83 protein-coding genes, 1 tRNA gene and 27 pseudogenes (1 of these 111 only partly in view) are annotated in these 115343 nt (G+C 41.8%); 51 read left to right on the forward strand and 60 right to left on the reverse strand.

Going from position 1 to position 115343, the window contains the following annotated elements:
- A pseudogene (locus tag G7Y90_RS18590) lies at window positions 1-984 on the reverse strand (carboxynorspermidine decarboxylase); it reaches 242 nt to the left of the window's first position.
- Window positions 985-1074: 90 nt separating this feature from the next.
- Here G7Y90_RS18590 and G7Y90_RS12930 point away from each other — a divergent pair.
- Window positions 1075-1740: a DUF924 family protein gene (locus G7Y90_RS12930; RefSeq protein WP_250162552.1), complete on the forward strand. Its 666-nt coding sequence runs from the start codon at window positions 1075-1077 to the stop codon at window positions 1738-1740.
- Between the two features lie 708 nt (window positions 1741-2448).
- On the opposite strand, the gene G7Y90_RS12935 is transcribed toward G7Y90_RS12930, so the two are convergent.
- The 5 genes and pseudogenes from G7Y90_RS12935 to lpxB all read right to left on the reverse strand — a co-directional run bounded on the left by G7Y90_RS12935 (window position 2449) and on the right by lpxB (window position 6060).
- A complete protein-coding gene (locus tag G7Y90_RS12935) occupies window positions 2449-2736 on the reverse strand; it encodes a hypothetical protein (RefSeq protein WP_250162553.1) in 288 nt (95 codons plus the stop codon).
- Window positions 2733-2981: a hypothetical protein gene (locus G7Y90_RS12940; RefSeq protein ID WP_250162554.1), complete on the reverse strand. Its 249-nt coding sequence runs from the start codon at window positions 2979-2981 to the stop codon at window positions 2733-2735. Before G7Y90_RS12940 ends, G7Y90_RS12935 begins: the two co-directional genes overlap by 4 nt.
- Window positions 2982-3013: 32 nt before the next feature.
- A complete protein-coding gene (locus G7Y90_RS12945) occupies window positions 3014-3247 on the reverse strand; it encodes a hypothetical protein (RefSeq protein WP_250162555.1) in 234 nt (77 codons plus the stop codon).
- Between the two features lie 578 nt (window positions 3248-3825).
- Window positions 3826-4680 carry a ribonuclease HII gene (gene rnhB / locus G7Y90_RS12950; RefSeq protein WP_250162556.1) on the reverse strand — a complete coding sequence of 285 codons (855 nt, stop codon included), beginning with the start codon at window positions 4678-4680 and terminating at the stop codon, window positions 3826-3828.
- A 73-nt stretch (window positions 4681-4753) separates the two neighbouring features.
- A pseudogene (gene lpxB, locus G7Y90_RS12955) lies at window positions 4754-6060 on the reverse strand (lipid-A-disaccharide synthase).
- 427 nt (window positions 6061-6487) lie between these two features.
- Here lpxB and G7Y90_RS12960 point away from each other — a divergent pair.
- Window positions 6488-7570 (forward strand): 3-deoxy-7-phosphoheptulonate synthase, encoded by a 1083-nt coding sequence (locus tag G7Y90_RS12960; protein WP_250162557.1) that lies wholly within the window; start codon window positions 6488-6490, stop codon window positions 7568-7570.
- A 115-nt stretch (window positions 7571-7685) separates the two neighbouring features.
- Here G7Y90_RS12960 and pepN read toward each other — a convergent pair.
- Window positions 7686-10251: pseudogene (gene pepN / locus G7Y90_RS12965) on the reverse strand (aminopeptidase N).
- 427 nt (window positions 10252-10678) lie between these two features.
- Here pepN and G7Y90_RS12970 point away from each other — a divergent pair.
- From G7Y90_RS12970 to G7Y90_RS12980, 3 genes and pseudogenes are all read left to right on the forward strand, one after another.
- Window positions 10679-11275 carry a DUF6231 family protein gene (locus G7Y90_RS12970; protein ID WP_250162558.1) on the forward strand — a complete coding sequence of 199 codons (597 nt, stop codon included), beginning with the start codon at window positions 10679-10681 and terminating at the stop codon, window positions 11273-11275.
- 156 nt (window positions 11276-11431) lie between these two features.
- A pseudogene (pal, locus tag G7Y90_RS12975) lies at window positions 11432-11949 on the forward strand (peptidoglycan-associated lipoprotein Pal).
- Window positions 11950-12070: 121 nt separating this feature from the next.
- A complete protein-coding gene (locus G7Y90_RS12980; RefSeq protein WP_250162559.1) occupies window positions 12071-12874 on the forward strand; it encodes a 4'-phosphopantetheinyl transferase family protein in 804 nt (267 codons plus the stop codon).
- Between the two features lie 118 nt (window positions 12875-12992).
- On the opposite strand, the gene G7Y90_RS12985 is transcribed toward G7Y90_RS12980, so the two are convergent.
- Window positions 12993-13886: a hypothetical protein gene (locus tag G7Y90_RS12985; protein ID WP_045452795.1), complete on the reverse strand. Its 894-nt coding sequence runs from the start codon at window positions 13884-13886 to the stop codon at window positions 12993-12995.
- A gap of 626 nt (window positions 13887-14512) precedes the next feature.
- On the opposite strand from G7Y90_RS12985, the gene G7Y90_RS12990 reads away from it, so the two are divergent.
- Window positions 14513-15271 carry an IclR family transcriptional regulator gene (locus G7Y90_RS12990; RefSeq protein WP_250162560.1) on the forward strand — a complete coding sequence of 253 codons (759 nt, stop codon included), beginning with the start codon at window positions 14513-14515 and terminating at the stop codon, window positions 15269-15271.
- A gap of 80 nt (window positions 15272-15351) precedes the next feature.
- Here G7Y90_RS12990 and mmsB read toward each other — a convergent pair whose 3' ends face one another.
- The 11 genes and pseudogenes from mmsB to G7Y90_RS13050 form a co-directional block, all read right to left on the reverse strand.
- Window positions 15352-16293 (reverse strand): 3-hydroxyisobutyrate dehydrogenase, encoded by a 942-nt coding sequence (gene mmsB / locus G7Y90_RS12995; protein WP_250162561.1) that lies wholly within the window; start codon window positions 16291-16293, stop codon window positions 15352-15354.
- 123 nt (window positions 16294-16416) lie between these two features.
- Window positions 16417-17660: pseudogene (locus G7Y90_RS13000) on the reverse strand (enoyl-CoA hydratase/isomerase family protein).
- Between the two features lie 60 nt (window positions 17661-17720).
- Window positions 17721-18356, reverse strand: a complete 636-nt coding sequence (locus G7Y90_RS13005; RefSeq protein WP_250163996.1) for an enoyl-CoA hydratase — start codon at window positions 18354-18356, stop codon at window positions 17721-17723.
- Entirely contained in the window at window positions 18299-18502 is a 204-nt protein-coding gene (locus tag G7Y90_RS13010; RefSeq protein ID WP_250162562.1) for a Clp protease/crotonase-like domain-containing protein, read from the reverse strand. Before G7Y90_RS13010 ends, G7Y90_RS13005 begins: the two co-directional genes overlap by 58 nt.
- 42 nt (window positions 18503-18544) lie before the next feature.
- Window positions 18545-19705, reverse strand: coding sequence for an acyl-CoA dehydrogenase family protein (locus G7Y90_RS13015; protein WP_250162563.1), 1161 nt, complete (start codon window positions 19703-19705; stop codon window positions 18545-18547).
- Window positions 19706-19768: 63 nt separating this feature from the next.
- The gene (locus tag G7Y90_RS13020) at window positions 19769-21253 is read right to left on the reverse strand and encodes a CoA-acylating methylmalonate-semialdehyde dehydrogenase (RefSeq protein ID WP_250162564.1); all 1485 of its coding nucleotides are present in this window, start codon (window positions 21251-21253) and stop codon (window positions 19769-19771) included.
- Between the two features lie 348 nt (window positions 21254-21601).
- Window positions 21602-21933: pseudogene (locus tag G7Y90_RS13025) on the reverse strand (AMP-binding enzyme).
- A 113-nt stretch (window positions 21934-22046) separates the two neighbouring features.
- Window positions 22047-22823 carry an AMP-binding protein gene (locus G7Y90_RS13035; RefSeq protein WP_349773431.1) on the reverse strand — a complete coding sequence of 259 codons (777 nt, stop codon included), beginning with the start codon at window positions 22821-22823 and terminating at the stop codon, window positions 22047-22049.
- Complete coding sequence (locus G7Y90_RS13040; protein ID WP_250162567.1) at window positions 22706-23653, reverse strand: AMP-binding protein; 948 nt, start codon at window positions 23651-23653, stop codon at window positions 22706-22708. The genes G7Y90_RS13035 and G7Y90_RS13040 overlap by 118 nt, the downstream gene beginning before the upstream one ends.
- 208 nt (window positions 23654-23861) lie before the next feature.
- Window positions 23862-25536 (reverse strand): annotated as a pseudogene (locus tag G7Y90_RS13045) (fatty acid--CoA ligase).
- Between the two features lie 264 nt (window positions 25537-25800).
- A pseudogene (locus tag G7Y90_RS13050) lies at window positions 25801-26935 on the reverse strand (MFS transporter).
- A gap of 477 nt (window positions 26936-27412) precedes the next feature.
- On the opposite strand from G7Y90_RS13050, the gene G7Y90_RS13055 reads away from it, so the two are divergent.
- Window positions 27413-28402 (forward strand): dienelactone hydrolase family protein, encoded by a 990-nt coding sequence (locus tag G7Y90_RS13055; protein ID WP_250162568.1) that lies wholly within the window; start codon window positions 27413-27415, stop codon window positions 28400-28402.
- 152 nt (window positions 28403-28554) lie between these two features.
- Here G7Y90_RS13055 and G7Y90_RS13060 read toward each other — a convergent pair whose 3' ends face one another.
- Window positions 28555-29058, reverse strand: coding sequence for an ankyrin repeat domain-containing protein (locus G7Y90_RS13060; protein ID WP_250162569.1), 504 nt, complete (start codon window positions 29056-29058; stop codon window positions 28555-28557).
- 29 nt (window positions 29059-29087) lie between these two features.
- Window positions 29088-29327 carry a hypothetical protein gene (locus G7Y90_RS13065; RefSeq protein WP_250162570.1) on the reverse strand — a complete coding sequence of 80 codons (240 nt, stop codon included), beginning with the start codon at window positions 29325-29327 and terminating at the stop codon, window positions 29088-29090.
- 318 nt (window positions 29328-29645) lie between these two features.
- Here G7Y90_RS13065 and G7Y90_RS13070 point away from each other — a divergent pair.
- A pseudogene (locus G7Y90_RS13070) lies at window positions 29646-30387 on the forward strand (hypothetical protein).
- 94 nt (window positions 30388-30481) lie between these two features.
- On the opposite strand, the gene G7Y90_RS13075 reads toward G7Y90_RS13070, so the two are convergent.
- The 4 genes and pseudogenes from G7Y90_RS13075 to G7Y90_RS13090 all read right to left on the reverse strand — a co-directional run bounded on the left by G7Y90_RS13075 (window position 30482) and on the right by G7Y90_RS13090 (window position 35213).
- Entirely contained in the window at window positions 30482-31000 is a 519-nt protein-coding gene (locus tag G7Y90_RS13075; protein ID WP_201539716.1) for an Rrf2 family transcriptional regulator, read from the reverse strand.
- Between the two features lie 205 nt (window positions 31001-31205).
- Complete coding sequence (locus G7Y90_RS13080) at window positions 31206-32447, reverse strand: NnrS family protein (protein WP_250162571.1); 1242 nt, start codon at window positions 32445-32447, stop codon at window positions 31206-31208.
- 198 nt (window positions 32448-32645) lie between these two features.
- The gene (locus G7Y90_RS13085; protein WP_250162572.1) at window positions 32646-34049 is read right to left on the reverse strand and encodes a DASH family cryptochrome; all 1404 of its coding nucleotides are present in this window, start codon (window positions 34047-34049) and stop codon (window positions 32646-32648) included.
- 70 nt (window positions 34050-34119) lie between these two features.
- Window positions 34120-35213 (reverse strand): annotated as a pseudogene (locus tag G7Y90_RS13090) (RNA-guided endonuclease InsQ/TnpB family protein).
- A gap of 262 nt (window positions 35214-35475) precedes the next feature.
- Between G7Y90_RS13090 and G7Y90_RS13095 the strand changes: the two are divergent.
- A complete protein-coding gene (locus tag G7Y90_RS13095; protein ID WP_045446342.1) occupies window positions 35476-35706 on the forward strand; it encodes a hypothetical protein in 231 nt (76 codons plus the stop codon).
- Between the two features lie 94 nt (window positions 35707-35800).
- Here the strand turns inward: G7Y90_RS13095 and G7Y90_RS13100 are convergent, their stop codons facing one another.
- A complete protein-coding gene (locus G7Y90_RS13100) occupies window positions 35801-37291 on the reverse strand; it encodes an aldehyde dehydrogenase family protein (RefSeq protein ID WP_250162573.1) in 1491 nt (496 codons plus the stop codon).
- A 401-nt stretch (window positions 37292-37692) separates the two neighbouring features.
- Between G7Y90_RS13100 and G7Y90_RS13105 the strand changes: the two genes are divergently transcribed.
- The 7 genes and pseudogenes from G7Y90_RS13105 to G7Y90_RS13135 all read left to right on the forward strand — a co-directional run bounded on the left by G7Y90_RS13105 (window position 37693) and on the right by G7Y90_RS13135 (window position 45987).
- Window positions 37693-38295: a TetR/AcrR family transcriptional regulator gene (locus G7Y90_RS13105; RefSeq protein WP_045446337.1), complete on the forward strand. Its 603-nt coding sequence runs from the start codon at window positions 37693-37695 to the stop codon at window positions 38293-38295.
- Between the two features lie 207 nt (window positions 38296-38502).
- Window positions 38503-39723, forward strand: coding sequence for an iron-containing alcohol dehydrogenase (locus tag G7Y90_RS13110; RefSeq protein WP_250162574.1), 1221 nt, complete (start codon window positions 38503-38505; stop codon window positions 39721-39723).
- Between the two features lie 140 nt (window positions 39724-39863).
- A pseudogene (gene curA, locus G7Y90_RS13115) lies at window positions 39864-40916 on the forward strand (NADPH-dependent curcumin/dihydrocurcumin reductase).
- Between the two features lie 209 nt (window positions 40917-41125).
- A pseudogene (locus tag G7Y90_RS13120) lies at window positions 41126-41845 on the forward strand (type 1 glutamine amidotransferase domain-containing protein).
- The gene (locus G7Y90_RS13125) at window positions 41842-42468 is read left to right on the forward strand and encodes a glutathione S-transferase family protein (protein ID WP_250162575.1); all 627 of its coding nucleotides are present in this window, start codon (window positions 41842-41844) and stop codon (window positions 42466-42468) included. The pseudogene G7Y90_RS13120 and the gene G7Y90_RS13125 overlap by 4 nt, the downstream one beginning before the upstream one ends.
- Before the next feature lie 679 nt (window positions 42469-43147).
- Window positions 43148-44584 (forward strand): MFS transporter, encoded by a 1437-nt coding sequence (locus G7Y90_RS13130; RefSeq protein WP_250162576.1) that lies wholly within the window; start codon window positions 43148-43150, stop codon window positions 44582-44584.
- Window positions 44585-44691: 107 nt separating this feature from the next.
- Window positions 44692-45987, forward strand: coding sequence for an HlyD family secretion protein (locus G7Y90_RS13135; RefSeq protein ID WP_250162577.1), 1296 nt, complete (start codon window positions 44692-44694; stop codon window positions 45985-45987).
- A 673-nt stretch (window positions 45988-46660) separates the two neighbouring features.
- On the opposite strand, the pseudogene pdxH reads toward G7Y90_RS13135, so the two are convergent.
- From pdxH to cysS, 5 genes and pseudogenes are all read right to left on the reverse strand, one after another.
- Window positions 46661-47304, reverse strand: a pseudogene (gene pdxH, locus G7Y90_RS13140) (pyridoxamine 5'-phosphate oxidase).
- A gap of 37 nt (window positions 47305-47341) precedes the next feature.
- Window positions 47342-48712 (reverse strand): phosphoglucosamine mutase, encoded by a 1371-nt coding sequence (gene glmM / locus G7Y90_RS13145; protein ID WP_250162578.1) that lies wholly within the window; start codon window positions 48710-48712, stop codon window positions 47342-47344.
- A 213-nt stretch (window positions 48713-48925) separates the two neighbouring features.
- Window positions 48926-50397, reverse strand: a pseudogene (gene guaB, locus G7Y90_RS13150) (IMP dehydrogenase).
- A 425-nt stretch (window positions 50398-50822) separates the two neighbouring features.
- Window positions 50823-52808, reverse strand: coding sequence for a mechanosensitive ion channel family protein (locus G7Y90_RS13155; protein ID WP_250162579.1), 1986 nt, complete (start codon window positions 52806-52808; stop codon window positions 50823-50825).
- Window positions 52809-53045: 237 nt separating this feature from the next.
- Window positions 53046-54506, reverse strand: coding sequence for a cysteine--tRNA ligase (gene cysS, locus G7Y90_RS13160; RefSeq protein WP_250162580.1), 1461 nt, complete (start codon window positions 54504-54506; stop codon window positions 53046-53048).
- A 218-nt stretch (window positions 54507-54724) separates the two neighbouring features.
- On the opposite strand from cysS, the gene G7Y90_RS13165 reads away from it, so the two are divergent.
- Complete coding sequence (locus G7Y90_RS13165; protein WP_250162581.1) at window positions 54725-55360, forward strand: cob(I)yrinic acid a,c-diamide adenosyltransferase; 636 nt, start codon at window positions 54725-54727, stop codon at window positions 55358-55360.
- Between the two features lie 129 nt (window positions 55361-55489).
- On the opposite strand, the gene G7Y90_RS13170 is transcribed toward G7Y90_RS13165, so the two are convergent.
- The 3 genes from G7Y90_RS13170 to G7Y90_RS13180 are packed head-to-tail and all read right to left on the reverse strand — an operon-like array spanning window position 55490 to window position 56422.
- Window positions 55490-55912, reverse strand: a complete 423-nt coding sequence (locus tag G7Y90_RS13170) for a hypothetical protein (RefSeq protein WP_250162582.1) — start codon at window positions 55910-55912, stop codon at window positions 55490-55492.
- Entirely contained in the window at window positions 55828-56154 is a 327-nt protein-coding gene (locus tag G7Y90_RS13175; protein WP_250162583.1) for a hypothetical protein, read from the reverse strand. The genes G7Y90_RS13170 and G7Y90_RS13175 overlap by 85 nt, the downstream gene beginning before the upstream one ends.
- On the reverse strand, window positions 56132-56422 hold the full coding sequence (locus G7Y90_RS13180) for a DUF874 domain-containing protein (RefSeq protein WP_250162584.1): 291 nt from the start codon (window positions 56420-56422) through the stop codon (window positions 56132-56134). Before G7Y90_RS13180 ends, G7Y90_RS13175 begins: the two co-directional genes overlap by 23 nt.
- Window positions 56423-56860: 438 nt before the next feature.
- Here G7Y90_RS13180 and G7Y90_RS13185 point away from each other — a divergent pair, with 438 nt between their 5' ends.
- The 11 genes and pseudogenes from G7Y90_RS13185 to G7Y90_RS13235 all read left to right on the forward strand — a co-directional run bounded on the left by G7Y90_RS13185 (window position 56861) and on the right by G7Y90_RS13235 (window position 67363).
- Window positions 56861-57589, forward strand: a complete 729-nt coding sequence (locus G7Y90_RS13185; RefSeq protein WP_250162585.1) for a glycerophosphodiester phosphodiesterase — start codon at window positions 56861-56863, stop codon at window positions 57587-57589.
- Between the two features lie 224 nt (window positions 57590-57813).
- On the forward strand, window positions 57814-58095 hold the full coding sequence (locus G7Y90_RS13190; RefSeq protein ID WP_250162586.1) for a hypothetical protein: 282 nt from the start codon (window positions 57814-57816) through the stop codon (window positions 58093-58095).
- Window positions 58038-59215, forward strand: a pseudogene (locus tag G7Y90_RS13195) (acyl-CoA desaturase). Before G7Y90_RS13190 ends, G7Y90_RS13195 begins: the two are co-directional and overlap by 58 nt.
- 323 nt (window positions 59216-59538) lie before the next feature.
- Entirely contained in the window at window positions 59539-61005 is a 1467-nt protein-coding gene (locus tag G7Y90_RS13200) for a protein adenylyltransferase SelO (protein ID WP_250163998.1), read from the forward strand.
- Window positions 61006-61354: 349 nt separating this feature from the next.
- Window positions 61355-63687: pseudogene (locus tag G7Y90_RS13205) on the forward strand (NADP-dependent malic enzyme).
- A gap of 207 nt (window positions 63688-63894) precedes the next feature.
- Window positions 63895-64707 (forward strand): tRNA nucleotidyltransferase/poly(A) polymerase-related protein, encoded by an 813-nt coding sequence (locus tag G7Y90_RS13210; protein WP_284143746.1) that lies wholly within the window; start codon window positions 63895-63897, stop codon window positions 64705-64707.
- A gap of 200 nt (window positions 64708-64907) precedes the next feature.
- Window positions 64908-65081 (forward strand): hypothetical protein, encoded by a 174-nt coding sequence (locus tag G7Y90_RS13215; protein WP_250162587.1) that lies wholly within the window; start codon window positions 64908-64910, stop codon window positions 65079-65081.
- Between the two features lie 257 nt (window positions 65082-65338).
- A tRNA-Ile gene (locus G7Y90_RS13220) sits at window positions 65339-65413 on the forward strand.
- 148 nt (window positions 65414-65561) lie between these two features.
- Entirely contained in the window at window positions 65562-66542 is a 981-nt protein-coding gene (locus G7Y90_RS13225) for a tyrosine-type recombinase/integrase (RefSeq protein ID WP_250162588.1), read from the forward strand.
- 59 nt (window positions 66543-66601) lie between these two features.
- Window positions 66602-66739, forward strand: a complete 138-nt coding sequence (locus G7Y90_RS13230; RefSeq protein WP_250162589.1) for a hypothetical protein — start codon at window positions 66602-66604, stop codon at window positions 66737-66739.
- 162 nt (window positions 66740-66901) lie between these two features.
- Window positions 66902-67363, forward strand: coding sequence for a hypothetical protein (locus G7Y90_RS13235; RefSeq protein ID WP_250162590.1), 462 nt, complete (start codon window positions 66902-66904; stop codon window positions 67361-67363).
- Here the strand turns inward: G7Y90_RS13235 and G7Y90_RS13240 are convergent.
- Window positions 67356-68103 (reverse strand): annotated as a pseudogene (locus G7Y90_RS13240) (IS5 family transposase). The gene G7Y90_RS13235 and the pseudogene G7Y90_RS13240 overlap by 8 nt on opposite strands.
- A gap of 134 nt (window positions 68104-68237) precedes the next feature.
- Here G7Y90_RS13240 and G7Y90_RS13245 point away from each other — a divergent pair.
- From G7Y90_RS13245 to G7Y90_RS13285, 8 genes and pseudogenes are all read left to right on the forward strand, one after another.
- Window positions 68238-68723: a hypothetical protein gene (locus G7Y90_RS13245; protein WP_250162591.1), complete on the forward strand. Its 486-nt coding sequence runs from the start codon at window positions 68238-68240 to the stop codon at window positions 68721-68723.
- Window positions 68724-68923: 200 nt separating this feature from the next.
- Complete coding sequence (locus G7Y90_RS13250) at window positions 68924-69091, forward strand: helix-turn-helix transcriptional regulator (protein WP_250163999.1); 168 nt, start codon at window positions 68924-68926, stop codon at window positions 69089-69091.
- A gap of 2 nt (window positions 69092-69093) precedes the next feature.
- Complete coding sequence (locus G7Y90_RS13255) at window positions 69094-70515, forward strand: DUF3631 domain-containing protein (protein ID WP_250162592.1); 1422 nt, start codon at window positions 69094-69096, stop codon at window positions 70513-70515.
- A 274-nt stretch (window positions 70516-70789) separates the two neighbouring features.
- A pseudogene (locus G7Y90_RS13260) lies at window positions 70790-74138 on the forward strand (helicase-related protein).
- Window positions 74135-74947, forward strand: a complete 813-nt coding sequence (locus G7Y90_RS13265) for a DUF4391 domain-containing protein (RefSeq protein ID WP_250162593.1) — start codon at window positions 74135-74137, stop codon at window positions 74945-74947. The pseudogene G7Y90_RS13260 and the gene G7Y90_RS13265 overlap by 4 nt, the downstream one beginning before the upstream one ends.
- A gap of 124 nt (window positions 74948-75071) precedes the next feature.
- Window positions 75072-77085: pseudogene (locus tag G7Y90_RS19220) on the forward strand (site-specific DNA-methyltransferase).
- A gap of 11 nt (window positions 77086-77096) precedes the next feature.
- Window positions 77097-80360: a restriction endonuclease gene (locus G7Y90_RS13280; RefSeq protein WP_250162594.1), complete on the forward strand. Its 3264-nt coding sequence runs from the start codon at window positions 77097-77099 to the stop codon at window positions 80358-80360.
- A 458-nt stretch (window positions 80361-80818) separates the two neighbouring features.
- Window positions 80819-81606 (forward strand): IS5 family transposase gene (locus G7Y90_RS13285; RefSeq protein ID WP_502937361.1). Its coding sequence is split into 2 segments (ribosomal slippage): window positions 80819-81059 and window positions 81059-81606, totalling 789 coding nucleotides; the frame shifts between segments, so codons are not numbered across the junction.
- A 454-nt stretch (window positions 81607-82060) separates the two neighbouring features.
- Here the strand turns inward: G7Y90_RS13285 and G7Y90_RS13290 are convergent.
- From G7Y90_RS13290 to G7Y90_RS13325, 6 genes and pseudogenes are all read right to left on the reverse strand, one after another.
- Window positions 82061-82297: a hypothetical protein gene (locus tag G7Y90_RS13290; RefSeq protein ID WP_200663584.1), complete on the reverse strand. Its 237-nt coding sequence runs from the start codon at window positions 82295-82297 to the stop codon at window positions 82061-82063.
- A 48-nt stretch (window positions 82298-82345) separates the two neighbouring features.
- Window positions 82346-82570, reverse strand: a pseudogene (locus tag G7Y90_RS13295) (integrase core domain-containing protein); the annotation flags it as partial.
- Between the two features lie 21 nt (window positions 82571-82591).
- Window positions 82592-84303: pseudogene (tnpC, locus tag G7Y90_RS19225) on the reverse strand (IS66 family transposase).
- Window positions 84304-84384: 81 nt separating this feature from the next.
- Window positions 84385-84729, reverse strand: a complete 345-nt coding sequence (tnpB, locus tag G7Y90_RS13315; protein WP_250162598.1) for an IS66 family insertion sequence element accessory protein TnpB — start codon at window positions 84727-84729, stop codon at window positions 84385-84387.
- Complete coding sequence (locus G7Y90_RS13320; protein WP_250162599.1) at window positions 84726-85121, reverse strand: transposase; 396 nt, start codon at window positions 85119-85121, stop codon at window positions 84726-84728. The genes tnpB and G7Y90_RS13320 overlap by 4 nt, the downstream gene beginning before the upstream one ends.
- Before the next feature lie 80 nt (window positions 85122-85201).
- A pseudogene (locus G7Y90_RS13325) lies at window positions 85202-86076 on the reverse strand (IS3 family transposase); the annotation flags it as partial.
- A 496-nt stretch (window positions 86077-86572) separates the two neighbouring features.
- Here G7Y90_RS13325 and G7Y90_RS13330 point away from each other — a divergent pair.
- Window positions 86573-87266 (forward strand): annotated as a pseudogene (locus tag G7Y90_RS13330) (IS5 family transposase).
- A gap of 18 nt (window positions 87267-87284) precedes the next feature.
- Here the strand turns inward: G7Y90_RS13330 and G7Y90_RS13335 are convergent.
- The 6 genes from G7Y90_RS13335 to G7Y90_RS13360 form a co-directional block, all read right to left on the reverse strand.
- Window positions 87285-88709 carry a site-specific integrase gene (locus tag G7Y90_RS13335; RefSeq protein ID WP_250162600.1) on the reverse strand — a complete coding sequence of 475 codons (1425 nt, stop codon included), beginning with the start codon at window positions 88707-88709 and terminating at the stop codon, window positions 87285-87287.
- Window positions 88710-88743: 34 nt separating this feature from the next.
- The gene (locus G7Y90_RS13340) at window positions 88744-89544 is read right to left on the reverse strand and encodes a hypothetical protein (protein ID WP_250162601.1); all 801 of its coding nucleotides are present in this window, start codon (window positions 89542-89544) and stop codon (window positions 88744-88746) included.
- Window positions 89526-90539 (reverse strand): hypothetical protein, encoded by a 1014-nt coding sequence (locus G7Y90_RS13345; RefSeq protein ID WP_250162602.1) that lies wholly within the window; start codon window positions 90537-90539, stop codon window positions 89526-89528. The genes G7Y90_RS13340 and G7Y90_RS13345 overlap by 19 nt, the downstream gene beginning before the upstream one ends.
- A gap of 510 nt (window positions 90540-91049) precedes the next feature.
- The gene (locus G7Y90_RS13350; protein WP_250162603.1) at window positions 91050-91991 is read right to left on the reverse strand and encodes a hypothetical protein; all 942 of its coding nucleotides are present in this window, start codon (window positions 91989-91991) and stop codon (window positions 91050-91052) included.
- Window positions 91992-92043: 52 nt separating this feature from the next.
- Complete coding sequence (locus G7Y90_RS13355; protein ID WP_250162604.1) at window positions 92044-92529, reverse strand: hypothetical protein; 486 nt, start codon at window positions 92527-92529, stop codon at window positions 92044-92046.
- A gap of 305 nt (window positions 92530-92834) precedes the next feature.
- Window positions 92835-93263 (reverse strand): hypothetical protein, encoded by a 429-nt coding sequence (locus tag G7Y90_RS13360; RefSeq protein WP_250162605.1) that lies wholly within the window; start codon window positions 93261-93263, stop codon window positions 92835-92837.
- Between the two features lie 569 nt (window positions 93264-93832).
- Here G7Y90_RS13360 and G7Y90_RS13365 point away from each other — a divergent pair.
- From G7Y90_RS13365 to G7Y90_RS13385, 5 genes are all read left to right on the forward strand, one after another.
- Complete coding sequence (locus G7Y90_RS13365) at window positions 93833-94318, forward strand: hypothetical protein (RefSeq protein WP_250162606.1); 486 nt, start codon at window positions 93833-93835, stop codon at window positions 94316-94318.
- A 198-nt stretch (window positions 94319-94516) separates the two neighbouring features.
- Window positions 94517-94951 carry a hypothetical protein gene (locus tag G7Y90_RS13370; protein WP_250162607.1) on the forward strand — a complete coding sequence of 145 codons (435 nt, stop codon included), beginning with the start codon at window positions 94517-94519 and terminating at the stop codon, window positions 94949-94951.
- Between the two features lie 887 nt (window positions 94952-95838).
- Complete coding sequence (locus G7Y90_RS13375; RefSeq protein ID WP_250162608.1) at window positions 95839-96141, forward strand: leucine-rich repeat domain-containing protein; 303 nt, start codon at window positions 95839-95841, stop codon at window positions 96139-96141.
- Window positions 96142-96179: 38 nt separating this feature from the next.
- Window positions 96180-96560 carry a leucine-rich repeat domain-containing protein gene (locus G7Y90_RS13380; protein WP_250164001.1) on the forward strand — a complete coding sequence of 127 codons (381 nt, stop codon included), beginning with the start codon at window positions 96180-96182 and terminating at the stop codon, window positions 96558-96560.
- Window positions 96561-96592: 32 nt separating this feature from the next.
- Window positions 96593-97108, forward strand: a complete 516-nt coding sequence (locus tag G7Y90_RS13385; RefSeq protein WP_250164002.1) for a leucine-rich repeat domain-containing protein — start codon at window positions 96593-96595, stop codon at window positions 97106-97108.
- A gap of 154 nt (window positions 97109-97262) precedes the next feature.
- Here G7Y90_RS13385 and G7Y90_RS13390 read toward each other — a convergent pair whose 3' ends face one another.
- The 3 genes and pseudogenes from G7Y90_RS13390 to G7Y90_RS13400 form a co-directional block, all read right to left on the reverse strand.
- Window positions 97263-97688, reverse strand: a complete 426-nt coding sequence (locus tag G7Y90_RS13390) for an IS5 family transposase (protein ID WP_200663560.1) — start codon at window positions 97686-97688, stop codon at window positions 97263-97265.
- 160 nt (window positions 97689-97848) lie between these two features.
- Window positions 97849-99014, reverse strand: a protein-coding gene (locus tag G7Y90_RS13395) for an IS3 family transposase (RefSeq protein ID WP_250162609.1) whose coding sequence is annotated in 2 segments (ribosomal slippage) — window positions 97849-98759 and window positions 98759-99014 — 1167 coding nt in all. Because the reading frame shifts where the segments join, the coding sequence is not laid out codon by codon here.
- Window positions 99015-99074: 60 nt separating this feature from the next.
- Window positions 99075-99266 (reverse strand): annotated as a pseudogene (locus tag G7Y90_RS13400) (transposase); the annotation flags it as partial.
- A 174-nt stretch (window positions 99267-99440) separates the two neighbouring features.
- Between G7Y90_RS13400 and G7Y90_RS13405 the strand changes: the two are divergent.
- The gene (locus G7Y90_RS13405) at window positions 99441-99587 is read left to right on the forward strand and encodes a YgjP-like metallopeptidase domain-containing protein (protein ID WP_250162610.1); all 147 of its coding nucleotides are present in this window, start codon (window positions 99441-99443) and stop codon (window positions 99585-99587) included.
- A 63-nt stretch (window positions 99588-99650) separates the two neighbouring features.
- On the opposite strand, the gene G7Y90_RS13410 is transcribed toward G7Y90_RS13405, so the two are convergent.
- The 6 genes from G7Y90_RS13410 to G7Y90_RS13435 form a co-directional block, all read right to left on the reverse strand.
- A complete protein-coding gene (locus tag G7Y90_RS13410) occupies window positions 99651-100253 on the reverse strand; it encodes an FtsZ/tubulin family protein (protein ID WP_250162611.1) in 603 nt (200 codons plus the stop codon).
- Between the two features lie 183 nt (window positions 100254-100436).
- Window positions 100437-100883, reverse strand: a complete 447-nt coding sequence (locus G7Y90_RS13415; RefSeq protein ID WP_201604289.1) for a DUF1810 domain-containing protein — start codon at window positions 100881-100883, stop codon at window positions 100437-100439.
- Between the two features lie 94 nt (window positions 100884-100977).
- Window positions 100978-103224 carry a PD-(D/E)XK nuclease family protein gene (locus G7Y90_RS13420; RefSeq protein WP_250162612.1) on the reverse strand — a complete coding sequence of 749 codons (2247 nt, stop codon included), beginning with the start codon at window positions 103222-103224 and terminating at the stop codon, window positions 100978-100980.
- Window positions 103225-103275: 51 nt separating this feature from the next.
- Window positions 103276-103827 carry a helix-turn-helix transcriptional regulator gene (locus G7Y90_RS13425; RefSeq protein ID WP_349773433.1) on the reverse strand — a complete coding sequence of 184 codons (552 nt, stop codon included), beginning with the start codon at window positions 103825-103827 and terminating at the stop codon, window positions 103276-103278.
- Window positions 103725-104276 carry a hypothetical protein gene (locus tag G7Y90_RS13430; protein ID WP_250162613.1) on the reverse strand — a complete coding sequence of 184 codons (552 nt, stop codon included), beginning with the start codon at window positions 104274-104276 and terminating at the stop codon, window positions 103725-103727. Before G7Y90_RS13430 ends, G7Y90_RS13425 begins: the two co-directional genes overlap by 103 nt.
- Window positions 104277-104424: 148 nt before the next feature.
- Complete coding sequence (locus G7Y90_RS13435) at window positions 104425-105282, reverse strand: PP2C family protein-serine/threonine phosphatase (protein ID WP_250162614.1); 858 nt, start codon at window positions 105280-105282, stop codon at window positions 104425-104427.
- A 482-nt stretch (window positions 105283-105764) separates the two neighbouring features.
- Between G7Y90_RS13435 and G7Y90_RS13440 the strand changes: the two genes are divergently transcribed.
- The 7 genes from G7Y90_RS13440 (at window position 105765) to G7Y90_RS13470 (ending at window position 111118) form a co-directional block, all read left to right on the forward strand.
- The gene (locus tag G7Y90_RS13440; RefSeq protein ID WP_250162615.1) at window positions 105765-106142 is read left to right on the forward strand and encodes a hypothetical protein; all 378 of its coding nucleotides are present in this window, start codon (window positions 105765-105767) and stop codon (window positions 106140-106142) included.
- Between the two features lie 109 nt (window positions 106143-106251).
- Entirely contained in the window at window positions 106252-107067 is an 816-nt protein-coding gene (locus tag G7Y90_RS13445; RefSeq protein WP_250162616.1) for a hypothetical protein, read from the forward strand.
- Between the two features lie 612 nt (window positions 107068-107679).
- Entirely contained in the window at window positions 107680-108015 is a 336-nt protein-coding gene (locus tag G7Y90_RS13450) for a DEAD/DEAH box helicase (RefSeq protein ID WP_250162617.1), read from the forward strand.
- Window positions 108016-108092: 77 nt separating this feature from the next.
- Window positions 108093-108419, forward strand: coding sequence for a DEAD/DEAH box helicase (locus G7Y90_RS13455; RefSeq protein WP_250162618.1), 327 nt, complete (start codon window positions 108093-108095; stop codon window positions 108417-108419).
- Entirely contained in the window at window positions 108365-108736 is a 372-nt protein-coding gene (locus tag G7Y90_RS13460) for a helicase-related protein (protein WP_250162619.1), read from the forward strand. Before G7Y90_RS13455 ends, G7Y90_RS13460 begins: the two co-directional genes overlap by 55 nt.
- Window positions 108737-108803: 67 nt before the next feature.
- On the forward strand, window positions 108804-109769 hold the full coding sequence (locus G7Y90_RS13465; protein ID WP_250162620.1) for a phosphoribosyltransferase family protein: 966 nt from the start codon (window positions 108804-108806) through the stop codon (window positions 109767-109769).
- Window positions 109766-111118, forward strand: coding sequence for a DNA-processing protein DprA (locus tag G7Y90_RS13470; protein WP_250162621.1), 1353 nt, complete (start codon window positions 109766-109768; stop codon window positions 111116-111118). The genes G7Y90_RS13465 and G7Y90_RS13470 overlap by 4 nt, the downstream gene beginning before the upstream one ends.
- 430 nt (window positions 111119-111548) lie before the next feature.
- On the opposite strand, the pseudogene G7Y90_RS13475 reads toward G7Y90_RS13470, so the two are convergent.
- Window positions 111549-111710 (reverse strand): annotated as a pseudogene (locus G7Y90_RS13475) (IS256 family transposase); the annotation flags it as partial.
- Window positions 111711-111776: 66 nt separating this feature from the next.
- Between G7Y90_RS13475 and G7Y90_RS13480 the strand changes: the two are divergent.
- Window positions 111777-112942, forward strand: a pseudogene (locus G7Y90_RS13480) (IS3 family transposase).
- A gap of 415 nt (window positions 112943-113357) precedes the next feature.
- Here the strand turns inward: G7Y90_RS13480 and G7Y90_RS13485 are convergent.
- The 3 genes and pseudogenes from G7Y90_RS13485 to moaA form a co-directional block, all read right to left on the reverse strand.
- Window positions 113358-113492 carry a hypothetical protein gene (locus tag G7Y90_RS13485; RefSeq protein ID WP_349773355.1) on the reverse strand — a complete coding sequence of 45 codons (135 nt, stop codon included), beginning with the start codon at window positions 113490-113492 and terminating at the stop codon, window positions 113358-113360.
- 3 nt (window positions 113493-113495) lie between these two features.
- Window positions 113496-114026: a molybdenum cofactor biosynthesis protein B gene (moaB, locus tag G7Y90_RS13490; protein WP_089555991.1), complete on the reverse strand. Its 531-nt coding sequence runs from the start codon at window positions 114024-114026 to the stop codon at window positions 113496-113498.
- Between the two features lie 66 nt (window positions 114027-114092).
- Window positions 114093-115105: pseudogene (gene moaA / locus G7Y90_RS13495) on the reverse strand (GTP 3',8-cyclase MoaA).
- Window positions 115106-115343: the final 238 nt, after the last annotated feature.

Genomic DNA, 115343 nt, shown 5'->3' on the forward strand with positions numbered 1-115343 from the left:
CAGCTGACTTAGCGCTCTCGCTGATGGGTGCGATATTGGTAGGGTCGATATCAAGAGAGGCATCATTAAATCACTATTAACAGCCGCTATCGGCGCTGACTCACGGTAAATTAACAAATCAAGCATGTGCGCTTCAATGATGATCTACTACAGCGAGATTTTTTTCATTGTGCATAGTATCTAAGACGGTCGTGACCAATGACCCAGCACCATGGATACTTGCCTCACCCGGTTCAAGATAAACTTGCACCCCATATTTTTCACTAAAGCCTTTTAACCTGTCAGCTAGTTTTTCTAGTGGATAATCAGGCGCGATAAAGTGAATACCACCGCCCAAGCTCACCCACTCAAGCTGCGCTAAAACATCACCAAATCTGTCTTCGATATCTGCCAAACTGGCACTAAAGGCTTCAAAGCTGTCATTTTCGCAGTTGTTATGAATCATTACCCCAGTAATGTCATCAAGTACCGCTGCAATTGTTTTTTATCATGTTCACCCAAACGGCTAAAAGGACGCGCAGGATCAGCGATGATAAACGATGAATTACTGGTCTTTGGTTTAAGCGCAGTCCCACTGGTATATTTTTTGCCGCCGCTTGACCTTTAAAAGCATTTAACTGTGAGATAGAGTTAAAGATAATTTTATCAGCATAGCTCAATACTTCATCGATCTCATCAGCACTATAGGCGACGCTGTAAGCATGAGTTTCTTTTTTATTATCACTGTCTTTACCTTTACCAAAGGTCTCATAGCCCAAACGCACTTCATTGAGTGACGATGACGTTGTGCCGTGCAAAAAGGCTGCCCATCAAAACGCCCCAAGTGGCAAAGCATTTGAGCGCCAATAATGCTTTAGCGCCTGATAGCTCGCACAGCCGCGAGATAATCTGCATATTGGCAACGATTGCCGCTTCATCGAGCAAATAATAAGGCGTGGGCGGTAGAGATAACTGGATAGTGTTTAGCGAAGTTTTTGCATTCATAAGAGGTTACCTAATAGCTGCTGTTGGCATCATGACAGACATAAATATTTGCGCTATAGTAGACTAAATTCATCATAATTAGAATATCTTATGTCACTATCAACCGATTATTCCACTGCTACTAGCCAAGCTTATTCATCGCAGCTCGACCCAAAAAACATTCATTTAGAACATCTTGATGCTAATGCGCGTGCTGTACTGGAGTTTTGGTTCGACAAAGACAATGAGCAACATTGGTTTGCGCAAAATGATGACTTTGATACGCAGATAAAGGATAAATTCGGTGACATCTGGCAAGCTGCCAAGCAAGGTGAATGCGTGACATGGCGTATCGCAGAAGCGCCGACGGATAGCAATAGCTCAATCACCGCTTTGGCAGGCAGACTAGCAGAAATTATTGTCTTAGATCAGTTTTCACGTAATTTATGTCGCGGGCAAGCAGACGCTTTTGCACAAGATAGTATGGCTATCGCATTGGCACAAGAGGCTATTGGACAACCACACTTTGATACATTACCGACTGAATGGCGCAAGTTTATCATCATGCCATTTATGCATTCTGAATCATTGATGATCCATAAGCGCTACTTACCATTGTTTGAAAAATTACATGATGACTATACGCTGGATTTCGAAAATCGTCATAAAGATATCATTGAACAATTCGGTCGCTATCCGCATCGCAATGACATTTTAGATCGCGAGTCAACGGATGAAGAAGAAGCCTTCTTGCAACAACCGAACTCGTCGTTTTAGCGCTTATATATTTATATGATTGATTGCAATATGGTTTATTGCAATATGATTTATTCTAATATAGTTACTTCAACTCAAAAGTAGTGTGAATTGCAAGGCAACCAAGTATAGGCATATATAATATTTCAAGCGAGATGAACGCCCGAACTTTTATAGTGCAATGGATTGACTATAATAATCAAGCAAGGGCTGAATCAGATAACTGGTTCAGCCCTTGCTTTGTTTACTTACTCTTTAGGTACTTTCGTTCAGATTGGTGTTTTATTCAGATTAAGAACACGTCTTAGTTCACCTAATTATTAGTTCACTATCCCTGTCGTAAAGGTAAAGCTTTCACGCTCGATAGTTATTATCCACTAAAATATCAAAGCTGACACGGTAGTCACTGTTGCCATGTAAACCGCAGTTTTTGCCTTTTTACTGGCAATCTGGCAGCTTTTTAAATTATCAGTGATTGGTAATATAAAAGCTTCGTTTGCTGGTAATGCATTTGCCGTATTTTTATGGGGATCTTGGCGATAGTCTAGCAGCTCAATCGGTACATTGATATTTCGTGGATATCATGGAATGCACATTGCTGATATCAATCGTTTGAGCAGATAGCATATTGATATAAATAGGTTGTCCGTATAGGATCCACTCGCAAGTCACGCCCTGTATGCTTGACAGGATCTGGCGTCTCATTATATAGCGCGGTTACTGTATCCGTTACGCCTTCACATGGATAAGTGAATACGCCTTTAACCGTATATCTGTCGCTTGGGTCGCTGCTGCATGGTTGACCAATACATAACCTTGGTTATTCGCCGCCTCTTTATTGTATGGCTTATAGATAACCACGCCAGCACCCGTCACGCTTGCACTAGGCATCATTAATGAACGCAAATGGTAAGGCGCTGCCAGCAAGGACTTTGCCATCGAGCCTGCCACAACATCCGAGCGAATAAGATTGCCTGCTGAACTATAGTGGATAGATTGGGCGATATTTTCAGTCACACCATATCGTACATTTGGGTAATTTGCGTTTGATAAGCGATCGGTAAAACTGAGCCCACCAAAAAATGGATTATTGCTACTGGTAACGCCCGAAATATCTGCAATCTATTTTCGTAATGCGCGCTGAATACGGTCGGTGAGCTATTGGCAAAGACGTATTTAATGTAATTTGCATGTTTAATGGCAACATCATCAAGCGCGGTATCAACAGATAAGCCGCTCAGACCACAGCTGGTACGTGCCAAACTGAACTTATTGTTGGCAATTAATGCAGCCTTTACCTCATTAGTAGCAGTAGTGCTATCAGGTTGGTCGCCAACATTATCGCTTGAATTGTCACTTGTATTATCGTTTGGCTCGATAGCAGTGGGTTCGGACTTGGCACATTGTTATTAGAGCTGCTATCAGAGCCACCACCGCCCCCACCACAAGCCGTTAGAAACACTGTCAAAAAAAGCACTGCAGCAAGATTCTTCTGTGGTGTACTGATTAATAGCGTACTGAGCGTCATTTTTTATCCTATAGAATAGTAGCACGTATATAAGTCAATAAATGCCAGCGTTAAGTATGGGTACATAAGCTAAGTAGACTTAAGCTGCTAGGGCGTGTTGAACACTCACAAATGGGCACTGCTGATAGCTAAAATTGTTCCAGCCAAGTCGCAAGTCGCAAGTCGCAAGTAGACGATAATGTTAATACCTTAGCTAGAATTGCAACGCAGTATGGGGCAATTTTAGTATCAGCCCCAATATTATCAGAAGGGGACAGAACTCTTTTTTGCCGCTTCATTGTTAAAATATACGCTTAGAATGACTAAACTTACTATTTTTAACGTCGAATCGCCTGCAAAATAGTCCTTATCAGTGCCATGGTCGAATGTTCAACACGCCCTAATATCACAGTATTTAATTTATTTGTAATGGCATTGTAATACAGTCCATAAACTTTTACTTGGTGTTTGTTGAAGACTGATACGTTCATTATAGACTGTCTTATTTTTAGCCATAACTATGTCCGCTTAGGCTATTTTAAAGAAGCACGCTCACTTAACGTTTATTTTTAAGTGCTTTCTTCTTAGGTGATTTGTTCTTAAATGGCTTTCTCTAATGACTTTCTGACTGGTGCAAAACTGCGTCTATGCGCAGATAATACGCCGTATTTTTCGATTGCCTCTACGTGTGCGCGTGTTGGATAGCCTTTATGTTTGGCGATACCATATTCTGGATGCTCAGCATCAAGCGCATACATGGCTTTGTCACGGCTGACTTTTGCCAATATACTGGCGGCAGCAATGCTGGTATGACGCGCATCGCCTTTTACCCATGCTTGGCAATCGATAGTCGATTTTTCTATACCCAGTTCAGCGAGCATTGCCTCATTTAATTCAGGGCAGCGATTACCATCGAACAAAACTTCGACCTGCCTCATAGAGTTGATAAGATGATGAGCAATGGCTTTTAACAACACTTCGGTACATAAGCGCATACCGAGTATCGTCGCTTGCAAGATATTGACTTGATCGATGACCGCTGCTGGGATCTCGGCGACAACATAACCAATAGCATGCTGCTGAACCAACGGATAAAGACGGTCACGCTTCTTTTCACTCAGCTGCTTGGAGTCGGTCAAGATAGATAATGGCGTGTCCTTTAATGGCTGCATCTCAATCAATCCTGACCAAGTTTTAGGCAATATCGCAGCAGCCACATTGACGCTACCGAGCAACGGCCCACGTCCTGCTTCATCAACGCCCATTTGTAGCGTTGACTGCCGTAAGCCTTGATCCACCCTGATCGGATACTGAGCAAGTAGCTCATCAATATCTACCTGACCCGATAAACGAATAGGCTCAACCAGCTGTAGATATTGACCTTTGATATCAATTTGCTCAATACTTACTTCGATCGGGGTAACGGAGTTGTCGGTTTGGTACTGGTTACTCATAGGGGCGCGGTATCTTTGTTATTAGGTATCATTGTGATTAATAGAAGAAGAAATGATCGCAATCAATAATGGCTTAAATCCGATGTTTCGCTTGGATAAACCATTGCTCAATCACACTATTAGCAGGATCATGATTACTCTGCTGTTGTAATAAGTGCTTGGTGGCGACGAGATCTCTTAATTGCTCAGCATAGGCACGCGGTTGCAGTAGCCGCATGACCGTACGACAGATATTGTCGCCACTCGCCTGCTCTTGAATCAGCTCAGGAACGATTGCAGTATCAGCCAAAATGTTGGGCAGCGCCACATAAGGCACTTTGACCAAGCGTTTGGCAATCTGATAGGTGAGCTTATTTAATTGATAAACTACAACCATCGGTCGTTCTAACAGCATCGCCTCTAGCGTTGCAGTGCCAGATGCTAGCATCACAATATCTGAGGCTGCCATCGCTTGTTGACTAAAGGCTGGCTGGCTATCATCATAGACCACAACGATGGCAGCACGTAGTTGCTCTGAGCGCTGATCAATAACATCTTGGACGATATATTGGTGATTCTGGTCGACGGTCGGAATGATAAAGCACAGCTTGGGGTCGAGCAATATCAACTTTTGAATACCATCCAGCATCAATGGCAAAATAGCCGTGATTTCACCGCGCCGAGAGCCTGGCATTACACAAATCAGCTGGCTGACATCGTCAAATCGTTCAATAAAAAACTGCTGCAAGCCATCGTTGTGCCAAACCAGCTCACTACGGCGCTGATTGATCGGTGTCTCTAATAATGTTTGATCGATCGTACGCAACAGCGGATGACCAACACATATTGCTGGATGATTATGACGCTCATAAACGGACAGCTCAAAGGGGAACAAACACAACACAAGGTCGGTCGCCGCTTTGATATTATGAATACGTGACTCACGCCATGCCCAAATAGAAGGGCTGACATACTGCACGCAGAATACGCCTTGCGGTTTTAATTTTTAGCCACTCTAAGATTAAAATCAGGCGCATCAATGCCAATAAACCAATCAATATCAGCGGCTTTAAATGCGCTCAATAATTCACGGCGCGCTTTAAGCAAGTCAGGCAATTGCGCCATGACTTCTACCAAACCCATCACCGCTAAACGCTCCAATGGAAAAATGCTTTGCAGCCCTTGCGCTTGCATCTTTGTACCACCGACGCCGACCCACACAATATCACCACGTAGATTATTCATCTGCTGCATGAAGTCTGCGCCCAAGCTATCCCCTGACACTTCACCTGCGATGATACCGATGACCAATGGCACAGTCTGTAATTCAGCACTTCGAATTTCAGTCTCTGTTTGGTCTATAAGGTTATGATATTGATCAGGCGTAGCAGAATCTGTCATGACAAGCTCTCGATATTAAAAAATACAATAAATGCATATAAAATAAATGAATGATTATTATAAAATACGACATATAAAATCTGCGCGAAAGCTCTGTGATACCTAAGCATTCGCCATACTCACTATTTTATCGTCATACCTTTTATGTTGTCATCATACGTGACGATGATACAAATAGCTAAATTAGCTGATAAAAGCTAGAAATGACCATTTAACGGGTTAATTCTTTTTTCTACACGGACAGATAAATTGAGTAACAATCTTGCTTATTGAAGCGCTCATATACGATTGGCGCTGAACAAGTATAACTAAGTTTTGGTTTCCTCATTCCAGTTATCAGTCAATTAACTGCGCGACTGCCCTTGTCAACCAACACTTTTGTCCGCATAATGAAACTCCCTATAAATCAGCTAGACGATATATAACCATGACAACATCAGTTACCCATAATGCAGATATTGACGACGTGAATATTGAAAAGTTCATTCCTTTGATCACTCCCGCTGAGCTAAAAACTGAGCTACCTTTATCAGATACAGCCTATAAAACCGTATTAAACGGTCGTAATACCATCCAAAACATCTTGGATGGTAAAGACAAGCGCCTCTTTGTAGTCATCGGCCCCTGCTCTATTCATGATATCAAAGCCGCTCACGAATATGCCGATCGGTTGGCCATATTAGCAAAAGAAATCGAAGATAGCGTATTTGTGGTGATGCGCGTATATTTTGAAAAGCCGCGCACAACCGTTGGCTGGAAAGGCATGATTAATGACCCTGATATGAACGACAGCTTCGATATCGAAAAAGGTCTGCGTACTGCCCGTAAGCTACTGCTCGATTTGAATGAAAAAGGTCTGCCTTGCGCCACCGAAGCATTAGACCCGAATACCCCGCAGTACATGCAGGATTTGATCAGCTGGTCAGCGATTGGCGCACGTACCACTGAGAGCCAAACGCATCGTGAAATGAGTTCAGGCTTATCGTGCCCAGTAGGCTTCAAGAATGGAACAGACGGCGGCATGACAGTCGCTGTTAACGCAATGCAAGCCGTAAAAGAAGGTCATAGCTTCTTGGGTTTGTCAGCAGATGGCAAAGTCTCAATCATCAAGTCTAAAGGCAATCCTTACGCGCATGTGGTACTTCGCGGTGGTAACGGCAAGCCCAACTATGACGAAACTGCGGTTGCACAAGTGGAAAACGAGCTGGCAAAAGGTAAAACCAATAGCAAGATTATGATTGACTCAAGCCATGCCAACTCAGGTAAAGACCCATATCTACAGCCGATGGTTATCCAAAACGTTGCGGAACAAATTCAAAACGGCAATAAATCTATCATTGGTATGATGATTGAGAGTCATCTAAAGGGCGGCAATCAAAAACTGACGGCTGACTTAAGCCAGCTCGAATACGGCAAGTCTATCACTGATGGTTGCTTAGATTGGGATAGTACGGTCACTGCCCTGTATAATCTACGTGATATGGTCAAAGACGTTTTGCCTAACCGCTAGTCGTCATTGGCTTATAGTTAATTACTATAAGCCAAGTATAAAAAAATCCCGTCCGACATAATAATGTTGGACGGGATTTATTTATGCTTTCAATTCGGGTGCAAGGTCGTTTAACCTACTCACTCGCTGCACCTAAAACACTGTTTAGACTTTCAAGTACATGCTTAGAAGAAGCCTGCTTTTGCAACTCAATCAACCGCTCATGCGCCATTTGACGACGTGGCTCCGCCAAGGTATTCCAACGCGCTAGCACTTGCAATAAGCGCGACGCCAAAACAGGATTGGCATCATCCAACTTTTTAATCACACCAATATAAAGCTCTAACCCTTCTGCCGTCCATAAAGCCGTTGGCTGCGAGGTGAAGGCGCTGACCACTGAGCGTACACGATTGGGCGTATTCCAATCAAAATCTGCGTGAGCGATCAAGGATTGGATAGTATCAGCAGTCACAGTATCAGCAGACGCTTGCACACTAAACCATAAATCGATGACCAAATCATTATTTTGGAAGCGATTATAAAAGTCCGCCAAATACTCATCAGCATTTAGCTGTTGATGATTGACCATCGCTTTCAATGCACCGAAACGCTCCGTCATACAGCTTGCATCATCATACTGCTGCTGCGCCCATTCATCTGCGCCATCGACATTTGCGGTCAGCGCCATATCGAGCACCACATTACGCAAGGCACGGGTGCCACGAGCCTCGGCACTATCTTCATAAGACTGCATAGGTAGCTGCTCATAAAGCTCAGCCCATTGATCTTTTAGCGCCTCTGCAAGCTGCTGATACAAGTCGTCGCGCTGCGTTTTTACCAATGCTGGATCGTAATCTTTATGAATAGCAGACGCCAGCTCTTGCGCTGATGGAATATCAAGCAAGCGGGCAGCCAACATCGCATCCTCAGCCGCGAGCACAGGCAATGTCTGCGCTAGTGCTTGCAGATAGATATCAGGACTGCTCTTCTCGCCTTGACCTTGCAGCAAGATACGATTGACCAGCATCTGCGTCACTTGCCAGCGGTTAAAACCATTGGTTTCATGTTTGAGCAAAAATGCCAAATCGCATCTTGATAATCTCATTGAGCTGTACTGGCGCACTAAAGTCACGTAGCAAAGATACAACAGGCTCACGCGCTATATTTTCGCAGGTAAAGGTTTGCGTGGCTTGATCGAGTAGCAGCATACGCTCAGCCACAATGTCACCAGTGTCTTTATCAAATAGCGCAGTCGCGACCGGAATAGGCAAAGGTTTTGGCGCAGCAAAGCCACTGACATGACGGGTTTGCTGACTTAACGTAATCGTCAGTGTCTGCGCTGCATGGTCATAATATTGATGACCAGACACCATTGGTGTGCCCGGCTGACGATACCAGTCGATAAAGCTTTCAATCTTACTATCAGTGATGCTAAGCGCTGACAAAAAGTCCTCAACCGTCACCGCTTGCCCATCATAACGACGGAAATACTCATCCGTGCCTTTACGAAAATTCTCGGCTCCTAACGTATTGGCAATCATGCGCACGATTTCAGCGCCTTTCTCATAAACAGTCGTCGTATAAAAATTATTAATCTCGACAAAACTCTCAGGGCGTACTGGGTGTGCCAGTGGTCCTGCATCCTCCGCAAACTGATGAGCACGCAAGGTCGCCACATCATCGATACGCTGTACGGCACTCGACTGCTGATCCGCTGAGAATGATTGATCGCGGTAAACAGTAAAACCTTCTTTTAAGCACAGCTGGAACCAATCACGGCAAGTGATGCGATTGCCTGTCCAGTTATGAAAATACTCATGGGCAATGATGGCTTTCACACTAAAGCTACGCGAGTCAGTTGTCGTCTCAGGACTGGATAACACACAAGCGGTGTTAAAAATATTTAGACCCTTGTTTTCCATTGCGCCCATATTAAATTGACTCACGGCAACAATCATATAACGGTCTAAATCATACGCACGACCATAATTGACCTCATCCCATTTCATCGAATCTTTCAACGCTTGCATACCGACATCACATTTATCAATGTCAGCAGACTTTGCGTATATTTCCAGCAACACCTCATGACCTTCGCTAGTAGTATAAGAATCCGTCAATACGTCTAAATCAGCGACAACGCAGGCAAATAGATAGCTTGGCTTATTGGTTGGATCATGCCATATCGCGTAATGACGGTCTGGGGCATCTGCCACCTCACCCGCTTCAACCAAGTTACCATTGGCTAATAGTGTTGGATAACGCTTATCCGCCTCAAGACGCGTAGTAAATATCGCCAATACATCGGGGCGGTCTGGATAAAAGGTGATCTTACGAAAACCTTCAGGCTCACACTGAGTGACAAACATCGTCTCATCACCACTGCCCGCCATATAGAACCCTTCAAGTGCGGTATTGGTCTGCGGACAGATGCGTACTTGAATCTCTAAAACAACCTCATCAGGTGCATTAGCAATCGTCAACGTGCCTGCTTGTTGTTGATAGTCCTCAGCCGTCAATGGCTTACCATTCATCGTAATGGCGATCAGCTCCAACTCTTCACCGAACAATACGAGATCTCCTGCTATTTGACGTACCATCTTCAGAGTGCTGTCTACCTGTGCATGATTTTCGAACAGTTTAATATCTAAATCAACCGTTTCCACATCAAAGCTAGGTTTCTGGTAATCTTTTAAATTAATTTACTTGGTGCATGCGGTGGCACATCTGGCATATCAGGATTAATGATTTGAGCATCAGTTTCAGCAATAGACATGGGTATTCCTATTATTATTTGTGGCAAAAAATATATACGGTAAAAAGCGGGATAATTTAGGTTAAGGCAGGTCATCAATTAGCATAATCTTATGGCCATTAACATGATAATGGTATCTTGCTACATTGACCTAAACTGCCAAATTTCAAGAGCAGATCGCAATTTTATTATGTTCATCGTCCCTGATACTTATCAAAATGCGATGGCAATGAGAGAGTCGATATATCAAAAGAATGAGAGAGTCGACATATTAAAAGAGCGGCATAATCAGCATCAATCACCCATTGGATAATCGCGATTAAAATGATTTAATAGGGTCACTGATGACCAACACTCGATAAACGGCCTATTATATGATAAAGCAAATTGCCAGTCGCTCAGACATTACGTTACCATTACTGATAGATTATATTGAGGCTCTTTTGCCCTCACTAACCATACAAGCGAACGCATCCACAACGACTGAATCTACTGATAATGACACTGAGTTGCTGTGGGTCGTCCCAGACCAAAATGCTCGGTTAGCATTAGAGACACTGCTAAAAAATACCCGCTCACCACAAATATCGACATTATTAGAGCTCAATCAACGACAATTGCCTGAACGTTATGAGCTCGCCTGTTTTTGGTTGCCCACACTCTCACCGGAGTTGCTGCAGCAGTATATTCCGCTGTTCATGCGCTATCGAGATCTTTATGCGGCACACCTGCTCATCGCCCTTGATAACACCTTAGATCTAAAAGCTTATGGCTTTACCCCATTTGATATCTTGAATGAACCATCTTTAGAGATGAATAACACTGACCAAACAGAGCAGCCTTCATCTGCAAAGTCATCAGCATCCGCCAGACTTTGGCAGTTCAATTTATATGACTATAAACAGCTGCCAAATTGGTTAAATGCGGATTATTGGGCCAACCCTGAAAATTGGGGCAAGCACCGCTGGTAGTGGATCTCATATCTATCTGTAAATTCTAGCATTATTTACAGTAATACTACTTACATAAAGTAACATTTAGTATATGATAGATAGCAATTGCCTAAGTTTTATCGTAAGCAGTTCAAAAAAAACAATTTTAATTAATTAAAATTTTAGGAGCTCATTATGTCAACCAGTTTTTCTAAGATCGCAGCCCTCGCTGTATTATCAAGCGCTGTGGCACTAACCACAGGTTGTGCGACCAAACGTGCTACTTCTGAAGTCGTGGTTGCCCCATTAGGTATCCCAGGTGGTCAAGTTGGATACACTGGCGCAGTCATCGTAGATAACTCAAGCGCGGTTATTATGGGCGCAGAAAACCTACAGGCGGTTGTTTACTTTGCTTTTGATAGCAGCGAAATTACTTCACAAGCAGCGAGTATTCTTAATCAACATGCCAGCTTGCTCAACTCAAATCCACAGCCAGCGTTGTTATCGCAGGTAATACTGATGATCGCGGTAGCCGTGAATACAACATGGCACTAGGTGAGCGCCGTGCTGCAGCAGCACGTGATTACCTTGCTACTCAAGGCGTCGCAGTAAACAATATCCGCATCATCAGCTATGGTGAAGAGCGCCCTGCTGCCGCTGGTAATACTGAAGAAGCTTACGCACTAAATCGCCGTGCTGAACTGTCTTACTAACACCAGTAAAACCAATCACAGTCGATAAAGCACAAAATACTTTATAATTGAAAGCCCAGCAATAATATATCGCTGGGCTTTTTGCATGTTACTAAGCGAACGAATCCAATAGATGTAATCAATGATGCCAAGCTCTATCTTAAACCTAACTCATGTCCAATATACCCAGCTCGATCCTGCAACGTGGTGCGCCACGGCACAAGTGAGCGAGCGTTCATCCCTCAACCTTAAAAGACTGTGGGATGAATTACTGTGGTCATCCGCTAACAATTTATCGCAAGTAGATTTTCAGAAATTTTACGAGCTTAATTGGCATTACTGCCTGTCACCAGTAAGTTTATCAATGAGTGAAATGGCGCAGCATCAACGTCAACTACAACGTAAAGGCGTTCGATTATTGCTACAACAATTACTGGATCAGCTAAGGTTGCGCGATACTCTGGATGAGTCAAACTTCCCGTATCGGCTTAGCAGCAGTGAATATTACGTATGCTTTAGTCATACAGGCAGCAAGAATCACCATGATATTAGTCAAAATACTGTTCAGACAATCGATACATCATTAAACAGTAAAGTAGCAGTGGTCATTAGCCGTCACCGTCCCATTGGTATTGATATTGAAACCAATCATATAGCATGGCGCGTGGCACAGCGGTTTTATTCTGAGCATGAGATGGCTGCTTTACAAGCACTGTCCCCACTTCAGCGTAAGATTATCGCTAAATTACTGTGGCAAATAAAAGAAAGTTTTATCAAAATTCATCAATACAAACTGGCACAAGGGTTAGGAATAGATTACTCCTACCTGATTGCTGATTTGATTCATGCTATTAGAGAACCGTCATATTTAATGGTCATAGCAGACATTAAGTCCGATTACCGTATCGCGGTATTGTCAGCGCAACAAACCATTGTTATTTTCTAGACCATTTATACCTGTTATTCATTCTAACAACTACCCTTTCACAGACAAAAAAACGACCCTAAAAAGGATCGTTTTTTCTTACTACTCTTCTAATAACAGTACTTAAACTGTGATTAGATTAGAAACGGTAAGTTGCACCAAGCTTAACAATTGGCATCCACTCAAGATAATCTTTATCTTCAAGCTCACGCTCAGCAAGTTTAGCAACTTGACCAGCATTTAAGCCTGAATCTACACCACCTGGAGTAACACCATTATCAATATTCACATTTCTTTCTGGGTCAACTGCATTTACAGTCGCGTTAGTTTTACCCATATAGGCTGCGCCGATTTCGCCGAATACACCCCAGTTGTTACCGATGTTAGGACGGAAACCGATAGTACCATAAGGTGCTAGTTTGTTACGATGTTCCATAGTACCTTGTAAAGAACCTACACCGTTTTCGCCATCAGCAACAAACGTTCTATCGTTAATTTTGTATACGCCGCCATCTGGATTAGCAGTTACGTCGATATCGTTGTCAGGTACGATGATACCAGCACCCATTGTAAACCAGTTACCAGTAGGGCGTAATTGCACACCTAGGTATGGGTTGCTGAAGTCAGAATCAACGTCATAGTTTACGTCGTTTGCGTCAAAGTCACCGCCGAATAGGTCAGCAACATCGCCACCTGCCCAACCAGCTTGTAGTTCAGTTTTCTCATTTAGTGACCAACCGATGTTAGCACCATAACCTAAAGTACCAACTTCAGCGCTAACAGAAGCTGGGTTGATAGCAGTTTGGAAGAAAGTCTTAGTACCACCAACAACAGCACCAGTAGTATTGCGAACGATACCAGCGTCAGCATTGTATGCATAAGCAACAGGCTCAGCTTCATATGCAACAGCAACAGGCTCAGCTTCATACACAACTGCATCATTACCATCAACAACGATAACAGGTTCAGCAGCTAGTGCAGCAGTTGACGCTAAAACGGCAGCAGAAATTGCTGTTAATTTAATAAGTCTCATAAATACTCTCCTAAAGTGTGGAATAAGTCGCCCATAAAAAATGACAATTTAGCTTTTTTTAAATCGATCATTTTGTTGAGCAGATTAAAACAATTTTGGCCGGAAAAGTCACCCCTCTAGGAGCGCTTTTTATTTGCCGTTATGTAAAGATTGCATAGATATTGTAATAATTACTACACCAATCCGCAAAACTTCGACTTTCTGTTACACAATGCTCTTAAAGTAACTCAGCAGCGCAAACATGAATATTGGTTAGCTTAATCTTCATGTAAGGATATTACAAAATATGTCATCATAATGACCTACCTCTTTATTTAACTCAATGACAGTTATATAGCTTATTACTACAGTTTGTTGTATTTTGTGAGATGGTGTAGTAATTATTGCTTTTAGAAAACTTTTCAGAAAAAAGTATTGGTATTAGTTTTCAATATTGTATGACTGTGTGACGTTAGTATTGATACATTTAGTATTGGCATATAAAGTAACTAGATCTTGTCTAGGCTTGATATTATGCTAAATTAGAGGATAGGAAAATGTGTCGCAAGGCTGCGTATTTACTTTTATCTGTTAATGCCTTGTTGTATTTCCTACTGTATTCTTTTTATTCTTATTGAGCCACTCATATGCCTAAAGTATCGTCGATTACCCGTGTGTTAGAGATTATCGAGGCGGTGTCCTATGCCTCAAAACCGCTCTCACCACTTGAGCTATCGCAAGAGCTTGATATTCCAAAGCCGACCATTCATCGATTGATTCAAAATCTGCTCGATGAAGGGTTTGTGACTGTGGATATTGGCGGCGGTATTATACCGGGCAAGCGGGTACGCAACTTGGGTGTTGAGCTTTGGCAGCAGCGATTGTTCTTTAATGAGCGACAAATGATCTTGCAAAAGCTGGTTGATGAGCTAAAAGAGACCTGCGGGATCGGTGTGCCTTATCAGATGAATATGATCTATACTAACCGTGCAAATACGACCTTGCCGATACAGATTTATTTGCCAGTGGGCGCAAAATCACCAATGTGGTGTACAGCGACTGGCAAGCTGTATTTAAGCCAGTTGCCGCGCACAAGCCGCGACAAAATACTGCAAAACCTGTCATTGGATAAGTTTACCAAAAATACGATTACCGATATCGATGCTCTAAACGCTGAGCTTGATCGTATCGCTGAAACAGGTATTGGTATCGACAATGAAGAGTTTATCTCTGAGATGGTGGCCATCGCCGTACCGATACGGGATAGAAAGTCGCGCTACCTTGCTTCGCTATATCTTCATGCACCGACCATAAGAGTGTCTTTAGATGATCTCTTAACCCATGTCCCACGACTGCAAAAAGCAGCGCAAGATATTCAGTCGCTCGTCTATGACCTACCCAACTAGATGATGCAATATAAGCAAAAAAAAGGTCTGCATTAAAATAATAATACAGACCTTTTTTAGTTATGCTTTTTTTTAAAATCTTACTCAATCTGAGCTGTCGTGACGCGCCATAATGCTCGAGAAATCTCTATCGCCGTTCTCGATTGCATGCGCTTCATAAGCTCTGTCGCTTTGGCTCCCATCGGCGTCTCTACATGAGTATCTTCAGCGGTCTGCATAGCAAGGTTAAGATCCTTTTGCATGAGCTTACTCATAAATCCCCCTTGATAGCCATTGCTAGATGGGACATTCTCCATCACTTGCGGATAAGGATTGTATACCTCTAGTGTCCAGTTACGACCTGAGCTTTGCAGCATAATATCTGATAGCACTTTTGGATCGAGACCGTTTTTGACGCCCAGATTAATTGCTTCTGCCGTTCCTGCCATGAGAATGCCTAACAGCATGTTATTACAGATTTTTGCCACTTGTCCTGCGCCATGCTCGCCTGCATGAAAGATATTTTTGCCCATCACAGCCAGTATCGGCTCAGCTTTGGCAAAGGCATCAGTGCTGCCACCGACGATAAAGGTTAACGTACCAGCGATAGCACCGCCTGTACCGCCAGAGACTGGCGCATCTAAGAAGTCTATACCAAGCTTACTTGCTGCCTCCGCCACCAATCTTGCATCAGCCGCTGCAATGGTACTGCTGTCAATCACCAATGTGCCCTGTGGTAACTCTGCAAGTAGACCGTCAGCGCCATTATCTCCTAAATAAACAGAATGGACGTGCTGGCCAGCAGGTAACATGCTGATAACTACTTGGGCATTTTGAGCAGCGTCTTTAGGACTGTCTGCTACACTGGCACCTGCTTGCTGCAAGCGCTCAGTTGCTTCTGCGGATAAATCATAAACCGATAGCCTATAACCTGCTTTTAACAAGTTCTCTGCCATTGGTGCGCCCATATTACCAAGCCCAATAAAAGCAATATTTGGCTTAGTAGTATCGTTATCGGTGGCATTTACATCCTTTGTATTCATCTCATCATTCCTTGATGGTTAGTATTAATCATGCGCGCAGGCGTTGCTACACATATAGCTGTAAACTATTTAATTGAGTGTAATTTTAATTTGATGTCTATATTGAATTGATAAATTCAATTTTTAACGCACAGACTGACTGCCTAAAGCCTCATCACCCAACCAATCGCCTAACGGATGCTCACCTTTAGCATAAGGATTCACAAAGTGCTGCTGTATGTACGCCTGCCCTTCGCTACTTAGGCAGTCTGCTAGTGAACGCGACCATTGTGGATTACGATCTTTATCAATCAGTAGCGCACGTACGCCTTCTTTAAAGTCAGGATTGGCGGCACAATGTACGGCTACATTGGCTTCTAAATACAGAACTTGCTCTAGTGATAAGTCAGTGACTTTATAATAAAGCGCATAAGTTAAAGCAGCGGTAACTGGACAGCCATGGCGATAAGTATCTACTGCTCGCTGCGTCCAGCTATCATTGGCAAACTCTGTATCTATTTTTGCGAGTGCCGCATCACTTTGTAATAAAGCATCGATATCACCCAGTCCGCCGCTGTTCATCAACTGCTGAATAGATTGCCAATGGATTGCCAATTTACTAGCAGGCAACTCGGCAATTGGTTGCGCTGCAAGCACACGGCTAACGATACTATGAGCACTATTGTTATCGCATTTATCGGTACGACTAGCGGCAACCTGCCAATCACTCTGTTTTAAACTTTGTATGACGGCATCATAGTCACTACTGGCGACGGGATACTCTGCAAGATTGGCTAATAGCGCATCATTGCCATTACACATCGCGCCCGTCAACCCTAAGAACAAGCCCGTCTTAGCTGGCATACGCTGCAAAAACCAACTGCCAGAAGCATCCGGGAACAGCCCAATAGTCACTTCTGGCATGGCAAAGCGCGTGCGCTCTGTGACCAAGCGGTGACTACAACCTGCCATCAAGCCCATGCCGCCACCCATAATAATGCCGTCACCCCAGAGTATTAGTGGTTTGGAATAAAAGTGCATCTGCCGATAAAGACGATATTCATGACCAAAAATTCTGTCGCATAAGGATTCGGTAGCGGTGCATCAATAGACATACTGTCATAAAGCTTACGAATATCACCGCCAGCACAAAACGCCTTATCGCCTGCGCCTTTTAATAGCAAAGCCACCACTTGCTCATCACCTTCCCACTGCTCTAGTTGCTGTGCTAACAATTGACACATCTCAACGCTAAGGGCATTAAGAGATTTGGGCGTGTTTAACGTCATTACTCCAATCAGGTGACCACAATCTGTCGGCTCGGTGCTGAATAATACCGATGCGTCTGCTGTGCTTTTTTCTACTGCGCCTTCTATAGCTGTTGTCATAAAGGTGACCTACAAATATTAAAAGAAAAAATAGTATCATTAAGTTTGATTTTATGGCGTTTATTTATTTTTCCAAACGGGCTTACGCTTCTCTAAAAATGCTTGCACACCTTCGCGCTGATCTTTGGTATCAAATAATTTAACAAAGGCTTCACGCTCATGGATAAGGTTTTGTGCAGGCGGTGTGTGTCTTGCTGCTTGAATAAGCGCTTTGGAGTAACTGACGGCAACTGGTGATTGTTTAGCGACTTTTTGCGCTAGTGCTTGTGCTGCTAATAAACCGTCACCTTTTGCAGTGACTTCTTCTACTAAACCAATACGCAAGGCTGTCTCGGCATCGACGCGCTCGCCGCACAATATCATGCGCTTTGCCCAGCCTTCACCTACTAAAGCCGTTAGATTTTGCGTACCACCAGCACACGGCAACAAGCCAACGCCAGTCTCAGGCAATGCCATTTGTGCATGGTCTTCTGCAATACGGATATCACAAGCGAGTGCGCACTCAAGACCACCACCCATCGCATAACCATTGATAACCGCGATACTCACGCCGCGATAGGCTGACAATGCCTCAAATGCTTCACCAAAGGCTATTGCCATGCTGATTGCTTGGCCTTTATCACCATCTGCAAAATTATTTAAATCGGCACCTGCTGAAAAAACTTTTCGCCATCGCCATGAATAATTAGTGCATATACCTCGTCGTTGGCATTGAGGTCAGTGACCAGTTGCTTAAGCGCCTGTAGACTGTCCATCGTCCACGTATGAGCAGGTGGGTTGTTCAATGTTAGCGTTGCAGTATGACCATCAATCGATAGTTTTAAGTTGGCATAATCCGTCATGAAATATCCTTGTTATAAAATCATTTTATTCATATAAATAGGTTAGCGCAGTTGGCTCAATGCATCATCTTGCATAAGCTGACGCGAGACAATCACGCGCATGATCTCATTAGTACCTTCCAAAATCTGATGTACGCGCAAATCTCGCACATGACGCTCAAGCGGATACTCATTGAGATAACCGTAGCCACCATGCAGCTGCAAGGCTTCGTTAGCAACATCAAAACAAAGATCGGTCGATAAACGCTTTGCCATTGCACAATAAGTAGAGGCTTGCGCATCTTTATTGTCGACTTTATTTGCCGCTAAATACAGCATTTGCCGTGCAGTGATGGTTTGAGTCAGCATATCGGCAAGCTTAAACTGTACTGACTGTAAGCTAGCAATCGGGCTACCAAACTGACTGCGCTCTTGCACGTAATTGGTCGCTGTCTCAAGCGCTGCTTGCGCCGTACCGACCGCACAGATACCGATATTAATACGACCACCATCTAAACCCTTCATCGCAATACGAAAGCCTTGACCTTCTTCGCCAATGAGATTCTCTACTGGAACTTTGACATCTTTAAAGCTAATCGTCCGTGTCGGCTGTGCTTTCCAGCCCATTTTATGCTCGTTTTTACCATATTCGATACCTGCACTATCGGCATCAACCACAAACGCTGAAATTCCCTTTGGGCCTGCAGCACCCGTACGCGCCATCACCACCAATACATCAGTTGAACCTGCGCCTGAAATAAAGGTTTTTTCGCCGGTCAGTATATAATGCTCGCCTTGCTTATCGGCTTTGGTACGCAGTGATGCCGCATCAGAACCGGCATTAGGCTCCGTCAAACAATAACTACCCAGCCATTCGCCGCTGACCATATTTGGCAAATATTTTTTGCACAATGCATCACTGCCAAATTCGCCAATCATCCAGCCTGCCATATTATGAATACTCATATAAGCCGCCACAGACGTATCACCCCATGCTAGCTCTTCAAAAACCATCGCAGAATCCAAACGCGGTAGGCCTAAGCCATCATATTCTGGGTTAGTATATAAGCCCAAAAATCCAAGCTCGCCTGATTTTTTAATCACATCAATTGGGAAGTGCGAGGTGCGATCCCATTCAGCGGCATTGGGCTTTAGCTCTTTTTGTGCAAACTGTCTAGCAGTTTGGCGAAAGGCAATTTGGTCATCGGTCAATGAAAAATCCATGGGGTCATCCTTGTGCTGAATAGGGTGTATTAAAGCGTCAATGCAAATATAGGTGATTCAGCGTTAAATTGAAATAGTCGTATTAACACCGCGACTTGCTTCATCATCAAACCAGCGCGCCGTAACCGTCTTGGTTTGGGTATAAAATTGCACCGCCTGCTTACCATAAGGACCCAAATCACCAAGCTTACTAGCGCGTGAGCCTGAAAACGAGAACATTGGTAGTGGCACAGGAATCGGCAAGTTAATCCCGATTTGACCGACTTGGATATCTTGTTGGAATTTATGCGCCGCAGCCCCTGATTGAGTAAAGATAGCCGTACCATTACCATGCGGATTGGCATTGAGTAGCTCAATCGCTTCATCTAAGCTGTTGGCACGCATGATACAAAGGACAGGTCCAAAGATTTCTTCTTTGTAGATTTGCATATCTGCAGTGACGTTATCAAAAATCGTTGGACCAACGAAGTTACCCTTTTCATAACCCTCGACCGTAATACCACGACCATCAAGTATCAAGCTCGCCCCTTCTTCTACCCCTGTACCAATCAAATGCTCAACACGCGCTTTTGCCGCAGGAGAAATCAATGGACCCAAATCTTTATCATGTTTACCGGCTGAGACAATCAAACCCTCTGCTTTAGCTTTGATGTCATCAATCCACTCACCGGCAGCACCGACAAGGACAACCACAGATAACGCCATACAGCGTTGACCAGCAGCACCAAATGCCGCGCCTGCTAGTTGATTCAGAGTTTGCTCTTTATTGGCATCCGGCAAGATAACGCCATGGTTTTTTGCGCCCATCATACACTGTGCGCGTTTACCTGATTGACTGGCACGCTCATAAACGTGTTTGCCGACGTTGGTCGAACCAACGAAAGAAACTGCCTTAATATCTGGATGATCACAAATCGCATCAACGGTAGCTTTGCCGCCATGTACGACGTTTAGCACGCCTTCAGGTACACCCGCTTCAACAGCAAGCTCAACCAAACGCATGGTTACCATCGGATCTTGTTCAGAAGGTTTTAGAATAAAAGTGTTGCCCGTCGCAATCGCCATTGGGAACATCCACAGTGGAATCATCGCTGGGAAGTTAAATGGCGTGATACCCGCACAGACGCCTAATGGCTGCCAAATACTATAAGTATCAACGCCTGATGCAACGTTCTCAACGAAGTCACCAATTTGTAAATTGGCAATACCAGCAGCATGCTCAACCACTTCTAAACCACGGAATACATCACCGCGTGCATCAGCAATAGTCTTGCCCTGCTCTGCGGTCAAGATTTCTGCTAGCTCATCCATGTGGTCGCGAATCAGCGCCTGATACTTTAAAAAGATACGGGCACGTGTGGTAATGGGCGTTTTGCGCCACGTTTGAAACGCTGCTTGAGCAGCAGCGACCGCTTGATTTATTTCATTGTCAGTAGTTTGCGGAACTTTGGCTATGACTTCTTGCGTGGCAGGATCGGTGATACCAATCCATTCACTGGTATTAGAATCAACAAATTGACCATTGATAAGCTGCTTGACGTGGTGCATAAGATATCCTTATCTTGTTTGCGAGACTACCCTTAAGCGGTGTCTTAATATTCAAAAAGAGAGAAAAATGATGAGTTTTATCGATCAAACATAATTTATAAAATGATTTATTTCGTATCGTTATTGACTATACCAATAAACCATTTTTAGGGTCAAGCGCTTTGTCAAAATTTTATCTGAGTTTATGTTCGAAAAAAATTTATATAAGGTATATTTCAGTTGAGCGAACGCGACTAAGTGGTGAAAAATGAGGAGGCACCTTAAATTAAAAACAAAAAAGCCCATGATTGTGCATGAGCTTTTTTCAATATTAACGTCAGATGGCTTTTTTCAATTAATACGCCATCATTAGTAGTCTTTCATGGACTGCTTAATCGCGTCAATCGCTGTTGGATTATCAAGCGTTGACATATCTCCTGTTTCGTTGCCTTCTGCTAAAGCACGAATGGCTCGACGTAAGATTTTGCCAGAGCGCGTTTTTGGTAGTGCTTGCGGGAAATAAATTGCCGCTGGTCTTGCGATACCACCAAGGGATTTGACCACAGCACCGATGACCTGCTGCTCAATACGGAAACGGTTTTCGGTCGTCGCCACTTGCTTATGATCTTTTAACACACAAAAGCAATGGGCAATTCTCCTTTCAATTCATCATGAATACCCACAACCGCACACTCTGCCATCTCTGGATGCGTACTAATCGCTTCTTCAATTTCTTGCGTGCCAATACGGTGACCAGCGACGTTAATCACATCGTCAGTGCGTCCTAAGATATAAAAATAACCCTCCTCATCAGTCACGGCATAGTCTGAGGTTGAGTATTGCTTGCCATCAAACAGACCAAAAAACTGCTAATAAAGCGTTCGTCATTTCGCCATACCGTGGTCAGACAACCGGGCGGCAATGGTGCACGAATCGCGAGCAGTCCTTTTTCACCCGCTTTACATGGCTCTCCAGTTTCCTCATTAATGACTTGTGCATCGTAGCCATACATAGGATAGCCGGGTGAGCCTTGTTTGTGCGGTTTATCATTAAACTTGGGCGTGTTACTTAGAATGGGCCAGCCAGACTCTGTCTGCCAATAATGGTCTAAAATCGGTACGCCTAAATGTTTGGTCAGCCAACTGGCAGTAGACTCATCCAGTGGTTCACCTGCCAAAAAGAAGGATTTTACGCTGGAGACATCATAGCGCGTCATCCATGTCTCATCTTGTTTTTTCAGCATACGAACACCCGTCGGTGCCGTGAATAAGATATTGACCTTGTTTGCTTCAACAATTCGCCACCAAATACCGGGGTTTGGGCGATGCGGTAGACCTTCATACATCACACTCGTCATGCCCGCCAGCAATGGTGCGTAAATGGTGTAAGAATGCCCAACCGCCCAACCGATATCTGATATCGCCCAAAATGTCTCGCCCGCCTTGCCATCGTAGATATAGTCCATCGACGTCGTTAGCGCAACCGCGTGACCACCGGTATCACGTTGCACGCCTTTTGGCGTACCCGTAGTGCCTGAGGTATAAAGTAAATATGATGGCGTATTTGACTCCAGCCAAACTGGCTCGACAATCGCATTGGTTTCACAGCTGATACGGCGCTGAGTTGCATAATCAACATCAATATTTTTGGCTCAAATGGTAAAATACCACGATTGATGACCAATACATGTTCGGGCTTAACCGTTGCTTGCTCGACCCCTTGATTGACAAGATTTTTATAATTAATAACTTTACCACCGCGCAAACCTGCATCCACCGTGATGACCATTTTTGCTTCAGCATCGTCCATACGAATGGCTAAGTTATGCGCCGCAAATCCACCAAATACCACAGAATGTACCGCACCGATACGAGCGCAAGCCAACATGGCATAAGCGGCTTCTAGAATCATCGGCATGTAAATGACAACGCGATCGCCCTTGCCAATACCATGACGCTGTAGCACATCAGCAAAATAATTGACTTCTTTATATAGGTCATTATAGGTCAGGCGACGCTTGGTATAGTCCGTATAAAGCTCAACGTTATTACCCAAGTCTTTAAACGCATCGACGACTGCAGGAAAGGTTTCTATTAACTCTTGGTTAATCTCAGAGGATAACCAGATAAAAGCATCCTGCTCTGCGCGTTCTGCAAGGTGACGATCGACACAGTTATAGCAAAGATTGGTCTCGCCACCGACATACCACTGCGCAAATGGCAGATTGCTGTCATCAAGGATTTGTTCAGGCTCTTTATGCCAATAGATACGCTTTGCTTGCTCTGCCCAAAACTGCTCTTTATTTTCAATAGAAGAGTGATAAATTTCAGCAAAAGTTTGAGTGGTATTAGATGACGCTTGAGAAGTCTGAGCTTGGTCTGACGATTGGTTGGTCACTGAAGTGGCGGTTTGCTCGCTCATAATAGCTGTCCTTAGCATAAATGATGGGTAATACGATGTAATATTGTCATAGTAAAGATTGGCTATCCCTGCCAGCTATCTCTAATAGAACAAAAAACCGATACACTACGTATCGATTTAGTAGGTATCGGTTTAAAATGTAGCAGAGCTAACAATAAAGGTCAACTATTAAGCCAGTTATCTGCTCAATAGTTAAGACACTTTAAACCTACACCTCAGTTTGATCAGCATACATCTCACGCATCACTTTTTTGTCATGCTTACCAACAGAAGTCTTTGGTAGCTCATTGACGAACTTAAACTGACTTGGCACACCATATTTCGGAATAATACCCCGCTCTACGGCTTTCTCAGCAATGGCTTTGATATCATCAACGCTCGTGTCTTGAGCATTAGGTTTTAACACAATCAAGGCCAATGGACGCTCGCCCCATTGCTTATCACGTACCCCAATCACAGATACGTCAGCGACCGCTGGATGTAACGACAAAATCGTCTCAATCTCTAATGACGATATCCACTCGCCGCCTGACTTAATGACGTCTTTTAAGCGATCAGTAATCCTAATATAACCATCAGGACTATATAAGCAATGTCTTGGGTGTGCATATAGCCGTTTTCCCACAGCTCTTTGCCCGCATCGTCATTTTTTAGATAGCTTTGCGTTAGCCAAGGTGCGCGCAATACCAGCTCGCCCGTATTGTCTTGACCGGTACCAACCGACTCATTATTGCTACTCCATATTTGAGCATCCACCATCAGTACGGGCTTACCAGTCATACAACGGCGAGCGATATTTTCATCTTCACTCATTTCAGACTCGTCGAGACTGAATTCTGTCAAGCTAATAAGGGGCGCTGTCTCTGACATACCATAACCAGTATATACTTCGATTCCTTGTGCCATGGCTGTTTTTGCCAAGCCTTCAGTCAATCTTGAACCACCGATGATCATTTTTAAACCATTAAAGCTAGCACCGCGATCTTGCGCTTCTTTGAGCACCATTTGCAAAATCGTTGGGACACAATGAGTAATACTGACTTTTTCATTAATGATCAAGTCCATTAATACATCTGGTGCATAGCGCGTCCCGGATACACTTGCTTCAGACCAGCCATGGTCGCAGTAAATGGAAAGCCCCACGCATGCACGTGGAACATCGGCGTCATCGGCATATAGACATCACCGTAGCTGACGCCTTGCTTGTCGGGCAGCATACCTAATGTCGCCGCTTCGGTAAGAGTATGCAATACTAACTGGCGGTGGCTAAAGAACACGCCTTTTGGATCGCCCGTCGTGCCTGAGGTATAAAACGTTGTGGCAATGGTGTTTTCATCAAAATCTGGGAAGTCAAACTCACTATCGGCAGCTTGTAATAACGCTTCATACTCACCCACTACGCGGTTTTGATTACCACCGAAGACTCCTTCAGATGTCACGCCATCATCATCTAGCCAAATAATGTGCTCAATACTAGAGTTTTCAAACTGATAGCTTTTGACCAATGGCGCAAACTCAGAATTAAGCAGCAGCACTTTCGGCTTAGCATGATTGATGGTATAAAGAATTTTTTCTGGCGATAGGCGGATATTAACGGTTTGCAAAATATACTCTGACATCGGTACCGCAAAATACGACTCCAGATAACGATGGCTGTCCCAATCCATCACCGCCACTATATCACCTGCATCTAGATTTAAACCTGCTAAGACATTGGCCAAGCGATTGATACGATTGAATAAATCTTTATAGGTAAGGCGTTTTTTGTCAGCATAAACGATTTCTTGCTCTAGCGACACCGTTTTGGCACGGTTCAATAGCTGCTTAACTAATAAGGGATAATCGTAAGCAGAAGGGGCGCTGTGGTAAATATTGACATAGATGTGACGTCCTTGTTGGTCATGCGGATAAGTTATTATGCGGGTGAATCATAAATAATTGATGGCACGCAGCCCTAGTTATTTTAGCTTTTATTTATAAAAATTGCGGTTTAACCAGTGGCTATTTAAAAATTGATAGTGGCTAACAGTATTAATAGAATTATTAGGGTGTATTGAACAGGCTATATCGATAGTAAGAAAAAATAGATGCTATGTAAAGCAACCTTACGTAAACATCCTAAGAGGCAATAGCTTGATGAAAATTGCTCAAAAACAGCCATCAAGCCACACGTGATTTGTTTTAATCATGCCAAAACTGGCAACCAGTAATGCCAAAATCTGTACAAATAAGAGCAGCCATACTGTGAGCGACCATGCCCGCGCGCATAAGCCATACCGCATAACCACGCACCCATCGTACCGCCAGCATAATACCCCATGTAATATAAACCAGACGCCAATGAGCGCCCTTTTTTAACATTGACGGCGATATAACTGATGGTAGCAGCTTGGGTGATAAAGACACCTGAGGACATAATAGCAAGACCAATAATAATGCCCCATAACGGCGTCACTAGTGTTAACAGCACCCCAATCATAGAAACGAAAACAGCCACACGTACTGTGCGCGCTGAACCAAAGCGACGTAGCAAGGTCGTCGACAATGGCGTAATAACAACGCCTATCAAAAAACGGCAAAAATATTGGCAAGCGCACCCGTACTCAACTCATATGGCGTCTTAGCAAGATGTAGATTGATAAAGGTAAAACAACCCACGAGTGAGAATAAGACACACGCCCCTAACAGACAAGCCGTCACCACATAACGATTGATTAAATGCTCACCGAGCGTCTGCATCGCGGAACGAAAATTCGGATTGGCCACAAACTGCTGTGACGATGGCAGCATTTTGCCGACCCATAGCGCACCGATAAGGGTCATCGCTGCCATCACATAATAGCCTGCACGCCAGCCGATAAGCTCGTGCAAATGCCCAAGCAAAAATCGCCCCATGAAGCCGCCAAGTACCGAGCCTGAGACATAGAACGACATCAGTTCCGTGACAGCGCGTCCCTCAAACTCTTCACCGATATAAGCAATCGTCACCACGGTAATGCCCGGTACAGATAACCCTTGCATAAACCGCCACATGCCCATCCAACCAATACTCGGACTTTGGGCAATTAAAGCAGTTGGTATCGCTAAAAATAATAACGCGCCAACGATAAAGGATTTACGCCCCACAGCGTCAGACAGCATGCCCAAGAATGGCGACATAATAGCAATCGCCATTACCGTTGCACCGACGATCATGCCAGCTTGCACCTCAGTTGCTGAAAGGTCTACCATTAATACGGGCAAAATGGCCTGAATAGAATACACTTGCAAAAAAGCAAACATCCCAATCAAGCCAATGGTGAGTTTTAAGACCCACGATGTTGCATTATTGATTGGTGTAGATAGAGGTTCTGGCATATTATTTTGGGATTTACTGATGGTATTTTTCACAGGAATACAGGCTATGTTGGACGCGGATGATCTGGCGTGAGTAATAGAAATAGGACGATAATAGCTGAAATAATGACAAAAATAATAATGAAAATAATGGCTGATGCTAGGGATAGGCGTCATGTATGATTTTAGCACACCAAATACCAGACTCTGGTTTCGGTGTGTTATCGGTATTGCTTTATTTATGCTTAGGGTCTGTTGAACACTAAAAACTGCTGATTTATATACTGCGTAGGTGACGATATTTTTGACAGCAAGCAGATTGCTGTCTACTATTTTTTGATCTATTATATATAAATGTGATTCACAAAAACTTATACCCACAAAATATAACCTGCGGCCCAACTCACCTATAGCAGACGCTCTATGATGCCCAAATATCCTTTTTATTCGCAATGGATTGTCGCTATAGCCGCACTGGTTTTTTCTATAAATGCGTCGGCAGTTACGTTAGACGAAGTAGCCGCAACGAAGCTCACAATTAAAGAGCAATCGACCAAAATAGTATCAACCCCGATAGCGTCAGCGGTTGCTATAACATCGCCTGTATCAACACCAGCCGTGCCGTCAAACTGTATCGCCGACAGTATTATTACAGCGGCTAATCTGTCAGATACGCGTGATAAAGGACCTTTTTCGGTGGCTAAGAAAGCTGTTCCTCGTCAGTTAGCCAACGGCTTTGGTGGCGGAACTATTTATTATCCAACCAACGCGGGCGGCTGTGGTCTGTTAGGCGGAATCGCAGTGATACCCGGTTATGTGTCCTACGAATCTTCTATTAAATGGTGGGGGCCGCGTTTGGCATCTTGGGGATTTGTGGTTATTACCATCGATACCAACTCCATTTATGATGACCCAGAGAGCCGTGCGGCACAGTTAAGTGCCGCGCTTTATCATATGCTTCGTGACAATACGGTAGGCGCTCAGATAGATAGTACGCGCTTGGGTGCTATTGGCTGGTCAATGGGCGGCGGCGGCGCACTCCAGCTAGCGACAAAACGTCAGACGGTTCGAGCGATTATTCCGCAAACGCCCTATCATGATAAAGACTATGGCGAAATGAACACGCCTGCTTTATTCATTACTTGCCAGAATGACCGTATTGCCTCAAATAAAAAATACAGCAGTCGTTTTTATGATAAGGCTACAGGCGCAAAAATGAAGATTGAGATAAAGAATGGTAGCCATTTTTGTCCAAGTTATCGTTTTAATGAGATATTACTGAGCAAGCCAGGTATTGCTTGGATGCATCGCTATATTAATGGTGATACCCGATTCGATCAGTTTTTATGTCGTAACGACAACTATGGCAACAATCCTCGTATATCCGCTTACGACTATAAAAACTGCTCATAAACAAAGCATTCATGAGAAAAGCACTTATAAACTAGGTACTGATAAACTAGACACTTATAAACGATCCGCTGGTCAATCTCTGACTTAGGAGCGCTTATCATAGAAAAAGGGCTACCGAAATGGCAGCCTTTTTTATAAAATCATTAACGCTATTATTCACAGCTCGCTTTGCCAGTGCGATGATTCACAGCACCATTGGCGGCTAATAGCTTTTGCATATTAACCAAATCTCGCGAACACGCATATGAATAGGCACCTTGATTATACGAGCCCATTTTTTTGTCTTTGGTCGTTGCTACTAGATTTGGATTAGCACCTTGCGCCAATAAATATTTGACAGTTTCAAGGCGATTATTACTAGCTGCAACCATAATCAAGGTTTCACCATCACTTTCTACCGTCTGATCATTTAAGTCCACAGGCGCTTTTTCATTCAATAACGTATGTACTTTTTTGACAATATTGGTATTTTTCCCCAGTACAGCAGATTTCATGACGTTATACACATCACCGTCATCTTTAGCATAGATATCAGCGCCTTTGCTGACTAAGTAATCGACCACATCTTCATAGCCGATAAAAGCAGCCCAGCCTAACGCCGTTTGGTTAAGGCTACCTGTATCTTTAACTTCTAAGTCTTGACCATTGTTAACCATGTATTTGACCGTGGCTAGATCACCATGTTTTACGGCGTCAAACCAAGTAGCATCTGCACCTGTAGAGGGTTTGTCATAAACACACGCCAAGAAAGTTTGTTTTGATTGGCAAGATCAAAATTCTCAGTAGTGCTGAAACGAAAATCTACTTGTGGGACTGGTGCGGTTTGAGCAGCTTGAATAGTGTCCATTTTAGTGACGCTGTTATCATTGTTTAGGCTTGAGCAACCTGCTAATAACATTGTTGCCATAACCGCTGATGCGCTCATTTTTCCAAAAATCTCATGACTCAACCTTCAAATACAAATTAAATAGTGAGAGATATTATATAGATTCATTAAATAATAATCTATAAATTATAAGCTATGAATGACAATGACCCTCGGTTAATATAGGCTTATATCAGACTTTAACGTTATACACTGAACCTAACAATCAACATCTTTTTTATAACAGACTTTAGGTACATGACTCACCATAATAAGAGGTCATTTATAATAAATTGTCATCTACTGATAAGAAATATTCATTATTAAAATTGCTAAGACATCAAGAAACTCGAATAAAAACACTAAGGAATAATTTCAATGACCGATAAAATTCATGATTTAGGGGCAGGATTTTGGAATATACGCGGATCTTTTCGCATTGGCGGTGTTCTAAACATTGGCACTCAGTGCTCACTTATACAGTTAAACTCAGGAAAGTTTATTTTTGGATAGCTATTCATTGACTGGTGACGTACGCGATGAGGTGATGGCATTAACCAATAATGGTCAAGATGTCGAGGCAGTACTGAACGTCCACCCATTCCATACGGTGCACTGTGCACAAATGGCAAAAGACTTCCCGCAGGCGACCTTTTATGGCAGTAGCCGCCACCATAAAAAGCACCTGAAGTGAAATGGGCAGATGACTTGGTTGAAAGCGATGCGGTGGCCAAGCGTTACCCTGAGCTTAAGTTCTCAATATCACAAGGCATCCACTATATCTCACCCAATGAGATGATTCATGCAGGCTCACTATTAGCCTATCATCCTGCCAGTCAAAGCTTGCACGTCGATGATACCTTTATGAGTCCACCGATGAAGTTATTAGAGGCGATATTACCTGAACTGATACTACACCCAACGACCAAAAAAGCGCTAAAAAATGGGCCCCAGGCAAGCAATATTGCGATTGGGCAAGCAATTTGGCACATGAATGGCGCGATGTGCGTAATTTCTGCGCGCCGCACATTCCTATTTAGTGACATTTAATGACGGTGAGTTTGAAGTGGCGCTATTAAAAGCCATTGATAAAGCCCGTCCAAAATTAGAAAAAGCTTAATTGACCGTATAATCTCACATTCGAAGCATAACAAAGGGAGTGACCAAGATGGTCACTCCCTTTTTTGCAATGACGCCATCAACATCAAAAATCACTAACGAAACAATAAAGACGCTAGCTCATCTTGGTTATTGATAATATCTGCCAAGGTATAGCTCTCAAGGACGTTAATAAATGCCGTCAATGCTTCAAAGAACACACTTTTTAGTTGGCATGCTGGGCTAATGACACAGCCTCTAGCGTTATTTGTCGTTTCATCAATAAGTGTAATAGGCAAACCTGTTGAACCAGTCTGTCGACCATCACTACTCTTATCATTCGCGGGGGTCGCAAAACACTCGACCAAATCGAAATCCGGCTCTATTTGTTTAATTAATATACCCAAATTGATGTCTTTTGGCGCACGAGCCAAACGTATACCACCATTTTTACCACGCACACTTTCTATATAACCAAGCTGACCCAACTGATGAATAATCTTGGTCAAATGACTTTTAGAAATGCCATAACTGTTAGCAATATCACTGATATTTGCAAGTAATGGCGGCTCTGGTCTCACCGCCAAGTAAATCAATGAGCGCAGTGCATAATCGCTATAATTGGTCAATCGCATTTATTTGCGCTCCTATTTTATATAAATCTCTCAAGTATGTATCAGCCTAAACTTTAGCAATGTAACTCTATGAGTTTGAAAATAAGGGTCTCAAAACCTTATAACATTTGCAAAATAATCTACTCAAAAATATCAACAATCAGTCGATAGACTTGGATAAATCCCCTATTCTTTTGGCTATAACATTATAACGGCTCTACAGGCTCTAACCAAACAGACCATCAGGTCTAGAACGTGCCAGCATCGGCAAATAACTGATGCAAAATAGCACGAAGCAAGCAATCCACGCCCCTTGGGCAATCATGATCCATAATAGATAGTGACTCATATCGGCAAGCGGCAACAGCACGCGACTGACAAATGCCAATACCATCAGACCGTACATAATATTCACCGTCTTGGGCGGCTGATGAATGCTACGTCCCGTATGACCAAGCGATACCCGCGTCATCATCGCCACGGTCATCATACCAACGCCTGCAATGGCAAGCCCATGCATCGCAATACTATGAGTATAGCCCAACCATGGTTGCAGCGCATACAGCAGAAAACTCAAACACATGCCCAAAAATGCAACATATAATGACCAAAGCAATGGCTTTTGCCAGATACTGCGATGATACCAGCCTACCAGACGGACGATATTAACCACTGCTACGCCAAGTGCCGTAATAGTCAGCAGATACTTATTAGGATAAAACAAGTCACTGATAAAAAACGCTAAGAAAAACAATAAACTCGCAATATCCTGTACTTTACTATTGCGCAACTTGATGACTTCCGTCGTTCCAACACTCAGACCACGTTCAATAAAGAATGGCACCACGCGGCGACCAATGGTCAGCACCAAACCGATAATCAAATAAAACCCTAGATAAATACCTATTTTAGTCATACTCATATCGGCATTGATAATACCCCAGTAGCAGATTCCATTGCCAACGGTCAATAATGCCAGTTTCGCTAAGATACCCATTTGCTTATACTGCTTGACCTGCAATACCGCTCGACATATCACAAATGCCATCGAAGCGATAAACAATAAGTCAAATACTGCGGCGACATATAACAACGATATACTGCTACCCGCAACCGTCATACCAAGCCCAAAACCTGCCCAGCTCAAACGTGCCAACAGCCAACAGCCAAATATAGCCAGCAGCTTATAACCATGCGGCATCATTACCCCTGTCCACGTCTTCACTGCCGTGAGGAGAAATCCTGCAATGACTGCCAAGGCATAACCATAGACCATCTCATGACCGTGCCAATACAATGGGTTCAGTGCTTGTGCGTCAATATCTGTATGACCAGTAAATACAAAAGACCATAGCAGCATCGTTATCACGGCAAATAGAGCGGCAGCACTAAAAAATATTCGAAAGCTCAAATTCAAAATGGGATGCGGAGAGCTGGGTGGCTTGCTGGGTAAGTTGATCGATTGCATGGCACTCTTCTTAGAAGCATGTGAATAGAGTTTAATATAAAGATTCATTTTAAATGAATGTTATAAGTTATACAATAGTGATAATTTTATAACTCATTATAACGGTTTGCTATTAGCATAAAAAATAACCACTGATAAGACTATTAGCGGTTTAGAAAGTGCTATTTAGCATTTATGGTCTAAAATCCATAAACCGCTTTAACTTATATGACCGCCTTGCCATTTATCAATGAACTCACCATTGGAATCGTATTGCTGGGTTTGCTTGCTAAGATTAAATTGCCGACATCCTCTTGGATCAGCGCCTACGCCCGCTAGATATTGCCAATTCCCCCAATTACTCGCGACATCATAATCGATAAGATGCTGCTCAAAATAGGTTGCACCGTAACGCCAGTCTAAACCCAGCTCATGAATAAAGCAGCTAGCAACGATTTGTCTGCCTCGATTAGACATATACCCTGTTTGCTTTAGCTGATTCATGCAGGCATTGACGATAGGATATGGCGTGCTGCCATTCTGCCATTGCTGCAAACGCTGATCGTCAAAATGAGTAGCTGGTAATTGATGACTAATCCCCTTAAACAAAAACAGATTGCTACCATGTTCAATCGCATACCAATAAAAATACTCGCGCCACAGCAGCTCAAACCATATCCAATACGTTGACTCATTGGCGATAATCTCACGCTCATAATGACGTAAGCGATTCAACAGTATTTTCACAGACAAGCAACCATTTGCCAGCCAAGGCGAGAATTTAGTGGAATGCGTCCAGTCATCCAGTGCATTACGTGTGATTTTATAAGTGCGCGGTGCAGCAGAATCGAAATAGTGAGTTAAATGAAGCATTGCATTTGTTTCACCACCTTTAAAACTAAGCGCTTGCTCATCAGATGGTTGTGTTTTAAAAAAGTATTTACTATGCGCTATCAACGCATCAGGCATTGGCGGTAGCGACTTTGGCGTAGGAGAAACAGCCACCTCGTCGTCAGCATTCAATAAATCATGGCTTACTTCAACCTTTTTGCGAAACTGGGTAAAGCTTTTGGGCAGGTCTTGTGTCGGTAAATCAGCAAATAGCGTATGGGTTGATTGCCTGTGCCATATTATCTGCGGATATTTGCTCTGCAAGGCAGCATAGCCTTTATTTTGATTATGATCTGCCGTGTGGCTGACACAGATATCGGTGACTTGTTGCTGCTCAATGAGCTGGCATAACTGAATAAAGGTGTTTAAGGCAGACTCTACCTTATCTTGTGACAAATGACTCTTTGATGAATAGCTTGGCGACAGATATAGCAATCGATTACCAAGGCGCTGAAGCGATCGATCCAAATCAGCCAAGCTCTCAGACAAGAACTGCTGACGAGCAGCGCCCCTCTCATTAAAGTGGTAAGCTTGACGGCTCTCTTTCATTTCAATGCAATCAGCCAAAAAAGCAGCATAGATGAGCATCAGGTTGCCTTGATTACTTTTAGCCAATGTCGCCGCTTTGACTAACGTTTCATTGTCCTCTATGCGCAAATCGTTATGAAATAAGACCAATACCGCTTTTTTGACTGACTTATTTGATGCGTTGTCTGATTGGTGATTTGACATACTCTCGATTCCCAAGTAGTTAAACGCGCTCACTTGAAGCTGAGTCTAAACTTTGACTTCCTCCCCGCCCTCAAAGGAAGGGGATTCCTACTAAAGACGGCCAAGCCCGACCGCGAGAATGTTTTTTGCTCCATTAACGTCTCTGTTATGGGTCGTTTTACAAGAACGACAAAACCATACTCTTATACCAAGCGCTGATCTACCTTTCGGACTGTCTTGGCGAGAGCCGCAACACGAGCAGGTTTGGGTGGTGTACGCTTCATTCACTTCGATATAGTGGCAACCTGCGTTCGCGCATTTATAATCCAGTTGCCGCTTAATTTCAAACCAACCTGCGTCATAGACGGATTTGGCAAGTTTGCCCTTAGTGAATGATGTTGATTTATTTTACCAACAACAATTAGGCTGTTGGCTTTGACAAGCTTTGATGTGAATTTATGAATAAGGTCTTGACGGGTATTTTTAATCTTGGCGTGAATGGCCTTGACCCGCTTTTTATTCTTAGCTCTTTGAGCAATGGCCAGTTTTTCAGCATATTGATGAGTGACTTTGGTTTGTAGTTTGTCGCCATCACTACTGACTGCTGAATCTTTGCAACCTAAATCGATACCGACTTGACCAGTGCCACACGCTGTTTTTGGAAATTTTTAACCGTCACACAGACGTACCAGTGACCGCGATGGTCCTGTACCAATTCGCAAGTATTGATGGTGTAGAGCGCTAAGTTATAGCTGTCCCATAGGTCAATAGTGAGTTTTTTACCTTTAGCTAAGCTGAATTGCAGGGTGCTTTTTAGACACTTTTTACCACTTTGGCGGGTGCTGATATGCTTAATAGCGGTCTTTTTAAACGGAATCCAACCAAGAGAACTACGTTTGGCTTAGGATTATTGGTGCGCCAGTTGAGTTTGGCTTTTTTAAACTGTTTACGAGCCTTGGCATGGGTTTCGGTCACTGCTTGTAAGGTTTGGCTGTGCAGGTTTAGATATTCACCCGCACCTTTGGTGTAAGTAGCCAAATCATAAGCCGAAAAGAATTGACCAGTACGCTTGAGGTGTTTAAAACTTAGCTCATTGACGTAATTCCAGACAAAGTTAACCGACCCCGCTAAGATATTTAGCTGAGTGGCATGTTTGTCTTTGATGCGTAGTTTGAGCGTTTTCATGGGGTAATTATGATCTCAATGTATTTGGTTATCAAGGTATGTTCAATCTTAGGTGACAACGGTTGACGCCTGATATCCACGCCCTAGAAGGACGTGGTTTTACGGCGCTAGATGATAATATTTTAGAATGTGACACACAGTATAGAGCGTGTTACCCGTTCAACTTAAGTCGCTACCCTCGTTGTTATCTGCGTTATACTAGCCATAAGCATTGACTATCACTGAGCTGACTGCTTAGATGGTTTATAACTAGGAGAATGTCATGACTCAAGAACACGCTTCCCATGAAAAGCGTAAAATCATCGATAAGTTTTTGATGAAACTCACCAAAGAAGAGCCGCAAATGTATTATGCTAGCACCTCTGAGGTCGCTCGTAGCATCCATACTATGATAAAAGAGCACACCAATCGCTTGTCGGTAGAAGATCAAGCGCTCGTTAGACATATGACCGTTGAGGAGATACAAGGCTTGCTAGGCTTTCACCTTAAATAATCACACTTTCAACGTTCCCATAAAAAAAGCCCGCTGATTTGCAGGCTTTTTTATTATTCAAACTTTAATTTAGAGCATTGAAAATATACATCGCTTAAAACGGATACTCGCGTGGCTCATGTTGCATAGATATCCAGTGCGTTCTAGTGAACTCTTCTAGCACCCACTCACCGTTAAAACGACCAATACCTGAGTTTTTCTCGCCACCGAATGGTAAGTTACTTTCATCATTGACTGAAATATCATTAATATGGGTCATGCCCGCTCTGATACCGCGAGCAAAACGCATGCCTTTTGCCATATCTTTTGTAAATACCGCACTCGACAGACCAAACATTGAGTCATTGGCGATCGATAACGCATCATCTTCATCTTTGGCACGGATGATACCGACCAATGGTCCAAATACCTCATTACGTGACAAATCCATCTCGCGCGTCACTTCAGTAAAGATGTGCGGCGGTACCACTTGCCCTTTAATCTCACCACTTAGTATCATTTTTGCGCCTTCTTGCTGCGCGTTGGCGATTTTCTCTTTCAACGATTCGACTTGTTTTTTGTTAATAATCGGACCAACCGCCGTGTCTTGTTTGCTCGGATCGCCGACATTTAACGTTTTAACGTGTGCCAAGAAACGCTCAACAAAGTCATCATAAATCTCGTCTTCAACGATAATACGATTGATAGCAATACAGATTTGACCTTGATGTAAGAACTTCCCAAAGGCGGCTGCTTTGACCGCTTGCTCAATATCAGCGTCTTTTAGTACCACAAATGGACTGTTACCACCCAACTCAAGCGCTACTTGTTTAATGTAGTCGCCGCCATTAGCCAACTCGCCAATGCGCTTGCCGACTGAAGTAGAGCCAGTAAATGAGACAAAGCTTGGGGTTTTGTGTTCAACGATCGCATCTCCTATCTCTTTACCTGAGCCAACCACCACGTTGAGCAAGCCTTTTGGCAAACCTGCTTCTTCGAATACTTTTGCTAGCAGCAAACCACCAGTCACTGGAGTATCACTCGCAGGCTTGAGTACCACAGCGTTACCAAGTGCTAAGGCTGGTGCAATAGAACGTTGGGTCAAATGTAATGGAAAGTTCCACGGACTAATGACAGCGACGACACCGATGGGCTCACGGTAAACAAAGTTTTCTTTGCCAGGGGTGTTAGATGGACGAATCTCGCCATGTACACGACTGGGGAATGTCGCCGCCTCAAGGGTAATGGCGCGGGTAGCAGCAAACTCAACCATGGCTTTAACACGGGTACTGCCCGACTCTTTAATGAGCCAATCGACGATTTCATCTTGGCGCTGATCTAAAATCTCAACCACTTTATATAGTACACCTGCTCGTGTCGCTGGCGTTTGCTGTGCCCACTCTTTTTGTGCCGCACTTGCTGCTTGATAAGCTTCATTAAGCTGTGCTTCTGTCGCCTGCTGAATCTTTACAAGTGTATCGCCATTGTAGGGGTTGGTATTGATATTGACGCTATCATCTTGACCGCTTTGCCATTCCCCTGCAATGTACTGAAGGTGGAAATCATTATAGGCATTGGCTTTTGTATTATCGATATCAGTTGACATAATTTTCTTTATTCTATGGATGTTATGTTGGTTGTCAATAAAACAGTATGACTAGCAAATTGAGGCAGATAAAAATAACTCTTAACACAGTTATTTATATTAAATAGCCTGCGCTCGCGACATTTGATTAAGCACATCAAAACGAAACTTGCTAGACGACTGGTCTAATGCTACCATAGACCTCATACAAATAAGCGTATTTCGTCAGCAAGTATTGTTGAAAAAACGTAACGTGACCATATCAACCTTTACAATAAGTAACAACTATAAGCAAAGATAAAAATCTGCATCGACCCATAGAAAGTATCATGAATAATTGTTAATAGCGCGCTAAGTAGCATTATTCGCCATACCTTATCTCTGAAATACATTCATAAAAAATATAGGAGGACATTACCATTATGTCTGCGGCCTCAACCACAATCCCACCAGATACCAAAACGCATCTGTTAGAAACAGGCTATCAACTGATTTCCAAAAAAGGTTTTACTGCCGTCGGTATCAAACAAATACTAGACACAGCTGGTATTCCTAAAGGCTCTTTTTACCATTATTTTGCCTCAAAAGAAGCGTTCGGTGAAGCTATCATCAGTCATTATTTCACTGATTATAAGATACGCTTAGACACCATTGGTCGTCAAAAAGTTAATGCTCAGCAAAAGATTTATGATTACTTTCAAAGCTGGTATGACACCCAGCAAAATGGCTGTGATCATGAGAAGTGCTTGGTGGTTAAGCTCAGCGCTGAGGTTGCAGATCTGTCTGAACCTATGCGCATCACACTGAATGCTGGTTACCAGCAGACCATCAGCTGGCTTGCCGAACAAATCAAAGCAGGCTGGGCGGATGACTCTGTACCACAACCTGACAATATCGCGGCCGAGAGCATGGCAAAACGTTGGTATTTTGCTTGGCTTGGTGCCAGTTTAATCGCCAAGATTAGCCAAACCAATACACCGCTTGCAGAAGTATGGCAGATGACTACTTCTCAATTGGGACGCTAATCTCGTGCGTTAAACGCTTTTTAGCCATTTATACTTCCCTATATCTAAAGCAAAAAATTGAGTTATAAGAGAGTTTTGTAAAAATTACTAGACGACTGGTCTATTTAATGTACAATGCCCACAGTTGCAAAAACGAATGGCTAATTTGCCACTGAGATTTTTGCACCCCATACGCCCAACACAATATTTAATAATTTTAGGAATACTATGAATAACTTCCAATATTACAATCCAGTACGTATCGTCTTTGGTGAAGGTCAAATCAAACAACTGTCAGAATTGGTACCGACTGATGCCCGTGTGCTTATCACTTATGGTGGCGGTTCGGCACAGCGCACAGGTACGCTAGACGAAGTAAAAGAAGCCTTGGCTGCGAGCGGTACACGTACCGTATTCGAATTTGGTGGTATTGAAGCCAATCCAGAATTCACGACTCTTTTAAAAGCAGCAGATATGGTCAATGAACACAATATTGACTTTTTGCTAGCGGTCGGTGGCGGCTCAGTCATTGATGGTAGCAAATTTGTGGCATTGGTATCGTCACTCACTGAAGAAGACGGCTCGACAGTCTCACGCGAACAAGCATGGAACGCATTAACCAGCTATTGCAGAGACATTGATTCTGCCATCGATTTGGGTGCTGTTTTGACGATTCCAGCCACTGGCTCTGAGATGAACTCAGGCGGCGTCATCAATTATAGTGAACGTCAAGCTAAGCTACCATTTGGCAACGCACTTGCCTTCCCTAAGTTCTCAATATTAGATCCAGTCAAAACATTGACATTACCTGAGCGTCAAGTGATGAATGGTGTGGCTGATGCCTTTGTCCATGTCATGGAACAGTACCTAACGTATCCAGTCAATGCAAAAGTGCAAGATGCCTTTGCTGAGAGCTTGCTGAAAATCCTCATTGATGAAGGTCGTATCGTTAAACAAGATCCAGAAAACTTAGAAACTCGTAAGAATATTATGTGGACAGCGACCATGGCACTCAATGGTCTAATCGGTGCAGGCGTACCGCAAGACTGGACGACACATATGATCGGTCATGAGCTAACCTCGTTACACAGCATCGATCATGCTCGCACCCTAACCATTTTATTACCCTCAGTAATGCGCGAGTTGAAAGACAGCAAAAAAGAGAAATTACTTCAATATGCGCATAATGTCTGGAATATTACGCTTGATGATACCCATCAAGACGAAGACGCTGTCATTGAAGCCGCTATTGTCCGTACCGAAAACTTCTTCCGCGACCTTGGCTTGCCCGTCAGTTTAGAAGATGCAGAACTTGATGCGTCAGCTATTGACCCAATTATCAAGCAGATTGAAGCGCACAACATGGTTCAGTTAGGTGAGCACAGCAACAATGATTTAGAAGTGTCACGTCGTATTCTACAACGTGCTATTAGTAGCAAAGCTGCTTAATAAAAACACCACCGTAATAAGAAACACATATTGTTATGCTATTTATAGTAGTTGCTCAGCACTGAGTAACTACTCCATTCACCAGTAAATATTAAAATCAATAGAATCTTAAAATCAATAAATAGAAAAGGAATCTGATAATGAGCTTTGATAAACAACAAAATCAAAAAACAAACCGTCAAATTAAATTGGCAAGCCGTCCAACAGGTGAGCCAAAAGCTGAAAACTTTGACATGGTAACCAGCGATATCCCATCGCCAAATAACAATGAAATGCTGCTGCGTACCGTTTACTTATCATTAGACCCATACATGCGTGGACGTATGAGCGATGCGAAAAGCTATGCTGATCCGCTAGAAGTGGGTGATGTCATGATGGGTGGGTGGAACGGTTGCCCAAGTCGTTGAATCCAATATCGACAAATTTGCTGTGGGTGACTTGGTGGTCTCAAACTCAGGCTGGCAAGACTATAGCGTCAGTGATGGCGAAGGCGTCTTAAAGCTTGACAAAAACATGTCAAATCCCTCTTATGGTTTAGGCGTACTAGGTATGCCAGGCTTTACCGGTTACATGGGTTTGACCGACATCGGTAAGCCGCAAAAAGGGGAAACTTTGGTCGTCGCTGCTGCAACGGGTCCCGTTGGTGCAACGGTAGGTCAAGTTGGCAACCAGTATGGCTTACGTACCGTTGGTGTGGCTGGTGGCAAAGAAAAATGTGACTTTGCTGTCAATGAGCTAGGCTTTGATGTCTGTATTGACCATAAAGCTGATGACTTTGCCGAGCAATTAGAAGCGGCGTGTCCAGATGGCATCGATATCTATTACGAAAACGTCGGTGGCAAAGTATTTGATGCCGTTATGCCATTATTAAATGCTCATGCACGTATCCCAGTCTGTGGTCTAGTCTCGCAATACAACGCCACCGAGCTGCCTGATGGCAAAGATCGTCTAGGCGTATTAATGGGCAACATTCTAAGCCGTCGTCTCACCATTAAAGGGTTTATTATTTTTGAAGAATATGGTGATCACTTCCCAGAATTCTTAAAAACCATGAGCAAATGGGTCGAGTCAGGCGATGTTAAAACCAAAGAATATATCGCTGAAGGCTTAGACGATGCACCAAATGCCTTTGTTCGCATGCTAAATGGCGATAACTTGGTAAAACAGTGGTTAAAGTTTCTGAGGTTGAATAACCGAACCAATGGTTATCAGTTGGTTGAATCGCAAATAACGACTTAACAACATAACTTGCTAAGACAACCACTGAAAATGACCTCTCAACCATGAATACTGTTCTATGAATACCGCTAGCAGTCATTGCAAATACTCATATTGATTAATTAAGCATGACTGCTAACAATCCATGATTTAAAGACAACATTAATAATAAATAAGGACGATTATGAATATTTTAATGGTACTAACCTCACATGAAGTTGGGCGATACTGGCAAAAAAACGGGCTTTTGGCTAGAAGAATTTGCCGCGCCTTATTACGCTTTTATCGATGCGGGCGTCAATGTGACACTTGCTTCTCCTGCTGGCGGGCAGCACCGCTTGATCCGAGCAGCGATACTGAAGACACGCAAACGAAAGATACCAAGCGCTTTAAAGAAGACAGCGATGCTCAAAAGCATCTTGCCAATACTGAAAAACTCGCTGATATGAACGCTGAAGATTTTGATTCAGTTTTATCCAGGCGGTCATGGTCCACTATGGGACTTGGCAGTTGATAAAAATTCGATCAATTTGATGAGACGTTTGTCAAACAAGACAAACCTGTCGCCTTTGTTTGTCATTCTCCAGCCGCTCTTAAAAATGTCAAAATTGACGGTGAGTATTTAGTCAAAGGCAAAACAGTGACTGGCTTTACCAATTCAGAAGAAGACGCCGTTGGTCTAACAGATGTCGTGCCATTCTTAGTAGAAGATGCACTAAAAGCCAATGGTGGTAACTATGAAAAAGCCGCTGATTGGGAGTCATTTGTGGTCGAAGATGGCTTGCTGATTACGGGACAAAACCCAGCGTCATCAGAGGAAGCTGCCAAGCGCTTAATCACTAAGCTGAAGGTTAATATTTTTAACGTTAATATAATAGACCATGCAAAAAGGCCACTATCATGATTCGCTTACATCTCAACCAGTCTCGCTCATTACGTATTTTATGGCTTTTAGAAGAGCTGGGCGTGCCTTATGAGATCATTAGTCATCAACGCGATCCTAATACTCATTTGGCACCAGACAGTTTAAAGGCGGTACATCCACTCGGTAAATCTCCGGTTATCGAGATGGATGGTCAACTTTATGCCGAGTCGGGTGCAATCACTGAGTTATTGATTGAGCGATTTGCGCCAGAGCGCTTACGTCCTACGACTGATAGCGTAGACTATGGACATTATCTGCAATGGATTAACTTTGCTGAAAGCTCGCTCATGTTGCCGTTATTACTGGAGCTATTTACCAAAAAAGCCGGTATCGTCGATAACGAGTTTTTAGATGGTTATATCAGTCAAGAAAAACACAGACTGTTGAGCTATCTAAACGAGGAAGTTGCAGATAAGCCATTTATCGTTGGTCATAAGCTAAGCGGCGCTGACTTTATGCTGTCTTTTGACTTAATCATGCTGGCTAAGCGTGAAGCATTAGATGATTATCCTCATATCAAGCAGTATGCTTTACAACTTGCCAGTCTTGATAGCTATCAGCGCAGCATGCGTTTAGAGGCGAATTATGATCACTCTATTTAGTACCATGGTCTAACTGTTTATCGACTATTTAATGTATAAAAAACAGCTCTTTATAGAGCTGTTTTTTATGGGCAAAAATGACCTGAGTCGTAGCTATGTGACATATAGTCAAGGAATTTTAGAATCGCTACAAGGCGACCGACCGCAGAGAGTACACTGAGTACATCTATGGCGGGTAAAACCGTAGCAGTTTAAAAGTGCTCTGACTATAGCACTGTGTTTCTTATCGTCTATCATTGACAGACAGATGCATTTATCTTTTTAACTTGATTTTCAATGTGTGAGTTATGCGTGATAAATGCTCAACAAAAATTATGATAAAATATTCAAACAGGGTTTAGAATACTTTTTTGGTTTTATCAGTCTACTAAATGACTTTCTGTTAATGGCTTTTTATTAAATGACTTTAAATGTCTTGAGTTTCATGACTATCCGACGAGCGCGATGCTTGTTTAACAACGGCTATACACCATTTTATCCCTCTACGCAGATTATCCATCCATGAGTACTGAATACCAGTTTAAGCCCCATGAACGACCATTCATGCTTGGCTCGCCTGCCACCCCTGATCACCCTGTGCGCCGTAAAATATTTTATTTACTGATTGGTATTTTTTGGCTTAACTGCCAGCTTTCAGAACGGTCTATTGGTCGCGAATCTCACTCAAATCCAAGGTGAAATGGGCTTAACACCAGTAGAAGGTGGCTGGATATCAGTCGCATACAATATGACCAATGCTTGTGTCACGGTGCTGCTGTACAAAATTCGCCAGCAATTTGGCATGTCGTTATTTAGCAAAATCACTTTGTTCTTTTTATTGGCAGCCACCAGTATGCAGTGGTTGGTCAGTAGCAATCTACTCAGTACGACGATTGGGATTAGCATTGAGCCTTATTATTTAGAACTGCTCGCCCGTGGCTTTAGTGGTGTGGTGGCTAGTGCGATGACGGTATTGTCTATTTTTTATTGTCTACAAGGCATGCCAACTGCTCGGCGTATCAGCGGACTGATATTGGGGTTCGGCTTGGTGCAGTTTGGCATTCCACTGTCACGGATTATCTCGCCTTATTTAGCCGTTGATGGTCAGCTTGAAGGTTTATTTTTATTTCAAGTGGGACTATCGCTGATTTGCTTTGGGCTTATTAACATTCTTGAGCTACCACCGGGCAACACCGAAAAGGTCTTTGAAAAACTTGATTTGGTGAGTTTTGGCTTTTTTGCCAGTGGTCTTGCCGCCCTATCCGTATTTTTAGTACAAGGTAGAATTCAATGGTGGACAATGCCTTGGCTTAGCTATCCATTGATCATTGCCGTCGTGACTATCTCGATTGCTTTATGGATTGAGACGCACCGCAAAAACCCAATGCTACAAGTGCGCTGGATGCGTAGCCGCACCATTATTGCCTTTATGATTACTGGTGCCGTCATGCGTATTTTGCTGTCTGAGCAAAGTGTGGGCGCCGCAGGATTATTAGCAAACCTTGGTTATGGTAATGACCAGCTGATTGTTTTTTATGCCATCATCTTGGTGGCTAGCATACTGGCATTAGTGATTAGCATTTTTACCACCAAAGCGACGGATCTGCGCCGACCCGTGATTTTTGCAGTTGCCTTGATTGCGATTGGTGCATGGATAGATACGGGTGTGTCGCTAAACTCTGCCCCTTATATGTTCTATTTCAGTCAGTTTATAATCGCTTTTGCTGCCGTTTACTTTATGGGGCCAATGGTATTTGAAGGTATGTTTCGCGCCATTGCTAACGGACCTGCCTATATTATTAGCTTTTCGGTTATTTTTGGTATTTCACAAACGGTCGGTGGTTTGGCAGGCGCGGCAGGTATTCAAGCATTTACCACCATTCGTACTCAGATACATTATGCCGATATGGTCAGTTCAATGAATACCACTGATCCTGCTACGATGACCCAAATGCTACAGGGTGTGCAACGTCAAGCAACGGTCGCCGCTTATGACGATTTATTCTTTTTGATGGCCGTGGGCGCCACTATCACTGCGCTATATTTATTGATGATTTATTTTTATTACCTTTATCATAAACGCAATCCACTTGGTAAAGAACTTGCCGCATTGGCAGAAATGATGGGCAAAAAATAACAGGTGACAATAATATCGATTTTTTGCTGTTACCTTTTCTTCTTATGCTAATTACTATATTTTAAAAAGTTATCCACTATGTTTACTAATCTCATTAGGAGCGCATCATGAGCGAAGACAAATTAAATGATCTTGATGACCATAATCAAGACACCGCTCAAGATGCCACCCAAAATACTGCTAAAAACAATCAGACATCATCCAAGGCAGCAGCAATAGAGATGCCTCTAAACCAATCAAAAAATGATGATACTGTGATTATACCGAAAACAGAGGACTCGGTAATAACGTCCGTTGCTGATACTGATGAAACGCCAATGCCGCCAAAAGAGCCTATTCCTGACGCTACGGGTTGGTCGCCTAAAAAGAAATCTTACTTTAACCTAGGCTTATTGATTGCACTAATCATTATTGGCGTCCTTTTGATTCTTTATGCGTGGAAGCTACCGCCCTTTACGCCTACGGTTCAGCAGACTAATAATGCCTTTGTAAAAGGTCAAACAACGATTATCAGCCCGCAAGTTTCTGGCTATGTCACAGAAGTGGCAGTGCAAGATTTTGAAAATGTACAAGCAGGTGATTTATTGGTCAAGATAGACGACCGTGCCTTTTTGCAGCAGCTCGAACAAGCACAAGCCAATATCGAAGTCGCTATGACCGACCGCTCAAGCAATGCGCAAGATACGGGTACCAGTCAGGCACAAATCGAAGCACGTAAAGCGGACTTATATAGTGCCAAAGTCAGCGTTGATAGTGCACGCGAAGATGTAAAGCGCTACCAAGGACTTGATGCGATTGGCGCAGTATCCAAAGCAGAAGTTGCTCATGCCCAAGCTCAGCTCGCTCAAGCACAAGCTGGCGTGCAGCAAGCAGAAGCCAATTTACAAGTCGCCCTTGAGGCTAGCAAAAAAACCAGTGGTAGCCGCTCATCACTCGATGCCAATATTAAAAATGCAGAAGCAGTTGCTAAGCAAGCACAGATTAATTTAGACAATACGATTATTACTGCCCCTGAATCAGGACAACTGAGTCAAGTCAGCGTCAAAGCGGGACAATATGTCAGCGCGGGTACACAGCTCATGTATGTGGTGCCAAAAGGCGTGTGGATTATCGCCAACTTTAAAGAAACCCAAGTGGCAAATATGACTGTCGGTGAGCCTGCAACTATTCATGTGGATGCGCTAGGCGGCGTTAAGTTTCGAGGTCATGTCAGCAATATCTCACCAGCGACTGGCAGTGAATTTAGCGCAGGCGCATCAAACCCTGCGACTGGCAACTATATTAAAATCGCTCAGCGTATTCCGGTACGAATAGATTTGGAGCAAGGACAACCTGAGCTTGCTCAGTTGCGCCCCGGTATGTCGGTGTCGGTCGATGTCGACACCCAAAAAAATAAAAAATAAAGGGATATCTGCAACTCGGCCTTTCTCTTATTTAAATGGTAAGACTAGAGCAAGAAAATCTTGATACTATCAATCAATTGTTATGCTGCTTACACCTACAGTCAATTTATGATGAATTTACTATATGAAAGGAACGATAATGCGGCATAAAATAATAGGGTTAAGCACTTTACTAATTTTATCAGGATGCATAAAAAATTATAAGAACACGGAAGTTCAATTAGTCGAATTTAAACGGACATCATCATATTATGAAATAACTTTTTTATCAGACGCTAATTTTTCAATACGTGAATCAACTAGAAATACAGGGAGTTATATACATTGTATCAACGATAAACGAATCTATAGTGATAAATACATTCCTGACTACTCTTCGAATAATTATTTGAGCGGCAATATTCCTAAAAACACCAAACCTACTGCTGACACACTTTCAGATCAATACATCTATAGCATTAAACTTGATTCTTCAGCATACTTAGAGAACGACAAAACTTTATATTGCCGTATATTTACAGGAAACTTCCCAGGAAAGCTAAAAAAGTCGCAAGTACTCGAGCTTATACCATAAAGCTTTTAATAAAATTAGGCGCTGTTGCTGTTTAGAGCAGCAACAGCACCTAGAGAAACTACTCTCTACTCATATCTAAATAATAAGTAGCAAATATGTTTAAGGCAAAAGGCGCTTGGTAGTCCAGCTTTCACCATTGTCTTTAGTATAGACATACGGTCATGCATACGATTGGCACGACCTTGCCAAAACTCAATCTCATGAATGCTAATCTCGTAACCACCCCAAAACGCTGGTGTTGGCACTTGGCTACCTTCTGGATACTGGTTTTGCAGCTCATCAAACTTGGCTTGCATCACCTCACGATCAGCAACTTCACCACTTTGCGGTTGACTGACCCACGCACCCACTTGACTGTCGTGAGGACGCTTTTGAAAGTAAGCAGCTGACTTATTAGCATCGATTTTAGCAATACTGCCACTAATACGTACTTGACGCTCCAGCTCGTGCCAAAAGAATAGCGCTTCGGCATTCGGGTTTTCGGCAATATCTTGACCTTTAGCACTTTCATAATTGGTGTAAAAAACCACACCATTTTCAGTAATCTCACGCATAAGTACGATGCGTACGCTAGGTTTATTATCAGCACCGCACGTCGCCAGACTCATCGCATAAGGCTCTTGAACCTTTTGTGCTATTGCCTCATTCATCCATTCTTTTAGTAGCTCAAATGGAGAGTCTGGGACGGACTGTTGATCAAGCTCACCTTTTTCGTATGACAATCGCTGATCGGTAAAATCCATGCTCATATTCCTTATTTATATAAACTATATTATGACTTTAACCCAATACTGCTTTGATATGGTCAGCCAAATCATTTGCCAATACATCACATTCTATTTCATCATCCGACTCAACCATCACACGTATCATAGGTTCTGTACCTGATTGGCGAATGAGCAGACGACCGCGACCCTCTAAAGTAGCCTGTGCTTTTGCAAAAGCAGCAACCAGCTCTTCATGCTCAAACGGATCTTGCATTTTACTTAAGCGCACATTGACCAGTTTTTGTGGCAATTTTTCAAAGCCTTCGGTCAAATCACTTAGCGCTTTACCACGTGCTTCCATCACCGCAAGCACTTGCAAGCCGGCGATAATGGCATCACCCGTACGACTCTTATCTAAACATAGAATATGACCCGATGGTTCGCCGCCCAGTATCCAGCCATTCGCTTCAAGCTCATGCATCACATAACGATCGCCTACTTTTGCACGCGTAAATTTAATATCTGCCGCTTTGAGCGCCAGCTCTAAGCCCATGTTACTCATCAGCGTACCAACCACACCTTTCGCCTTAGTCTGACCTTGGGTAGCAAGTACGTATAAAATGCCATCGCCGTCGACCAGATTACCAGCCTCATCAACCATCACAATACGATCACCATCACCGTCTAGTGCGATACCGACATCTGCCTCGTGCTCAATCACTGCTTTCTGTAAGCCTTCAGGGTGAGTAGAGCCGCAGTCGGCATTGATATTGATGCCATCAGGCGTATTGTTAATAGCAATCACATTGGCACCCAACTCACGCATGACTCTCGGTGCCACGCTATAGCCTGCACCATTGGCACAATCTACAACGACAGTCAGATGACTCAAGTCGTACTGATAGGGAAAACTGCCTTTACAGAATTCGATATAGCGACCTTTGGCATCATTAATTCGATTGTTTTTCCCCAATTGTGCTGGATCAAGAATAGGCATGATCACGTTATTGTCCGCCTCAGAGGCACTCATAATCGCTTTTAGCTTGTCATTAATAGAGCTTTGCATCTCATCAGTCAGCTTTTTGCCATCACCTGAAAACAGCTTGATACCGTTATCATAGTAAGGGTTGTGCGACGCTGAAATAACCACCCCAGCATCTGCATTAAAACTACGGGTCAAATGCGCAATCGCTGGTGTGGGTAATGGTCCAAGCATATGCACATCAACACCAGCGGCATTAAACCCCGCTTGCAATGCCCCTTCGATAACATAGCCTGACAGCCGCGTATCCTTACCAATGACCACGCTTGGCTTGCGAGCAGGATTGTCATTATTCTCTATCAGCACACATCCCGTCACATAGCCCAACTTTAAAATAAAGTCTGGTGTGATCGGCGACTCACCGAATTTTCCGCGAATACCATCGGTGCCAAAGTAGCTCATTATGTATGCTCCCAAATCTAAGAGTGAAAACCAGACGAATACGCAAACAATAACGTATAAACAGTCTAAGTAGTTATTATTATAATCCGCTTGTGTATTTTACAAAAAAAACAGCCAACAATAACAAGGCATTGTTGGCTGTTTGTATCTTAAGGTCACTGCAGCCCTGCAAAACAGCTATCGTTGACATAATGCAGGATTATAAAACACCTTTTAATTCACACGATAGTTCGGTGCTTCTTTGGTGATTTGTACATCATGGACATGCGACTCTTTCATACCCGCCGATGTCACCTTAATGAATTGCGGATTGGTACGCATATCTTCGATGGTCGCAGAGCCAGTATAACCCATTGATGAGCGCAAACCACCAACCAACTGATTAACAATACCAGCAACTGGACCTTTATAAGGAACTCGGCCTTCGATACCTTCTGGTACTAATTTTTCTACGCCATCTTTAGCATCTTGGAAGTAACGATCTGATGAGCCATTTGAGCCTGACATCGCACCAAGGCTACCCATACCGCGGTAAGCTTTGTAGTAACGACCTTGGAACAGCTCAACTTCACCCGGCGCTTCTTCAGTACCAGCCATCAATGAGCCTACCATGATGCACGAAGCACCAGCGGCGATGGCTTTTGCCATATCACCTGAATAGCGAATACCGCCATCAGCAATCAGTGGAATACTGTCTTTTAATGCGCTAGCGACGTTATCGATGGCTGAGATTTGCGGCACACCGATACCAGCGATGATACGCGTCGTACAGATAGAACCAGGGCCAATACCGACTTTTACCGCATCAGCGCCTGCATCACGTAGTGCAAGTGCAGCATCACCTGTTGCGATGTTGCCACCGATGACTTGTACGTGTGGATAGTGCTTTTTAATCCAAGACACCTTATCAATCACGCCTTTTGAATGACCATGTGCGGTATCAACCACGATGATATCGACGTCAGCAGCGATTAACGCTTCAACACGCGCTTGGGTATCTGCACCAGTACCAACAGCAGCACCAACACGTAGACGACCTTGCTCATCTTTACAAGCATTTGGATTGTTTTCAGCTTTTGCAAAATCATTAACCGTAATCAAACCACGTAAGCGGAAATGATCGTCGATAACAATGACTTTTTCAATGCGGTGTTCATGTAGCAGACGCTTGATGTTTTCATTGCTTTCACCTTCATGTACTGTGACCAACTGATCTTTTGGCGTCATGATTTTGCTGACTGGCAAAGACAGATTGGTTTCAAAGCGCCAATCTCTGTGAGTCACAATACCCACGACATTATCAGTACCTCTTTCTACCACAGGTACGCCTGAGATATTATATCTTGCGTCAGCTGTAGCAGATCACCAATCGTCATCTCTGGATGCACAGTGATCGGATCTACGACCGTACCTGCTTCAAATTTTTTGACGCGACGTACTTGTGTGGCTTGCTTGGCGATATCCATGCTCTTGTGCAAGATACCCATACCGCCTAACTGTGCCATCGTAATGGCCATTTCAGATTCGGTCACGGTATCCATCGCGGCAGAAATCAGCGGTAGATTCAGCGTGATATTTTTGGTCAAACGGGTAGTCAGATCGGCAGTTTTTGGCAAGACTTCAGAATAAGCTGGCAACAATAAAACGTCATCAAAGGTTAAGGCTTCATCGACAATTCGCAACATACAGACCCCTAGTGGTGGTTATTTTGATGGGTGGGATATTTTTGGCATTAAGACAATCAACCAAAATCACCGATATGACTTTATGAAGCTAAAGTCTTAAAATTAAAGACCTCGTATCACAAAGTTTTAGATAATCAGCAATGAACCAGTCGGTGTTTGTGATTAAACAAACAGAGACACTCGAAAATTGCCATTGATTGATGCTAATAAGTTTGCACAAATATAGCGCGCCCCTACTCTTAATCGCTCATTTATCCCTTAAAAATAACGCCATATTATAACAAATAATCAGACAAATCGCATGCTATATTTGTCAGCTTATTTTGCTAGCGCTTGTCTATCAATATCGACATCTGTAAAGCCCAGCTATTTAAAAGCATAGAAAATACACTCAATCGTTGGTTACTGGTCTTGACCCTTCAATATCAAACGTTCAGCAGGCAGATAAGCTTTTGTTTGCTATATAAATTCAACATCTGCTCACGTATCTCACAGGCCAGTGTCCATGCTTCTATAGGACCTACCGCTGAAACAGCGCCGCGCAGGTGAATAATGTTGGCAGTCACCTCAACGACAAACATTTCAGGCTCAGTTTTGTTGTCCCAAAGCTTATTGTCTTTGACCGCCGATATAAATTGCTGGCGAATGGCATCAATATCTGCACCATAATCGACATATAAAAACACAGGACAGGTCTGATGTACTTCTGTATGTGACCAGTTTTCTACCGTTTCGGTGATCAGTTCACGCATCGGCACGATTAATCGACGTTCATCCCATGTTTTGAGTACCGCATACGTATAACGCAGGTCTTCAACGGTACTAAAATTGCCATCCATTATCACACTGTCGCCAATCCGTACCGGCTGGGTCACGGCCACCTGTACCCCAGCAATAATGTTACCCAGTATCGGCTGCGCGGCAATTCCGATGACCACGCCTGCGATACCAGCCGAGGTCAATAGCGTTTTGCCAAGACCTTCCATGTTGGCAAATTCACTGAGACCAATCCAAATACTGCCCAAAATCATGACAAAAATAAAGACGCGGCGAAATATCGATACATAAGTACGGCGACGGCGCTCTTTATCAAAGTGCTCTTCAGCCAGATTTTCAATTTGTAGGCTTTGATAGCGATTAGCAAAAAAGTTAATAACGCGAATGCCAAGCCATAAGGTGCTAAATACTAGCCCAATCCAGATAAGCGGACGAGTCGATGAAGCTACCGCATCCAAATAAGGAAAGCCGCCTGACACTAAAGTAAAGACGAGCAAAAAACTGATGGTAAAAGTCAACGGCACGGTCAGCTTATTAACCAAATCTGCCACGCCATTAGTACTACCAACATAATTGCTGTATTTTTCATCGTCAATATAACGGCTGATGATTTTTTCCGTGCCTTTACTGAGCAACCATCCTACTCCCATGGTCACTAAGAAAAACAGTGCTAATGCCAAAAACTCCCATAGTGCGATACTGAAAATCTTAAGTTTTAACCATCCAGGTAAATAACGCTCAAATTCCGCTGGATGATATTGCTCATAGAGATTGTCGATATTATCAACGGTCTGTGCAGAAAACACCCAAATAGGCGCAGCTTCACCAACCCGTACTCTTTGCAAATAGATGGGGACACGGCGCTCACGATAGTCGATATAGCCTAGCTGAATCGAACGTCTAGGGATACCCATGATACTACTGGTATTGCCAAGTGGCGGCTCGATTAAACCATCTGGGCGATCTGGCAGATCATCAAAAACGTAAAGCTCTTTTTCCGTTAACAAAAAATCCAACCGTTTTGATAGCTCAAGCGCGTGGTTACGCTGAATTTTCTGATCGATTAAATTCATGTTAAGTGCATAAGCAGCCAAGTCGTATTGTTGCTTCATGACCGCTGACTGAAAAAACTCTAAAGTCGCCAGTGGCGTGGTCAAATTTGGCAGCTCAGACAACGGCGGTAAGCCTACATTGAGCTTGTCTAGCAAATAATAACTTTCATTGTATTCACCCGTCAGTCCAGAATCGCCTTGCAAATTACCCGCTTGCTCTACTGCATTGCGCTCGGTAGGATCAAATATTTCTTCTGCAACGCCAGAGATGCTGAGGCTTTCGTCTTTAATTGTATTGATTTTTTGAGTGGCATATTCAGCCAGATTATCGGGCTTGCTGACTGAATTCGATGACGAGCTAGACTGCTCATCCACAGCTTGTTCGCTATCGCTTTGCCTATCACTAGTGCTTGCGGCATTAGCGGGTGCAAACACAGCACTCATGCTGACTATAAAAAAAACCAATAGTAATGACAAGGTACTGGCGCGCATATTCCAACGCTGGGGGTTAGCATAGTGGTCACTGTCGGTATCAATTGCTATACGATGACCGCCAACAATGCTTTTTTTGAGAATATTCATATTTTAAAAGCCATTAATTCACTTGATGTTTGCATCTCTTGAAGTTTGCCTACAAAGCTTGTGCTTACATATATTACATAGCCAATTTAGCTTCATTTATGGTTTGACTGCAATTTATCTTGTTCTTAGCACCATTTTTAGAATGATGACATACCCTAGTTTAGCCTATAAAAAAAGCCAGCTCAAAGCTGACTTAGTTTATAACTATCTATATGGGTGTTCTGTAACATGATTGCCTTAAGCACGGCGCCATGTTGTGCCAGCACGGCTATCTTCAAGCTCAATACCAGCATCTTTTAGCTGCTCACGTATCTCATCAGCACGCGCAAAGTTTTTATTGGTTTTGGCATCCGCACGCTCAATGATTAAACCATCGATAGTGTCATCGGTTAAACCATCATCCGCCTTGTCACCAATCACTGCTTGCAAAAACTGTTGAACTGGCTGCTGCAAAATATTGAGTACCTGTGCCAATGCTTTGAGCTGCTCTGCTAATTGCCATGCAGTGTCTACCTCTTCAGCTTTAATGGCTTTATTAATGTCGCGCGCCAGCCCAAACAGTACACTAATTGCCGTTGAACTATTAAAATCATCGTTCATGGCTTTGATGAAATCTTGTCCGGCACTGCTACTATAAGCATCCTTTATCAGCGTATCACTGACTACGAGCGTCTGCCCTTTTTGTTGTTCGGCCAATTTTAACGCATTATATAATCTGCTTAGGCTATTATGTGCTTCATCCAATGCGTTGTCAGAAAAATTGACTTGGCTGCGATAATGGCTTGATAATAAGAAAAAGCGCACCGTTTCAGGCAGATATTTTGTCATCACGTCACGAATGGTAAAAAAGTTACCCAACGATTTGGACATTTTTTCGCCATCGACATTAATGAAACCGACATGCATCCAGTTACGCGCGTATTCACAGCCAGTCGCGGCTTCAGACTGCGCTATCTCGTTTTCGTGATGCGGAAATTGCAAGTCATGACCACCGCCATGAATATCAAAGGTGCTACCTAAGCACTTAGTCGACATCGCTGAGCATTCGATATGCCAACCTGGACGCCCTTGACCCCATGGTGACGCCCATTGTGGCTCATTAGGTTTTGCCGCCTTCCATAAGACAAAATCAAACGGATTGCGCTTATCATTTTCGACATCGACACGTGAACCTGCTTGCATCTCATCGAGATTGCGCTTAGACAATTTACCATAATCTGCAAAATTATCGACGGCATAGTAGACATCACCATTGTCGCCTGCGTACGCATAGTCACCTGTGACCAAGGTCTCAATCATTTGCTGCATATCATCGATATGATCAGTCGCGCGCGGCTCAGCGTCTGGCATCTCGCAGCCAAGAGCGGTTGCATCTTCGTGCATGGCTTCAATAAAACGCTGCGTTAACGTACCAATCTCTTCGCCGTTTTCGGTGGCACGAGCGATGATCTTGTCATCAATATCGGTGATATTGCGCACATAATTAACGTCATAGCCTAACTGAGCCAACCAGCGCACTACCATGTCAAAACCAACCATCACCCGCGCATGCCCAATATGACAATAATCATAAACGGTCATACCGCACACATACATGCCTACTTGCCCTGATTTGAGTGGTACAAACTGACGTTTTCCGCCAGTCAGTGAGTCATGAATAGCAAGCTGAGACATCGCATCGGCAAGTGGTGTGGTCATGGTTAAAAAGCCTTTTAATATAAATGAAATAGATAAAATAAAAACAAAAATATAATCAATGTTTGGATATTAAACAGTACTGACTATGGTCGCTATAACTGTAAAAATAGCGGCAACATAAAACCTAACCCATTATCTTAGCGAAAACAGCCATAAAATACTACAATGAGCCCGCAACTAACCTCATTCAATCATAAAAAACTGTTAAGGATTTAGATATGGGCAATCGTTTAAGCAAAATATATACGCGTACTGGAGATGACGGTAGCACTGGCATGGCAGATGGCAGCCGCGTCAGCAAAGCAGACAATCTATTTAGCGTAATGGGTGATATCGACGAGCTTAACTCACACATTGGTCTGGTACGTGCTCAGTTACAGCATAATAAAGGGCAATCTATAGAAAAAGAATTTTCTCAAGCGTTAGTCATCATTCAGCATTTATTGTTTAATATCGGTGGTGAGCTGGCTATGCCAGAATATGAAGGCGTCAATGCCACTCACATTACATGGTTAGAACAGCAAATTGATGCGATGAATACGACCTTGCCGCCGCTAAAAGATTTTATCTTGCCCACAGGTTCAGTATTGGTCAGCCAACTACACGTTGCGCGGACGGTCTGTCGCCGTGCTGAGCGCCAAGCAGTGCTATTACAACAAGAGCGACCACAAGCGATTCGCAGTACGGCCGTGAGCTTTATCAATCGCTTATCGGATTGGTTGTTTGTCGCTGCTCGCTTTTGTACAGATCCCAACAAAGTCTCTGAAGTCTTATGGGACAGTCAGGTATTACAAAAATTCGCTGATAAAAATAATTGCGCAGGACTACTTCAGTGGACTAAAACGCTAAAATAACACCCTAGAATCAAGCCCTAGAATAAAATATAAAAAAGCCCGCAACCTTAACACTGCGGGCTTTTTACTGACTAAGCGATACTATTCAGTAACGAAAACATGGTTCGAGAACAGCTTAAATCTTACTAATTAGTAAGTAGCGCTGTCATCTTCAATAATGACCATATCGATACTTTCATCTTTAGGTACTGATTTCGGTACAGCTGGTGTGGCTGGGGTTTTAACCTCAGGAGTGGCTGATGCGCTGCTATCCGTATTACTACTGCTTGGATTGTTAATAGTCGGCGGCGTGGCAGGCTGAGTAGGACGAATCGGCTCAACTGGCTTGACTACTTGAGGCTGACGAACGGGTGCTGACTGACTGTCATCGTTTTGTGCTGCACGGCGTTCAGTGCTACGTTGGGCGCGCTGCTCATCCATCGCTGATTTAAATACAGAACCTGCCATCACATCGGCGACCACAGTAATCAATGCTGGCTGCCCAGCAATACGTGTGCGTACTTGACCGCCTTGAGTACCAACGACATAGGTAAAGGCATCATCAACCAACATGTTATTGTTGATACGAATATTTTTTGCGCTAAGCGTGATTGTAGGCTCGGCAGATTGTTGGCTGCTTGTACTTGACTGGCTTGATACAAATCTTCGCTTGGCAACGTCATGCTCACACTTGCCTGACAAGTCGTCATACCATTGTCATTGGCTGCTTGTAAAACTGCAGCATTTTGTACATCAATCACAATGCCGTTGGTTTTATTAGTGATAGCGCCGCTAGCGAGACTGATCTGCATCATTTGCGTAGTTGGCAGCCAGCGTTTGTGCTTGTTGATTGAGCGTGTTTTTTAGAGCCGTTTTGAGACGATCTTGTACCATTGGGTCATCACAGCTCACCGCAGTAGCTGCGGTGTTTTCAGTAGACGCAGACTCTTGCTCTGTGAGCTCTGCCGTCTCGGTGGTATCTTCCTTCTCTGAGCGATCACAGCCAGCAAGCGCTAAACCACATACCATGCCAATACCAGCCACTTTATACCACTTGCTCACGTTTTTATTTGCTACGCTCATATTTCTTTTGCTCCCAATTTACTAATACGTACCGCCACTGATGGACAGTGATTGATGTTCAAACCGCAACCCTAGCTGCCCTAGGTTTGAAAACCAGATTATTATACGGTGTTTAAATAAAATGTTCATTAGTGTAGCCCATGGATATACAAATAACGCCCCTCATTATAGGTAAAACCTGTATTTAGTTGCAAAAACATAACAAATACATACTTATGAATTCGCTGTAAATACGCTTTTAGACTACCGCGATCAACTAGGGTCTGTTGAATGTTTGACAAACAGTAAACCTATTCTAAGATTTCGCTCAGCTCATATCTATAAAGTTTTTGGATAAAAGGAACCACATATTAATATTGCTCTATCGAGCAAATTTTATTAGACGCTGTTGTTTTAGCACTATATGATTGCGCGTATCACTAACCAACCATATAAATTATGATAAATTTCGAAAACACGCTTTTATTGGGTCATCGCGGTGCGCGCGGCGAAGCATTAGAAAATACCTTTTCAGGCTTTGAGTACGCTCAACGTCTTAACATTCAGGGTCTAGCAGGGGTTGAGTTTGATGTACAACTGAGTGCGGATGGTCATTTAATCGTGTTTCATGATGACAAGCTGCAACGCATGTGTGGTCAGCAAGCGCGTGTTGATCAGTTAAATCTTACTGAGATTCAACGCCATTCGCAGTTTGGTCATCAGATTATGACATTAGGGCAGGTAGCACCGTTGCTAAAGGGCTTTACTGATATTGAACTGGAGATTAAAACGCATGACCGTACTGATTATGCTAAATTGGTAAAAGCATTGACACGCAACCTCATCGATAGCCCACTTGCCAAACTACCCATTGTGCTGACCAGCTTTGATGTAGAGCTACATGTTCGCTTGCAACGTCATCCATTACTAAAGCATATCTCTCGCGGCTTGCTCATTCGCACACCTGAAGTCTTAATGACTGCGCCGAATACCGCCTTGCAACTTGGCTGTATTCAGCTAGGTATCCACTATCCGCTGATTAGTCGAGCAGTCATTAAACATAGCCACCGTTATGGCTTGCCAGTGAGTGCGTGGACGGTCAATGATATTGACACGATTAAACAGCTGATCGCATGGCAAGCTGACGTCATCATCACTGATTTTCCGAGTTATTTACTGCTGGGTTAATAAGCATCGCCTTCATTTCATTTATTTAAAATCATCTACATATCTACGGTGTTACTTACACTTCTCCTCAATGCCTGATAAGTCATCCATTATTTTCGTTAATACATTCCATAATCAATACAAGTTATTGTTATTTAGCAATATTTTTACAGTGTATAACTGTTCACTTTATTGATTTTTTAAGGTATCATATAGGCTTAAATTAATACCGTTAGGGATATTATATGATTGCAAAAAAAGCACTTGGCTTACCGCTTAAAGGCTTACGTTTCGCTATCAAATCTGGTGATACGCTTATCAAAGCCGCCAGCACTCAAGCCACACGTTTTAAGACACGTTTTGACGAGAGTAAAACTGCAAGCTCGCTTAATGAGCCGCCTTTGCCAAACGCAACTACGCTCATGCTGCGGGAGAGCAAGATGTCGCTACTAAAGAAGACAGCATTGATATGCGCGAGTTTGAGTTTACAAAAGCGCCGATCAACTGGATTCCAGCGACTATTCTAGTAGCCACACCTATTGCTGCTGCGATCATTACACCATGGTATTTGTTTACTCATGATGTTAGCGCGCCAGTTTGGGGCGTATTTGGTGCCTTTATGGTATGGACAGGCATTAGTATTACGGCGGGTTACCATCGCCTGCTATCGCATCGTGCTTATAAAGCGCACCCGATTGTCAAAAACTTTTTATTGCTAGGTTCTACCTTTGCCGTACAAGGTTCAGCGTTTGATTGGGTTTCTGGTCACCGTACGCATCATCGTCATGTCGATGACCGCTTAGAAGACCCGTACTCAGCAAAGCGTGGCTTTTTCTTTAGTCACATGGGCTGGATGCTACGCAATTATCCTAGCGGTAAATTTGACTATAAAATATCCCTGACCTAACCAAAGATAGAACCTTACAGATTCAGCATAAATATTATGGTCTCTGGGTTGCGGCATTGAACATCGGTGTGGTCGCTGCGATCGGTTGGTTATTGGGTGATGTTTGGGGTACTTTAGTCATCGTAGGCTTACTACGTCTGGTACTGACGCACCACTTTACCTTCTTTATTAATTCGCTCTGTCATATGTTTGGCACGCGTCCTTATACGGATACCAATACTGCCCGTGATAACTTCTTCTTAGCTATATTTACGTGGGGTGAGGGTTATCATAACTACCATCACTTTTTCCAATACGATTATCGTAACGGTGTAAAATGGTGGCAGTATGATCCTACTAAATGGTTGATTGCTGGCTTGTCGAAGCTGGGCTTAACCAGTGAGCTACGTACCGTTGATGACACCACTATCAAGCATGCAGAAGTACAAATGCAATTTAAAGCGGCACAGCAGCAGATTGATACGGCAGCAGTGGGCGGTCTTGATCTTCCTCATGCCATGAAAAGCTTCCAAGATCGTATTAAGTTTGAATATGATGCCTTTATGCAGACTGTTGAAGAATGGCAAGCACTCAAAGCCAAAACGATTGAGCTGAAAAAGACAGAATATGCCGATCGCTTGCATGAAGTGGAAGATGAGCTAAAGCATGACTATGCCAAAATTGAACAAAAAATTCTTGAGCATAATAGCAATTTAAAAACTGCGTTTCGCTCTATCGGCATAAGTAAAAAAGCGGCATAATCGCTGATTATTAAACTGTATTTTATTACCTTTGTGATGAACGATAATTGTAAAGCTTCTCCTTCCCTCTATCTGCTACAGATAGAGGGATTTTTTTGCTCATCCTTTATAGATCGTGTCGAACATTGATTTATGAAAATAAAAAGGACAAGTGGAAGCAATATCTTTGTTTAATAGGCTAAATGCATTCAATATTGCTCATGGTTTTTGGGTGCGCTATTACAAGAGATGGACAGAGTGAAACGATGTAATATCAAGGCTATGCTATAGTGCTTTTATCGCCCCTACACTTTACTTATACTTCAAAAGCAGGAACGGCTTGTATGCGCTATCAAAATACCTATATCAATCTAGACACACGCCTTTATCATGAGCAACCGCCGACGCCGCTGGACAATCCACGTGCTGGACACTTCAACATGCAAGTTGCGCAGCAGTTAGGCTGGACAGATGATGAAGATCTGATGACACATTGGGTAGAGATACTCAGTGGTCAATACGTGCCAGCGGATTTTAAGCCATTGGCCATGGTTTATGCGGGTCACCAATTTGGGCAATGGGCAGGTCAATTGGGTGATGGGCGCGGCTTGCTGATGGCACAAGTGCTCGATCACAATAATCAATTGCAAGACTTGCACCTTAAGGGCATTGGTCTGACGCCTTATTCGCGGATGGGTGATGGGCGTGCTGTCCTGCGTAGTACCATTCGCGAGTATTTATGTGGTCATGCCCTTACACAATTAGGTGTTCCTTCCTCTAATGCTTTGGGATTTGTTGTCTCCGATACGAGGGTGCGCCGTGAGCGCATGGAAGCAGGTGCGGCATTGATGCGCGTGGCTGATAGTCATATTCGCTTAGGTCATATCGAGTGGATTGCCAGCTTTGCTCCTGATTTACTCGCTGAGTTCACTGATTATATGATCGACACTTATTATCCAGAGTGCCGTGATAGTGACGCTCCCATACTGACATTTTTAACCACGGTGGTTGAGCGAACCGCACGAATGATTGCTGACTGGCAACTGATTGGCTTTGCTCATGGCGTGATGAATACTGACAACCTCTCTATCACTGGTAGCACCTTAGACTTTGGTCCATTTGGTTTTATGGAGCGTTTTAATCCTGCTTGGATCAACAACCACTCTGATCATACTGGTCGCTACGCTTATCAGAATCAACCTGCTATTGGTCACTGGAATCTCAATGCTTGGCTGCCACATTTTATGCGCTTAGAGGGCGTAACACGTGAGGCGTTAGCAGACTGTCTAGCGCCTTATGAAGCCACATTTATGCAGCACTATCAGCAAGGGCTTTGTCGTAGACTTGGGCTGCCGCATGCAAAAGAGAGTCTAACCTTGGCTTTCGAATGGTTAACCTTGTTAGAAGACAACTTGCTGGACTATACCAATAGCTTTCGTGCGCTACTCAGTTTGGTCGCGCCAGATGAGCACCATTATGAAGAGCAGCTATTGTCAACCATGATGAATGAGCTTAGCGATGATGCCCAACAAGTCTGGCAAGATTGGTCGACTCGTTATATAGCTCAAATACAGCAGCTGCCACTTGAGCAAGTTATCGATGATATGCAGCACAATAATCCTGTTTATGTACTGCGTAATAGTATGGCGCAGCGTGCCATTACGGCAGCAGAACAAGAACAGTTCGAAGAAGTGAGTCGAGTATTCGATTTACTGGCTAACCCTTATCAGGTACAAGCAATCGCTACCCTTCTTGACACGATGCCGCCTACCCCACATGCGCCGAAAATGCCGATTAGTTGCTCGTCTTAATGATATGTTATTAAACTGCTATTCTGTAATATTTTGAAACATTATAAGATTAAGGTTGATATTTAACCCTATTTTTTGGCATTATTAATTGGCTAAATAATGAATATCATTTTACTATATTATTCTCGCCGTTCACGGCAGCTGACTAGGCAGTGAATTGGCAATAGTGCTAGAATAACTGTTTTTGCTAGATTACTTTTTTGGCTCAATGCTTAATCGCTAATCCTGACACTTTGAATTATTAACTGTTTAGCGTCACGTTTGCCCTTAGATGATTATCATTCCATGATTTTTTGAGGGTAAAACGTTATTTTTATCTCCATTTACTTTATTCCAATTTATTCTAACCATGGCAATTATTATGAATGACGATACCACTTTGAATACGGATAACCTTAGTACAGAAAAAGAGCAGTTTGAACAAGCTGCCTTACATTATCATGAGTTCCCACGTCCAGGCAAAATCTCTGTCACCCCTATTAAGCAGTTGGCAAACCAACGTGACTTAGCACTTGCCTATTCACCAGGTGTGGCAGTTCCTTGTCTTGAGATTCAAAGAGATCCGACGTTAGCGGCTAAATATACCGCCCGTAGCAACTTGGTTGGTGTTATCACCAACGGTACAGCGGTACTGGGTCTAGGTAATATCGGGCCATTGGCATCGAAGCCTGTAATGGAAGGTAAAGGGGTTCTATTCAAAAAATTCGCAGGTATCGATGTGTTTGATATTGAAATTGCACAAATGATCCAGACAAATTCATCGAAGCTGTTGCCTCTCTTGAGCCTACTTTCGGTGGCATCAATCTAGAAGACATCAAAGCACCAGAATGTTTCAAAATTGAGCGTGAATTACGTAAGCGCATGAATATTCCAGTATTTCATGATGACCAACATGGTACGTCAATCATTGTTGCAGCAGCGATGCTCAACGCGCTATTGATTACTGGCAAAAAAATCGAAGAGATTAAAATCGTCTGTTCAGGTGCTGGTGCTGCAGCTATTTCTTGTTTAGATATTATTTGCGCACTTGGGGTGAACAAAAATAATATCTTTGTTTCAGATTCACGCGGTATCATCACCACCATTCGTGAAAATCTTGACGAAACCAAACAGCGCTATGCCCGTGAGACGACTGCGACCACTATCGACGAAGTGATGGATGATGTCGATATGTTCCTTGGTCTATCGATGCCTGGCACGTTATCTGAAGATATGGTTCGCCGTATGGCAAAAGACCCTATCGTCTTTGCACTTGCTAACCCAACGCCTGAGATCATGCCAGAATTGGCGCACGCCGTACGTCCAGATGTCATCATGGCAACGGGTCGCTCAGACTATCCAAACCAAGTAAACAACGCTTTATGCTTCCCTTACATCTTCCGCGGCGCATTAGATGTTGGTGCCACGACTGTTAACGAAGAGATGAAAGTCGCTTGTGTAAGAGCTATCGCTGCGATGGCACACGTTGAAGCAACGCCAACCACCAGCGCTAGAAACATTGAAAAAATGCAAAGTTTCGGTCGTGATTACCTGATTCCAGGACCTTTAGAGCCAAACCTAATCATCGAGATCGCGTCTGCGGTCGCTCAAGCTGCGATGGACTCAGGCGTTGCAACCTTACCTATCGCTGATATGCAAGCTTATCGTCAGCGTCTGTCTGAGTTTGTCTATAACTCTGCATTCGTGATGAAACCAATCTTTGCTCGCGCTAAAGCCGATCCAAAACGTATCGTTTACTGTGAAGGTGAAGACAATAATATCTTACTTGCTGTGCAAGTGGTCGTTGATGAAAAGCTAGCACAACCTATTTTAATTGGTCGTCCTTCAGTCATCGAAGCCAATATCGAAAAACTAGGGTTACGTCTAAAAGATGGTGTGAACATCTCTATCGTCAATATCGATGACGATCCTCGTTATAAAGACTACTGGCAGGGTTACTACGAGAAGAACAAACGTCTTGGTGTGAGTATTGAACTTGCTCGTCGTGATGTTCGTCGTAAGACCACGTTGATCGGTTCACTATTGGTCGAAAATGGCGCTGCAGATGGCATGGTATGTGGTACGTTTAGCCATTATCAGTTGCACTTAAAATATGTACAAAGCGTTATTGGCAAAAAAGAAGGTGTGAACGACTTCTATGCTATGAATGCGGTACTCATGCAAGATCGTAATATTTTCATCGCCGATACTTATATCCACGAAGATCCAACGGCTGAACAATTGGCTGAAATGACTGTCTTGGCGGTTGATCAATTACGTCGCTTTGGCATTACACCACGTGTCGCGCTCGTTTCTCATTCTAACTTTGGCGCTTCAAATCGCACCAGTGCTGTGAAAATGCGCAAGGTCTATGAACTGCTGACAGATATGAATGTAGACTTTGAATTCGACGGCGAGATGCAAGGTGACGCCGCGTTGAATGAACATATTCGTTTAAACAACATGCCATCAAGTCCGTTGAAAGGTGCTGCAAATCTGCTCATCTTACCAACACTTGACGCCTCAAATATTGCCTTTAACTTACTCAAGACAGCAACTGGTAGCGCCTCTATTGGTCCTATTTTATTAGGTACTAGCAAACCGGTACATATTCTCACACCATCAGCAACTGCACGTGGTATCGTCAATATGACTGCTCTTTCCGTTACTGAAGCTCAAGATTTGGCGAGCGAAAATCAGTAATATATCCTGCGCTACCTAGTAGTATGTATTATCGAGATGGTCTCTGTTATTCATTTATAGAGACTGTCTGCTATACTAAAACCAGTCAATGCTATTAAATAGCGTTGTCTGGTTTTTTTTGCTTGTTATACATTGGCTAAGACGCAACGTAGCCTTATTCAGTATCAGTCATCACTTGCTCAATAAAAATAAAAGATAGAGGCATTCATGCAAATTTACCTTGTCGGCGGCGCGGTACGCGATCAACTGTTAGCACGTCCTATTAAAGATAAAGATTTTGTCGTCGTTGGTGCAACTGTTGCAGAAATGCTTGATGCAGGGTTTCAGCAAGTGGGTGCAGATTTCCCTGTATTTTTGCATCCTAGTAGCCATGAAGAATACGCACTGGCACGCACTGAACGCAAAGAAGGCTTGGGGTATAAAGGCTTTAGCGTACATGCCAGTCCTGATGTCAGCTTAAAAGAGGATCTACAACGTCGAGACTTGACGATTAATGCCATGGCGGTAGAAGTCACCAGCTTAACTGATGATACGCCTATCAACGGTGACGTCATTGACTATTATGGTGGCATGGCTGATATAGACAGTAAAACCTTGCATCATGTATCAGATGCATTTAGCGAAGACCCCCTACGAGTGCTTCGAACCGCTCGCTTCTATAGCCGTTATTATGACCTAGGTTTTGTCATTGCTGATGAAACTTTGACGTTGATGCGCCAATTAGTTGACTCTGGAGAGCTTGCGCATTTAAGTGCAGAGCGCATTTGGCAAGAATCTAGCCGTGCAACCATGCAGCTATCACCGCAGGTATACTGGCAACAACTGTTTGAGATTGGTGCGCTCACAGAATATTTTGCCCCACTACATGAAGCTTGGACTAATACTCAGATACGTGAAACGGTACAGACTGCGCTATATTTCGCAGGGCAAATGAAATTGAACTTGTCACAACGTTGGGCGCTATTAATGAGTAGCCTTAATTCATTTTTATTTACCTCAGAACATACAAATGAAACGTAAATAAAGCAGCCAATATAAAAGGTATCAATGATATAGGCAACGCCGCTAAGGTACCAAAGGCACACACTCAATTTTCGAATCTCTTCGCTCAGCAAGTCGCAAAGCTAAGCACAATACACCATTTAAGCACGGCTGAAAAAATTGATCTCATACAAACTTGCGGCGCTCATAAAGAGCCTGATAAGTTATCGCAGCTATTAGTGACCAGCCACGTGTTGCAATTGGCAACACAGCACCGTCAGATAATGCTAGCGCTGAATAGCTTTCATGCCATTAGTATGCAGGATATTGACTCAGCGCTAACAGGCCCTGCGATTGGTGCAGCATTACGACAAGCCAGAATTGAACACTTGCAAGTACGAAACCAATGTTAAGAAAATTTAAAAAGATGCAGCAGCGCGATATCATTGACTCAATTCCTATGCAGCGTATAGGTCGACCTGACGAGATTGGCCATAGTGTGTTGTACCTCGTGTAGGCCAATTATATTACTGCTGATGGTGGTCGCAGCCTGACATTGGCTGGTAGTCATATTTAATAGAAAAGTAGAGCATAAAAAAATATCTTGATTACTACCTATCTTTTACTTGAAAAATTAAAAAATTCAGGTATCATTGTCCGTCTAGCGTTAGGGCCCATAGCTCAGTTTTAGAGCAGAGGACTCATAATCCTTTGGTCGTAGGTTCAAGTCCTACTGGGCCCACCACATATTGAATCAGGCTTGTTCGCAGCGATGCGGCAAGCCTTTTTTATGGGGTTTTACAAGATTTGCGAAAGTATAGGTATGTGGCGAACCATATAGAATATTGGTATATTTGTTGGTATAGATTATACCAACGTGGAGATATACCAACATGCCATTAACTCATACGATTATCAACAGACTAACCCCAAGTGAAAAATGCACCCCTAGCCGCCCTGACAAGCACAGTGATGGCGATGGCCTTCAACTGTGGGTAAGACACACTGGAAACAAAGTCTGGGTCAGTGCTTACCGCTGGCAAGGTAAACAGCAGTCACTCACTTTAGGTAAATATCCAGTAATCACATTACAACAAGCACGCCAGCGTAACCTAGAAATAAAGCAACAGATTAACGAAGGTATTAACCCTAAAGATAAGAAAAAAGAAAAGCTTGCTGAACAAGATGGTTCAAGGCTTTTTGATACTATTGCCCAGGCCTGGTATGCAGACCGCAAGACCTTTTTAGCCTCTAGTACGTTTAGCCGTAACTATTCAGCCTACATGCGTGACGTTAAACCAGTTATAGGACATAAGCTAATCGACGACATTACGTCACCTGATATTTTGACAATCGGTAAGCATATTGAAGCACGCGGCGCTAATGAAATGGCGCGACGAATTATGGCAGAAGTTGGACAGATATTTAAGCATGCTATTCGTACTGGTATGGCAACATCAAATCCTGCAGCAGACTTATCAGCAGCCATCAAACCGCATAAAACTAAAAACCACAGTCGCATTACTTCAAAAGAGTTGCCTCAGCTTTTAAGCGACATTGATAGTTACACAGGTCATATCATTGTTAAATTAGGTCTATTGTTTCTATGCTATACCTTCGTGCGCACTAATGAGCTCAGGTTCATGGAATGGTCAGAGATCGACTGGAACGATAAAATTTGGCGTATACCTGCAGACAAAATGAAGATGGATAGACCTCACATTGTGCCTCTTGCACCACAGGTCATAGATATATTACAACAAATTAAAGAGCTGAATTTTTCAGAGCGGTATGTATTCTACAACCCTTCAACTCGCAAACCTTACAGCCAAAATGCGTTTATAAATGCTTTATACCAGATGGGCTATAAATAGAGATGACGGGGCACGGATTCCGAGGGCTGGCAAGTACTACCCTTCATGAGCAGGGGTTTATGCATGAAGCTATTGAGTTACAACTGGCTCATGAACAAGAAAATAAGATTAGTAAAGCATATAACGGTGCTCAGCATTTAGACTATCGTAAAGATATGATGAAAAGATGGGCAGCCTATATAGATGCTGATATATAAATACAATTGACTGTACATCTATTAAATTAGTTCTTAACCCTTCTTAGAATTTGACGGAATCTTTAAGCTGAAAATCGTTTTTTAAAGAAACCTCTTTATATGCTAAGTTAAATTTCAACCTGTCTTTGTAAATTATGTAAAGTTCAAACTTTAAGGAAAAATATGTCTGATGACACTAAACCTTTCTTCACTATAGAAGAAGTTAGAAAATATCTAGCTGCAACAAATGATAGGGCATTTAGTAATGATGAAGCTATTATGCGCTTAATCAATACAAATCAACTTACGCCATATGTCAAATACAAAGGATTAGTCAGCTTTGTAACTCAAAGTATCTCAATGAATAGAGAGTCAACAATAAACTCTTTAACCAATACTATCAAAAAAGAGATGACTAAATTAGAAGTTGGAGAATTGACTGAGCCGCATTACTATGATTCTGCGTTAAACGTAGATAGCATTATATATTTAGTTAAAAAACTTTTATCTTCTTTTGAGGACAAGTTTGCTACTAAAACAGCTGGAGCAAAATTGTTTACTGAAGGAGTGTTTAAATTATCCCCTCTAAACATTGTACAATCTGCGTTAGGAATCGAAGTTATTCTAGGGCGTGTCATCAATTAAGCCAAACGACACAAGAAACTAGATGAACCGCACTTAAGAAATGACAGGCTAACTTGTCATAGCGAGTGGCAATCGCACGATACTGCTTAATCTTGGCAAAGAAGTTCTCTATTAGGTGCCGTGCTTTAAAAGCTCTTTATCGAAGTCTCTTGGCTGCAGCCGATGACACTTAGATGGTATAACTGCATTACCTTGCACTGCTTTAATCGGTTCAATAACGCGGGCATCAGCATCGTAAGCTTTATCGGCAAGCCACGTTTGGCTAATACTGACATCAAGCAATTCATCTGAGCCACACAGGTCATGAGCTGCGCCACCTGTTAGATAAAAGCCAGTAGGATTGCCTAGCGCATCTGTACGAGTATGTATTTTAGTCGTCAGTCCACCTTTGCTGCGTCCAATGGCTTGATCCCTTTTTTTCCAGCACTGTGCTGGTGGGCTTTAACAATCGTGGCATCTAGCATGGCATATTCGTCATCGGATTGTTCAGAGAGTTGATTAAAAACCTGCTCCCATACGCCTTTTTTTGACCAGCGACTAAAACGAGTATGAATCACTCTGAAGTCGCCAAAGCGTTCAGGTAGGTCACGCCAAGGTATGCCGGTCTTGTAACGGTACAGAACCGCTTCTACGAACAAGCGGTTATCCTTTGCAGTAATACCAACGTCACTTGGTTTACCAGGTAGAATGTCTTTAATTCTCTCCCATTGGTCATCACGTAGGGCATGTCGTCTTGTCATAGTCATTGAGCTCAAATTCCTAAATACGATCTAAGTATAGCTTATTCTGAAATATCTATGCTAATTGATGACACGCCCTAGGTGATCAGAGACCTGTTTCTCAAGCTATATGGTTTGACTTAAACGACTCTGGTTTGAATGATGACGAAATAGAAGGTTACATACTATATGCAATTGAAAGTGATGAAAATCAAAGCGTGAATTTAGAAAAGAACTGTGAGTTACTATTTGCGAAGCATGATTTACTATACATTCTTAGTATTATAAAAAATAGTCACTTCATTCCTAAACTAGAATCGGAGCTATCATCTGCAAGTAGAACTATCAGTCAGCAACATAAAGAGATAGAGACACTTAAAAAAGAATTGAGAAAATCTCAGTCTCAACAGCCAGAAAATGATGTCAAAGATAGTGTCTACTCATTGATATTAGTTCTTAAAGATTTGTTACTAAACCCTGATATTAATGCATATCATTTCAAAAGCGATAGCCTTAAGAGCACAGGTGAACCGACTCAATCTGGCTTAATTCAGCATATTATAAATGAGAAGATTCCAAAACTTGGTAAACGAAATATTGAAGATATTTTTGCTAATGCTAATAAAAACGACAAACAATAAAATTTGCGATTTAGTGATCGCAACTTGCGATGACATATTTAACGTATATCACTATCATTCCATACTTACCGCAGCATGTCGCTGCCGTAAGTATGGAGAAATAAAATGTACGATCAATATAAACATAATGACTGTAACGAGTCATTAAAAAACGAGTTAATTAGTACGTTACCTGTCCAGGGCATGTCACGAGCAAAACCATCCTTCCTTTTTTACCATTTTCGAGAACGACTTTACATGAGTGGAGTCGTGATGGTAGGTTTCCTGCCAGCATAAGACTGTCTCCAACCGTGGTGGCCTGGCGAAACTCTGAGGTTCTAGCATGGATTGAGAGCCATTCTACGTCTTCTAATGATAAGGAGGCATAATCATGAGTAAAAACAACAAGGTTACACCTCCTGAGGCAATTGATGAGCGATCAGTTGACCCAATAAAAAAGCCAAGCATCCTGCAAGATGCTAAGCTTTCAGAAACTACTACAGATGACATAGACCAGCCATCATTAGATATTTTACCACAAAATGTGCCGAAAATTAGCTCAGAGGAAGCAAAAGCCATTATTAACAATATAGCTAAATTGCCAGAGCTAGATTATCAGCTAGCACGAATTGATACTGCTAAGTTCTTAAATGTAACATTAAAGGCGTTTGATCAATTGGTGAAAAGCGCTAGGAATAAATTAGACGTTGGAAAAGATGAAGGTTTAGTTGTTTATACTCAGCCAAGCTCAGAACCAGTATTAAATATTGCTTTAATAGTTAGTCTAATATATCAGATAATAGAAGATCATATCGCTTGCACTGATGCAGTTAGAGTGGCTGCTACATTATGGATACTAATGACATGGCTTATTCCAGCAAGTGATATTTTACCTATTGCTTGGATTAATGCTCCGGAAAAGCGTTGCGGTAAAAGTACGCTTTTAAAACTAATGAGCCGTTTGAGCAAAAAGTCGCTATCAACATCTAACATCACAGGGCCAGCACTATTTCGTTGCATTGAAGCCTATGAACCAACATTATTCATTGATGAGGTTGACACGTTTCTCAATGATGATGAGGGCATACGAGGTGTACTAAATGCAGGTCATAGTCGTGATGGCTCAAACATTACGCGCTGTTTTGGTGATGATCACCAATTAATAACATTCAATGTTTATAGTGCTAAAGCGATTTCCGGTATTGGCAAAATTCCTGACACGCTAATAGATCGCTCAATATCGCTCATGCTACGCCGTAAAATGAAAAATGAGACAAAAAAACGAGTGCGTGATCTGTCTGTAGATACTACTAACAAAATCCAATCGCAGCTTGCTAGGTGGTCTAATGATAATATGGCAGCTGTCAAAGCAGCAAAGCCAGTATTACCTACTTATATCAACGATCGGGCACAGGACAACTGGGAAATTTTGCTGAAAATAGCTATGATATTAGGTGATGATTGGCTGGAAAAGGCTCATAATGCTTGTATCGAAATTTCTGGTATTGAAAGCGATGAACCTAGTTTAAATGAGCAGCTCTTAGCCGATATTGAAATCGTTTTTAATCTATATGGAACCAACAGGCTTTTAAGTAGAGACTTGCTTGCAGGATTATGTAGAGATCCAGAGATGATCTGGTCAACTCTAAATCATGGCAAGCCTATAACTTTACATCAAATTGCTAAAAGACTAAGTGAATTCAAGATTTCATCTAAGGATATGAGGACGCTTGACCTACGCGGTAAGGAAGTACGAGGTAAAGGTTACGATATCAATGACCTTAATGATGCTTTCACACGTTATTTATCGTAGCATTACTCCCGATTTTAAAGCGTACACAAAGGATTGAAATCTGTTTAATACAGTTTTCAGTCCTTTTCTTTTGTCTAACCCTATTGAAGCTAGCCTATATGAAATTTGGAGCATGTTCTAGTATTTGTATTTTACTTAGCTGAGTATTAGTAACTTGAGGTTCATATCTTTATTTCATTATAGCTCTTTAGATTCCTACCGATGTCATCTAAAATGGCTACAAATTTTGCCTTTGCTATACGGCACTCACCTCATAAAGACCAATAGTTGACCCATGAAACTTATAGATAACTTGAACCACAGATTTGGCGATGACATAAAAGAAAACTTGCATACTGATTCTAAGTTACAGATAGCCGCCTCATTTTCTCTATCTATGCTTATGCAGCGTTAAAGCAAGAGCTTAAGAATATCGATGGGATGCAGTTTTTATTTACCTCTCCCACTTTTGTACCTAATGATGTCACCGATAAGTTCAAAAAAGAAAAGCGTGAGTTTGTCATTCCTAAGTTCAATAGAGAAGACAGCCTATATGGCACTGAGTTTGAGATTCATCTGAGGAACAAGCTGACTCAAAAAGCGATTGCTAAAGAATGTGCCGAATGGATACGCAAAAAAGCGGTCTTTAAGTCAAATACTACCAACTCACCCATGCAAGAGTTTGTATGCGTTAAAGACAATGCATCATTATTTACTTACATGCCTATTCAAGGCTTTACTCCTGTTGGGCTGGGCTATGAAAAAGGCGACGCTGTCTCGAACATGGTCAATCGGTTTGATTCAGACTATGCGCTACCCTACCTGAATTTATTTAATCAAATATGGCAGGATCAGCAAAAGGTGACTGATATTACTGACGAGATTGTTCGCCATATTGAGTCGGTATATCAAGAGAATGATCCTGAGCGTATATACTTTCTAATACTCTATAATGTTTTTAAAGAGTTTCTTGAAGATCTAAATGAAGACGTTATGCCTAACGACCTAACAGGCTATCATGATACATTGATTTGGCAAAAGCTTTATAACTTCCAAACTGATGCAGCCGTAGGCATTATCAATAAGCTTGAAACCTATAACGGTTGTATCCTAGCTGACAGCGTTGGTTTAGGTGTAAGACGTTCACTGCACTTGCCGTAGTCAAATACTACGAGCTGCGCAATAAAAGTGTCTTGGTACTTTGTCCTAAAAAACTTGGTGCCAACTGGACTAACTATAACGCCAATTTGACCACCAACATTTTTGCTAAAGATCGTTTCAATTACGATGTGCTTTTTCATACCGACCTATCTAGAAATAGCGGTGAAACCCTAGGGATAGACTTAGCGAAAATCAATTGGGGCAACTATGATTTAGTAGTTATCGATGAATCGCACAACTTTCGTAACCGCGAGAACTTCAAAGATAAGAAGACTCGCTATGATCGCTTGATGGAGCAAGTCATACAGCAAGGCGTTAAGACTAAAGTACTGATGCTTTCAGCCACGCCAGTAAACAACCGCTTTAACGATTTAAAAAATCAGCTGGCGTTAGCCTATGAAGGAATAGTAAGAATCTAGATGATAAGCTCGATACTAAGCGAGATATTGACACTATATTCCGAAATGCTCAGGCAAGTTTCAACAACTGGTCAAAACTGCCAGTGGAGCATCGCACCACTAAAGCCATATTAGATATGCTCGATTTTGACTTTTTCAAACTCTTAGATAGCGTCACTATTGCACGTTCACGTAAGCATATTCAGCGCTTCTACGACACCAAAGAAGTTGGACAATTCCCGACACGCTTAGCGCCACTTTCATATCGCTGTGCCATTACTGAAGACAATAGTATTGCCTTCAATCAGATTTACAAAGAACTAGCCTCAATTAGAATGGTTGTGTATGCACCGCTCACGTATATTTCCTAGCGCTTTAGAGAAATACGAAGACCTATATGACACTGAGATCGAAGGTAAAAGACAATTCAAACAACAAGATCGAGAACAAAGCTTACAAGCATTGATGACGGTCAACTTACTCAAACGTTTAGAGAGCTCTGTTCATGCGTTTCGTTTAACATTGCACAACTTAAAAAATCGCTTGGAGCAAGCTTTATCTAGCATCGCTGAGTATCAGGCTCGAAAAAGTAATGATCTATTATCTATCGATATTGGTACAGGATACGATGATGACGCCTATGATGAAGGGCTTGATGAGCCAGTTAATCCTAATGATTGGGTGGGTGGTAAGCTTAAAGTTCATCTTGATGACATGGATATATTAAAGTGGCACACAGACTTGGAGGCAGACTACGCTGTTGTCAGACGACTAATCGCCACTATTAGTACAGTCACGCCAGAGCGTGATCATAAGCTTCAACACCTCAAAAAACACCTTATCAATAAAATTAATAATCCTATAAACTCTGGCAACCAAAAAGTACTTATATTCACTGCTTTTGCCGATACTGCTAACTATTTATACGAGCATATAGCTCCAGAATTGTTGCACGACTTTAGCTTACATACCGCTAAGATCACTGGTAGTGAAAATCACACTACCATTAAGAGTATGGTCGGGAGCCGTAAGGGCTACGATATGCAGGGTTTATTGACACTTTTTTCGCCTAAGTCTAAACAGAAAGATGACATCTTTCCTGACGAAACTAGAGAGATAGATATCTTAATAGCCACCGACTGTATTTCTGAAGGGCAGAACTTACAAGACTGCGATTATCTTATCAACTATGATATTCACTGGAACCCTGTACGTATCATTCAACGCTTTGGTCGAATAGATCGTATCGGCTCTACCAACGATCAAATTCAACTGGTGAACTACTGGCCAGATATCAGCCTAGATGAGTACATTAACTTGCGTGAGCGCGTTGAAAATCGCATGATTATTGTCGATATGGCCAGTACAGGTGATGATAACGTACTCAGTGCTAAAGCCAATGATATCGCTTACCGACATGAACAACTAAAACGTATGCAGACTGAAGTGCTTGATTTAGAAGACGCTAATACAGGTGTGTCTATTACAGACTTAGGTCTTAATGATTTTCGTATGGATTTGCTTAGCTATATAGAAGCGAACCCTAACTTAAAGCGACTGCCTAACGGATTGCATGCTGTCGTTCCTGCCAATGACAAATTAGGACTACCTGCCGGTGTCATTTTTGCCCTAAAAGCACGTGAGCTAGCTCAAGCTAACGGACGCACAAATCATAAAACTGATGCCGAGAAAACTAACCAGCTATACCCTTATTATCTGATATATATTGATAACGACGGAAAAGTCATAGCAGATTATACCCAAGCGAAGCACTTGCTTAGCTTGGCTAGACAAGCGTGCCGTGGGCAGCCTGAACCTATATTAGAGGTATGCAAGACCTTTAATAAGCGCACCGCTGATGGTCAAGATATGAGTCACTATAGCTTACTATTAGACTTAGCTATAGAAGCGATCAAGGAAGTCAAAGCTGACAAAGATATCGATAGCTTATTCAGCGGTATGACGACTACCGCTCTAAAAAATGACATAAATGAGCTTAATGACTTTGAACTTATAGGGTTTGTTGTGGTAGAAGAGCTCACTTCAAACAACACTCAACATACAAGCATTGCTAGCGACTTATGATCTTATACCAATATCCTCAATCGGCTGCCGTTGATAGACCCATACCCAAAAACAAGCTCTACGAGCAAGGCGCTGCTAACAGTAAGCTTAAGCAAAAGTTTATCGATGGAGTGGCGAAAATCACTTGGGCATATAAGCTCTCTGCTGGCTCGCTAAATATTCAAACCGATACTCTGTTTCAAGAAGTGCAAATATTTAGAATTGTTGCTCGCACTGCTGATATAGACCTAAGTATCCTCAAGTATATCGACAAACTGATACCGACTCCCGTTATCTTTGAGATTGTCCATAATGATCGGGTCAAAGTTATTGCTGCTTACAAGCGTACGAACCAAGCAGATAAATCAAAGATCGTGCTAAATAAATACTATAGCTCAGAATGGCTCGCCAGCGATCAACGTGAGCCGTTACCGTTGATACTTAATCTGACTGATTTATATAACCATCTGATCGAGCAGCTGCTTCCTAGTATTATTAATGATGCCGTGACGGATAAGCTTACTGATACGCCAAAGCCACCTAGTCAGCACATTAAGCCAAAAGCCATTGAAGGTGACGCGCCTTCTACTGAATTGAGTATCGTTGCAAAAGCAGAGCTAAACCCAACAGCTACCGTCTCTATCAGTACTGCGATGAGTATAGAAGATAAGCTTAAGCATGTGCAGCAAGTCGAGAGCCTGACAAAGCAGGTCGAGCAACTTCAAAAAAAGGTCAAAAAAGAGCCTCAATTCAACCGCAAAGTTGAGCTTAATATGCGTTTGCACAAGCTGAAAGAGCAGCTTACTCAGCTCATTAATAAAGCCCATTAATAAAACTTATTTACAAATAATTGCTACAACCAATTGTCGTACTTCATTCATACTCACCAGATTTAGGAAGACCTAGATGACCAACGCCTCCCAAGCAAACAAACATGATAGCGATACTCTCGACATGCACAGCCCTAACCTAGTCGATGACAATGTGCAAAAAATCATGGCGCTATTCCCCAACTGTATCACTGAGTCAGAGGATGAACACGGCAAGCTAAAAAAGGCGGTAGATTTTGATTTGCTACGTCAAGAGCTGTCACAGTCATTGGTTGAGGGCGGGCAAGAGCGCTATCGGTTAGACTGGCCGGGCAAACGTCAAGCGATATTAGAAGCCAACTCCCCTATTGCCAAGACGCTGCGCCCAGCGCGTGAAGAGAGTGTCAACTTTGATACGACCGAAAACCTATTTATAGAAGGTGATAACTTAGAGGCGTTAAAGCTACTGCAAGAGAGCTATCTAGGTCAGGTCAAAATGATCTACATTGACCCACCTTATAATCTGGGAGAAGATCAAATCTATAGAGATGATTTTTCTGAGAATACAGCCGACTTCTTAGAACGCTCAGAGCAATTGGATGAAGAAGGTAATCGCTTAATTACCAATACAGAAAGCAATGGTCGTTTTCATTCTGATTGGCTAACCATGATGTATAGTCGCTTAAAGTTAGCAAGAAACCTCTTAAAAGATGATGGCGTTATATTTATTAGTATAAATAATAGAGAAGTTTCTAATCTCCAAAAAATTTGCAATGAAATTTATGGTGAAAAAAACTTTATAGAATGTATTACATGGAATAAACGTGTTCCTAAGAATGATAAAGGCATAGGAAATATACATGACTTTTTGCTAGTTTACGTGAAAAACAGTGACGTTAAACAAGAATTCATAATGTTAAAAGATGGGTTGAGTGAAATATACGCAGTTTTAAACAAAGTGAAAAATAAAAAGTTTTCGATTAGTGATGCTGAAAAAGAAATTAAAAAGCTATACAAAAAGGGTCGTATGACAGGGGATTACATTATACAACTCATTAAATGATGATTACAAACTATGGGGTAAAATCAACATGAGTTGGCCAAATGCTGATACTTTTGGCCCTAGATATGAAGTGCTTCATCCCAAAACAGGAAAGCCTGTTAAAATCCCTGAAAGAGGGTGGCGATGGAAACAAAGTACTTTTAATACAGCCGCTGGGATTGAGGACGGCCTTTATAAAGATATTATTGAAAGACATGATGGAAGTTTTACTTGTGGTGGAATATGGTTTGCTAAAGATGAGCACACTCAACCAAGTTCAATTACCTTTTTAGATGACGTAAATTATTTTTTACTTAGGTCTATCTTATCTTTAAAAAGTAATGGAGGCATTGAAGTTGAAGACTTGTTCCAACAGAAAAATTACTTTTCATACCCTAAACCAACTTTATTAATTAAAAGCCTAATTAAATCAATTAGTCTTAAAAATGAGTTAGTCCTAGATTTTTTTGCAGGCTCATCTACCACTGCTCATGCGGTCATGGACTTGAATGCTGAAGATAACGGAAATCGTAAATTTGTAATGGTGCAACTAAATGAGTCAATCAATCCTGATAAACAGAAAGACGCTTATAAGTTTTGTTTAGATAATGACTTTGAACCTAATATAGCAGAAATATCTAAAGAACGTATCCGCCGTGCTGGTCAAAAAATCTTAGCTGATAACCAGGATAAAGACGGCATCGAAGATTTAGATATTGGTTTTCGCGTGCTAAAAATTGATAGCACCAACATGAAAGACGTCTATTACACGCCCGATAACTATGAACAGGCCACATTAGATAACCTAGAGTCACATATAAAAGATGATCGCACTGGAGAAGATTTACTATTTCAAGTAATGCTCGATTGGGGTGTGCCTTTATCTTTACCTATAGAAGTCAAAGACATCCAAGGTAGCTTAGTCTATTACGTGGGTATGGATAGTTTAGTCGCATGTTTTGACACGCTAACGACTGACTTAATAGATGAGATATCAAAGGACAAACCGCTGAAATTTGTCTCAAGTGAGCTGGCGATAGCCCATGACCAAGACAAAACCAATATCAAAGCACGTTTTGCGCAACTATCACCTGATACGCAAGTAAAGTTCATCTAAGGATTTGAGTAATGGAAATTAAATTCAAAGAGCTCCAGTATCAACTTGATGCGGTGAATGCGGTAGCAGATTGCTTTAAGGGGCAACCGAAAGAAGTTGCTCAACGATATACCATTGACCAAGGCAAGCAAAAACCTTTACCTAAACCGAAAGGTGAGACCTTATCTTTGTTCACTGAGAATGAGGCGCCTAGCACTAAGCAGCCATCGCTATATGATGAGTTGCATATTGGCTATGCCAATGCGCCTATTGACGACCCCTCAAAAATATTAGAGAACATAAAACGTGTGCAAGCAAGCCAAGGCTTGCCACAGTCATCTGAGCTAATCACGGATGACACCTCTACTAAAGGCGGTAAAGGACAGAACCTAACCACTAGTGCTATCAACCTAAACATTGAGATGGAAACGGGTACGGGTAAAACCTATTGCTATATCCGCTCTATGATGGAGCTAAATAAGCGTTATGGGTGGTCAAAATTTATTATCGTCGTACCGAGCATTGCTATCCGTGAAGGCGTAGCAAAAACCTTTGAGATGACAGCTAACCACTTCCAAGAAAAGTTTGGCAAAAAGCCTAGATCATTTATTTATAACTCTGACCAGTTGCATGAGCTTGAAACTTTTAGCTCAAGCTCAGATGTTTGGGCAATGATAATTAACGTTCAAGCTTTTAATACCATAAAGCAAGGCGCTAACAATAAAGCCGCCCGTAAGATTTATGCTGAAATGGATGACTTTGGCTCACGTCGTCCTATTGATGTGATACGTCGCAACCGCCCTATTCTTATTCTTGATGAACCTCAAAAAATGCAGTCTAAGAATACATTAGAAAGCCTGAGTTATTTCAACCCTCTATTCATTATACGTTATTCAGCGACCCATAAGCGCGACTATAATCTGGCTTATCGCTTAGATGCATTAGATGCCTATAATCAAAAGCTAGTCAAAAAGATTACCGTCAAAGGTGTTGAAGTCAAAGGATTGTCTGGCGCTCATAGCTACTTGTATCTACAAGATATAGAAGTGTCTTCATACGACCCTACGGCTAGGCTTGATATCGAAGAAAAAACCAAATCAGGCGTCAAGCGTCGTGTTCGTCGTGTTAAAAAAGGTAGTGATCTATACACACTATCCAACCAAGCCACACAGTACAAAGACCGTTACGTCGTCGCTGAAATAGACGCTCGCGATCAGTCTTTGACTTTTACTAATGGTATAAAAATTCATGTTGGTGAGGCACTTGGCCAAATCGATGAGCAGCTAATGCGTACTATTCAGATACGCGAGACTATTCGTGCCCATCTAGACAAAGAACGCGTGCTGTTTAATCAAGGCCTTAAGGTGCTGAGCTTATTCTTTATTGATGAAGTCGCAAAATACCGTCAGTACGACGATGAGGGCAACCGTATTGATGGTGAGTATGCTCAAATATTCGTTGAACAATATCAGCAACTGGTTGATGATATGATAGGTCTGAATGTAGAAAATGATGCTTATCTTAATTATCTAGGTGAGATTGACGTTGACCGTACTCATAATGGCTACTTCTCAGTCGATAAAAAAAGCCAACAGATGGTTGATCCTACAACCAAAAACTTTGTAGATGAGGAGCTGGGTGGTAAAGTCAGTCTGACCGATGATATCGACGCTTATGACCTTATTTTAAAAGATAAAGAAAGCTTACTGTCCTTTCCTGAGCCAAACGACTCAGAAGAGACTCGCCACAAAAAAAGTGTTCGCTTTATCTTCTCACATTCTGCCCTAAGAGAAGGCTGGGATAATCCTAACGTATTTGTCATTTGTACCCTAAAACATTCTGAAAACACCATTTCTCGCCGGCAAGAAGTGGGACGAGGCTTGCGTTTGGCAGTACGCAAAGACGGTATGCGTATGGATGCCAATCACTTGTCCAAAGGTGATATTCATCGTATCAACAACCTCACAGTCGTCACTAATGAAAGCTACACCGACTTTGTGACTAACTTGCAGAAAGAGCTGGCAGCAGCTTTGTCTAGCCGACCTACTAAAGCCACAAAAGACTATTTTTATAATAAAGTACTAACGCTAGATGATGGAAGCAAGCATGAGGTAAGCGAGCGTGATGCTGATATGATTGTCCATTATCTTATTAAAAATGATTACATAGATTTTGATAAACATATCACTGATAGCTATCATGAAGCTGTTAATAATGACAGCTTAGCGCCGCTACCAGAGGCACTTGTACCTTTAACAAATCAAATAGTAAAACTAATCGGCGGTATCTTTAATCCCAAAGACCTTGAAGGTATGACCGAGAATGATAACAAGACAACACCCAATCCTATCAATGAGAATAATTTTAAGAGAAAAGAATTCTTAGAGTTATGGAACCGTATTAATCACAAGGCAGTATTTGAGATTAAGATCGATAGTGGAAAACTTATAGCGCAGAGCATTCAATCCGTTGAAGCAGCAGCAAAGCAAAGGAATAATAACTTTGTAGAATCACTTAGCTATAAGCTCGCTCAATCTACTCAGCGCGATACTATCACTCATGAAGAACTGACCGCTAGGCAGTCATTTAGCAACCCTACCACCTCGACTGAATCAGCAGATGTTTCTATACGTTCACAAGTGAAATACGACTTAATAGGCTCACTGAGTGAACAGACGGATCTTACCCGTCGTAGTATCGTGGCTATTTTAAAAGGTATCAACAACGCAATTTTTGCGCAGTTCAAAAATAACCCTGAAGCCTTTATACGTGAAGTGGCTCGCCTTATTAATGAAGCACGTATCAAAATGGTTATCCAAGGGCTGACCTACTATACGATCGACCAGACTTACCCGCTTAGTGAGATTTTTGTGTCGAATCAAAAAGTTCCTAGTGACTCGCTAAAAGTTAGCCGACATGTCTTTGACTATGTAGCGACGGACTCAAGCATTGAAAAACGATTCGCTCAGGAGCTAGAAGGTGCTATTGACGATGTAGCGGTATATGCCAAGCTGCCTGATAGATTCAAAATACCAACCCCAGTGGGCGACTACAATCCTGACTGGGCCATTGCTTTCAACGAAGGCAAAGTGCGTCATATTTATTTTGTGGCTGAAACCAAAGGCTCAATGATAGACGCTGACTTACGTGAAAAAGAAAAGTATCGGATAGAGAGTGCTAAAAAGTTCTTTGATGCACTAAACCTAAAGGCTGGCGAGAATAACGGCCTTGTAGATCAGACTGTGAAATATGGCGTGATTGACAGCTTTGATGAGTTATTAAAGCTGGTTAGTTAGATCAATAGCTTCAACTGAAAATAAGGTTTTTAAACAGGTTTTTTATGAGTGAGTAATATTTCGATAGTGTTGCTTTCACTTATCAGACGGCAAAACCATTATTTTTTAAGGTACAACATTATCAAAGCTAAGCACTGTAAAAATTAGAGCAATAGGCTTTATCGTATATGAAAGCCACCGAGCCTTACCGTCTGGGCTTAGTGAGATTTTACTATTTTCAGATTTTCTCAGCTAGGTTGGTTGATATTGGGGTTTGAAAATTTTGTTAGCAAGTATTCAAAGTAAACTGGGCTAGCATCATTTTTGTCAGTAGATTGCAAACAGCCAACAACACGATGTGCCAATAAGCTTTTTGCTGTACCTGGTGCACTTATTAGGGCGTGTCCCTAATTGGAAAAAGGGGTAATAGTCGCTAAAATAAAGGTTATATTTTAGCGATCGATAGGTATTCATTAAAGATGGCCAGACAAGCATTAACCGATAACCTTTGGGAGCAGCTACAAGCGACTATGGCACAACATGGTTGCTATCAAAAAGAGAATAACCGCGAAGTAATGGAAGCCATTCCTTGGAAACTCCGTACAGGCGCTCCTTGGCGAGACATACCTAAAGAATTATGCCCGTGGAAGACCGCTTACAACCGTTTTAATCGCTGGTCAAAAACGGGTTTGTGGGAGAAATTTTTTTTAGCCTTTGAGCAGAAATTGATACGGAGTGGGTATTCATCGACGGAAGTTATATACGCTGTCACCAACATGCAAGTGGAGCTCGGCTTGGTGAAGATCGAGCAATTGGACAAAGCCGTGGCGGAGCAACTACAAAGATATACCTATCCTGTGATGCCGATGGATATCCGCTCGATTTTAAAATCACTGGGGGTGACGTCCACGACAGTCAAGTTGCAGGTGAATTGATTGACATGATTGGACAAGCTGATTACTTTATCGCTGATAAAGGCTATGACTCAGAAGCCATCAGAGACAAAGCACGTACCCACGATATGGTGCCTGTCATCCCTACAAGGAAAAATGCCACACAGTCTAATCCAGAATTTGATAGTTATTTATACAAGTTACGGCATTTAGTAGAAAATATGTTTGCAAGGCTTAAACACTTCCGTAGTATAGCCACTCGCTATGAGAAGTTGGCTCGCAACTTTAAGTCTATGCTTTACCTAGCGTGTACCATTATTCATTGCAAGATGAATAATGGTACACGCCCTAGTAAGGTTACAAGCCTGCTTTAACTTCATTTTTGCGTCCTACCAGTCCATGGTTTAAATGCTCTTACAATGTAATTATTTTATTTTTTAAATCCGCCATTCTACTGCCTATTAATATTATTAATGGATACTATTTTTATCTTTGCTAAGATGGGGTAATTAATATTAAGGTTTGCACCTTTATACGTGACAACGTGACATGCTATTAGATACATACCTTTCAGCACATTATAAGCTATGGATAGCATTAAAAAGTCACGAATATAAAATGACTGGACGCTATATAGTATATAGCTTGTCACGTTGTCACCCTAAACCTACCTACGTCTACACTTCGCTGCTATCATTACCGAAGACTTAATATTCTAAGGAAATGCAAAACAACAATGATATTAAAATAAAGCTCAACCCTCTAACCATGAAAGCGATTAGAGAGTTGAGCTTAACGTTTAATCAACATACAAGTAATTGTTTTTTTTTAAGGTCTGTAAGTTAATCCTATATCTGCCATTTCACCCAAGTATTCCATAGTGCGTGTAGTAAAGTTCGGCCCAATAGCCGCCACCTCTGCATTTAATGCAAACTTTAAAACATCTTCAGCACCTGACGATTCACCTCTGAATTTAAATATGTATCCATCTAGTAGCTGATTACGATATTTTATACCATCTACAAAATCAACGTAATGTTCAACATACTCTGGCCCCTCAATCATTTTGACCCCTGCCGTCAATCCCGTAGACTTAAACTTGGGAGATTTTAGTTACGCAGCTTGACGATAATAATCAAACCACACCTGTCTTGGCGATTGATAGCCCAAACCCTTTTGGATCCTCGTCTGATTGTAGTACAGCTCGATATAACTGATAATATCATTGATGGCTGTGAACCTTTTTTAGTCTTGATGATATACCAGCTCATTCTTTAATACGCCCCAGAAGCTTTCTATCGGAGCGTTATCGAAACAGTTGCCTTTGCCGCTCATTGAGCGTAAGCATCCGACCATCCCCTATTGCGATGGCATCCAGAGATGAGGTAACAACTCATCTAGATCATCTTGAATAGGCAGGCGTCTTAGCACGTCTGTCAAATAGGCAGACACATCCAAGCCATTTAAGCGAGCGGATTGAATGATTGACATAATATTTGCAGCACGCTGCCCACTTCGTAGCGAACCGGCAAACAACCAGTTTTTACGCCCAAGTGCCCATGGACGCATCTGATTCTCCGCCCAATTATTATCAATCGGCAACCTCCCATCATCCAAATAACAAGTCAGCGCTTGCCAACGTTTCAGGCAATAATCAATCGCCTTAGTAATACTGGCATTCTTAGTGGTTAAATGTCTTTTTTCTTGTAACCATTGGTGCAGCTTATCCGCAATCGGTTTGGCTTCTCTTGCCTGATTTTCCGGACTATCTGGGGGTCTCTTGGCATTGGGGATGTGTTTTTTTCAAATCGCTCATCAATCTCACGTTCAACCGCATACAACTGCCCGAATAACGCTAATGCGTCAATGCTAATAATACTTTGTCCAGTAACGTGCAATTCATGAAACTTATGCCGTGCATGGGCCATACAACCGATTTCGCTCACGCCTTGATGAAATAAAAACTTATATCCACTGTAATCATCGCAAATCAGCTTACCGTGCCATTTGTCTAAAAAGGCTTTAGGGTGCTCATTACGACGGCTCTGGGCAAAGTCATACACCACCGCTTTTAATGCACCGTGCTGTGGAGTGAGATACGCCCAAACATAGCCTTTCTTTAATGATTTACTGCCGGCTTTCACAGGGTTTTTCATGATAGACACCGGTGTTTCATCGGCATGTAAGATAGGCTCAGACAGTAACAGCGAATGCAAGCGATTCGCTAAAGGTGCCATGGCAACACCACAGCGTCCCACCCAGTCTGCCATGGTGGCATCGGGAATATTTACCCCACTTCGCTGATAGATAATATTCTGCCGATATAGAGGCTGATGGTCTGCATATTTGCTAATAAGGATGTGCAAGCAGCTCTGGGGTGGCGATGCTTTTGTTAATAATCTGCTTGGGGCAGCCGCTTGATGAATGATGTCACACTCACGGCATACCCATTTAGGGTAGAGGTGACGCTCAATATAAAACTGCTTAGGGATGAGTCCAAGTTTGTCCTGTTTATCCTCTCCAATTCGCTTCATTTGACAGCCGCAGTCACAGACGGTAAGTGGTTCATGAACCTGGGTTTTGACCTCAAGGTTGTCAGGAATCACTGTGTATTTGGCACGCTTTGTTTTTTTAGGCTGATCAGTAGCTGAAGCTGGCAGCTCATCTGTGATCTCTTTGGCGGCTTTAAGCTCACCCTCATTAATGAGGGTTTATGCCTCAGTACGTTCAATCGCAGGCAGCTTGGCAAGCTCATCTTGGCTTAAGCCGCTAAGGTAGTCATCTCGGATTTGTTCAAGCTGCGCTAAGTCCTCTTGCGCGGCCTCATAATTTAAGTGGGTTTGTCTGGCAGTGATGCCTTCGCTTTTTTGTCCATAGAGCCGGTGAATAAGCCGCTTTTGTTTTTCGATGAGTTCAAGCACTTGTTCATACAGCTTGTGGTTTTCTTCAACCACTTGGTTAAAAAGCTGCTGTAGTTGATCGTGACTTGTGTTTGTTTGAACAAGCTGTTGCTGCAGGTGCTCATTACGCTGTTCAAGCAGGTGGATTTTCACCAGAAGCTCGGCGTAAATGGGGTCTTTTGATAAGTCGGATAAGTTGGCAACAGTCATGGCGATATGTTGCCAGAGTTTTATTTGCCTGTCATCTGCTACTTATAGGATGGGGGTTAATTTATCTTTGCCCATGTTACGCCAAGGCAGTCCACTGATTAAGGCATTAAATTGTTCACGGTTGATGCTGATGCCAGTTTGAGTGGTGGTGAGTGGTTTGGTTAAGCCATGAAACTTGCTGTCGTCTAGCTGACGGCTACAGAGCCAAACCCCAAGTCCGTCATGAATGAATACTTTTAGGCGTGTGCCTGCTTTGTTGTAAAACAGGTAGGCACAGTGAGGGCGAATGCTTTGGTGTTCGGTGATGATGTGGGCCAGTAGTTTGCCACTACCACATCGCATGTCCATGGGCGTGGTGGATAGCCAGATGTGAGTGATGGGTATCATTGCAGTCCTCGTAGTAGGTCAATCAAGCTTTGAGTGTCTATTTGGGCAATGTTGAGGCTTATCGCCCCAGATGCTCGAGCTGTGATTTGCAGTTTGATGTTTTGTATGACGGAGGGTGAGCGTAGATGCGTGACTTCAGGCTCAAGATGGATTGGGATAAAGTGCGGGTTTGGATCATGAGGACTGTTTATAGCACCAAGTAATGTGTCAGTTTGAGTCTTTTTGCGGTGATGCTGACGTTTCCAGTTATGGAGAAGGTTCTGGTTGATGCCATGGTCTCGAGCGATACTGGCAATTGATCGCCCTGAACTTTCAGCTTCTTGTACTAAAAGTTCTTTAAACTCAGCACTGTAAGTTCTACGTTTGGGTTTGTTAGGTGGTTGTGTTGTCATGTTAGTGTCCACGATTATTAATCGTGGACACTATCTCGCATTTTTTAAGTGAGGGAAAGATGGGATGGTCGGATGCTTACCATTGAGCCTATAAATTGATGCTGCTTAATGGTCTTGTGGTAGGCGTGACTGCAATACTGGCTGCCTCTATCAGAATGCACAATTAGTCCCTTGCTTGGGCGTTTATTCTTAATTGCCATGTTAAGCGCACGACATACTAAATCTGCGGTCATGCGCTTGTTAATAGCGTAGCCGACAAGCTCTTTAGTGTATAAATCTTTGACTCCAGCTAAGTACAGCCAACCTTCGTCTGTCCAGATATAAGTAATATCGCTGACCCAAGACTCATTGGGACGCTTGGCGTCAAACTGCTGATTCAGCACGTTGTCATAGACCAGTTTATTGTGATTGGAATCAGTAGTGACTTTAAAGCGCTTATGACGACGGCACTTGATGCCGTGTTCCTCTTTAATACTTCTAATCATGTAGGGACTGATGTCATGGCCTTGATCACTTAGATGCGCATGTAGACGATCTACGCCATAACGCTCATATGTTTCAGTATGAGCGGCTTTTACTAGTAGCTCGCAGTGATTACGATGTATCTGCTGATCACTAATGTCACGATTTGACCAGTCATAGTAACTTGATGATTTAACCTTTAATACACGGCACATAGTTGTGATGCTAAATATCTGCTGATTGTCTTTGATAAAAGCGTACTTTACTAGCTGTGCTTGGCGAAGTACGCCGTCGCCTTTTTTAATATCTCGCGCTCCTCCTCAGCAACTTTAAGCTGGCGCTTTAGCCGTTTTACTTCTTCAAGGGCGCTCATAAGATCAGGGTCGTATTGTTCAGTGCCCACAAGCTTGCCCTGATTGGCTTTATTCTGCCAGTTAGATAAGGTTTGCATGGCGATCCCGAGCTGCTTTGCAGTAGCTGAAATTTTGCTGTTTAATCTGAATTTAGTTTTAGTCTTGACTTAAACAAGCCTTTCGTAACATGCCAGCAGATGCATAAAGCGTGCGTTGTGATCATCAAGTACAATATCTAACTAGATAGGATGTTATAGTCATCATTTGTCTCTACACCCTTTTTTACCGTGACAACGTGACAACCCTTATGCTCTATAGCATTCAGAGCAATATTATTCATGACAACCTTTAGGTCGAAAAAGCTAAAAATCAGGTTATAGCCCCTTCAAAATATGACTTGTCGCTCTGTCACATCACTAATAGACTTATTAATGCTCATATGATCAATTCGGATGAGTCAGCTTGATAACTACTACGAGTTACATTCAAGAAAATAGTCATTTAAAATTGTAAAAGGATCTAGGGCGTGTCATCAATTAGCAGAGATATTTCAGAATAAGCTGTAGTATACCTAGAAACTTGAGCTCAACGCCTATGACAAGACGACATGCCCTGCGAGATGACCAATAGAAGAAAATTAAAGGCATCCTACCTAGACAACCCAGTGACGTTGGTGTTATCGCAAAAGATAACTAGTTATTCGTGGAAGCCGTTCTTTACCGCTATAAGATGGTGTTCCTTGGCGTGATCTACTTGAACGCTTCGGTGACTTTAGAGTAGTTAATACATGTTTTAGCCGCTGATTAAAAAAAGAGGTATGGAAGCATGTGTACTCAGCTGTCTGAGGGGTCTGTCAACGAATATGCCATTTTAGATGCCACCATAGTTAAAGCCTATCAACACAGTGCTGGAAAAAAGGGATCAAGCCATTGGACGCAGCAAAGGTGGACTGACGACCAAAATACATACTCGAACAGATGCGCTAGGTAATCCTACTGGCTTTTATCTAACCGGTGGCGCGGCTCATGACCTGTGTGGCTCAGATAAGCTATTAGATGTCAGTATCACTCAGACATGGCTTGCCGATAAGGCTTACGATGCGGATGCCCGCGTTATTGAACCGATTGAAGCCGTACAAGGCCATGTAGTCATACCATCTAAGTGTCATAGGCTGCAGCCAAGAGACTTCGATAAAGAACTTTATAAAGAGCGGCATCTGATCGAGAACTTCTTTGCCAAGATTAAGCAGTACCGTGCAATTGCTACTCGCTGTGATAAGTTAGCCAGTTATTTCCTCAGTGCAATTCATCTGGTTTCTTGTGTCATTTGACTTAATTGATGACATGCCCTAGTTTTTAATTAGCACCATTAGTAAGCATCCCAAATATTTTAGCACCCCCGATGATGCATAATAGTGATCAGTGGTAGCCAAGTTTTTGTCAGAGTGTTTACGTTTTTTCTGTACTACCCTTACCTCATAGCCATGAAAACTCTCACGAGCACCGACACGTATTGAGCTGTTCAGACTCAAGTCTTTTTTAACATCAATTACAACTTGCTCGCTATATGCCCTAACCTGCCAATGTCTGGCATCAATAAGCTGACAACCTACTAGCATAAAACTCTGTAGCCTCTCCAGTTGGGTCTTCTTAATACCAAAATGAATTGATGAGTTATTTAAGTTATGTTTATGTGCAAATATCTCAATAAACATTCTCAACTTCTCAGGATCCTTTATAGACATCTGATATGCTCTATCTAATGCTCTAATTATTACTTCCTGGTTTTTACTACCTTTAGGCCTACCTAGTAATAGCCTGTCATCGTCGAACAGCTCACTAGCGCGCAGATATAAACATTTAGATTCATTTAGACTTATACCATGTCTAATAGCAACTTCAGGTAACAGCTCATCTCGAGAGTTTATGCTTAACTTCTGCAATTCCTCCAGAAAACCTATAACGTCCGCATATTTAGGATGAATGAAAATTGAATTTGTATTTGACTCATTAAATCCATTCAAATTACCGTTTAACAGCTGTTGGTTAGCATTTTTATCAGCTCCATCTATACTCTTAAATAATGGTATTTTATTAACAGCTATTTTTTTAAGAATATATTTTCTTATCTTATTTAACTTTACAGCCTTTGTCGTTGCATCATAAGCAGTTTTGTCTTGCCTATAAATGATGGAGTAATCTAGTCCTGATATTAGCTGTAAAACGGTTATAGGTAGCTCCAAGCAAGCATTATTCAGCCGCTCCCCTGCCAGCAGATGAGCAGTATGAATATAATGCTCGAAGGTTGTGTCGCACGTTAAATGCCCGGCAAAGCTAGCCAGCCCAAACCAGGAGCCTTGATCCTTGTGATAGCCAAGGACGCCTTTTATGACTTTTTCGCACTGCTCATTATCATAATCAGTCATCACCTGTGCCAATGGCGACTTACTTAGTACTAACGCCAGCTGACTAATCGCAGTATGCCTAAAGCTATGAAATGTGAAGTCGTGCTCTCCTAGCAACCTGTCCCAAATTAACTTCATGAGATTACTAAAAACCACACTGGGTAACGGCTGATCGCCTGAACCTTGAGAAAACAAGTAACGACGCTTCAATCTTTTCTGCTGACGATATAACTGAGTAAATTGTTCTAGCTCATCTTTCTTAAGTAGGTAGTTAATGGGTATAAGGCGGCTTGCGCTGCTACTTTTCAATCTCCGATAGCGATTTGGTCTTACCCATATTTGTGGCTGCTCTATTCGTTGTCCGTCCATGCTCATCAATATGATGTCAGCTATATCACGAACTTTAACACCGATAGTTCTTTATTCGCAACCCTGTTCGATACGCAAGACTTAACACTACTAAGCAAAGGGCTTTCTGTTCATCGTCTAAATCCAAGTTGACCAGATACTCTTTCATCGCATGATATATCCGAGGTGATATCATGTTCGCATTTACCACTTGGCGTTTATTACCCCACGGAAAATACACAAACGGCGCATTATAGTACGCTCTCTGATAATCATGGAAAGCTCGCAGTCTACCGTAAGTAAATTTTTGAGTATCTTTGAGCTTATCCAGATATGAAACTTTGTTTTTCTTTACGTGCTCGTTCTTTAAGCCATTGAGACTATCTTGACTTAACACATCGTCTGCACAGCCAACTAAATCATCATCCGTATCTAGATTGTCTTCACCAAAGCCTGAGTCTTTGTTCAAAATAGACTGCTTTCTTCCATCCTTAATCTTACTTTGAATAATCTCCTCATATACAGCCTCAAAGTCCTCATCAGACCATTCATCAAGATTCTCATCCATTGTTAGCATCAGCCAATCCCGACCAATACATCCCAGATATTTACTGATGGTATCTAACCTGTTATTGCTATCATTCAGTAAGCTCTTTACCCATCCTAAAAGACGCATAGCGTTGGGTTGAGTTAACTCCTGCTGTAACAGCTCTACTTGTATAATAGCGGATGCTTTACTACCTTTAAGGGCATCTTGAACCTCTTTAATGAGATTCTTGCTAAAGCTTGGATACTCCCTACTATTGGTACTTCTTTTTTCCGACCATGAATAACTTGCTACAAAAACTCTGACCAAGTAAACGGCGGTAGGTTTGCTCTAATTATCTCTTGATTATAATCAATAAGCTTATTTGTGTTTAAGCCCGTTGTTTTAATCTTGCCCTGTCTAACAATAGCCAGCGCGCCATCTATATCGGCACCCTTCATCTGCCGCCAATGATAGTCAGCGTATTTTATTAACTGTGATAAATGCGGTTTACTTTTATCTTTATTCTGTAGTTTTAGCTTCTTACAAATATCATTAATAATGGTTTCAAACGATTTCACACCTTCTTTTTTTAACTTTTTATCTTTCAGCGCATATAAAAAGCAAAGTGTCATATCATCAGGTATGTACTCTACATAGCGCTGTAAGCTTGTAACAGACATATCCTCTGAGGTATATACTTGCGTATGAGAACAACCGTAATTATCATCATTAATACTTAGCAAGATTAGCGCCAAACTCCCGCTGCTGACACCTGAACCTGATAACTCATCAGTTGCTGGTAGCTGCAATTGATATATCTCACGTTCGCCTAGGAGCCATTGATACAGTGCTTTTAACATATCTATGTCATTCAATCCCCCATACATCACGCTACAGTAGAGCACTGACTCAATCAAATCATTGTTTGAGAACCTTCTTTTTCGTTGCCACATTTCAATCATTTGCTGGCTAGCAAGGCTTACTTGAGCACCATTTACCATCCAATCATAAGATATTGTTAAATGATCACCTGCTGCTATGACTGGCACAACTGGTTCATCCAAACTCAGTTCATGAGCTTTGTTGTAACTCCGTATGTATTCTAAAAATCCTTGTCTGGCTAAGTGATAGCTATGCGCAGTATCAAAATGCACCTCAAGTATGCTACCAATGGTTTGATAGTATTCAGTTAGGTCTGTTCCTGTGGGTATGTGATTGTCATCAACATACGAAGCTATCAAAACTTTTGCCTTATCTTTGATACTCTCATGACTCTTGCTTTTATTTTCTTCTCTTAACTGATGAGCAACGGCACTATCCATATATATTCACCTCAACTTGTCGTAGGTTAATCTCAACCGCAACTTTATCTAAGTCAGCGGATAATTCTTTTAGCTCATTAATGGATAATGACGACATGGGATGCATAGCCTCCTGATCTGGATGTTCATGACCATATAAGGCGCAGATCAAATACTCAGGCGACTTATTCGTGAGTAGTGAGCGTAATTGATGTCTTAGCCAGTTATCTTGGTGACTAAAAAAATGTTTTATCTGATAGCGGACCTTACTAGGCGTAATACCGGAGAATCCTTTGGGGTTTTTACTGAAAAGATGAATGAGTGGCTGACTAGAGTTCAAATATTATTTATAGGAATTGTCATTGGGATATATAGGATTATGCATGACCGCAAATTGCTTGATATATTCAATATAATTCTGAATGGCCGTGATTAAGAAATCACTAAGAGGAATAAGCCTTCCCTGCCCTTGTCCATGACGCTCTTCTTTATCCGACACCCATAACAGTTTTTGCCTAAAGTCAAATTGATTTAAAGCCCAGGCGCATGCTTTACGGGTCTAATCCCAGTTTGAATAAAGATGATATGCCATAACCAAACACCATAAGCATTAAACTGCTCAATATAACGATCCTGCTTTATGCTTACGTTCCGCTTTAATCGACCGTTGTAGCTCTCGGTTGCCTCATCAAGCTCATTAAAAAACTTTTGACAGATATCAGTATTTAAAGTCATGTCACTACCGATATATTTTTTATACCGATTACTTTTCGTGCTAGACATATTAAGCTGTCGCAGCTCACCTTGGCTGTCCGCAGTACAGTATTTGGTCAATAAACATATAGCGCTGTAGTAGGTCTTCTCTAAGCTTATCGTCTCAATACTGGTGTAATACAAAGGCGAGCTGTGTTTCACATCAACCCCAGTAATTATGTCGGCATGTAATGGCTCTTGCAACTCGTTCTTTATAACTGTATATAAACAAGCGTCAATATGCTGATTCGATAACACTGGTAGCTCTAGTTGCATTTTTAAGCTTGCCAGCACTTCAGACACTTCATCGCCATCCACCAAAAACTTATTTTCAATAACTGCTTGCAGTCTAGCTGGCAGAGGTAATTTAAATTCATTATCATGGCTTTGACGATGTGGCAATAAGTGGCTTCTACGATTTGAAGTTACGTTAATAGTATTAATAGCATAACTATCAGCAGCCGAACCGCTCTCATGATTCAACCACTTGCGCTGACTTTCATCCAGTTCTAACTCATAAATCACATCTTGGATCTTCCGACCACTTAGCATGATAGCTATAACTGCATAAATCTGACGCTGCTTATAACTGACAAATAAAAAAAGCCGATACACCCGAGCAAATAGCATCTGATAGCTCAGTAGGCTTAGTTGACGTAGGTTGGTAGGAAAATAAAACTGGTTACGGCGGGCGTGTCGATAGTTGTTTTTAGCTTCCATTGCTGCAACTCTGAGGATTTAGCGGTTGTCCTGGAAGGCTTAAAATCATTATCTAAGAGCGCAGGCGGGTCATCATCAGCAATATTCTCAGCGTCCGCCACGTTATCATTTTTATGGTGTCTGCCAAATATTGTCGCTCGTAGTGGCTCATCAGCACTATCAAGGTATCGCTTATTAGCGTGTTCTTACTAAATTTATTGTTTTGTGAGTTGGTATAGGTTTTACTCACAAACGCTTTGTTCTCTGCAATCACTTCATAGGCAAGTCTTATTTGACCAATTTTTCCAGCCAACTTTTGATTAACCACTTTGCCTGACTCTTCACTTCTTATCTTAGCTTCATATACGCGTAATGCTGATAGTGCATTCGTCAGTGAAACATGTTGAGCATGGATATCAATCAGTTTTTTAACAATCTCAGATTGTGGGTTATTAGGCTTCAACCCCATCCTTAGACGCACACTTAGCTGACTGACTTTTGCAGAGTGTTCATCCTTACGTATAGCAATCATAATAATTATTTGCAGATATGCACTCATAAACTGCCATGCTTCATCATCCCTATGTGCTTGACCATACCTCTGGTAAAACAAGACCAGCATATAAGTGACTGCCCAATCTTCAATTTTTTCTCTTTGACGACTTTCCTGGCGATAGCTTCACATTCAGACGATGTAAATACTGGCATATCTATCTTGGCTTGCACCAATATGTAGGCAAAAGCCTGGATTAATAAAAAGTATTAATAATCAGGTTTTGTACTTTTATACAGTACGGTGAATCAAGTGGCACTAAATGATCTAAAACCCTCTGTAATTCGCTGTTATCAAATGCATATTCTTCATTAGGGTGCACCACTCAACCAGCTCATACTTTGAGGAATACCTAGAACTCGATCTTCTAGTGCAAACTTACATTGGCGATATTCATAACTACTCTGGCTAATACCTGCAAAATGGCAATACTCCTTTACAGTCAGGTGCCTAACCCCCATGAGCTGACATATAAAACTTTGAGGCGCAGCACTTTTAAGCGCTTTAAACAAATCAGGATGGTGAATATCTTTCAAGAACATTAAATTTATAACTTCCATCCATGCCAGCTGCTGAATATCTTTAATACTTTCAGGCGTGATTAAACACGGATAATCACTATCACTTTCTAACTTTAAAATCTGATTAATCCTTTGGAATTCATTAAAGAAATAAAAACCATTATCTCCTCCCTCAATCAATCGAAGTGGCGGTCGATAGAACTTATCAATACATTCCATATTGACATAGGTAGCCTCAGGTTTAAATCTCTGCCAAACAGATAAAGCCGTCTCAGCATAACGATGTACAAGTAAGTTACTTTTACCTGGAACTATGAGTTTTGCCTTGGCTTAAAGTTAATATTTTTCATTTTTAACTAATAATTAGTGAATAAAATTCATGTTATCCAATAATTACTTAGGTGTCAAACACTTTAATGTCGTGGTGCTCAAAATTGGAGAATGGCTATAAACTTTAAACCTTTCAGATTATTTTAAGCAAAAAAAACCTCTTAAAGCCATAATTTATATAGCTCTAAGAGATCATTATTTTTTAGGGTTTTATTAGGTAATGAGCCCAAAGCTGGGGTTTTGGATTTTTCTTTAGTATCTTATTCTTAACCTCTTAATCTCTGAAACCGACTAATAGCCTTAACTACTAAAAACGGGGATATGCTTAGGAGTTCAAATTCGATTAGCAACCGTTCGTCGGTTAAAAAAATAACCAGTATTTCAGACGCTATAATCAACTTATCAGCAAGGCACTCATTTACTTTGACTGAAATTAAAACTCAAAAAAGGATATATTTATGAAGCTCACAAAAACACTGATGGTTACTCCATTGTTATTACTTTCTATTAGCGCTATTGCAGGCATGGGTGATGTCAATGGCAGTACCAAATGCACCACCGTTGACTCTATTAGTAAGAAGAAGGCTATCGTAAAAGCTTGTACTTACGATGGTGCAGTAGGAGGAAGTATGAGTTATGCAATTAGCCAACTAAATTTTAAATTGCCTAATTGTAGTACTTACCGCACCGTCAATAATGCGACGTTTGATTTTGATAAAAACGGAAACGTCCAGAATTTAAAAGAAAGCATTTCAATCAATGGTAAGGCAGCTGAAATTATAAATTTGCATTATAAAACATTTAAAAAAATCTCGGATAAAGAAATAGAAAGTCGTTATGAAAAGAAAAATCCTAACTTTTCTGATGTTTTACAATGTTTCAAATACATTAAGAAAGATGCTGCTTTCTGTGTTCCTTATGAGTTTATTAGCAGTATGTCCTAACAGTTATTGGCTATAATGCGTTCCTTACTATGTACCTGAATAATCTAAATTTATTTATTGGAGAGACTATGAAATCTATATCTATAACTTCTTTGGCTCTATTAGCGACCGCAGCTTTACTATCTACAACTACCCTAGCTGCCCCTAGCTCTTCTAAAAGTATCAGCAGCTACAAAAGCAATGATATGGTTCATGTGTTTGGCTGGATGGAAGACGCTTGTACTGGTGAAAAACCGCCTTATAAAAATTGCTGCTAAAGACACAGCATTTATAGACAGTATTAGAGGTCAAAGAGCCTATGACAATTTCGTAAAGCCAAAGGCGCAGTGGTTATCGGAATATCAAAATATGATAAAAGATGTAAAAATGAAAAAAGGTGAACCATACACTGAATATCGAGTTATTTTCAATAAAGGCGTTACCTACCGCGGTCAGCCTCTAGAGGAGTATACATTCAGTTTTATACCTGAATCATCAGGTGGTGAAAACGTTTTAAAGTTTGCATCGACTGCGACTGTACCTACCATTATGCCGAATTTTAAAACTCGAACCATGGAATACTGGGGTGAAATGGAAAAAAGAGGGGCCGGATACGACTCTAAAAATAAAACGGTTACCTGCTATTTTTGGTAAATAGCTTTTTTTCGAACAGTGATGACCCCTGCTATCAAATCCATATACCTAAACTTGGAGGATTTCGATTAGCAGGACTTTTGAAAGCCCACTAACTATAGCCTAAATTCTTTTGAATTCTAGCCCCACTGCGAGCACAGCTCTTGTCTTGCGTAGGAACGAAGCAGTGCTTCGCTCTATCCCTCCTCATTTATAATGTCTCGATCCTCCTGAGCAACCTTGATATCGCTTTTAAAATATTTATCCTCTTCTATAATAACTATGCTTTTAGGGTCATAAGGCTTATTGCCGCTAAGCTTGCCTTCATCAGCTTTGTTCTACCAGTTAAATAAGGTCTGCACTACTATGCCTCGCTGATTTGCACTCACTGAAATATCATCATTATTATCTACTATTTTTTACACAGCTTCAGCTTTTAAAGCTGCACTGTAGACTCTTACTTTCTTAATCATAATAAACTTCTGTTGATGCACCTAACTTACCAAATTTTGTTATAATTTTTTTAGAATAGCTCATAACCTCAGAAGTGTCTCCTTGTCTTTTTATAAACATACTCTATCAGAATGTCAAGTCTTCGAAAACCTCGGGCTATTCAGTATTATAAAAAAACGTAATAATTACAATTCATCCCTGCGACACCATTTGTCGTGTATTTAGATTGCAGTCATTGCAATATGAATTGATATAAGAGATATTAGTATGAAATCAATTATTTATAATCAATAAAGTTTAAACTTATTTTTTAAAAAGGATTTTACCAATATATTATTGAGCGTTTAAATTATGCTCGCCAGCGTTAAAAAATCATAGTCGATACTTCAAGCTGTATAGCTAACTACTTAGGAAAATTGCGATGACAACCAAAAAACCTAGCAATTAAACCATGGATGGAAGAAATTTGGGTGTGGGCAGATAAATTTGGACTCTCAGAAGAACAGCTGCCTCGTGACGCTAATGCTTTATCTTCTTTGACTGAATTATCGTTAATTGAAAAAAGTATCACTAAAGTACCACAATCCATAGGTAATTTAAAAAACCTAAAAAGCCTCGATCTTAGTTACAATTGTGATATGGATGCACTGCCAGAGAGTATGGATAAACTTATTAATTTAGAAGAACTACATTTAAGTGCTATATCACTTAAGAAACTACCTAAAAACCTTACTAATCTTATTAATCTCAAATATTAAATTTAGGCGGCAATAAACTTGAGACACTTCCAGAAAGTATTGGTGATCTTGTAAACCTAGAAGATTTAATTCTTTACGAAAACGTATTGAACACGCTACCTCGTGGTATTAAAAAATTAAAAAACTTAAAACAACTTGATTTAGAAGGTAATAAATTTGAGACTCTTCCAGAAAGTATCAGTGATCTTGCAAACTTAGAATATCTGAGACTTGACTGTAATGCGTTAAATACGCTACCTGATAGCATTGGTCAAATAAAAAGCTTGAAGAAGCTAAATTTAAACAGTAACAAACTTAAGGCACTTCCAGAAAATATTGGGAATCTTATAAATCTAGAATATCTGAGTCTTGACTATAATGCGTTAACTACATTACCTGATAGCATTGGCAAATTAAGAAACTTAAAACACTTGATTTAGAAAGTAATAAACTTAAGATTTTTCCAGAAAGTATTGCTAATCTAGCAAACCTACTATACTTGAATATTAGCCAAAATGCGTTAAACACACTACCCGATAGCATTAACAAATTAAGAAAATTGAAACGAATTTATTTAGAAGACAATAAGCTTAAGACATTACCAGAAAATATTACTGATCTTGTAACCCTCGAATGTTTGAGGCTTGACTATAATACGTTAAACACGCTACCTGATAGTATCGGTCAAATGAAAAAATTGATGGCACTTGGCTTAGGAAATAATAAACTTAAGTCAATTCCAGAAAGTATTGGTGATCTTGCAAACCTAAAAGATTTAGGTCTTAACGATAACGCGTTAAGCACGCTACCTGATAACATTAGAAAATTAAGAAACTTGGAAGAACTTGATTTACAAAGTAATAAACTTAAGAGTCTTCCAGAAAGTATTGGTGATCTAGCAAACCTACAATATTTGGATCTTAACCATAATGTATTAAATGTACTACCTGAAAGTATTAGTCAAATGAAAAAAATTGATGTTACTTAGATTAAGAACTAATAAAATTAAGACGCTTCCAGAAAGTATTGGCCAGCTAATAAATTTAGAATATATTAATGTTGAGGATAACCAATTAAGTATACTGCCTGATAGCATTGGTCAAGTAAAAAGCTTGAAAAAAACTAGGGCGTGTCCAATTAAGTCAAATGACACAAGAAACCAGATGAATTGCACTGAGGAAATAACTGGCTAACTTATCACAGCGAGTAGCAATTGCACGGTACTGCTTAATCTTGGCAAAGAAGTTCTCGATCAGATGCCGCTCTTTATAAAGTTCTTTATCGAAGTCTCTTGGCTGCAGCCTATGACACTTAGATGGTATGACTACATGGCCTTGTACGGCTTCAATCGGTTCAATAACGCGGGCATCCGCATCGTAAGCCTTATCGGCAAGCCATGTCTGAGTGATACTGACATCTAATAGCTTATCTGAGCCACACAGGTCATGAGCCGCGCCACCGGTTAGATAAAAGCCAGTAGGATTACCTAGCGCATCTGTTCGAGTATGTATTTTGGTCGTCAGTCCACCTTTGCTGCGTCCAATGGCTTGATCCCTTTTTTCCAGCACTGTGTTGATAGGCTTTAACTATGGTGGCATCTAAAATGGCATATTCGTTGACAGACCCCTCAGACAGCTGAGTACACATGCTTCCATACCTCTTTTTTTAATCAGCGGCTAAAATGACCCCTGCCGTCAAATCCGTAGAACCAAACTTGGGAGATTTTAATTACGCAGCTTGACGATAATAATGAAACCATACCTGTCTTGGCGATTTATAGCTCAAGCCCTTTTGAATCCTAGTCTGGTTGTAATATAGCTCGATGTATCTAATGATATCGGTAATGGCGGCAAATCTAGTTTTATAATCCTTATGATATACCAGCTCATTCTTCAATATGCCCCAGAAGCTTTCTATGGGTGCGTTATCAAAGCAATTACCTTTGCCACTCATTGAGCCTATAAACTGGTGCTGTTTAATGATCTTATGATACGCATGGCTACAGTATTGACTACCTCTGTCTGAGTGCACAATTAATCCTTTATTAGGCCGTTTGTTTTTGATTGCCATACTTAGTGCTTTGCAAACTAAGTCAGCAGTCATGCGTTTGTTGATAGCATAGCCGACCAGCTCTTTGGTGTATAAGTCTTTGACTCCTGCTAAGTACAGCCAGCCCTCATTTGTCCAGATATAAGTAATATCGCTTACCCAAGACTCATTAGGGCGCTTAGCATCAAACTGCTGATGCAGCACATTCGGATAGACCAGCTTGTTGTGATTAGAGTCGGTGGTCACTTTAAAGCGCTTATGACGACGACATTTAATGCCGTGCTGCTCTTTGATGCTTCTTACCATATACAGGCTAATGTTGTGGCCTTGCTCGCTTAGATGAGCATGCAATCGATCTACGCCATAACGTTCTTTCGTTTCACTGTGAGCCGCTTTAACTAGTAATTCAGACTGGTTGCGATGTATCTGCTGGTCACTGATGTCACGACTAATCCAGTCGTAATAGCTTGAGGGCTTAACGCTCAATACACGGCACATAGTAGTGATGCTAAATATCTGATGATTGTCTTTGATAAAGGCGTACTTTACTAACTGTGCTTGGCGAAGTACGCCGTCGCCTTTTTTAAGATCTCGCGTTCCTCTTCAGCCACTTTAAGCTGCCGCTTAAGCTGCTTTATTTCTTGAAGAGCACTCATAAGATCAGGATCATATTGCTCTGTGCCGACAAGCTTGCCTTGATTGGCTTTGTTATGCCAATTTGATAGCGTTTGCATGGCAATGCCAAGCTGCTTTGCGGTAGCCGAGATATTGCCATTATTGTCCGCTATCTTCTTGACGGCCTCGGCTTTAAATTCGTCACTGTAGCTTCTTATTTTCTTGGTCATGATAAACTCCGATTAATACGCTTAGTTTACCAAGTTTAGGTGTACGGTTTTTTCAGCATAGCTCAAACGGTTGTAAGCGGTCTTCCACGGGCATAATTCTTTAGGTATGTCTCGCCAAGGAGCGCCTGTACGGAGTTTCCAAGGAATGGCTTCCATTACTTCGCGGTTATTCTCTTTTTGATAGCAACCATGTTGTGCCATAGTCGCTTGTAGCTGCTCCCAAAGGTTATCGGTTAATGCTTGTCTGGCCATCTTTAATGAATACCTATCGATCGCTAAAATATAACCTTTATTTTAGCGACTATTACCCCTTTTTCCAATTAGGGACACGCCCTAATACCAGTAATACTACTAGCATCAAGTATTTGTAATCTATTCAAACTTAGACCTGGCCAAAAAACCACTGTTTTTTTGGAGTATATTATCTTGCATGAATTACTACACTTCAAAGAACGGCAGCACAACGATAGATTTAAAGCTCTGCTCGACATTCACATGCCAGACTGGCGATCTAGACGAGATTTACTCAACCAAATGCCATTAAACCAGGAAAACTGGAAACATCAAGAGTAATGCTTTAGTTATAGACTAACGCTTAGGTTTGAGCCTCTACCTAGTCCTCAGCATATATCGCCTTTAAACAAAACAGTCTGGCTCATCAGTGATTCTTGAGCTGTAATATATGAACTCATCATTAATAGATAACGAATTTTTAATGGCTTCTGTTATATAGGAAAGAGTATCTAGCGAAGGGCTTTCGATACTCTCTATGGTAACTAACAGTCTCTTAGCATTACGAGCTTTTATAAGTTGACTAACTAACTGCTGTGCAGCTGCCTTTACTGATTTCGATATAGATTCACCTGGGGCACTTGCTTGAATGAACTGGAATGAATTGCCATACTCAAACAGACTTTTGATATCCACAACATCTATACCGATGATGGTACTTGCAGAGTTTACATCGAGTATTCTAATGACATTATCTACTTCATTAGGCTGACATCTAATAACGCCCTCTATAATATCTAAGCGCTTAAATTCACTATCATCTATTTGCAAGCCTACTAAAAACCAAGCCTCTGACTTCTCTTTTAACTCTATTAGCGCCTCCTCATCCCAAGCATCACTGATGATAAAGCAACCAATAGCAGACTTTGGGTAATGATCCATGGTTTGTCGATATAGAACAGCACTAGGTATATCATCTCTATACGAGTCATCAATCTGATACTTCATGGTTATGCTCACTGATCATTAAGGAGTTTGAAGGTAGTCAAAAGTATCAAACTTTGGCGAGATTTGACGGCAGTAGCGCGCTTGCACAGTCTCTAAGATATTTATCATCTGGCATAATTCGTTTATTGAAGTTTAATCCTCACTAAGGATTACATCGTCTTTTAGAGTATCGTTCAGTTTTATTCACTTAGCTTGCTGATCATTGATCTGCTTTAACATTCTGATAGAGTTTATATCGTAACTGCCTTCAAAATACTGATCCAAAAGCTCGTTAAAAATATATTTTTTATTAGAGGACGCTAAAGTAAACAACGTAAGCGAAGAGTGTAATTTCAGCGTATCTATTGATCCGAGAATTTCTAAAGCACTTTTATCGGAATGCAACAATAATAATTCAGCACACTCTCTCAACCGTGCTCCAAGAACGTCGTGCTGCAAATACTCTTTTGCCTGTTCTAGACTCTCTATCGCAAAGCGCCGAGCCATTGTACTGCGCCCCAAGCCTTCCACCTGTGGAAAAATAAACCACATCCAATGGGTCCGCTTACGCCCTTCGATTAACTCTTTAATAACCGATGGATAAACAGTATTTTGAGCTTGGATAAAATCGTTAAACAAAGCTGTACTCATATCTGTCACCTTCTATATTCTTTGCTTCTTAAGTGATAATCGTTTTTCAACGATGCCTACAGTTTTATTCAAGCTATATTTATACTTAATACAACTACGAAACCATATATATCATACCCATCCAGCAGTGCTCAGGCTTATCAACAACTTCTGCATTATAGAAAATATGTTCATCCTCTACACCCATATTATCAATGATATCTGATATAACTTTGAACTCGTCAAACGTAAAATAGTGGTTACTTTCAACTTGAAACATTAAAGATTTTAGGGTTATCTCTTCAGGAATTTGATCAATAATCTGACTAAGCACTTGCTCTGATTTAAACATTCCCATTACGTTAGCTTGTATAAACTTAGCAGGCCTTGCAAAACTTAGCATCTTTTCAATATCTGTAACGCATATCCCCGCAAATTCGTTAAAAACAGTTGCAAACATATTCATGACTCGTTGTACTTCATCAGGTCTGCAAATAACGACACCATCTACCACATCAAATTGCTTGATCGTTTTTTCAGTCGTTTGCAAACCAAGTAAAAATACTGATGCTGCTTTGAACTTCAGATCAATGAGTGCTTTTTCATCCCAATTGTCATTAGTAAGGAAAAATCCAAATTTAGATAACTCATATTCACTCATTTGTGGTGTATACAATTTTGTAGAGGATATATTTACAATCCCCAATTCTCTCCTTCGATGCCTTTCAATAACACCAATCGGTAACTGGTCAATTAACTCATTAGGAACATCTATTATTAGGCGTAGCTTCTTAAGATTAACAAGACCATCAGGAAACTGCTGTATTTTATGACTAGTGATCGTCAATCTCTTAACTAACTGGCTTAATTGACCTATAGACTCTGGCAAACGCTCAAGCGTATCGCAGTTTAGCGTGAGACTGGTTAAGTTGTATAAATAACCGATACCTTCAGGTAAATTAGTTAATTGATTACAATCAATACTCAGGTCTGTTAACGCCAATAAAGCAGCGTGATCACGTGGCAACACTTCCTCAGGAATCTTAAACTTATCAGCCCATGCCCAAAGCTCTGTCAGCCAGGGCTTTATATTAGAAGCGTTATTCATATTATTTATCCTTAATATGAAATGAACTTCCTGCTTTAACATGCAGTAAATAACATCAACTTCTTCTAAAACTTTACTTGCCATTGCCCCAGTTTCAATTTGATACCACGGGTTACCTGCACTTTTCCAGTCAAAAGGTTGAAACTCGTAATACGCAGGCCACCATTTATTAGATACAATATTATTATTGGTAAAATAATCGTTAAACACACGCTTGACTTCAATTGCATAAGGTTGGTTATCAGGGTCTTTAGTATCTTCTTCAGTATAAAACCTAATACCTAATACCGGATTGTTAAAGTCTGTTGCGAACTCTAAGCTAATGAACCCTATAGGATCATCTTTCATTCTAAAACCAAAGTACTCACAATTTTTGCCCTTGCCAATATTGTCAAAATCTAACGTATACTCCCTGTCCTGACACTTTAATATCAAACCTGTTTTAAGTTTTTGTATCAGCTCTATTCTCATTTTCTGTACGTTTTTATAAATTTTTAGACTAGCATCTAAATTACTTTCACTCTGCTTCATTATTTCTAATACTGCATTGTCTTCATTCATATCTTTTATTCCCATAAATTGCTTTTGAATAAATTTAATTAATTGTGCAATAAACTCACTGACACTATGATTTTGGCATTCTGCTTGGCACGCTTTGAGCCAAGGAATGAGGTCGCTAAAACGAAGATGGCTATATTGATTCTCCTTTTTCAACGCTTCTAATTTACTCGTATCAATACTGTATTCGCTCGGACCCTCATTAGCTTCATTAAGATAAACAAGGTGCCAAGCCTTGTGTCTTCTTTTTTCAAGCTCTTCAGCATAATCCTTTAACTGCTCAAACTGGTCTGCCGCATAAGGTTTGTTTTCAATACAAACACCGTAACTGTTATCACCCACCTGACATTGTAGATAAATATCCATACGGCGTAGGCTATTATTTCTTGATGTAACTTGCTCAACAAAAACCTTTGTTTTATCAATACTATCAAGAAAAACCTGCCATTCTGGAGCTTTGTACATATCAGGTAGGCAATGCTCAATAAATAATCTTAAAAAGGTTTCTTGCTGAGCATGACTACCTTTTGGATCAAGCAAAGCCGCTAAGATACGACTAAGTCCTAATTCATCGGTATTGATATAGTCAAAAGTATTAAAATCTGGTGAAAGCTGGCGACTATAAAGTGCTTGCGCCGTTTCTAAAGCTTGGACTTTTTGGCTGACTTCATTTATTAAAGTTTGGACTTCGCTCACAATTACGCTTCCTTATAATTTATTAATAGCTATTTAGTACATAGTATTTTACTAATGCTCATAAAGCTCCAGTCCACTCTTTAAACGCTCAAGAATCACTGTTTTAAGCTCATTTGGTTCTACCACCACTGCCAGCTGCGACATACTCGCCAACCAATCTTGCAGACGCTTAGTATTAGCCACAGTAGCGCTGACTCGATTCCAAGTATCATCAATCATAGTAATCTGCTGATCTTGTGATAATGGACGCTCATAAAGATGTTGACAGGCATATTTCTGTACCCTTAAAACCAGTTTTATCTGGACACTATCAGTCGGTTCTAACTTACCTAATTTATTCAAGTTATCTAATGAAAAAATATCTCGCCCTACCCAATCAGGTATCACCTTATCTATTACTCCTGCCTCACTGATACGATTGACTGCAAAATTACGATGCGCTTTTAACAGTACGTCATCATCGATATGATCATCAATAGGATTAAAGCTTGTGAGGTAGATCATATTGTCAATAAAGATAAGCCCTTTAGGATAGATGACTCTTCCAGCAGAACTGCCATGCCATTTATTTTGATAGCTGATTTGAAGTTGCTTATTTGTAATAAAGCCTGATGAATATTTGCAATCACATCATTATTAAGCGTCGGTGCTTGTACTATGCTCGGTAAGGTAATGAGATAATCTTGCCATTGCCCTAGCTTACTTCGATGGAAACCATCCTTATTCTGCCGGCCTAATCGGGTAAGTCTATCTGCAATACTTTGCTTAAAAGATGCTGGCAAATAGTTTGCGGTATACTTATCTAGCATTTCCCAAAAGAACACCGTTTGCTCATTGATAATATCGATGCTAAAGCTCGGCTCAATATAAAAGCGTGCTGTCTGTCCGCTAATATTCTGGCCCCATGCTGGCACTCGGACTAAGGCATCACTATGGAATATATCATTAAAGATTTGGTTTAAGGCAATCAGATCGTTCTCTAAGTTTTTACGTTCATTAGCGAAATTATCCGGATCATCACCATAACCAACCATAAGCTCTGTTAATGACATAGCATCAGCTTCACTCCGAGGCAGGCATCGGTATAAAGCGAATAGACGTGTCGACTTTGTATAGCTTGCGGTTGGGTGCGTGGGCATATCGGTTTCTCAGTCAAATCGTTCAATGGTAAGTTTATAGCTTCATTACTAAAATAAATATTCAATCGAAACGAAGCAAAATGGCCGTACCATTATCATAGGCATTACCCTCGGAATCATAGACCTGATTTTTAAGAGTGATTAGCCATTCCTGTAAATCTGTGTCCGCACTGACAGGTTGCCATTCATGACTTGGTACTAAGTCATGAATACCATCTGTACAAACCAAAAGATAATCGCCACTATTAACATCAACCCTTCGAGATATGCTCTCTGGTGCTTCACTGCTGGTATAACTGTCATCAGTGGTTAAAGCAAAGCATTCAGTAATGCTATATAAGCTCCCCGCCATCCCCTCTCGGTTATAGTCTGAAAACTCTGCGTAGCGACCTTGTTCCTGTGCCTTCTGGTCGATGAGTTCATTTAATAAGTTATGATCGCGAGTCAGGCACTGCCATTGTGCCGCGCCTTTAGGCAGCCAATAAACACGACTGTCACCCACATGCGTTATCGTTGCTTTTACCCCTCTGTCACTATTTAGCTCTCCAACAATCATCGCGAGGGTTGCTGCTGCACCATGACGTTTGGATGAATGCTTGGTTTTATCAATCAGATGTTGAATACCCTCTGAGGTTAGCTTTTTCTTATTGTCCCACAGCCAACCAATCGCTTTTACCACCGCCTTTGAGCAGTACTGTGAATAATTAGAGCTGGCAACACCGTCAGAGACTGCTAAACAAAACGGAAGCTCGACTGATGTCACTGCCATCACGCCTAAGTCTTCTTGATACCAATTATCCAAAAAGAAAAAAGCATCTTGCTGCAGATTATTACTGGCATTACCTTGGAAAGTGATTGCACAAGCTTGTGCTAATGCTTCAATAGAAGGGTCATACTCATTACTCAAAGCAGCTGTCATATTAATTCGCTCATTACTTGTGGCTATTACGTAAGTATAATGAACTACTTAATAATTTATTTTCTAGGTTATGTAGTACTCTAAATTCAATTGTTCGTTTCAATAATTATAATTAATTGTTAGGCGGGTTATTTTACAAGGACTATGAATGTATATTATATAGAACAAATCATATACCAACTTTCGTCAGTATATAAAAATTGGGCGAACTCTACTGCTTAGGTGTTAATATCATCATTTTTTGGGGTCTGCTAGTATTAGCCTCAATAGAATAAAGAACTGTATGTTTAGCATAACCTAGCAAAAAAAAGTACTGCTAAGTCAAATCAAAAATGACTTAGCAGCGCTTTTAAGGTTTTACGAAATACTCAGGTGGTATGTGTGATATTGGGGTTTGAAGAAGCTATGGCTGATTTAAAACAAGCGTGGCAAGCCAGCCTTGAAGCTGAAGAGAAGTTTAAAACTATACTAACTAGGTTTATATGATGAATAAGCACTTAAATATTTTTAAAACATACACTAAGAAAAACAGAAGCTATCAACTAGAAAATGACTTAACGAGAGCTTTAGCAATATGCCTACAAGAAGACGCACTGTTTTTCCATGAAGTACTAAAAACAATCATCGATGACTCAGGTTTGTACAACAGGTTATTTGAAGATCTTGATGGCGATACAGATGTACAAATAGAGATCCAAAAGAGGACGAGTCTAATTGAAGAGTTTGACAAGGTCTTCGCCGTTTCGTTGAGCGAAAGTGCTATGTCTAATTTTTGGCAACAAAATCACGATTCTGAGTATGATCCAATTTGCGATTTAGTAATTACTATAAATAAATATACTCATTGTTGTAGAAGCTAAAAGAGATAATATCGACTGCACTTCTCAACTCTATAACCAAATACTCAATATTTTCAATAAGCAGAATAAGCCTTTCGAAAATAACCAAGAAGTAATTACGCCGTTTGATTTGAATTGGAAAAAATTAATGGCGATAGCCGTCAAAGTCGCTAGTTTTGAAAAGACGACAGGTAATACAAACCGATTCCTCACCGATTTTATCCAACTAGTCAAAGAACATAACTTTAGCTGGTTACCCGAGACACCGATCGGGTCTCTAAAAAACGTTAACGCTAAATCTATTTTTAGAAGAATTGAATCAGCAATTATAAAGTTTTGTGATAATAACGAAGCAATAGAAAAGCTCGCTTATAGAGACCGATTAGGCACCACATTTACGAAGGGGTGGGCTAACGAAGTGTTATTTAATGTAGATAAAAAAACAGGCGATCTTGTAGTAGAGATATACCCTGGTAATACCAAAGGTCAAGGTTATCATATCTTTCGCAATGAACCCCAATTTAACCCTCAATTAAATATTGATGGTGAATATTACGCTATAGAGAAAAACTACCATATCAAATTAATGGGGCAATCATACATCACTGGTCTTTGGCTAGACGAAGATGATTTTAAAAAAAACCTCTATACCAAACGTAATTTTCATAAATACACGGGTAGAGTCAGAAGGGAGGCTTGGAAAGAGACCGAAGCTTTGTTAGATGAGCACATAAGCTTCGATTGGAAAAGCAAGTGTCAGTGGCAAGATAAGGTTTTAAATTCAAATAGAACCTTGTTCAATATTTCTTTCGGTTATTATATTAACGTAAGAATACCCTTCGATAGATTATCACAATTAGATGTTCACCATAATGACATTATTCCTTTAGCCCATTTGATTGAGAGTATTTATAAAGCGTTTGAAACCACTTTACTTATCGAGTAAGCATCAATATGATGACCCAACAAGAATTAGAAAAATACAACTGGGACGCCGCTACTACTCTGCGCGGCACCATCAATACAGGCGACTACAAGTAGTATATCTTCCCATCACTATTCTTAAGCGTATGTCCGATGAAGAGTTTGAAAAGGCTTTAGCTGAATCAGATTGCGATATAGAGTACGCCGCCTTTGCAGAAAATCACCATTTCTAAATTCCAGAAGCGGCGCGCTGGCAAGACGTTCGTGAAACTACAGTTAACATTGGCCAGCACTGCAAGGCTATATGGGCGATTGAGCAAGCCAATCCAGAAACGTTACAAGGTATTTTTGGTTCAGAAACCTATATTTTAATATTTTTGAAAGCCTAACTGACTAGAGCTTCATTACTAAAAACGTAGCCAAATACTCAACATACAAAGTTTGTAGTTAAATTCTTAATTCATATCTTTTATTAGGTAGTCTAGAAGGTATTGGGGTCTAAGGCGTAAGTAGGAAACATATTCAAACAGGTATACAAGTTAAAAGAATATAACAAAAAGCTCGCTCAAGCTCGTGACCTACTACTACCCAAACTTATGAGCGGCGAACTCAACGTGTGAATCAAGGAGTGATAATGAACCGGATCCAAGCCCAACAACTATTGCAAACTGCCTTGGCAAACCCGACAGCAGAGTTCCGTGATGGACAGTGGGAAGCCATTGATGCTTTGGTCAATCTTCGACAGAAACTTCTAGTCGTGCAGCGTACCGGTTGGGGTAAAAGCTCGGTTTACTTTATCAGTACCAAAATCTTTCGTGACCGAGGTATGGGGCCAACGATTATTATCTCGCCCCTACTCGCCCTGATGCGCAACCAGATCGAATCGGCCCAGCGTTTGGGTATAGTAGCGGAGACTATGAATTCTACGAATATCGATGAATGGCATTCGGTCAGCGCAGCGCATTCTTAATAATGAAATAGACTGTTTGTTGATTTCTCCTGAGCGCCTAGCTAACGACAGCTTTATCGAAACGGTATTACAGCCCATTGCCGACCGCATTGCTGATGGTGATTGATGAAGCGCACTGCATTTCTGATTGGGGTCATGACTTTCGTCCAGATTATCGCCGTATTACAAATATCTTGCGCCAGTTACCCTCCAACACGCCAGTACTGGGTACTACAGCGACAGCTAACAACCGTGTAATCGAAGACATACAAACCCAGCTGGGTGATATCAATATTCATCGTGGCCCACTAACTCGTGAAAGTCTCGCTCTACAAACCATGATATTGCCCGATCAGGCTTCACGATTAGCTTGGTTAGCACAGGTGATACCTACGTTACCGGGTACAGGTATCGTTATACCTTAAGGGATGCTGAGCAAGTAGCCGAGTGGCTGGTTGCTAATGATATAGATGCCAAGGCATACCACGGCAGTGTTACACATGATAGCTTTGAAGACAGTAATACCTATCGTCAGCATCTAGAAAATCTGCTTCTCAATAACCAGTTAAAGGTGTTAGTAGCCACCACGGCGCTGGGTATGGGTTACGACAAGCCTGATTTAAGCTTTGTGATTCATTATCAGGCGCCAGGCTCTATCGTTGCCTATTACCAACAGGTGGGTCGTGCTGGTCGTGGTATTGATCTGCTGGGGTATGTTGATGTCGGGTATGGAAGATCATAATATTCATGAGTTCTTCCGAGAAATCGGCTTTTCCTTCAGAAGTGCAAGTGAATGAGATCTTACAGTATTGGAAAACAGCGATAGCTTGTCGATTCGCAGTATGGAAGAGCAAACTAATCTGCGTCATGGCCAGATTGAAAAAGTACTGAAGCTACTGAGTGTGGAAAGTCCGGCGCCAGTAATCAAAGATGGCAGCCGTTGGGTTAGGACACCAGTGCCCTATAAAATGGACCATGCCCGAATCACTCACTTAACAGGACAACGTGTACAGGAATGGCAAGAAGTGAAGAAATATCTGGATAATACTAACTGTAAAATGACATTTTTACGCCGTGCGCTAGACGATCTAGATCCTACGCCGTGCGGTAAATGTTCGTCTTGCTTAGGTCAACCTGTTATCAATATTTCGGTTGATCCTACTTTGGCACATCGTGCAGGTACTTTCCTTAAGCACGCAGAAATGGTGATTACCCCAAAAGCACAAGTTGCAGCCAATGCGTTTTTGGATTATGGCTTTCGCGGCAATCTACCCCAGAAACTTCGCGCACAAGAAGGCCGTGTTTTGTCCCGTTGGGGTGATGCAGGTTGGGGGAAGATGGTTGCCAACAATAAGCATGCAGGTCGATTTAGTGATGAATTAGTTGAAGCTATAGCAGAAATGATTCAACAACGTTGGCAGCCCAATCCAGCGCCTCAGTGGGTGTGTTGTGTGCCGTCACGCTATCATTCTGAGTTGGTACCGGGTTTTGCACAACGTTTGGCTGATCGATTAGGTTTACCATTTGTAGATGCCGTGAGTAAAATCAAAGATAATCAACCACAAAAAGGCCAGCAAAATCGCTTCCACCAATGTCGCAATCTGGATGGTGTATTTGCTGTGACTCAGCCTTATGAGGGACAAGCGGTTTTATTAGTAGATGATATTGTAGACTCCGGTTGGACACTCACAGTAATTGCGGCACTTTTACAGCAAGCCGGTAGCGGTTTGGTCTACCCTATTGCGCTTGCTTCATCTTCGGTGAAAGACTCATGAATGCATCTAACTTATTATCTCCTACAGCCCAAGCAACCTTGCTACTAACGAGCTATTTTTCAAAATCCAGTAACGAAAGTGCTAAGCCACTAAGTAATGCAGAATGGGGTCGCTTTGCCTTGTGGTTAAAAGAAAAGTCTATTACACCAGCTGACCTATTGGTTGGCGATCCTCAAGCCTTGCTGCAAGGTTGGCATGATACGCGTATCAGTGCGGAGCGTATCATTGAATTGTTGAAGCGTGGTCATAGCCTTGCACTGGCTATGGAGAAATGGCAACGTGCAGGTCTTTGGGTGGTAACACGTTCTGACGCGGAATATCCGAAGCGATTAAAACAGCGATTGAAAACAGACTGCCCTCCTGTATTGTTTGGCTGCGGAAATAAAGACTTATTAAATTCAGGTGGCTTAGCAGTGATCGGCTCGCGCAATGCTAGTGATCCAGACCTCGCCTTTACAGACCAGATAGGTGCTAAAGCAGCATCAGAAAATATCGCCATTATCTCTGGTGGTGCACGTGGTGTCGATGAGACAGTGATGATTGGGGCTATGCGACAAGGGGGTATGGTCGTAGGCGTAATGGCTGATCGCCTGTTAAGAGCTGCAACCAGTAGTAAGTGGCGACAGGGTCTGATGGATGGCCATGTTGTATTGATATCGCCTTTCTACCCTGAAGCTGGGTTCAATGTCGGTAACGCCATGGCTCGTAACAAATACATTTATTGTCTAGCCGATAGCTCTTTGGTAATTCATTCTGGCAAAAAAGGTGGCACACTCAGCGGCGCACAAGAAAACCTGAAAAAATCTTGGGTGCCGTTATGGATTAAACAAACCACAGACAAGGATGCAGCTAATGCCGATTTGGTTGCCAAAGGTGGCAACTGGTTAAAAGCGGATATTCAAGCTTTCACAATTACAGATTTAGTGAGCAGTAAAGAAAACCTTGTGAATCAGGTAAGCGAACCTATAGGTGATCTATTTTCCAAATATGCACAGCCTGAGTTATTTGCCGAAGCAGACTTTAAACCTGCGCCAAAATCAGAGTCGGAGAAAGACGTTAACGGAGTAGAATCTGATAGAACCGTTATCGAGCTACAAGCAGATATTGGATCTGGTTCAGAAGAGGCCGCCGAAAGTAACACTACACAATTGGAACCTATCGATTTTTATCAACTGTTTAGCTTTGAGCTTCAACGTTTGGCTGAGAATCCACTGACTGTCGACGAGCTGATTGAAAGTACTAAACTTCATAAGTCTCAGTTAACTGAATGGCTTAAACGCGCTGTTGATGATGGAGTTGTGAAGAAGCTCAATCGCCCAGTACGCTATCAAGTCAAAAATAGTGAATAGAAAGATTGTAGTGGCATAATAAAATAGGTCAGCGTATAAGAGTATATATGTTTGCTGAGTAGCTAGATGAGTACTAGATTTGAATCAAGTTAAAGACTCAGTTCCGAATTTGAGATCGACATTAGATATCAGTTAACCTACAACAATCTACACTATAACTTATTAGATAATGGATCCCTCAATATTATAGTGCTCGAAATATTACTAATATCTATAATTACTATGGGTTTATTTAAATCTGATGAGTCGAGAAAGCTCTATATGCTACTATTTATATAGTGTAGAGGACTGAGGTATGAAGTTTACTTTTCTTAGGTGACGTCGTTAATATCGGGGTTTGAACGATTTGAAACGGGGAACTAATAGTGATCCGTATAATACTAGTCTGCCGCTAATAACGAGACCATCCCGCATTCTGTGTAACTGCCATTTAGATTAAATGCTTACTAATACGATCATCAAACATAATCATAAAGCGATTCAAAGCAGACGTCCAGTTACGAATCGGCATCGACCACTTTTTAGACGCCTGCTGGGTTGCTAGATATACTACCTTGAATGCAGCCTGGTCAGATGGGAACACCTTGCGCTTATGAGCTATGCTGAAGAAACCATACAAAAAAACTTGGTAAACTAAGCGTATTAATCGGAGTTTACCATGACTAAGAAAATCAGAACCTACAGTGCAGAATTCAAAGCAGAAGCCGTCAAGAAGATAGCGGACAATAACGGCAATATTTCAGCGACTGCAAAGCAACTTGGCATCGCCATGCAAACGCTATCGAACTGGAACAACAAAGCCAATCAAGGCAAGCTTGAAGGAACTGAGCAGTACGATCCACAGCTCGTAGCCGTGATGGAAGAGAACAAGCGCCTCAAACGACAGCTTAAAGTAGCCGAAGAGGAACGAGAGATATTAAAAAAGGCGACGGCGTACTTCGCCAAGCACAGTTAGTCAGGTACGCCTTTATTGAAGATAACCAGTCTCTCTTCAGCATTACTAATATGTGCCGTGTACTAAAGATTAAGCATTCAAGCTACTACGACTGGCTGAGTCGCGATATCAGCAAGCAGCAGATACATCGCAACCATTGCGAGCTACTGGTGAAAGCCTATCACAGTGAAACTCGTGAGCGCTATGGTGTTGAGCGACTGCATGCAAAGCTAACCGATCAAGGGCACTATATTAGCCTATATATGGTTCGACGTATCAAAGAAGAGCATGGTATCAAATGCCGTCGCCATAAGCGCTTTAAAGTCACTACTGACTCCGATCATAACAAGCTTGTCTATCCAAACGTGCTGGATCAAAAGTTTAATGCTAAGCGTCCTAATGAGTCTTGGGTCAGTGACATCACTTATATTTAGACACATGAGGGCTGGCTTTACTTAGCTGGAGTCAAAGATTTATACACCAAAGAGCTGGTTGGCTACGCTATTAATAAGCGCATGACAGCAGACTTAGTATGCCGTGCACTCAACATGGCTATCAAAAATAAACGACCCAGCCAAGGACTGATTGTGCATTCTGACAGAGGCAGTCAGTACTGTAGTCACGCGTATCACAAGATCATCAAACAGCATCATTTTACAGGCTCAATGAGTGGTAAAGGCAATTGTTTCGACAACGCTGCAATAGAAAGCTTCTGGGGCGTGTTGAAGAATGAGCTGGTATATCACCAAGACTATAAAACAAGGTTCACAGCCATCAACGATATCATCGGCTATATCGAGCTCTACTACAATCAGACGAGAATTCAAAAGGGTTTAGGCTATAAATCGCCAAGGCAGGTGTGGTTTGACTTTTACCGTCAGGCTGCGTAACTAAAATCTCCCAAGTTTAACTGTACGGATTTGACGGCAGGGGTCAACCGCTCGAAGGGTTGGCTTTTCAGACATGAGAGATAAAGCAGAAACCATTACCTATCCCTCTTGGCAACAAATATACCTAAAGGTATGTCAGGAACATAGCAACGGCGCGACATTCACACTACCTCAATCACGACAAATTGCCCATAAACACATACCTATGTCTAATAACAGCCCTATGGCTGCAACCGTCGATACATTTTTAAAAGAGTTTGGACGGCAAAGTATTTAGTCCTATGTACTGAAGAGTGAATGGACTGTGCCGAAAATGATGACTTAAGCTCAACTGTGCAGCATACAAACAAACTAGCACCATTTAAATAATGTTCCAGCGTAAATAGAGGAGTCAGTTTAGAGAAGACTTAATAATTCAATCGCTTGTTGGTAGGATAAGCTCAGCTTTTGGCGACCCCATACGTTTGGAGGCGCCGCCTGCCAAAATAACGATACCGGCTAAGCGGCTGAGTTCATCTGCTTGGGCTGAGCTGTCTGCAACTTCTAGCATGAACTAATCGTGACCTGGGTTGGTGCGCATAAAGTGTGGCACAAAGTTACAAGGACGCGTGCGGCTATCGAGCTGCTCTTGTAAGATACCTTCCCACGCAGTGCGGCAAGCACCTGATGAACCGGGCAGGCAGAAGATACCCGTACCGTTTGCCATACCAGCCACGGCGCGAGATTGAATCGTCGACATGCCGATATCGTCTTTTGAGATTAAGCGGAACATCTCGCCAAAGCCATCGACTGATTTATCAAATAAGACGCCAACCGCTTCTGGCATACTGTCGCGGATATAAAAACCAGTACCGCCCGTGGTAATAATAGCGTGCACATCTGGGTCGGCAATCCAACCGCTGATAACGGCTCTGATTTTATAAATATCATCAATAATCAGCTGACGATCTGCCAGCTGGTGCCCTGCTGCGGTCAGTTGATCGACCAAATATTGCCCTGAAGTATCTTCTGCAAGAGTACGACTGTCAGAAACTGTTAAAATAGCGATATTAAGCGGGGTAAAGGGTGCTTGCAGCTTACTCATGAATGTTCCTTAATAAATACGCTTGTGATAGAAAATGAAAAATTTGATTATTAGTATATTTTGATTCTAACCGCCAATCATCGACAAATTATGCATCATGCCGCTATTTGATTCGTGAAGATGATGATGCTCAGGTTTAATCGGCATAAAGCTGTGCAGGGTATTCACAAGCCCTGCGACATCATCTTGTTCTAGATACTGACGAATATCGTAGTTACCTTGGTCGAATAGACACAGATGCACCTTACCTTGGCTACTAACCCGTAAACGATTGCAGCTGTCACAGAAATGGGCAGCATAAGGGGCAATCATGCCGATACGACCTTTATAATCTGGATGGCTATATTCTATCGCTGGACCGTCATTGCTGCCACGCACATGGGTTTGCCAGCCGTGCTTGATTAGATAATTGGTGATGATGTCAGACTGTGCGTGCTGAGCAAAAAACAAATCGCTGTTGTCACTGGTCTGCATAAATTCGATAAAGCGATAGGTGACCGCTCTGTCTTTGACATAGTCGATTGCATTCATAAGATTTTCAAAGGCAGTTTCTGCCATTAATATACTGTTTATCTTTAGCTTAATGTCTGTGGTCGCAAGCAGAGTATCCATATCTGCTAACAGCTGCGGCAACATATCAAAGCCTGTCATCTTATGAAAAGTCGCGGCATCAAAGCTATCCATACTGATATTGATTTGATTCAGCCCAGCTGCTTGCCAAGCAGCCAAATGCTTGCCAAGCTTATAGCCATTGCTGGTCATAGCAACCGTTTCAATACCTTCGGTGTTTTTGATGGTTTTAATAATGTCTACCACGTCACGGCGTATAGAAGGTTCACCGCCGGTAATCCTGACTTTTTGGTGCCAACTTGGGCAAAGCCGCGGATTAAGGTAGCAATTTCCGTGACGCTGAGTTCGTTTTGTGGGGGTTTGCCTTGATAGCCTTCTGGCAGGCAATACTCGCAGCGAAAATTACAAAAATCAGTAATGGATAGACGTAAGTAAGTCAGACGTCGTGCAAAACCATCTGTCAGTTGTTGATGGCTAGTATTAATAGGAAGGGACGAATCAAGGGGCAGATTATCAACAGTGGCATCGATGATAGAAAGTTTTTTACCGTCATGGATAACAGATATTGCCACAGGTGAATACAGTTGTGCATTCCCTATTGTGGGGGCGTGATAGGACATAATGTATTACCGTTAGTTTTGAATATGTTGTGGACTTTTAAGCGTTGCCTCAGGTTATGAATCAATATTTTTATTATTTAAAACTTGTTATGATGAATAGTCATTGTAACAAACTAACGTTAGATAG

This window comes from Psychrobacter sp. WY6 (assembly GCF_018448495.1).
In the GTDB taxonomy this organism is placed as follows: Bacteria; Pseudomonadota; Gammaproteobacteria; order Pseudomonadales; family Moraxellaceae; genus Psychrobacter.

Coding starts and splice junctions, on each gene's coding strand:
- G7Y90_RS13180 (WP_250162584.1), bottom strand. CDS start 56,422: ATGAGCGTAGCAAATAAAAACGTGAGCAAGTGGTATAAAGTGGCTGGT.
- G7Y90_RS13130 (WP_250162576.1), top strand. CDS start 43,148: ATGGGCTTAACACCAGTAGAAGGTGGCTGGATATCAGTCGCATACAAT.
- G7Y90_RS13470 (WP_250162621.1), top strand. CDS start 109,766: ATGAATGCATCTAACTTATTATCTCCTACAGCCCAAGCAACCTTGCTA.
- G7Y90_RS13335 (WP_250162600.1), bottom strand. CDS start 88,709: ATGGACGGACAACGAATAGAGCAGCCACAAATATGGGTAAGACCAAAT.
- G7Y90_RS13355 (WP_250162604.1), bottom strand. CDS start 92,529: ATGAGTGCATATCTGCAAATAATTATTATGATTGCTATACGTAAGGAT.
- glmM (WP_250162578.1), bottom strand. CDS start 48,712: ATGAGCTACTTTGGCACCGATGGTATTCGCGGAAAATTCGGTGAGTCG.
- G7Y90_RS13010 (WP_250162562.1), bottom strand. CDS start 18,502: ATGACGGATTATGCCAACTTAAAACTATCGATTGATGGTCATACTGCA.
- G7Y90_RS13155 (WP_250162579.1), bottom strand. CDS start 52,808: ATGAATATTCTCAAAAAAAGCATTGTTGGCGGTCATCGTATAGCAATT.
- G7Y90_RS13410 (WP_250162611.1), bottom strand. CDS start 100,253: ATGAAGTATCAGATTGATGACTCGTATAGAGATGATATACCTAGTGCT.
- G7Y90_RS13430 (WP_250162613.1), bottom strand. CDS start 104,276: ATGTCATTAACAGAGCTTATGGTTGGTTATGGTGATGATCCGGATAAT.
- G7Y90_RS13200 (WP_250163998.1), top strand. CDS start 59,539: ATGCGCTATCAAAATACCTATATCAATCTAGACACACGCCTTTATCAT.
- G7Y90_RS13290 (WP_200663584.1), bottom strand. CDS start 82,297: ATGATTGAGGGGCCAGAGTATGTTGAACATTACGTTGATTTTGTAGAT.
- G7Y90_RS13055 (WP_250162568.1), top strand. CDS start 27,413: ATGATGCCCAAATATCCTTTTTATTCGCAATGGATTGTCGCTATAGCC.
- G7Y90_RS13225 (WP_250162588.1), top strand. CDS start 65,562: ATGCCATTAACTCATACGATTATCAACAGACTAACCCCAAGTGAAAAA.
- G7Y90_RS13065 (WP_250162570.1), bottom strand. CDS start 29,327: ATGAGCGCATCAGCGGTTATGGCAACAATGTTATTAGCAGGTTGCTCA.
- G7Y90_RS13060 (WP_250162569.1), bottom strand. CDS start 29,058: ATGGTTAACAATGGTCAAGACTTAGAAGTTAAAGATACAGGTAGCCTT.
- G7Y90_RS12945 (WP_250162555.1), bottom strand. CDS start 3,247: ATGACGCTCAGTACGCTATTAATCAGTACACCACAGAAGAATCTTGCT.
- G7Y90_RS12985 (WP_045452795.1), bottom strand. CDS start 13,886: ATGAGACTTATTAAATTAACAGCAATTTCTGCTGCCGTTTTAGCGTCA.
- G7Y90_RS13080 (WP_250162571.1), bottom strand. CDS start 32,447: ATGCAATCGATCAACTTACCCAGCAAGCCACCCAGCTCTCCGCATCCC.
- G7Y90_RS13375 (WP_250162608.1), top strand. CDS start 95,839: ATGGAAGAAATTTGGGTGTGGGCAGATAAATTTGGACTCTCAGAAGAA.
- G7Y90_RS13100 (WP_250162573.1), bottom strand. CDS start 37,291: ATGTCAACTGATATCGATAATACAAAAGCCAATGCCTATAATGATTTC.
- G7Y90_RS13265 (WP_250162593.1), top strand. CDS start 74,135: ATGATCTTATACCAATATCCTCAATCGGCTGCCGTTGATAGACCCATA.
- G7Y90_RS13440 (WP_250162615.1), top strand. CDS start 105,765: ATGATGAATAAGCACTTAAATATTTTTAAAACATACACTAAGAAAAAC.
- G7Y90_RS13485 (WP_349773355.1), bottom strand. CDS start 113,492: ATGCTAGAAGTTGCAGACAGCTCAGCCCAAGCAGATGAACTCAGCCGC.
- G7Y90_RS13190 (WP_250162586.1), top strand. CDS start 57,814: ATGATTGCAAAAAAAGCACTTGGCTTACCGCTTAAAGGCTTACGTTTC.
- G7Y90_RS13085 (WP_250162572.1), bottom strand. CDS start 34,049: ATGTCAAATCACCAATCAGACAACGCATCAAATAAGTCAGTCAAAAAA.
- G7Y90_RS13230 (WP_250162589.1), top strand. CDS start 66,602: ATGCATGAAGCTATTGAGTTACAACTGGCTCATGAACAAGAAAATAAG.
- G7Y90_RS13075 (WP_201539716.1), bottom strand. CDS start 31,000: ATGCGATTGACCAATTATAGCGATTATGCACTGCGCTCATTGATTTAC.
- moaB (WP_089555991.1), bottom strand. CDS start 114,026: ATGAGTAAGCTGCAAGCACCCTTTACCCCGCTTAATATCGCTATTTTA.
- G7Y90_RS13110 (WP_250162574.1), top strand. CDS start 38,503: ATGAATAACTTCCAATATTACAATCCAGTACGTATCGTCTTTGGTGAA.
- G7Y90_RS13280 (WP_250162594.1), top strand. CDS start 77,097: ATGGAAATTAAATTCAAAGAGCTCCAGTATCAACTTGATGCGGTGAAT.
- G7Y90_RS13165 (WP_250162581.1), top strand. CDS start 54,725: ATGGGCAATCGTTTAAGCAAAATATATACGCGTACTGGAGATGACGGT.
- G7Y90_RS13170 (WP_250162582.1), bottom strand. CDS start 55,912: ATGTTGGTTGATGATGCCTTTACCTATGTCGTTGGTACTCAAGGCGGT.
- G7Y90_RS12960 (WP_250162557.1), top strand. CDS start 6,488: ATGACAACATCAGTTACCCATAATGCAGATATTGACGACGTGAATATT.
- G7Y90_RS13095 (WP_045446342.1), top strand. CDS start 35,476: ATGACTCAAGAACACGCTTCCCATGAAAAGCGTAAAATCATCGATAAG.
- G7Y90_RS12930 (WP_250162552.1), top strand. CDS start 1,075: ATGTCACTATCAACCGATTATTCCACTGCTACTAGCCAAGCTTATTCA.
- G7Y90_RS13125 (WP_250162575.1), top strand. CDS start 41,842: ATGATTCGCTTACATCTCAACCAGTCTCGCTCATTACGTATTTTATGG.
- G7Y90_RS13210 (WP_284143746.1), top strand. CDS start 63,895: ATGCAAATTTACCTTGTCGGCGGCGCGGTACGCGATCAACTGTTAGCA.
- G7Y90_RS13235 (WP_250162590.1), top strand. CDS start 66,902: ATGTCTGATGACACTAAACCTTTCTTCACTATAGAAGAAGTTAGAAAA.
- G7Y90_RS13015 (WP_250162563.1), bottom strand. CDS start 19,705: ATGGATTTTTCATTGACCGATGACCAAATTGCCTTTCGCCAAACTGCT.
- G7Y90_RS13175 (WP_250162583.1), bottom strand. CDS start 56,154: ATGATGCAGATCAGTCTCGCTAGCGGCGCTATCACTAATAAAACCAAC.
- G7Y90_RS13105 (WP_045446337.1), top strand. CDS start 37,693: ATGTCTGCGGCCTCAACCACAATCCCACCAGATACCAAAACGCATCTG.
- G7Y90_RS13255 (WP_250162592.1), top strand. CDS start 69,094: ATGAGTAAAAACAACAAGGTTACACCTCCTGAGGCAATTGATGAGCGA.
- G7Y90_RS13360 (WP_250162605.1), bottom strand. CDS start 93,263: ATGGAATGTATTGATAAGTTCTATCGACCGCCACTTCGATTGATTGAG.
- G7Y90_RS13365 (WP_250162606.1), top strand. CDS start 93,833: ATGAAGCTCACAAAAACACTGATGGTTACTCCATTGTTATTACTTTCT.
- G7Y90_RS13320 (WP_250162599.1), bottom strand. CDS start 85,121: ATGACAACACAACCACCTAACAAACCCAAACGTAGAACTTACAGTGCT.
- G7Y90_RS13020 (WP_250162564.1), bottom strand. CDS start 21,253: ATGCACCACGTCAAGCAGCTTATCAATGGTCAATTTGTTGATTCTAAT.
- G7Y90_RS13435 (WP_250162614.1), bottom strand. CDS start 105,282: ATGACAGCTGCTTTGAGTAATGAGTATGACCCTTCTATTGAAGCATTA.
- G7Y90_RS13345 (WP_250162602.1), bottom strand. CDS start 90,539: ATGGATAGTGCCGTTGCTCATCAGTTAAGAGAAGAAAATAAAAGCAAG.
- mmsB (WP_250162561.1), bottom strand. CDS start 16,293: ATGAATACAAAGGATGTAAATGCCACCGATAACGATACTACTAAGCCA.
- G7Y90_RS13185 (WP_250162585.1), top strand. CDS start 56,861: ATGATAAATTTCGAAAACACGCTTTTATTGGGTCATCGCGGTGCGCGC.
- tnpB (WP_250162598.1), bottom strand. CDS start 84,729: ATGATACCCATCACTCACATCTGGCTATCCACCACGCCCATGGACATG.
- G7Y90_RS13135 (WP_250162577.1), top strand. CDS start 44,692: ATGAGCGAAGACAAATTAAATGATCTTGATGACCATAATCAAGACACC.
- G7Y90_RS12990 (WP_250162560.1), top strand. CDS start 14,513: ATGCCTAAAGTATCGTCGATTACCCGTGTGTTAGAGATTATCGAGGCG.
- G7Y90_RS12980 (WP_250162559.1), top strand. CDS start 12,071: ATGATGCCAAGCTCTATCTTAAACCTAACTCATGTCCAATATACCCAG.
- cysS (WP_250162580.1), bottom strand. CDS start 54,506: ATGACCACACCACTTGCCGATGCGATGTCTCAGCTTGCTATTCATGAC.
- G7Y90_RS12970 (WP_250162558.1), top strand. CDS start 10,679: ATGATAAAGCAAATTGCCAGTCGCTCAGACATTACGTTACCATTACTG.
- G7Y90_RS13450 (WP_250162617.1), top strand. CDS start 107,680: ATGAACCGGATCCAAGCCCAACAACTATTGCAAACTGCCTTGGCAAAC.
- G7Y90_RS13415 (WP_201604289.1), bottom strand. CDS start 100,883: ATGAGTACAGCTTTGTTTAACGATTTTATCCAAGCTCAAAATACTGTT.
- G7Y90_RS13040 (WP_250162567.1), bottom strand. CDS start 23,653: ATGAGCGAGCAAACCGCCACTTCAGTGACCAACCAATCGTCAGACCAA.
- G7Y90_RS13350 (WP_250162603.1), bottom strand. CDS start 91,991: ATGGAAGCTAAAAACAACTATCGACACGCCCGCCGTAACCAGTTTTAT.
- rnhB (WP_250162556.1), bottom strand. CDS start 4,680: ATGAGTAACCAGTACCAAACCGACAACTCCGTTACCCCGATCGAAGTA.